At 63.8% G+C, this 99,122-nt stretch carries 100 protein-coding genes and 3 pseudogenes (1 of these 103 running past the window's edge); 45 read left to right on the forward strand and 58 right to left on the reverse strand.

Annotated elements, in window-relative coordinates; translation table 11 throughout:
* From FVF58_RS18510 to FVF58_RS18550, 9 genes are all read left to right on the forward strand, one after another.
* Positions 1-711, forward strand: the 3' portion of a protein-coding gene (locus tag FVF58_RS18510) for an enoyl-CoA hydratase family protein (protein ID WP_149671317.1). Its footprint begins 141 nt before the window's first position; the window shows 711 of its 852 coding nt (coding positions 142-852); its start codon lies beyond the left edge, outside the window; the stop codon is at positions 709-711.
* A 1-nt stretch (position 712) separates the two neighbouring features.
* On the forward strand, positions 713-1,915 hold the full coding sequence (locus FVF58_RS18515; protein ID WP_149671318.1) for an acyl-CoA dehydrogenase family protein: 1,203 nt from the start codon (positions 713-715) through the stop codon (positions 1,913-1,915).
* Positions 1,915-2,358 (forward strand): acyl-CoA thioesterase, encoded by a 444-nt coding sequence (locus tag FVF58_RS18520; RefSeq protein WP_149671319.1) that lies wholly within the window; start codon positions 1,915-1,917, stop codon positions 2,356-2,358. The genes FVF58_RS18515 and FVF58_RS18520 overlap by 1 nt, the downstream gene beginning before the upstream one ends.
* Positions 2,355-2,750: a RidA family protein gene (locus FVF58_RS18525; protein WP_149671320.1), complete on the forward strand. Its 396-nt coding sequence runs from the start codon at positions 2,355-2,357 to the stop codon at positions 2,748-2,750. Before FVF58_RS18520 ends, FVF58_RS18525 begins: the two co-directional genes overlap by 4 nt.
* 67 nt (positions 2,751-2,817) lie before the next feature.
* A complete protein-coding gene (locus FVF58_RS18530) occupies positions 2,818-4,458 on the forward strand; it encodes an AMP-binding protein (protein WP_149671321.1) in 1,641 nt (546 codons plus the stop codon).
* Positions 4,459-4,485: 27 nt separating this feature from the next.
* Positions 4,486-5,709: a dienelactone hydrolase family protein gene (locus tag FVF58_RS18535; protein WP_149671322.1), complete on the forward strand. Its 1,224-nt coding sequence runs from the start codon at positions 4,486-4,488 to the stop codon at positions 5,707-5,709.
* A 100-nt stretch (positions 5,710-5,809) separates the two neighbouring features.
* On the forward strand, positions 5,810-6,487 hold the full coding sequence (locus FVF58_RS18540) for a glutathione S-transferase (RefSeq protein ID WP_149671323.1): 678 nt from the start codon (positions 5,810-5,812) through the stop codon (positions 6,485-6,487).
* A gap of 200 nt (positions 6,488-6,687) precedes the next feature.
* Positions 6,688-8,184 carry a DHA2 family efflux MFS transporter permease subunit gene (locus FVF58_RS18545; RefSeq protein WP_149671324.1) on the forward strand — a complete coding sequence of 499 codons (1,497 nt, stop codon included), beginning with the start codon at positions 6,688-6,690 and terminating at the stop codon, positions 8,182-8,184.
* Positions 8,185-8,286: 102 nt separating this feature from the next.
* The gene (locus FVF58_RS18550) at positions 8,287-9,120 is read left to right on the forward strand and encodes an AraC family transcriptional regulator (protein ID WP_149671325.1); all 834 of its coding nucleotides are present in this window, start codon (positions 8,287-8,289) and stop codon (positions 9,118-9,120) included.
* A 49-nt stretch (positions 9,121-9,169) separates the two neighbouring features.
* Here FVF58_RS18550 and thrS read toward each other — a convergent pair whose 3' ends face one another.
* Positions 9,170-10,390, reverse strand: a complete 1,221-nt coding sequence (gene thrS, locus FVF58_RS18555) for a threonine--tRNA ligase (protein WP_149671326.1) — start codon at positions 10,388-10,390, stop codon at positions 9,170-9,172.
* A gap of 413 nt (positions 10,391-10,803) precedes the next feature.
* Here thrS and FVF58_RS18560 point away from each other — a divergent pair, with 413 nt between their 5' ends.
* Positions 10,804-11,289 (forward strand): GNAT family N-acetyltransferase, encoded by a 486-nt coding sequence (locus FVF58_RS18560; protein ID WP_149671327.1) that lies wholly within the window; start codon positions 10,804-10,806, stop codon positions 11,287-11,289.
* A gap of 44 nt (positions 11,290-11,333) precedes the next feature.
* Here FVF58_RS18560 and FVF58_RS18565 read toward each other — a convergent pair whose 3' ends face one another.
* Positions 11,334-11,918 carry a flavin reductase family protein gene (locus tag FVF58_RS18565; RefSeq protein WP_149671328.1) on the reverse strand — a complete coding sequence of 195 codons (585 nt, stop codon included), beginning with the start codon at positions 11,916-11,918 and terminating at the stop codon, positions 11,334-11,336.
* 70 nt (positions 11,919-11,988) lie between these two features.
* On the opposite strand from FVF58_RS18565, the gene FVF58_RS18570 reads away from it, so the two are divergent.
* Positions 11,989-12,237 (forward strand): hypothetical protein, encoded by a 249-nt coding sequence (locus FVF58_RS18570; protein WP_149671329.1) that lies wholly within the window; start codon positions 11,989-11,991, stop codon positions 12,235-12,237.
* 63 nt (positions 12,238-12,300) lie between these two features.
* Here the strand turns inward: FVF58_RS18570 and FVF58_RS18575 are convergent, their stop codons facing one another.
* Positions 12,301-12,633, reverse strand: a complete 333-nt coding sequence (locus FVF58_RS18575) for a hypothetical protein (protein WP_149671424.1) — start codon at positions 12,631-12,633, stop codon at positions 12,301-12,303.
* Between the two features lie 214 nt (positions 12,634-12,847).
* On the reverse strand, positions 12,848-14,386 hold the full coding sequence (gene pdxR, locus FVF58_RS18580; RefSeq protein WP_149671330.1) for a MocR-like pyridoxine biosynthesis transcription factor PdxR: 1,539 nt from the start codon (positions 14,384-14,386) through the stop codon (positions 12,848-12,850).
* Positions 14,387-14,502: 116 nt separating this feature from the next.
* On the opposite strand from pdxR, the gene FVF58_RS18585 reads away from it, so the two are divergent.
* Positions 14,503-15,228, forward strand: coding sequence for a GNAT family N-acetyltransferase (locus FVF58_RS18585; protein WP_149671331.1), 726 nt, complete (start codon positions 14,503-14,505; stop codon positions 15,226-15,228).
* A gap of 205 nt (positions 15,229-15,433) precedes the next feature.
* Positions 15,434-16,096, forward strand: coding sequence for a VC0807 family protein (locus FVF58_RS18590; protein ID WP_149671332.1), 663 nt, complete (start codon positions 15,434-15,436; stop codon positions 16,094-16,096).
* Between the two features lie 9 nt (positions 16,097-16,105).
* Here the strand turns inward: FVF58_RS18590 and FVF58_RS18595 are convergent, their stop codons facing one another.
* The gene (locus FVF58_RS18595; protein ID WP_149671333.1) at positions 16,106-16,972 is read right to left on the reverse strand and encodes a LysR family transcriptional regulator; all 867 of its coding nucleotides are present in this window, start codon (positions 16,970-16,972) and stop codon (positions 16,106-16,108) included.
* 125 nt (positions 16,973-17,097) lie between these two features.
* Here FVF58_RS18595 and FVF58_RS18600 point away from each other — a divergent pair, with 125 nt between their 5' ends.
* The 6 genes from FVF58_RS18600 to FVF58_RS18625 all read left to right on the forward strand — a co-directional run bounded on the left by FVF58_RS18600 (position 17,098) and on the right by FVF58_RS18625 (position 21,827).
* Positions 17,098-18,042 (forward strand): AEC family transporter, encoded by a 945-nt coding sequence (locus tag FVF58_RS18600; RefSeq protein WP_149671334.1) that lies wholly within the window; start codon positions 17,098-17,100, stop codon positions 18,040-18,042.
* Positions 18,043-18,258: 216 nt separating this feature from the next.
* A complete protein-coding gene (locus FVF58_RS18605; protein ID WP_149671335.1) occupies positions 18,259-19,083 on the forward strand; it encodes an AraC family transcriptional regulator in 825 nt (274 codons plus the stop codon).
* Between the two features lie 141 nt (positions 19,084-19,224).
* Complete coding sequence (locus FVF58_RS18610) at positions 19,225-20,190, forward strand: quinone oxidoreductase family protein (RefSeq protein WP_149671336.1); 966 nt, start codon at positions 19,225-19,227, stop codon at positions 20,188-20,190.
* Positions 20,191-20,245: 55 nt separating this feature from the next.
* Positions 20,246-20,422 (forward strand): DUF1427 family protein, encoded by a 177-nt coding sequence (locus FVF58_RS18615; RefSeq protein ID WP_149671337.1) that lies wholly within the window; start codon positions 20,246-20,248, stop codon positions 20,420-20,422.
* Between the two features lie 121 nt (positions 20,423-20,543).
* Positions 20,544-21,122, forward strand: coding sequence for a DUF4337 domain-containing protein (locus tag FVF58_RS18620; protein ID WP_149671338.1), 579 nt, complete (start codon positions 20,544-20,546; stop codon positions 21,120-21,122).
* Between the two features lie 87 nt (positions 21,123-21,209).
* Entirely contained in the window at positions 21,210-21,827 is a 618-nt protein-coding gene (locus FVF58_RS18625) for a LysE family translocator (RefSeq protein WP_149671339.1), read from the forward strand.
* A 12-nt stretch (positions 21,828-21,839) separates the two neighbouring features.
* On the opposite strand, the gene FVF58_RS18630 is transcribed toward FVF58_RS18625, so the two are convergent.
* From FVF58_RS18630 to FVF58_RS18665, 7 genes are all read right to left on the reverse strand, one after another.
* Positions 21,840-23,123 (reverse strand): RNA polymerase sigma factor, encoded by a 1,284-nt coding sequence (locus FVF58_RS18630; RefSeq protein ID WP_149671340.1) that lies wholly within the window; start codon positions 23,121-23,123, stop codon positions 21,840-21,842.
* Between the two features lie 4 nt (positions 23,124-23,127).
* On the reverse strand, positions 23,128-23,535 hold the full coding sequence (locus tag FVF58_RS18635) for a VOC family protein (protein ID WP_149671341.1): 408 nt from the start codon (positions 23,533-23,535) through the stop codon (positions 23,128-23,130).
* Between the two features lie 72 nt (positions 23,536-23,607).
* Positions 23,608-24,021 (reverse strand): YciI family protein, encoded by a 414-nt coding sequence (locus tag FVF58_RS18640; RefSeq protein WP_149671342.1) that lies wholly within the window; start codon positions 24,019-24,021, stop codon positions 23,608-23,610.
* Between the two features lie 148 nt (positions 24,022-24,169).
* Positions 24,170-24,523: a YciI family protein gene (locus tag FVF58_RS18645; protein WP_149671343.1), complete on the reverse strand. Its 354-nt coding sequence runs from the start codon at positions 24,521-24,523 to the stop codon at positions 24,170-24,172.
* Between the two features lie 178 nt (positions 24,524-24,701).
* The gene (locus tag FVF58_RS51485) at positions 24,702-24,947 is read right to left on the reverse strand and encodes a hypothetical protein (RefSeq protein WP_188130857.1); all 246 of its coding nucleotides are present in this window, start codon (positions 24,945-24,947) and stop codon (positions 24,702-24,704) included.
* Between the two features lie 342 nt (positions 24,948-25,289).
* On the reverse strand, positions 25,290-25,763 hold the full coding sequence (locus FVF58_RS18655; RefSeq protein ID WP_149671344.1) for a hypothetical protein: 474 nt from the start codon (positions 25,761-25,763) through the stop codon (positions 25,290-25,292).
* A 1,038-nt stretch (positions 25,764-26,801) separates the two neighbouring features.
* Positions 26,802-27,074: a DUF1488 family protein gene (locus tag FVF58_RS18665; RefSeq protein WP_149671346.1), complete on the reverse strand. Its 273-nt coding sequence runs from the start codon at positions 27,072-27,074 to the stop codon at positions 26,802-26,804.
* A gap of 925 nt (positions 27,075-27,999) precedes the next feature.
* Here FVF58_RS18665 and FVF58_RS18670 point away from each other — a divergent pair.
* Entirely contained in the window at positions 28,000-28,473 is a 474-nt protein-coding gene (locus FVF58_RS18670; RefSeq protein ID WP_149671347.1) for a GNAT family N-acetyltransferase, read from the forward strand.
* Between the two features lie 56 nt (positions 28,474-28,529).
* Complete coding sequence (locus FVF58_RS18675) at positions 28,530-28,880, forward strand: DOPA 4,5-dioxygenase family protein (protein WP_149671348.1); 351 nt, start codon at positions 28,530-28,532, stop codon at positions 28,878-28,880.
* A 65-nt stretch (positions 28,881-28,945) separates the two neighbouring features.
* Here FVF58_RS18675 and FVF58_RS18680 read toward each other — a convergent pair whose 3' ends face one another.
* From FVF58_RS18680 to FVF58_RS18700, 6 genes and pseudogenes are all read right to left on the reverse strand, one after another.
* Positions 28,946-29,257, reverse strand: a complete 312-nt coding sequence (locus tag FVF58_RS18680; RefSeq protein ID WP_149671349.1) for a high-potential iron-sulfur protein — start codon at positions 29,255-29,257, stop codon at positions 28,946-28,948.
* A gap of 50 nt (positions 29,258-29,307) precedes the next feature.
* Positions 29,308-29,441 (reverse strand): annotated as a pseudogene (locus tag FVF58_RS54750) (nitroreductase); the annotation flags it as partial.
* Positions 29,429-29,551 (reverse strand): annotated as a pseudogene (locus FVF58_RS52795) (nitroreductase family protein); the annotation flags it as partial. The pseudogenes FVF58_RS52795 and FVF58_RS54750, both read right to left, overlap by 13 nt.
* Positions 29,552-29,695: 144 nt before the next feature.
* Entirely contained in the window at positions 29,696-30,418 is a 723-nt protein-coding gene (locus tag FVF58_RS18690) for a PepSY-associated TM helix domain-containing protein (protein WP_149671350.1), read from the reverse strand.
* A complete protein-coding gene (locus FVF58_RS18695) occupies positions 30,415-31,098 on the reverse strand; it encodes a Fe2+-dependent dioxygenase (RefSeq protein WP_149671351.1) in 684 nt (227 codons plus the stop codon). Before FVF58_RS18695 ends, FVF58_RS18690 begins: the two co-directional genes overlap by 4 nt.
* 67 nt (positions 31,099-31,165) lie before the next feature.
* Complete coding sequence (locus FVF58_RS18700; protein WP_149671352.1) at positions 31,166-33,394, reverse strand: TonB-dependent receptor; 2,229 nt, start codon at positions 33,392-33,394, stop codon at positions 31,166-31,168.
* Between the two features lie 455 nt (positions 33,395-33,849).
* Between FVF58_RS18700 and FVF58_RS18705 the strand changes: the two genes are divergently transcribed.
* Positions 33,850-34,845, forward strand: coding sequence for an aldo/keto reductase (locus FVF58_RS18705; RefSeq protein ID WP_149671353.1), 996 nt, complete (start codon positions 33,850-33,852; stop codon positions 34,843-34,845).
* Positions 34,846-34,855: 10 nt separating this feature from the next.
* Here FVF58_RS18705 and FVF58_RS18710 read toward each other — a convergent pair whose 3' ends face one another.
* The 5 genes from FVF58_RS18710 to FVF58_RS18730 form a co-directional block, all read right to left on the reverse strand.
* Positions 34,856-35,422, reverse strand: a complete 567-nt coding sequence (locus FVF58_RS18710; protein ID WP_149671354.1) for a YbhB/YbcL family Raf kinase inhibitor-like protein — start codon at positions 35,420-35,422, stop codon at positions 34,856-34,858.
* Positions 35,423-35,459: 37 nt separating this feature from the next.
* Complete coding sequence (locus FVF58_RS18715) at positions 35,460-36,239, reverse strand: ROK family protein (protein WP_425468952.1); 780 nt, start codon at positions 36,237-36,239, stop codon at positions 35,460-35,462.
* Between the two features lie 65 nt (positions 36,240-36,304).
* A complete protein-coding gene (gene zwf / locus FVF58_RS18720; RefSeq protein ID WP_149671356.1) occupies positions 36,305-37,918 on the reverse strand; it encodes a glucose-6-phosphate dehydrogenase in 1,614 nt (537 codons plus the stop codon).
* 153 nt (positions 37,919-38,071) lie between these two features.
* The gene (locus tag FVF58_RS18725) at positions 38,072-40,873 is read right to left on the reverse strand and encodes an MGH1-like glycoside hydrolase domain-containing protein (protein ID WP_149671357.1); all 2,802 of its coding nucleotides are present in this window, start codon (positions 40,871-40,873) and stop codon (positions 38,072-38,074) included.
* A gap of 69 nt (positions 40,874-40,942) precedes the next feature.
* Positions 40,943-42,931 (reverse strand): amylo-alpha-1,6-glucosidase, encoded by a 1,989-nt coding sequence (locus FVF58_RS18730; protein ID WP_149671358.1) that lies wholly within the window; start codon positions 42,929-42,931, stop codon positions 40,943-40,945.
* A gap of 301 nt (positions 42,932-43,232) precedes the next feature.
* Between FVF58_RS18730 and FVF58_RS18735 the strand changes: the two genes are divergently transcribed.
* The 3 genes from FVF58_RS18735 (at position 43,233) to FVF58_RS18745 (ending at position 46,118) form a co-directional block, all read left to right on the forward strand.
* Positions 43,233-43,460, forward strand: coding sequence for a hypothetical protein (locus FVF58_RS18735; protein ID WP_246217112.1), 228 nt, complete (start codon positions 43,233-43,235; stop codon positions 43,458-43,460).
* A 60-nt stretch (positions 43,461-43,520) separates the two neighbouring features.
* Positions 43,521-45,674, forward strand: coding sequence for a phosphocholine-specific phospholipase C (locus tag FVF58_RS18740; protein WP_149671360.1), 2,154 nt, complete (start codon positions 43,521-43,523; stop codon positions 45,672-45,674).
* Between the two features lie 177 nt (positions 45,675-45,851).
* Complete coding sequence (locus FVF58_RS18745) at positions 45,852-46,118, forward strand: cupin domain-containing protein (RefSeq protein WP_149671361.1); 267 nt, start codon at positions 45,852-45,854, stop codon at positions 46,116-46,118.
* A gap of 25 nt (positions 46,119-46,143) precedes the next feature.
* Here FVF58_RS18745 and FVF58_RS18750 read toward each other — a convergent pair whose 3' ends face one another.
* Both FVF58_RS18750 and FVF58_RS18755 read right to left on the reverse strand, forming a co-directional pair.
* The gene (locus FVF58_RS18750) at positions 46,144-47,259 is read right to left on the reverse strand and encodes a succinylglutamate desuccinylase/aspartoacylase family protein (protein WP_149671362.1); all 1,116 of its coding nucleotides are present in this window, start codon (positions 47,257-47,259) and stop codon (positions 46,144-46,146) included.
* A 39-nt stretch (positions 47,260-47,298) separates the two neighbouring features.
* Positions 47,299-48,066, reverse strand: coding sequence for a transporter substrate-binding domain-containing protein (locus FVF58_RS18755; protein WP_149671363.1), 768 nt, complete (start codon positions 48,064-48,066; stop codon positions 47,299-47,301).
* Between the two features lie 121 nt (positions 48,067-48,187).
* On the opposite strand from FVF58_RS18755, the gene FVF58_RS18760 reads away from it, so the two are divergent.
* Positions 48,188-49,108 carry a LysR substrate-binding domain-containing protein gene (locus FVF58_RS18760; protein ID WP_149671364.1) on the forward strand — a complete coding sequence of 307 codons (921 nt, stop codon included), beginning with the start codon at positions 48,188-48,190 and terminating at the stop codon, positions 49,106-49,108.
* Between the two features lie 75 nt (positions 49,109-49,183).
* Here the strand turns inward: FVF58_RS18760 and FVF58_RS18765 are convergent, their stop codons facing one another.
* Positions 49,184-49,639 carry a putative periplasmic lipoprotein gene (locus FVF58_RS18765; protein ID WP_149671365.1) on the reverse strand — a complete coding sequence of 152 codons (456 nt, stop codon included), beginning with the start codon at positions 49,637-49,639 and terminating at the stop codon, positions 49,184-49,186.
* Positions 49,640-50,063: 424 nt separating this feature from the next.
* Between FVF58_RS18765 and FVF58_RS18770 the strand changes: the two genes are divergently transcribed.
* Positions 50,064-50,918, forward strand: a complete 855-nt coding sequence (locus FVF58_RS18770; protein ID WP_149671366.1) for an oxidoreductase — start codon at positions 50,064-50,066, stop codon at positions 50,916-50,918.
* A gap of 66 nt (positions 50,919-50,984) precedes the next feature.
* Here the strand turns inward: FVF58_RS18770 and FVF58_RS18775 are convergent, their stop codons facing one another.
* The 7 genes and pseudogenes from FVF58_RS18775 to FVF58_RS18810 form a co-directional block, all read right to left on the reverse strand.
* Positions 50,985-51,401, reverse strand: coding sequence for a rubredoxin (locus FVF58_RS18775; RefSeq protein WP_149671425.1), 417 nt, complete (start codon positions 51,399-51,401; stop codon positions 50,985-50,987).
* 363 nt (positions 51,402-51,764) lie between these two features.
* Positions 51,765-52,778 (reverse strand): alpha/beta hydrolase, encoded by a 1,014-nt coding sequence (locus FVF58_RS18785; RefSeq protein ID WP_149671368.1) that lies wholly within the window; start codon positions 52,776-52,778, stop codon positions 51,765-51,767.
* Between the two features lie 171 nt (positions 52,779-52,949).
* Positions 52,950-54,200 (reverse strand): aromatic ring-hydroxylating oxygenase subunit alpha, encoded by a 1,251-nt coding sequence (locus tag FVF58_RS18790; protein WP_149671369.1) that lies wholly within the window; start codon positions 54,198-54,200, stop codon positions 52,950-52,952.
* A 193-nt stretch (positions 54,201-54,393) separates the two neighbouring features.
* Positions 54,394-55,845, reverse strand: a complete 1,452-nt coding sequence (locus FVF58_RS18795; protein ID WP_149671370.1) for a glycosyltransferase family 2 protein — start codon at positions 55,843-55,845, stop codon at positions 54,394-54,396.
* A 59-nt stretch (positions 55,846-55,904) separates the two neighbouring features.
* Positions 55,905-56,504: a cytochrome b gene (locus FVF58_RS18800; protein WP_149671371.1), complete on the reverse strand. Its 600-nt coding sequence runs from the start codon at positions 56,502-56,504 to the stop codon at positions 55,905-55,907.
* A 237-nt stretch (positions 56,505-56,741) separates the two neighbouring features.
* Positions 56,742-57,548, reverse strand: a complete 807-nt coding sequence (locus FVF58_RS18805) for a class I SAM-dependent methyltransferase (RefSeq protein WP_149671372.1) — start codon at positions 57,546-57,548, stop codon at positions 56,742-56,744.
* A 267-nt stretch (positions 57,549-57,815) separates the two neighbouring features.
* Positions 57,816-58,243: pseudogene (locus FVF58_RS18810) on the reverse strand (SAM-dependent methyltransferase); the annotation flags it as partial.
* A gap of 318 nt (positions 58,244-58,561) precedes the next feature.
* On the opposite strand from FVF58_RS18810, the gene FVF58_RS18815 reads away from it, so the two are divergent.
* The 3 genes from FVF58_RS18815 (at position 58,562) to FVF58_RS18825 (ending at position 60,848) form a co-directional block, all read left to right on the forward strand.
* Entirely contained in the window at positions 58,562-59,629 is a 1,068-nt protein-coding gene (locus FVF58_RS18815) for a DMT family transporter (RefSeq protein WP_149671373.1), read from the forward strand.
* A 173-nt stretch (positions 59,630-59,802) separates the two neighbouring features.
* Positions 59,803-60,006, forward strand: coding sequence for a DUF3562 domain-containing protein (locus tag FVF58_RS18820; RefSeq protein WP_149671374.1), 204 nt, complete (start codon positions 59,803-59,805; stop codon positions 60,004-60,006).
* Positions 60,007-60,386: 380 nt separating this feature from the next.
* Positions 60,387-60,848, forward strand: a complete 462-nt coding sequence (locus tag FVF58_RS18825) for a GNAT family N-acetyltransferase (protein ID WP_149671375.1) — start codon at positions 60,387-60,389, stop codon at positions 60,846-60,848.
* 195 nt (positions 60,849-61,043) lie between these two features.
* Here the strand turns inward: FVF58_RS18825 and FVF58_RS18830 are convergent, their stop codons facing one another.
* Positions 61,044-61,316, reverse strand: coding sequence for a hypothetical protein (locus FVF58_RS18830; RefSeq protein ID WP_149671376.1), 273 nt, complete (start codon positions 61,314-61,316; stop codon positions 61,044-61,046).
* A gap of 11 nt (positions 61,317-61,327) precedes the next feature.
* Complete coding sequence (locus tag FVF58_RS18835; protein ID WP_246217113.1) at positions 61,328-63,640, reverse strand: RHS repeat-associated core domain-containing protein; 2,313 nt, start codon at positions 63,638-63,640, stop codon at positions 61,328-61,330.
* A gap of 218 nt (positions 63,641-63,858) precedes the next feature.
* On the opposite strand from FVF58_RS18835, the gene FVF58_RS18840 reads away from it, so the two are divergent.
* Complete coding sequence (locus FVF58_RS18840; RefSeq protein ID WP_149671378.1) at positions 63,859-64,989, forward strand: IS110 family RNA-guided transposase; 1,131 nt, start codon at positions 63,859-63,861, stop codon at positions 64,987-64,989.
* A gap of 186 nt (positions 64,990-65,175) precedes the next feature.
* On the opposite strand, the gene FVF58_RS55195 is transcribed toward FVF58_RS18840, so the two are convergent.
* The 17 genes from FVF58_RS55195 to FVF58_RS18920 all read right to left on the reverse strand — a co-directional run bounded on the left by FVF58_RS55195 (position 65,176) and on the right by FVF58_RS18920 (position 80,296).
* A complete protein-coding gene (locus tag FVF58_RS55195) occupies positions 65,176-65,571 on the reverse strand; it encodes an RHS repeat domain-containing protein (protein ID WP_484217517.1) in 396 nt (131 codons plus the stop codon).
* Positions 65,456-66,322: a DUF6531 domain-containing protein gene (locus tag FVF58_RS18845; protein ID WP_246217115.1), complete on the reverse strand. Its 867-nt coding sequence runs from the start codon at positions 66,320-66,322 to the stop codon at positions 65,456-65,458. Before FVF58_RS18845 ends, FVF58_RS55195 begins: the two co-directional genes overlap by 116 nt.
* Positions 66,323-66,459: 137 nt before the next feature.
* Entirely contained in the window at positions 66,460-66,693 is a 234-nt protein-coding gene (locus FVF58_RS18850) for an RHS repeat domain-containing protein (protein ID WP_246217116.1), read from the reverse strand.
* 234 nt (positions 66,694-66,927) lie between these two features.
* On the reverse strand, positions 66,928-68,331 hold the full coding sequence (locus tag FVF58_RS18855) for an MFS transporter (RefSeq protein WP_149671379.1): 1,404 nt from the start codon (positions 68,329-68,331) through the stop codon (positions 66,928-66,930).
* A gap of 25 nt (positions 68,332-68,356) precedes the next feature.
* Positions 68,357-69,622: an NAD(P)/FAD-dependent oxidoreductase gene (locus tag FVF58_RS18860; protein WP_149671380.1), complete on the reverse strand. Its 1,266-nt coding sequence runs from the start codon at positions 69,620-69,622 to the stop codon at positions 68,357-68,359.
* Positions 69,615-70,580: a VOC family protein gene (locus tag FVF58_RS18865; RefSeq protein WP_149671381.1), complete on the reverse strand. Its 966-nt coding sequence runs from the start codon at positions 70,578-70,580 to the stop codon at positions 69,615-69,617. The genes FVF58_RS18860 and FVF58_RS18865 overlap by 8 nt, the downstream gene beginning before the upstream one ends.
* A 17-nt stretch (positions 70,581-70,597) precedes the next feature.
* Positions 70,598-72,088 carry an aldehyde dehydrogenase gene (locus tag FVF58_RS18870; RefSeq protein WP_149671427.1) on the reverse strand — a complete coding sequence of 497 codons (1,491 nt, stop codon included), beginning with the start codon at positions 72,086-72,088 and terminating at the stop codon, positions 70,598-70,600.
* A 32-nt stretch (positions 72,089-72,120) separates the two neighbouring features.
* Positions 72,121-72,951 (reverse strand): aspartate dehydrogenase, encoded by an 831-nt coding sequence (locus FVF58_RS18875; RefSeq protein WP_149671382.1) that lies wholly within the window; start codon positions 72,949-72,951, stop codon positions 72,121-72,123.
* On the reverse strand, positions 72,944-74,602 hold the full coding sequence (locus tag FVF58_RS18880; RefSeq protein ID WP_149671383.1) for a thiamine pyrophosphate-binding protein: 1,659 nt from the start codon (positions 74,600-74,602) through the stop codon (positions 72,944-72,946). The genes FVF58_RS18875 and FVF58_RS18880 overlap by 8 nt, the downstream gene beginning before the upstream one ends.
* Complete coding sequence (locus FVF58_RS18885; protein ID WP_149671384.1) at positions 74,595-75,404, reverse strand: SDR family oxidoreductase; 810 nt, start codon at positions 75,402-75,404, stop codon at positions 74,595-74,597. The genes FVF58_RS18880 and FVF58_RS18885 overlap by 8 nt, the downstream gene beginning before the upstream one ends.
* Positions 75,404-76,288 (reverse strand): IclR family transcriptional regulator, encoded by an 885-nt coding sequence (locus FVF58_RS18890; RefSeq protein ID WP_149671385.1) that lies wholly within the window; start codon positions 76,286-76,288, stop codon positions 75,404-75,406. Before FVF58_RS18890 ends, FVF58_RS18885 begins: the two co-directional genes overlap by 1 nt.
* Entirely contained in the window at positions 76,289-77,179 is an 891-nt protein-coding gene (locus tag FVF58_RS18895) for an alpha/beta fold hydrolase (RefSeq protein ID WP_149671386.1), read from the reverse strand.
* 46 nt (positions 77,180-77,225) lie between these two features.
* Entirely contained in the window at positions 77,226-77,753 is a 528-nt protein-coding gene (locus FVF58_RS18900; protein ID WP_149671387.1) for a cupin domain-containing protein, read from the reverse strand.
* A gap of 26 nt (positions 77,754-77,779) precedes the next feature.
* The gene (locus FVF58_RS18905) at positions 77,780-78,547 is read right to left on the reverse strand and encodes an SDR family oxidoreductase (protein ID WP_149671388.1); all 768 of its coding nucleotides are present in this window, start codon (positions 78,545-78,547) and stop codon (positions 77,780-77,782) included.
* Positions 78,540-79,619, reverse strand: coding sequence for an aromatic ring-hydroxylating dioxygenase subunit alpha (locus tag FVF58_RS18910; protein ID WP_149671389.1), 1,080 nt, complete (start codon positions 79,617-79,619; stop codon positions 78,540-78,542). Before FVF58_RS18910 ends, FVF58_RS18905 begins: the two co-directional genes overlap by 8 nt.
* Positions 79,620-79,668: 49 nt before the next feature.
* Positions 79,669-79,980 carry a recombinase-like helix-turn-helix domain-containing protein gene (locus FVF58_RS18915; protein WP_149671390.1) on the reverse strand — a complete coding sequence of 104 codons (312 nt, stop codon included), beginning with the start codon at positions 79,978-79,980 and terminating at the stop codon, positions 79,669-79,671.
* 1 nt (position 79,981) lies between these two features.
* The gene (locus FVF58_RS18920) at positions 79,982-80,296 is read right to left on the reverse strand and encodes a non-heme iron oxygenase ferredoxin subunit (RefSeq protein WP_149671391.1); all 315 of its coding nucleotides are present in this window, start codon (positions 80,294-80,296) and stop codon (positions 79,982-79,984) included.
* Between the two features lie 439 nt (positions 80,297-80,735).
* Here FVF58_RS18920 and FVF58_RS18925 point away from each other — a divergent pair, with 439 nt between their 5' ends.
* Positions 80,736-81,809 carry a porin gene (locus FVF58_RS18925; RefSeq protein WP_149671392.1) on the forward strand — a complete coding sequence of 358 codons (1,074 nt, stop codon included), beginning with the start codon at positions 80,736-80,738 and terminating at the stop codon, positions 81,807-81,809.
* A 127-nt stretch (positions 81,810-81,936) separates the two neighbouring features.
* Here FVF58_RS18925 and FVF58_RS18930 read toward each other — a convergent pair whose 3' ends face one another.
* Together FVF58_RS18930 and FVF58_RS18935 are read right to left on the reverse strand one after the other, a co-directional pair.
* Complete coding sequence (locus tag FVF58_RS18930; RefSeq protein WP_149671393.1) at positions 81,937-82,917, reverse strand: IclR family transcriptional regulator; 981 nt, start codon at positions 82,915-82,917, stop codon at positions 81,937-81,939.
* Between the two features lie 294 nt (positions 82,918-83,211).
* Entirely contained in the window at positions 83,212-83,475 is a 264-nt protein-coding gene (locus tag FVF58_RS18935) for a type 1 periplasmic-binding domain-containing protein (RefSeq protein ID WP_149671394.1), read from the reverse strand.
* 244 nt (positions 83,476-83,719) lie between these two features.
* On the opposite strand from FVF58_RS18935, the gene FVF58_RS18940 reads away from it, so the two are divergent.
* A complete protein-coding gene (locus FVF58_RS18940; RefSeq protein WP_149671395.1) occupies positions 83,720-84,007 on the forward strand; it encodes a hypothetical protein in 288 nt (95 codons plus the stop codon).
* 99 nt (positions 84,008-84,106) lie between these two features.
* Positions 84,107-85,795: an acid phosphatase gene (locus tag FVF58_RS18945; protein WP_149671396.1), complete on the forward strand. Its 1,689-nt coding sequence runs from the start codon at positions 84,107-84,109 to the stop codon at positions 85,793-85,795.
* Positions 85,796-85,898: 103 nt separating this feature from the next.
* Here the strand turns inward: FVF58_RS18945 and FVF58_RS18950 are convergent, their stop codons facing one another.
* Positions 85,899-86,573 (reverse strand): DUF4410 domain-containing protein, encoded by a 675-nt coding sequence (locus FVF58_RS18950; protein WP_149671397.1) that lies wholly within the window; start codon positions 86,571-86,573, stop codon positions 85,899-85,901.
* 163 nt (positions 86,574-86,736) lie between these two features.
* On the opposite strand from FVF58_RS18950, the gene FVF58_RS18955 reads away from it, so the two are divergent.
* The 7 genes from FVF58_RS18955 (at position 86,737) to FVF58_RS18985 (ending at position 92,829) form a co-directional block, all read left to right on the forward strand.
* Positions 86,737-87,096: a DUF3564 domain-containing protein gene (locus tag FVF58_RS18955; RefSeq protein WP_149671398.1), complete on the forward strand. Its 360-nt coding sequence runs from the start codon at positions 86,737-86,739 to the stop codon at positions 87,094-87,096.
* 386 nt (positions 87,097-87,482) lie between these two features.
* A complete protein-coding gene (locus tag FVF58_RS18960) occupies positions 87,483-88,232 on the forward strand; it encodes a DNA/RNA non-specific endonuclease (protein WP_149671399.1) in 750 nt (249 codons plus the stop codon).
* Positions 88,225-88,485: a hypothetical protein gene (locus FVF58_RS18965; protein WP_149671400.1), complete on the forward strand. Its 261-nt coding sequence runs from the start codon at positions 88,225-88,227 to the stop codon at positions 88,483-88,485. Before FVF58_RS18960 ends, FVF58_RS18965 begins: the two co-directional genes overlap by 8 nt.
* Positions 88,486-88,779: 294 nt before the next feature.
* On the forward strand, positions 88,780-89,157 hold the full coding sequence (locus FVF58_RS18970) for a hypothetical protein (protein ID WP_149671401.1): 378 nt from the start codon (positions 88,780-88,782) through the stop codon (positions 89,155-89,157).
* Positions 89,158-89,470: 313 nt separating this feature from the next.
* Positions 89,471-91,330, forward strand: coding sequence for a dihydroxy-acid dehydratase (gene ilvD / locus FVF58_RS18975; protein ID WP_149671402.1), 1,860 nt, complete (start codon positions 89,471-89,473; stop codon positions 91,328-91,330).
* Positions 91,331-91,588: 258 nt separating this feature from the next.
* Positions 91,589-91,942, forward strand: coding sequence for a hypothetical protein (locus FVF58_RS18980; protein WP_149671403.1), 354 nt, complete (start codon positions 91,589-91,591; stop codon positions 91,940-91,942).
* 2 nt (positions 91,943-91,944) lie between these two features.
* Complete coding sequence (locus FVF58_RS18985; RefSeq protein ID WP_149671404.1) at positions 91,945-92,829, forward strand: 4-hydroxy-tetrahydrodipicolinate synthase family protein; 885 nt, start codon at positions 91,945-91,947, stop codon at positions 92,827-92,829.
* A gap of 96 nt (positions 92,830-92,925) precedes the next feature.
* Here FVF58_RS18985 and FVF58_RS18990 read toward each other — a convergent pair whose 3' ends face one another.
* On the reverse strand, positions 92,926-93,654 hold the full coding sequence (locus FVF58_RS18990; protein WP_149671405.1) for a Crp/Fnr family transcriptional regulator: 729 nt from the start codon (positions 93,652-93,654) through the stop codon (positions 92,926-92,928).
* 91 nt (positions 93,655-93,745) lie between these two features.
* Between FVF58_RS18990 and FVF58_RS18995 the strand changes: the two genes are divergently transcribed.
* Positions 93,746-94,285: an Mpo1 family 2-hydroxy fatty acid dioxygenase gene (locus FVF58_RS18995; protein WP_149671406.1), complete on the forward strand. Its 540-nt coding sequence runs from the start codon at positions 93,746-93,748 to the stop codon at positions 94,283-94,285.
* A 14-nt stretch (positions 94,286-94,299) separates the two neighbouring features.
* Here FVF58_RS18995 and rarD read toward each other — a convergent pair whose 3' ends face one another.
* Positions 94,300-95,196: an EamA family transporter RarD gene (gene rarD / locus FVF58_RS19000; protein WP_149671407.1), complete on the reverse strand. Its 897-nt coding sequence runs from the start codon at positions 95,194-95,196 to the stop codon at positions 94,300-94,302.
* Positions 95,197-95,748: 552 nt separating this feature from the next.
* On the opposite strand from rarD, the gene egtD reads away from it, so the two are divergent.
* Positions 95,749-96,729, forward strand: coding sequence for an L-histidine N(alpha)-methyltransferase (gene egtD, locus FVF58_RS19005; protein ID WP_149671408.1), 981 nt, complete (start codon positions 95,749-95,751; stop codon positions 96,727-96,729).
* An 81-nt stretch (positions 96,730-96,810) separates the two neighbouring features.
* On the opposite strand, the gene FVF58_RS19010 is transcribed toward egtD, so the two are convergent.
* Complete coding sequence (locus FVF58_RS19010) at positions 96,811-97,104, reverse strand: acylphosphatase (protein WP_149671409.1); 294 nt, start codon at positions 97,102-97,104, stop codon at positions 96,811-96,813.
* 132 nt (positions 97,105-97,236) lie between these two features.
* Between FVF58_RS19010 and hpnA the strand changes: the two genes are divergently transcribed.
* Positions 97,237-98,247 (forward strand): hopanoid-associated sugar epimerase, encoded by a 1,011-nt coding sequence (gene hpnA / locus FVF58_RS19015; RefSeq protein ID WP_149671410.1) that lies wholly within the window; start codon positions 97,237-97,239, stop codon positions 98,245-98,247.
* Between the two features lie 120 nt (positions 98,248-98,367).
* Entirely contained in the window at positions 98,368-98,976 is a 609-nt protein-coding gene (locus FVF58_RS19020) for a hypothetical protein (RefSeq protein ID WP_149671411.1), read from the forward strand.
* Positions 98,977-99,122 lie beyond the last annotated feature (146 nt).

Consider the following 99,122-nt stretch of genomic DNA (forward strand, 5'->3'; position numbering starts at 1 on the left):
ACCTTCGAATCGTATGCGGAGCTGCGCGACCTGTTCCGCCAACTGGCCTACGCGACCGACGTGAAAGCGGTGGTGATTCAAGGCGCAGGCGAGAACTTCTGTTCCGGCGGCGACGTGCACGACATCATCGCGCCGCTGATCGATCTGCCGATGCCGGAACTGCTGCTCTTCACGCGCATGACCGGCGATCTCGTCAAGGCGATGCGTCATTGCCCGCAACCCATCATCGCAGCCGTCGACGGCGTGTGCGCCGGCGCGGGCGCGATTCTCGCGATGGCGTCCGACATGCGGCTCGGCACCGCGCGCAGCAAGCTCGCGTTCCTGTTTTCGCGCGTCGGCCTGGCGGGCTGCGACATGGGCGCCTGCGCAATATTGCCGCGCATCATCGGCCAGGGGCGCGCCGCCGAACTGCTCTTCACCGGCCGCTCGGCGAGCGGCGACGAAGGCCATGCATGGGGCTTCTATAACCGCCTGTGCGAACCGGCCGCGCTGGTCGAAGAAGCGCAGAAGCTCGCCGCCGACCTCGTCGCCGGTCCGACGTTCGCGCACGGCATCACGAAGAAGATGCTGCACCAGGAATGGAGCATGAGCATCGACGAGGCGATCGAATCCGAAGCGCAGGCCCAGGCGATCTGCATGAGCACGCGCGATTTCGAGCGCGCATACAGCGCGTTTGCCGCGAAGTCGCGTCCGGTTTTCGAGGGAGATTGAATTGAGCGCCGATAACCAGATCGATTTGCATAGTGCGCTCGCGTGGCCGTTCTTCGAGCCGCGTCATCGCGAACTGGCCTCCGGCATCGAAGCATGGTGCCGCGCGAATCTCGCACACGAAGATCACGCGGACACCGATGCGACCTGCCGCCGTCTCGTGCGCGAACTGGGCGCCGCAGGCTGGCTGAAATACGGCGTGGGCGGCGTTGCCTACGGCGGCCACGGCGACACGATCGACACCCGCGCCGTGTGCCTGCTGCGCGAAACGCTCGCCAAACATTCGGGCCTCGCGGATTTCGCGCTCGCCATGCAGGGTCTCGGCTCGGGCGCGATCTCGCTCGGCGGCGCGCATGAGCAAAAGACGCGCTATCTGCCGCGCGTCGCGAACGGCACGGCGATCGCCGCGTTCGCACTGTCGGAACCGGAAGCGGGCTCGGACGTCGCGGCGATGGCGCTGTCGGCTCGTGAAGACGGCGACGCCTACGTGCTCGACGGCGACAAGACGTGGATCTCCAACGGCGGCATCGCCGACTTCTACGTGGTGTTCGCGAGAACCGGCGAAGCGCCGGGCGCGCGCGGCATCAGCGCATTCATTGTCGATGCCGATACGCCGGGGCTGGAAATCGCCGAACGCATCGACGTGATCGCGCCGCATCCGCTCGCGCGTCTGCATTTTGCGGGCGCTCGCGTGCCGCGCAGTCAGATGCTCGGCGCGCCCGGCGAAGGCTTCAAGCTCGCGATGCGCACGCTGGATATTTTCCGCACGTCGGTGGCCGCTGCGTCGCTGGGCTTCGCGCGTCATGCGATGGCCGAGGGTCTCGCGCGGGCATCGTCGCGCAAGATGTTCGGGCAGACACTCGGCGATTTCCAGCTCACGCAGGCCAAACTCGCACAGATGGCCTTGAGCATCGACAGCAGCGCGCTGCTCGTCTATCGCGCCGCGTGGCTGCGCGATCAAGGCGAAAGCGTCACGCGCGAAGCGGCAATGGCCAAGTGGCACGCGAGCGAAGGCGCGCAACAGGTGATCGACGCCGCCGTGCAGCTTTTTGGCGGCATGGGTGTGCAAAGCGGCACCGCCGTCGAAATGCTGTATCGCGAGATCCGTGCACTGCGCATTTACGAAGGCGCGACCGAAGTGCAGCAGTTGATCATCGGCCGCGATCTGTTGAAAGCGCATGCCGCCGCCGTCGGAGAACAACGCTGATGAACGCGACCTTCGAGCGGCCCGTGCGAATCCGCTTCTCGCACTGCGATCCGGCGGGCATCGTGTTCTTTCCGCAATATCTGGTGATGACCAACGCGCTGGTCGAGGACTGGTTCAACGAAGGCCTGCACGTCGACTACGCGCAGATGATCGCGCAGCGCCGGGTCGGCTTGCCGATCGTCAAACTCGACTGCGAGTTTTCGCGGCCGAGCCAGATGGGCGAGACGATCTTGCTGACGCTCGGCGTGAGCGCGATCGGCCGGCGTTCGATCAGCATCGACATCGTCGGCCATTGCGGCGGCGAAACCCGTTTTCGCGCAAAGCAGGTGCTCGTGACCACGTCACTCGAAAGCGGCACATCCATCGACATTCCCGCCGACATCGCGAGCGCGCTCGCGACGTTTGCCCCTCAACCCGAATCCATCGAGGCGCATCGCTCATGAAACAAGCTCTCCTTCCCGCCGGCTGGATCAAACCGCGCGGCTACGCGAACGGCGTCGCGGCCAGCGGCACGCAGGTGTTCATCGCCGGCCAGATCGGCTGGGACGAACAGGCGCAGTTCCGGACCACCGACTTCGCCGCACAAGCCATCCAGGCGCTCAAAAACGTCGTGGCCGTGCTGCACGAAGCGGGCGGCAAGCCCGAGCACCTGGTGCGGATGACGTGGTACGTCACCGACAAACGCGAGTATCTCGCGGCTTTGAAAGACATCGGCCGTGCGTTTCGCGAGTTGATCGGCGACTATGACATCGCGATGAGCGCCGTGCAGGTCGTCGCGCTGATCGAAGACGAAGCGAAAGTCGAGATCGAAGCGACCGCCGTGATTCCGCAGTAAGCATCGAACGAAAACAAGCCCACGCAAACCACCCACGCCAACCGAAGCAACGCCCGGGAGACCCGAGATGGAACCGTCAGCACACGTCGATACTTTCGCGCGCGACAATCTTCCGCCGCAAGACCAGTGGCCCGTTTTTCTGCTCGACAACCCGGACGTGGCCTATCCGGCGCGCCTGAACTGCGCGACCGAGCTACTCGAACGGACCATCGAAGCGGGTCATCGCGACCGTCCGGCGATCTGGTCCGAGGTGGACGGCGCGCCGCGCGCCACCACCTATGGCGAACTGCTTGGGCTCGTCAATCGCAGCGCTCACGTGCTGGTCGACGAGATGGGTCTGCGGCCCGGCAACCGGGTGCTGCTGCGCGGGCCGAACACTTTGCAGATGGCCGTCGCCGCGCTCGCGGCGCTGAAGGCGGGTTTGGTCGTGGTGCCGACCATGCCCTTGCTGCGCGCTAAGGAACTGAAGCAGATCATCGGCAAGGCGCAGATCAGCGCGGCGTTGTGCGACGCGCGCCTGACCGAAGAACTGGCGCGCTGCGCCGATCCTCGCGACGAGTTCTACTGCCCGTGCCTGAAGCAGACGCGCCGGTTCCACGACGACGCCGCCGATTCGCTCGACACCCTCGCGGTCAACAAGCCCGACCACTTCACCGCATGCGACACCGCCGCCGACGACGTCTGCCTGATCGCCTTCACGAGCGGCACGACCGGCGCGCCGAAAGGCTGCATGCACTTTCATCGCGACGTGCTGGCGATGTGCGATCTGTTCCCGCGCCATGTGCTCAGGCCATCGTCGAGCGATGTGTTTTGCGGCACGCCGCCGCTCGCGTTTACGTTCGGGCTCGGCGGCCTGCTGTGCTTTCCACTGCGGGTGGGCGCGTCCACGGTGCTGATCGAGAAGCTAACGCCCGAGACGCTGTTGCAAACCGTCGAACGTTTTCACGCGACCATCATGTTCACCGCGCCGACCTTTTACCGGCAAATGGCGCCGCTCGTCGCGCGTCATGACATGTCGAGCCTGAAGAAGACCGTGTCGGCCGGAGAAGCGCTGCCGGATTCCACGCGGCGTTTGTGGCGTGACGCGACCGGCATCGACATGATCGACGGCATCGGCGGCACCGAGCTGATCCACATTTTCATTTCGGCGCAGGGCGAGCAGATTCGTCCGCACGCGATCGGCCGCGCGGTGCCGGGCTACGTCGTGCAGGCCGTCGACGACGCGATGCAGCCTGTGCCGCCCGGCACGATCGGCAAACTCGCGGTGCGCGGGCCGACCGGCTGCCGCTATCTCGCCGACGAGCGGCAGGCGAGGTTCGTGCGCGACGGCTGGAATCTGCCGGGCGATTCGGTCTATCTCGACGAGGACGGCTACGTGTTCTACCAGGCGCGCGCCGACGACATGATCGTTTCGGCCGGGTACAACATTTCCGGTCCCGAAGTGGAGAGCGTGCTGCTGCAACACGAAGCGGTGTCCGAATGCGGGGTCATCGGCGTGGCGGACGAGACTCGCGGACAGATCGTCAAGGCGTTCGTCGTGCTCAACCCAGGTTATGAGCCGGACGACAAACTGGTCGCGCAACTGCAGGATTTCGTGAAAAATAGCGTGGCGCCGTATAAATACCCACGCGTCATCACGTTCGTCAATGCATTGCCGCGCACCGAAACCGGCAAGCTCAAACGCTTCGAGCTGCGCTCGATGACTTAACCCGCTTTCGACATGGAGACACACCGCATGGCAGCCTCTTTCATCGAAGTCGTCGCCCAGGATGGCGGCCGTTTCAACGCCTACGTCGCACGTCCGGCGCAGGGGTCGGGACCAGGCCTCGTGCTGTTGCAGGAGATCTTCGGCATCAACGACACGATGAAGGCGACCGCCGACCGCTACGCCGAGGAAGGCTATGTGGTGCTGGTGCCGGATCTGTTCTGGCGCGTCAAGCCGGGCATCGAACTCGGTTACGGCGACGCTGACATGCAGCAGGCGCTCGGCTATCTCGGTCAGTTCGACGTCGATCTCGCCATCGACGATATCGCCGCGACCCTCGCCGCGTTGCGCGCGATGCCCGAGCAGGCCGGCAAGGTCGGCACGGTGGGCTACTGCCTCGGCGGCAAGCTCGCGTTCCTGAGCGCAGCGCGCACCGACGTCGACTGCGCGGTCAGCTACTACGGCGTGGGGCTCGAAGCATATCTGGACGAATTGCCCGCCGTGCGCTGCCCGATGGTGTTCCACTTCCCCGAAAACGACGCGCATTGTCCGCCGGCCACGCGCGAGCGAATCAGCGCCGCGCTGGGAACGCGTGCGCAAGTCGAGCAGTACGTGTACCCCGGTTGCGATCACGCGTTCGCCGCGCCGGCGCGGCCGCAGTACGACAAGCCCGCCGCGATGATGGCGTACTCGCGCACGCTCGCGCTGCTGCGCAAGGTGCTCGGCCCGGTCTACGATCTGAACGCGCTGTGGGAAGCGCACTGCTACCACGAGTTCGCCACGCGCGATGTGGACGCGGTGATGCCGACCATGGTCGCCGAGCCCTACGTCAACCACGTGCCGACGATGACCGGCGGGGTCGGCCATGACCGGCTCAAGCGCTTCTACACGCACCACTTCGTCAACTCGAATCCGCCCGATACGAAGCTGATTCCGATTTCACGCACGATCGGTGCGGACCGTATCGTCGACGAATTCATTTTCAGTTGCACGCATAGTTGTGAAATCGACTGGCTGTTGCCGGGTGTCGCGCCGACCGGCAAGTATTTCGAAGTGCCGATGCTGGCGGTGGTGTGCTTCCGTGGCGACAAGCTTTACAACGAGCACATCTATTGGGATCAGGCTTCGGTGCTGGTTCAAGTAGGCTTGCTGAATCCCGAAGGGCTGCCGGTGGCCGGGATCGAAAGCGCGCGCAAGCTGCTCGACGAAGCGTTGCCGTCGAATGAGTTAATGGGCAGCAAGGCGCGCGTGTGAACCGCCGCATGAGTCAGAGGGACGCGAGGTGCGACTAGAGCCACATCTCGGCACAACGTCCCTATGATGTGACGCTCCACTCGCCAACGTCCATCGACCCATGCTGACCGTCCATCATCTGAACAACTCCCGCTCGCAACGCGTGTTGTGGCTGCTTGAAGAACTCGGCGTGCCGTACGAGATCAAGCGTTACGAGCGCGACCCGAAAACGATGCTCGCGCCGCCCGAGTTGCGCGCGGTGCATCCGCTCGGCAAGTCGCCCGTCATTACCGACGACGGCGTGACCATCGCGGAGTCGGGCGCGATCGTCGAGTATCTGGTCGGCAAGTACGGTCACGGGCGTTTTGCGCCGGCGCCCGACACGGCGGAACGCTTGCGCTACACGTACTGGCTGCACTACGCGGAAGGCTCGGCGATGCCGCCGCTGCTGCTCAAGCTGGTGGCGCTGCGCATCGCCGGCGCGCCGATGCCGTTCTTCGCCAAACCGATCGCGCGCAAGATCGCGGCGACGTTGCAATCGAGCTTCGTCGACCCGCAACTGAAATTGCACCTCGGCTATATCGACAAGGAATTGAGCGCGACCGGCTGGTTCGCCGGCAATGACTTCACCGCCGCCGACGTGCAGATGAGCTTCCCGCTCGAAGCCGCGACGGCGCGCGGCGGTATGGAAGGCCGGTTGCCCGCGATAGCCGGCTTCCTGAAGCGCATTCACGCGCGGCCCGCGTATCAGCGTGCGCTCGAACGCGGCGGCAAGTACGAGATTCTCCACGGCAACTGACGACGCCCGCCGCGCGGGATTGCGTAGTCGCGGCGGCTTTCGTAGCGGGGTTTCGTAGTGTGACGCGAAACTCGCGAATGCTAGACTCAAGAATCCCATTGCTCTCGACATATGGCCCGCGTTCCGCAAGCGGCGGCACTTACGTCCCGCCGCGGGTCGAGTCCCTTGAATCCGCGCGAGCGCGGCACAGGAGCGCCCGCATGACCCATTCCATTCACGGCAGGCAACGCTGGCTGGCGCTGATCGTCCTGTGCCTGGGCGTCTTGATGATCGTGCTCGACACTACCATCGTCAACGTCGCGCTGCCGTCCATCGCGGCGGATCTCGGTTTCACCGAAACCTCGCTGGTCTGGGTAGTCAACGCGTACATGCTGACCTTCGGCGGCTTTCTGCTGCTCGGCGGACGACTCGGCGATCTGTACGGTCACCGCAAGCTGTTTCTCGGCGGCATCACGCTGTTCACGCTGGCGTCGCTCGCTTGCGGGATGGCGAACTCGCAAATCCTGCTGGTCGGCGCGCGCGCCGTGCAGGGACTCGGCGGCGCGGTCGTCTCGGCGGTATCGCTGTCGCTGATCATGAATCTGTTCACCGAGTCCGGCGAGCGTGCGAAGGCAATGGGCGTTTATGGCTTCGTCTGCGCGGGCGGCGGCAGTATCGGCGTGCTGCTGGGCGGGCTGCTCACCAACCTGCTGAGCTGGCACTGGATCTTTCTCGTCAATCTGCCGATCGGTGTCGCCGTGTACGCAGCGTGTGTCGCGCTGCTGCCGGCCGCTCGCGGCCATGCTCACGGCGAGCGGCTCGACGTGGCCGGCGCGGTAACGGTCACCGCGTCGCTGATGCTGGCCGTCTACGCGGTGGTCAACGCCAATGAAGCGGGCTGGACCTCGGCTCAAACGCTCGGCTTGCTGTTCGCCGCGCTCGTGCTGCTGGCCGCGTTCCTGGTGATCGAAGCGCGGGTCCAGCATCCGTTGATGCCGCTCGGCCTGTTCCGCTTGCGCAATGTCGCGATCGCGAACGTGACCGCCGTGCTGTGGGCGGCGGCGATGTTCGCGTGGTTCTTCATCTCCGCGCTGTACCTGCAGCGCGTGCTCGGCTACCGGCCGTTGCAGGTCGGGCTCGCGTTCCTGCCGTCGAATCTGATCATGGCGTTTTTCTCGCTCGGCCTGTCGGCGCGCGTGGTGATGCGCTTCGGCCTGCGCCGTCCGCTGGCGGCGGGTCTGCTGATGGCGGCGTGCGCGCTCGCGTGGTTCGCACGCGCACCGGTCGGCGGCAGCTTCGTGCCCGACGTGCTGCCCGGCATGATCCTGCTCGGCGTCGGCGCGGGCATCGCGTTCAATCCGATGCTGCTCGCCGCGATGAGCGACGTCGATCCGGCCGATTCGGGCCTCGCGTCCGGGATTGTCAATACGTCGTTCATGATGGGCGGTGCGCTTGGGCTTGCGGTGCTTGCGAGTCTCGCGGCCGCGCGCAGCGACGCGCTGCAAGCAGCGGGGAGCGCGACGGCAGCGCTGAATAGCGGCTATCACGTGGCGTTTGCGTTGGGCGCGATTTTCGCTGCGGCGGCCGGCATTCTTGGCGGCTTGCTGTTGCGGCCGGGGCAGCCCGGGCAGCCGGGCGGCGCGGGCGCTCATGGCGTGCCGGTATCGTCGGAACCTGCGCGCGCCACCGGCGACGAAGCGACGACCGAAAACTACTGAGCCGCGCGTCGTCACGCGGAACCCGCTGCAAAACCGCAATCGCGATCAAACGCGGTGCCTCGCCGCTGGCTATGCTGACTTCATGCTGACACGAGAGCCGATATGAACCCGGTCGGAAAAGCGCTCTGGTTTATCGAAAGCCATTTTGCAGGCGATTTGACGCTCGACGACATCGCCCAATGCGGGTGCGTGTCGCGCTTTCATCTGGCGCGGGCTTTCGAAGCGGCCACCGGACTTTCGGTGATGCGCTACGTGCGCGCGCGCCGTCTGAGCGAAGCCGCGCGACGTCTCGCCGATGGCGCGCCCGACATTCTCGCGGTCGCCATCGACGCCGGTTACGGTTCTCATGAAGCATTCACCCGCGCGTTTCACGAGCAATTCGGACTCACGCCCGAAGCGCTGCGCGCGCGGGGCCAGCTGGATGACATCGCCATCGTGGAGCCGATCAAAATGGACGAAACCCTTCTCACGCATCTGGAGCCGCCGCGCTTCGAAGACGGCAAGCCGTTTCTCGTCGCGGGTCTGAGCGAGCGCTATACGTGCGACACCAGCATGGCGATTCCATCGCAATGGCAGCGCTTCGGCGCGTACTTCGGCAAGGTGCCGGGCCAAGTGGGCAGCGTCGCTTACGGCGTGTGCTACAACGCGGACGATGCGGGCAATTTCGATTATCTGTGCGGCGTCGAAGTCAGCGATTTTTCGGCGTTGCCGGCGGAGCTAAGCCGCATGCGGATCGCCGCGCAGAAGTATGCGGTGTTTAGTCATCGCGAGCATATTTCGGCGATTCGCCGCACGTTGAATACGATCTGGAATCAGTGGCTGCCGGCGTCGGGCCACGTGCCTGCGGATGCGCCGAATTTCGAGCGGTATGGCGAGCAGTTTGATCCGGTGAGTGGGATGGGCGGGGTGGAGATCTGGTTGCCGCTGAAGGCGTGAAGCCTGGAGACGGCGACGCGCCCGCCGCCGTCTCGAAGCGCCCCTCGCGTCACGCTCGCGCTGCCACCGGCGGCGGCAGCGCCGCCAGCCGCAAATGCTCGACACCCTCCGCGAAAGCCAGCGTCGACTGCCGTCCATCGCGCAGGCGAATGCTGATCGTCCGATCGCGCTCATCGCGTGAGCCCAACGCGACCAGGATCGGCACCTGCTTCTCGCGCGCATCGACGATCTTCTTCTCCAGCCGCTCGGGCCGGCTGTCGAGGCATGCCCTGATGCCCGCATCGTCGAGCGCCTGCATCAGCTCTTGCGCGTAGGCCACGTTCGCGTCGCTGATCGTCGCCACCACGACCTGTTCGGGCGCGAGCCACACCGGCAGCCAGCCTTCGTGATGTTCGAGCAGCATCGCGATGAAACGCTCCATGCTCCCCAGCACGGCGTGGTGAATCATCACGGGCCGCTCGCGCTCATTGCGCTCGTTGACGAATTCCGCGTCGAGCCGTTCGGGCAGCACGAAGTCGAGCTGGATCGTGCCGCATTGCCAGCGCCGCGCGCGGCTGTCCGTCAGATGAAACTCCAGTTTCGGCCCGTAAAACGCACCCTCGCCTTCGAGCAGGTTGAATGCGAGACCCGCCGCGCGCGCCGCATTAGCCAAAGCGTGTTCCGCGCGATCCCACGTTGCATCGCTGCCCGCTCGCGAAGCCGGCCGCGTCGCCAGCGCGACCTCGAACGCAGGAAAGCCGAGGTCCGCATAGACCGAACGCAACAGCGAGCAAAAGCGGCCGACTTCGGCTTCGATATGCGCGTGCGCGCAGAACACGTGCGCGTCGTCCTGCACGAAAGCGCGCGTGCGCTTCAGTCCTTCGAGCGACCCCGACGGTTCGTCGCGATGACAGGCGCCGAACTCGCTATAGCGAACCGGCAACTCGCGGTATGAACGCACGCGCTGATTGAACACCTGCACATGGCAAGGACAGCTCATCGGTTTCAGGCAGAGCGCGCGCCCTTCTTCGGCGTCAGAGAGGGAGTACATCGCCGCGCCGAACTTATCCCAGTGACCGCTCTTCTCCCACAGCGAGCGCGCCAGCAACTGCGGCGTGCGAATCTCGCGAAAACCCGCACGACGCATGCGGGCGCGCACATAATCTTCCAGCACGCAATATAACGCCCAGCCGCGCGGATGCCAGAACACCATGCCGGCGCCTTCCTCTTGTTGATGGAAGAGGTCGAGTTTGTTGCCTAGTACACGATGGTCGATGTCGTTCACAGTCATGCTCCGTTTGCTCGAATACCGTTGCAGATTCGCCGATGAATCGCCGGTGGATCGTTGATGGATGCCGAAAACGGAGAGCCAGAAACGCCAAAGGCCCCGTCCGTTTCCGGCGGGGCCTTTGGTGGTTTGCCACTGCGACTCTTGCTGCTAGCGCGCGCAACCTCCAGACGACCCGCCTGTGAAGGTGGTCGTGGTGGTGGTGACGGCAGCGAAGGGAATCGAGTGGAAGTCCATGGATCGACAGTAAGCGATTTTGTCAGCGCGCGTCAACCGCTATCGGGGCGAATGCTGCGCACGAGCCGCCCGCATAGCTGGCCATAAACATGCAATAAACGCTACGATGTACGTCCGATCCGAGCCGACGCGTCCTCGCCCGGCGTCGATCAACCATCCAACTCATCGAGCACGTTGCCTTGACTATTCACATCCGCCCCGCCACCGCCGCCGACGCAGCGTTGATTCTTCGCTTCATCACCGAACTCGCGGTGTACGAAAAAGCCGAGCATGAAGTCGTCGCCGGCGTCAAAGACATCGAAGCCAGCCTGTTTTGCGCCGGCGCTCCGGCCAGGTCGCTCATTTGCGAAATGAACGGCGAGCCGGTAGGCTTCTGCGTCTACTTCTTTTCGTACTCCACGTGGCTCGGCAAACAGGGGCTTTACCTGGAAGACCTCTACGTGTCGCCGGCATCGCGCGGCAGCGGCGCAGGCAAACAGATGCTGCGCCACCTCGCGCAAATCGCGTGCGATACCGGTTGCGGCCGCTTCGAATGGAGCGTGCTCGACTGGAACGAACCGGCGATCGGCTTCTATAAGTCGATCGGCGCGAGCGCGCAAAGCGAATGGGTGCGTTACCGGTTGGCGGGCGATGCGCTGAAGGCGTTTGCCGAAGGCGCCAACTGACGCAGGACACAGTGGCGCGAACACGTCGCGCCGCCTGCCGATCATCAATCCGCTGACCCGGCGCTCACCGGCGCGACCTCGAACGCATCGCCGGTGGCGAAGAAGGTCCCGCCGGCCACGTAATGGCAGGTGCGCAGATCGGGGTCGTCGCCGAAGTGCCAGCGGTTGTTCGAATACACGCGGCTGTCCGCATACGCGGCGACCACTTCGCCGATGATCAGATCGTGACGCTGGCTCTCGTCCGCAATCACCTTGCACTCCATCCACGTGATGCAGCCGGCCAGCATCGGCACGTCGATGATTTGCGCGGGGAACGTGTCGAGATCGAACGCGGAGAACTTGTCGAGTTCGGCGCCCGCGTGGCTGCCCACCGCCAGCGTTTGCGCGGCGAACCCGCGGCTCGGCAGTTGCAGGCCGAATACGCCGCTCGCTTCGATCAGTTGCCGCGTGAGCGTGCGGCTGTCCACCACGACCACCACCTTCGGCGGGTTGAAGTCGAGCGGCATCGCCCACGACGCCGCCATCACGTTCGTGCGGCCGCCGTGCGCGCTGGTGATGATCGTGACCGGTCCATGATTGAGCAACTGCGTGGCCCGCGACAACGCCACGGGTTTTCGGGTGACTTTCATAGGTGCTTGCTTGCGTCGGAAGGGATGAGGGATTGTAGCCGCGTCACGACATGACGGCGCGGGTGCGGCCATGCGGCTCAGCGGCGCATGGGATCTTTTCAAGTCAGGCGATTCGGCGGCCTATCTCGCGACGGTCGCCGCCGCGGTGGACTGCGCCTACGCAAATGGCGCGGATATCGTCGCGCTCGCGCAGGCCTCGATGGCAGGCGCGGCGGAGCGCGTCACGCGCGGCGCGACGCCGCTGACCAGCCCGCAAAACGGCCTGGTCGCCGCGATCGACGCAGCGACGCGCGCCGCCGAAGCGCAAGAGCAGAAGTAGAGGACGAGGGAGAGCAAACGCGCTTCAGGACGGCAGCCCGCAAGCCGCCGTCCCGCGCATCTGTCAATGTGGCGCTTTGCCGTTGGACACCGCGTCGAGCGGTTTGTGCTGTTCTTCGCCGAGACCCGGGAAGAATGCGTTCCAGGCGGCTCGTACGCCTTGGGCCGCGGTGGCTTCGGCGCCGATGGATTCGGCCTCGCCCTCGGCAGCTTTCGATGGATCGGCGGACAAGCCGCGCCAGTGCGTAAACACCAGCAACGGTTTCTCGGTCCAGATGCCGTCACCAAATTTCGCAAACGCCGTGTCCCCGCTCGTCAACTGCACCTCGTACCAGCCTTCACGGACGGGCGTGTGCGCGGCAAGCTCAAACCACGGGGTCGGTTCGATTTCCTTCATGTCGTCTCCGGTCGGATAAAGCGTGATAGAAAACACAACCAAGGCATTCTTCATACCCGGGCCTGACAGCGGCAGGCACCGCCCGCCACGCGATGTTGCAGTGCGGTGCGCCGGGTATGACTTGCGGGCAATTCGTCGACTTCGAACATCTCGACCTTGCCGCGCATAAACGACACGATAGCGCGACATGGGCCGCGCGGACAAACGTAAAAACTTACTCGCGCAGCGCGGCGCCCGGCACGGCCGCCGAAGCCGCTTTCGACCCGCGCGCCGGCTTGCCTTCCAGTCCGCGCGCCAGCTCGGCCAACGTGTCGATGGCGGGCGCGAGGCGCTCGGCGGGCGTGTTGCCGTAGCCGATCACCAGCCCGTTGGTTGCCGCGCGCGGCTGCAACGCGAAGCCGGACAGTGCGCGGGGATTGAGCCTCGCGGCACGCGCGCGTTCAGCGAGGGTTCGATCAGCAAGGCGCGGCGGCAAACGCAGCGTCAGATGCATGCCGCAATCGCCGCCGAGAATTTGCGCCGACGCGAAATGCGCGGTGAGCGCATCGCGCAGCGCCTGCTGGCGCTCGCGGTACAACCGCCGCATGCGCCCGAGATGTCGCCCGAACTCGCCGCTTTCGATGAAATGCGCGAGCGCCAGCTGCTCCAGCCGATGCCCGCCGCGCAGCATCTCCTGCAACGCGACGGCGGCGTGCGCTCCGATCGCGCGCGGCAGCACGACGAAGCCGATGCGCAGCGCCGGAAACATCGTCTTGCTGAACGAGCCGACATACAGCACCGGCGCATCGTCGACGAGGCCTTGCATGCTGGCGATCGGCTCGCCGGTGTGGCGGAATTCGCCGTCGTAGTCGTCCTCGATCAGCCACGCGCCGCAGCGCCGTGCCTGCGCGATCAACTCCAGACGGCGCGCCACCGACAGCACCGCGCCCGTCGGGTACTGATGCGCGGGCGACGTGTAGAGCAGCCTCGGTGGATGGGCGCGCCATGCGCCGGACGGCGCGGCCATGCCTTCGGCGTCGACGGGGATCGGCAGCGTGGTCAGATCGCCAAGGTTGAAAGCGGCCTTCGCGCCGCGATAACCCGGGTCCTCGACCCATGCGACATCGCCCGGATTCGTGAAGAGGCGCACGCACAGATTCAACGCCTCCTGCGCGCCCTCGGTGATCACCACCTGCGAGCCCTCGCAGCGCACGCCGCGCGCCATCCGCAGATGCGCGGCGATCGCATCGCGCAACGCCGGCTCGCCCGCCGGCGTGCCGTAGCCGAGCGCGAGCGGCAACGCCTGGTCCATCGAACGTTCGAGCGCGCGCCGCCAGGCGCCGAGCGGGAAGCGATCCAGCGCGGGCGTGCCGGGGGTCAGCGCGAAGGTGTTGTCGGCATGCGTGCGGGTCGCGGCGAACTGCCCGACGCGCGCTGCGTAGACGACCTCGCGCAGCGCGGGCTGAACCGGCGGCTCACCACGCGCGGCCGGGCTGGACAGCGGACTCACGCGCGTGCCCTTTTTATCGGCGACCACGTAGCCGACGGCGGCCAGGTGCTCATAAGCGATCACTACCGTGTTGCGCGACACGCCCATCTCCGCCGCCAGCGAACGCGACGACGGCAAGAGCGACCCGGCGGGCAGACGCCCGGCGAGGATCGCTTGCTGCAAACGCTCGATCAGCTGCTTTTGCAGCGGCGCGGGCTTCGCGCCGCCAGAGGCGACGGGCGCCACTGCGGGCGCATGGACGAGCGGACCGATGATCTCGATCATGGCGGCTGGACCTATCGAATGGGCTAATCGTGGATCTTTTGAACATACCACGATTGCCGTATCGTTCCACACATCGACGATCATTCACGAACTTCACGAACGACAGGAGAGCAGCCATGGAACCCAGACGCAATGCGTTCGACCAACCGATCGGCGCGCCCGTGCCGGGCTGGAACGGTGCCCGGCCGCCCGGCCGCGAACCGCTGACGGGCCGCTATTGCCGGATCGAACCGGTCGACGTCGAGCGTCATGCCGGCGATCTGTACGACGCGTACAGATCGGCGTCCGATGGCCGCGACTGGACCTATCTGGCGGTCGGTCCGTTCGACAGCCTCGCGTCCTACCGCGAGCATCTGACGCGCGCCGCCGCGTCCGCCGACCCGCTGCACTATGCGGCGATCGATCTGGCGAGCGGCAAGGCGGTCGGCACGCTGGCGCTGATGCGCATCGACCCTGCGAACGGCGTGATCGAAGTCGGCCACGTCACGTATTCGCCGCGCCTGAAGCGCACGCGCATCGCCACTGAAGCGATGTTCCTGCTGATGAACGAGGTGTTCGACAAGCTGGGCTATCGGCGCTTCGAATGGAAGTGCGATTCGTTGAACGAGCCGTCGCGCGTGGCTGCATTGCGCTATGGCTTCACGTTCGAAGGGATCTTCCGTCAGGCGATCGTGTATCGCGAACGCAATCGCGATACCGCGTGGTTTTCGATCATCGACAGTGAATGGCCTACGCTGCGTTCGAGCTATACGCGTTGGCTCGACGCCGGCAATTTCGATGCGCAAGGTCGGCAGATTGAGCGACTGGTCGATTTGGTTGCGCGGCAGAGGGCGGCGGCGTGAAGTGAGCGCGCGGTGGTGATGCCGGCGTGGCGAGGTGCGCACATTGCATTCGCCGCGCACCGCAACCCGTGGCATGCGCCGCGACTTCGCCCTACACTGCCCGGATATGTTTGCGCGAGTCAGCGCGGCCACGTCGGCGCAGTCAACGCGTCGGCTACGGCATGCGCGACTCGCGCTCCTTGCTGCCCTCGCCGCCGCCCAGCCGATGAAACCCCGCCTGCGCTACCTCAGCGCACTGCTCGTCAACGTCGTCCTACCCTGGCTCGCGTACCGCCTTGCGTTGCCACATGGGAGCCAGCTCGGCGCGCTGCTTGCGTCGGCTGTGCCGCTGATCGCGTGGATGAGTTGGGACCTGCTGCGCTACCGCCATTTCGACGCGCTCAGCGCGCTCGTGCTGGCCGGCATCGTGCTGTCGGTGCTTGCCAGACTCGCCGGCGGTGATGCGCGCATGCAGTCGATCGAAGACCCGATGGTGTCGGGCATGATCGGCGCGTCGTTCCTCGCGTCGCTCGGGCTGCGGCGACCGCTCGTGTTCTATCTGGCCCGCTCGACGATGTCGCGCGAAGATCATCGCAGCGCCGAGAGCTTCGAAAGACATTGGCGCGAACGACCCACGCTCGCCGCCTATATCCGCCTGATGACGCTCGTGTGGGGCGTCGGCATGATTGGCGAGAACATCCTGCGTGTTGCGGTCGTCTGGCAATGGCCGAATGATCCACGCTCGGCTCTCGCATCCAACATGCTGCGTTACGGCGTCTACGCCGGCCTGACCCTCTGGACTTTCTGGCTGCGCCGCCGCATCAAGCAGGACGCGCTGCGCTATCCAGAGGACGATGGAGCCCCCGTCAACCCGCTCGCCAGCCCCTGACCTCGGCCTTCACGCCAGTTCGAGAAAGCGCGCGAGACACGGATTGCGATTCGACGGCGACCACGCCAGCACCTGCTCGATCTGCGGTGCATCGACCAGCGGCCTGAATACCACGCCCGCGAGTTGCGCCTTGCGCATCGACGCGGGCACCAGCGCGACGCCCACGCCTTCATCGACGAGATTCAGCACGGTCTGCTGCAATTGCACTTCGAAGCGGATATCCGGTTCGTAGCCGCCCGAGCGGCAATGGTCGAGAATCGCCGCGCGCAGACTCGGCGCGACTTCCTCGGACGCGAGCACGAACGGCTCGCCCGCCAGTTGCCCGATCTTCAGACGCCGCGAGCGAGCGCGCGGATGGCTGCGCGAGAGCGCGACACACAGCGGCTCGCGGAGAATCGTGCGGGTGGCGAGCCCCTTGTCGGGCACGTTCGGGAACATGATGGCCGCGTCGATCTGACCGGCGAGCACCTGCGCGGCGAGATCGTTCGATACGACTTCACGCAGATTCAACGCGACCTCCGGATACGCGGCGCCGAACACCCGCGCATAGCCGGGCACGACGCTGTACGCCGAACACATCGTGAAGCCGATCGAGAGCTTGCCTGCGTCGCCGTGCGCGGCGGCTTGCGCGTTGCTGACCGCCTGTTCCACCGCCGCGAGAATCGCTTTCGCGTCGGCGTAAAAGCGTTCGCCGGCCGCGGTCAACGTCACACTGCGCGGGCTGCGCTCGATCAGCGTGACGCCGAGGCTCGCCTCCAGCGTCGCCAGTTGCCGGCTCAACGGTGGCTGCGACAGATTCAGCCGCGCCGCCGCGCGGCCGAAATGCCGCGTCTCGGCGAGCGTGACGAAGTAACGCAGCGGCTTGATGTCGATCACGATGCACTCCCCATCGGATGACGATGCAAAAAAGGTATCGTCGAAGCGATAAAACAGTATTGGATTGTATCAACGCAAGCCACTACGCTGGCGGGTCGTCCTGTCCGCTTGCACTTCTTGCCCCGATGTTAGCCACCCTCGAGATTCTGCTTCCCGTCTTCGGCCTGATTTTCGCGGGCTTTGCGTGCCGCCGGCGCGGCGTGCTCGGCCCGAATTCGGCGTCGGAACTGAACCGCTTCGTGGTCTGGCTCGCGCTGCCCGCGTTGCTGTTCGACACGATGGCGCACGCCACCTGGCGGCAGTTGTACCAGCCGGCCTTCGTCGCGACGTTTTCGATTGCGTGCGTCGGCGTGTTCGTGTTCATCCTCGCGACGCGTTTGCTCGGCGGCCGCCATCTCGCCGACGCCAGCGTCGATGCGATTGCCGCGTCGTATCCGAACACGGGCTACATCGGCTTCCCGCTCGGCATGATCGCCTTCGGTCAGGCGAGCCTGACGCCGACCACGATTGCGACGATCCTCGTCGCGTGCGTGCTGTTCGCGTTTGCGATCGTGCTGATCGAAATCGGCTTGCAGACCGAGCGCACGCCGCACAAGCTGGGTTTGAAAGTGCTGCGCTCGCTCGCGAGAAATCCGCTGATCGTAGCGCCGCTGGCGGGCGTGGTGTTTGCCAGCTTGCACGTCGCGTTGCCTGCCAGCGCGGAAACGTTTCTGAAGCTGCTGGCCGGCGCGGCGAGTCCGTGCGCGCTGGTGAGCCTCGGCCTGTTTCTCGCGGAGAAGCGGCCGACCGAAGCCGGCGCGGGCGGCATCTCGCTGCTGCTGACCGGCGTCAAGCTGCTGGTGCAGCCCGCGCTCGCATGGTGGCTCGCGGCGCGTGTCTTCGGGCTCTCGCCGATGCTCGTCGAGATGGCGGTCGTGCTGGCCGCGCTGCCTACCGGCACCGGTCCGTTCATGCTCGCGGAGTTCTACGAGCGCGAAGCGCATATCACGTCGCGGACGATTTTGTTGTCGACGGTGGGATCGGTGGTGACGTTGTCGGTGTTGCTGGTGGTGATGGGGCATCGCACCTGAGACTCTTGGTAGTACACGCAAAGCGGGCGGCTGCTCGCCGCTAACCGGAGCGTTGCTGCGTGTCATGCGAAAAGAGTTAGTGCTTGCCTCAAGCGCAACGCGCTGCCGCTGCCGCAATCGCTGCGGCACGCGACTCTGCGGTGACCCGCGCCTCGCGCTATGCTTCGCACACGGGCCAGCCAGGTCCGGGATCCTGTTAGCGCCACCCGACCCGCCGTGCCCAAAGCCCGCCCACCCGAACTCCACGACGAAGCCGACGCCAGCTCGCTCGCGCGTTACTATCCGCGCGGCCTGCACATCGACCCGCACTCGCACACGTGGGCCCAGGTGCTGTACGCGGTGTCGGGCGTGATGTGGGTCGAAGTCGGCCGCGAAGCGCTAGTCGTGCCGCCGCAGCGCGCGGTCTGGCTGCCGGCCGGCACGCTCCACTCGATCCACATGATGAGCGAAGTGGAGATGCGCAATCTCTATCTGCACGAGCGCAATGTCGGTCATCTGAGCCGGCGCAGCGATGTGTTCGAGGTCAACGGCTTGCTGCGCGAACTGATCACGTCGATCGCCGAACACGAGCGCACTCGCGCGCGCGATCAAACCTATCTGGACGCCGCCTATCGTCTCGCGATGCTGGAGCTCGCGCACGCGCGGCGCTCGTCGCTGCGCATCGCGCTGCCCGACGCGTCGGACCGGCGGCTCGAAGCGCTGTGCCGCGCGGTGATCGACAACCCATCGATCGCGATCAGCTTCGAGCAGCATGCGGCATCGGTCGGCGCGAGCGTGCGCACGCTTGCGCGGCTATTCAGGCGTGAACTGGGTGTCGGCTTTGCCGAATGGCGGCGCCAGGTGCAACTGGCGGTGGCCTTGTCGGCACTCGCGCAGGGACGCCCGGTCAGCAGCATCGCGCGCTCGCTCGGGTTCCAGCCGAGCAGCTTCAGCGATATGTTCCGCCGCGAACTGGGTGCGCCGCCCACCGGCTTCGATCCGGGCGGCACATTGAGCGAGGCGGTCGTGGATGGATCGCCGGAACGAAGCCGCCAGCCCTGAAGCCTCGACACCGCTGCGCCCCTCTCATTGCGCGTTGTCCGAAAATCGAAAGTCCTCGTCCTGACGTCTTGCTGTGAGTCACTTAGACTACGCTCATTGCGCTGCACGCCGCAGCCCAGCATCCACCCGGAACCCCACCTGATGAAAGCGATCCAGTTCAAAACCTTCGGCACCCCGGAGGTGCTCGACTACGTCGATCTGCCCACACCGCAAGCCGATGCCGACAACGCCGTGGTGCGGATCGTCGCGGCCTCGGTGAATCCGAGCGACGTCAAGAACGTGTCCGGCCATTTCGAACACACGGTCTTGCCGCGCACGCCTGGGCGCGACTTCAGCGGCGTGGTGGCCGACGGCCCGCAAGCGTGGCTCGGCGCGGAAGTGTGGGGCACGGGCGGCGACATCGGCTTCACGCGCGACGGCACGCATGCCGAGTTCATCAAGATTCCACTCGCCGCACTATCCCGTAAGCCCGCCACGTTGAGTCACGCCGAGGCCGCCGCGATCGGCGTGAACTTCGTGGTCGCATGGCTCGGCACCGTCGAGTACGCGCAATTGCGCGCGGGCGAAACCATCGCGGTGATCGGCGCGGGCGGCGGCGTCGGCGGCGCGGTGGTGCAGATCGCGAAAGCGCACGGCGCGCGCGTGATCGCAGTCGATCGTCACCCGCTCGACGCGACGACGCCAGCCGGGTGCCTGATCGACGACTACGTGCCGTTCGACGAACACGTCACCGGGCGTTTGCGCGAACTGACCGGCGGCGCAGGCACCGAGGTGGTGTACGACACGGTCGGCGGCGTGGCGTTCGAGACCGCGCTGGGTCTCGTCAAACGACGCGGCCGGGTGCTGGAAATCAGCGGCACGGGCAAGCGCCGCGTCGACTTCGATCTGATCGACTTCTATCACAACGAGACCCAATTGCTCGGCGTGGACAGCGCGAAGCTGGGCGTCGCGGAATCGGCACCGTTGATGACGGCTCTGGTCGAAGGCTTCGAGAGCGGCAAGCTGACGGGGCCGGCCATCGCGCAGGAGTTTCCGCTCGAACGGGCCCGCGAAGCCTATAACGCAGTGGCCGGCGGCACGCGTGGCCGCGTCGTCATCCGCATGTGACTTGTCGTCGCAACCGGCGGGCATGAGGACCCGCCTTGACCAGGGAACATCGAACATGAAAGCGTATCTGATCTCGCTGGCGGCGGGCGTAGTGGTCGGACTGCTCTACAGCGTGATGGACGTGAGGTCCCCCGCTCCGCCGACCATCGCGCTGGCCGGCCTGCTCGGCATGCTCGGCGGCGAACATGTGATGCCGCTCGTGCGCACGTGGCTCGCATCGGGCATGCATTGAACGACCTGCGCCGCCGCGCAGCAGCGCCTTTTCCATCACCGCGCGCCACACGCTAAGATTGAGGCCCCGGGCCCGCGCGCCGCCCGGTTGCGACAAAAGAAACATTGCCTCGGAGAACCGGATGTCTGAAGAATATGAAGTGCATGGACCGCACGACCACGCCGTCGAGCACGCCGCTCATCACGACGCGGATCCGTTTGCGAGCCGCATTGCCGTAATGACGGCGATCCTCGCGACGATCGGCGCGCTATGCGCGTACCAGAGCGGCAACAGCGAAAATCTCGCGCTCTTCTACAAGAACGAAGCCGCGATCAAGAAGACCGAAGCATCGAACCAGTGGAATTATTACCAGGCCAAGGGCGAGAAAGAGAATCTCGCTGAACTCGGCGCGGCGCTGTCGGCAGGCAATAGCGACGCTCACGCGAAATTCCTCGCCGATGTCGACAAATACCAGCAGCAGAAAACGCCGATCCGCGAGAAGGCCGAAGCGATCGAAAAGGAAGTCGTCGCAAACGACAACCGAAGCGAAGCGCTGATGCACGGCCATCATCGCTGGGCGCAGGCCACGCTGCTGATCCAGGTTGCGATTGCGCTGTGTGCGATCACTTTGCTGACCCGCAAGAACTGGCTGCGCAATCTGTCGTTCGTCGTGGCGGCGGCGGGCGTGCTGACCGCGGGCGTGGCGTTTTTCGGGGCTTGAATCTGCGCCTGTATCTGCTTCGGACATCTGTCGGCGCGCGCGCTCACTGAGCTCCCCGCGCGACAGGTCCGCAACAAGGAGTGTCGTATGGTTGATGGTTCCGCCGTGCTAGGCGTGTTCTCCGTGTACATCGCGGGCGTGGTGATCCCGGGCCCGAACTTCGTCGCGGTCGCGCACAAGGCGGCATCGGCCACGCGCTTCGAGGCGCTCGCGGTGGTCGCCGGCATCGTGCTGGTCAATCTGTTCTGGGCGAGTTGCGCGATTCTGGGCGTGGGTATCGTGTTCGCCGCGTTCCCGTGGCTGGCGCTCGCGGTCAAGGTGGCGGGCGCCGCTTATCTGATCTGGTTCGGCGGCCGTCTGATCGTCAATGCTTCGGCGGGTCGGCCGGCGTCCATCGTGAATGCGCCGGCCGGCGGCCTGCGGCAGGCGTTCGCGCAAGGCTTCGCGACCAACATCGCGAATCCGAAGTCGATGGCGTTCTTCGCCGCCGTGTTCTCGTCCGCCGCACCCGCGCATGTGAGCATCGGCACGTTCGCCGCGATGCTCGGCATGGTGTGCGTCGTCGCGAGCGGTTGGTATGGCTTCGTCGCGCTCACGCTGTCGCATGCGCGGATTGCGGCGGCGTACCGGCGCGGCAAGGCGTGGGCCGATCGCGTGTGCGGCGGTCTGATCGTCGCGTTGGGTGTGCGTCAGTTGATCCGCTAGCCTGACTGGATATCAAGCGCCTCGATGCGCAAGGTCGCGCGCACGTTCGAGCAGCAACTCGCGTTCGCGCGCGTTGCGCGTCATCCCGGCGGCACGTTCGAACTCAGCGCGCGCTTCTTCCACGCGCCCGAGCTTGACCAGCAGATCGGCGCGCACGCTCGGCAGCCAGTGATAGTTTGCGAGCGCCGTACCGGCGGCGAGCGCGTCGGCAATCTCCAGTCCCGCAGCCGGCCCGAACGCCATTCCCACCGCCACCGCCCGGTTCAACTCGACCACCGGCGACGGCGCCACCTGCGCGAGCGCATCGTACAACGCGACGATCTGCGTCCAGTCGGTATCTTCGGCGCGGTGGGCGCGCGCATGACAGGCGGCCAGCGCGGCCTGCAATGCGTACGGACCGCTCGCGCCGCCCAACGCATGCGCGGTGCCGAGCGCGGCGAGCCCGCGGCGAATCAGCAGCGGGTCCCAGCGGCTGCGATCCTGATCGAGCAGCAGCACCGGCCGGCCTTGCGCATCGGTGCGCGCGCGCGTGCGCGACGCCTGAATCTCCATCAACGCGACGAGGCCATGCACCTCGCTTTCATCCGGCACGAGACCGCTCAACACGCGGCCGAGCCGCAGCGCTTCCTCGCATAGCGCCGGACGCATCCAGTCGTCGCCGGCCGTGGCCGAATAGCCTTCGTTGAAAATCAGGTAGATCACCTGCAGTACCGACGCGAGCCGCGCCGCGCGCGCGTCCGCTTGCGGCACCTCGAACGGCACCTTGGCCGCCGACAGCGTGCGCTTGGCCCGCACGATCCGCTGCGCGATGGTTGCCTCCGGCACGAGAAAGGCGCGCGCGATTTCGTCGGTGGTGAGGCCGCCGAGCAGGCGCAGCGTGAGCGAGACGCGCGCATCCGTCGACAGCACCGGATGGCACGCCGTGAACACCAGCCGCAGCAAGTCGTCGCCGATATCGTCGGCGCGCGCGGCATCGAGTGAATCGACGAAATCCGGCACGACGTGCGCCTCCAGCGCGTCGAGGTCGTGGCCCAGCTCCGCGCGCTTGCGGGCGCGCAGCGCTTCCTGCCGCAAGCGGTCGAGCGCACGGTTCTTCGCGGTCGCCATCAGCCACGCTCCCGGATTGTCGGGCACGCCAGCCTCGGGCCAATGTTCGAGCGCGGCCACCAGCGCGTCCTGCGCCAGTTCCTCGGCGAGCCCGACATCGCGCACGATCCGCGCGACGTGGGCAATGACCTTGGCGGATTCGATCCGCCAGACTGCCTCGATGGCACGATGAGTGGCCTGTGTCGTCACGGCCTCAACCCGCTGTCTGCGCGTTCGGGTCCATGTAGATCAACTCCCAGATATGTCCGTCGATGTCCTCGAAGCCGTGTCCGTACATGAAGCCGTAGTCCTGCGGCGCGCGCGGCACGGTGCCGCCGGCGGCGAGCGCTCGCGCGACCAGCGCATCCAGCTCGCCGCGGCTTTCGCACGACAATCCCACCAGCGCCTCGGTGCTTTCCTTCGGATTGCAAAGCGACTTGCGCGTGAATGACTTGAACAGGTTCTTGATCAGCAGCATCGCGTAGAGGTTGTCGCCGAGAATCAGACAGGCCGCCTGCTCATTGGTGAAGCGCGGTTCGAAGCTGAACCCGAGCGTGCTGAAAAATGCTTTCGACCGTTCGAGATCGTCGACGGCGAGGTTCACGTATATCTGCTTGTGCATGATGGAGTCCATTCGTCGGATTGCGGGTCGGCGGGTCGCATGAGTGGCGCGGTCGGCTCGCCAGGGTTCGACTCAGCGGCGCGACGCTTCGAGATTGCGGAATCGCTCCAGCTCCGGGCCGGGCTCGAAGTCGTCGAGTTCGAACAGTTGCCGCACCTCGATTTCGCCGTCGGCCTGCTCGCCGAACGGCGCGGGAAAGCGCCGCGCCCACTCCATCGCTTCTTCACGCGAGCGCACCTCGATCAGCGTGTAGCCGGCAATCAGTTCCGTCGTCGGCGCAAACGGGCCGTCGACAACCGTGCGCTTGCCGCCGCTGTACCGAATGCGCCAGCCTTTCGAACTCGGCTGGAGGCCGGTCGCGTCGAGCAGTACACCCGCCTTGGCCAGCTCTTCGTGATACGCGGCCATTGCGGCCATCAGGGACGGCTCCTGCATCTCGCCGGCTTCGCTGGCGGACGTCGCTTTTACGAGGATCATGAAACGCATCGACGTTGCTCCTGTTCGTGGTGAGGGGGAGAGCCGCCCGAATTGGCTGACTTCTTACTCACACGACGAGCAATGCGCGGCCGGATCGACATTCAGGCGCGCGCCCAGGGAAAACCCGGACAGAGCGCAGTCGACGCGCGGCACCGGCCTATATGAAACAAGGCCCGAGCTTGCGGACTTCGACCGTGCACCACGACGCCGCCGGGCAGGCCTGCGCGATCGCCACGGCTTCTTCGCGGGTTTCGCAGTTGAGCAGGAAGAAACCGCCGATCATTTCCTTCGCTTCGGCGAACGGGCCGTCCAGCACTTTCGGCTGGCCGCCGCGAACCTGCACGCGCACCGCGTCTTTCTGCGATGTGAGCGATTCGACCGCGACCAGTTTGCCGCGCTCTTTCAGGTCGGCGGCGAAGCGGACCATCTGGTCGTACACTTCGCGCCCCGCGGCCTCGCCGCGTTCGACGCGTTGATTCGGGGGTTCGACGATGAGCAGCATGTAAGACATGACGTCTCCAATGGATTGCGCCGCCCATGTGACGGTCCGGCGGGTTCGTTCGGGCAGAGGCTGAAGGAACCGGCGCGCTTGCGGCGAATAGGTGGCAGCCAGTCTAGCAAGCAGGGATGACTCCGGCAAACCCGGTCCGGCGCGCGCGGCTGCGGCGGCCCGTTGCCGATGTGAACCGTTACGAGTCCAGTCTCGCGATTACGATTCCGACTGCGTCGACCCCGGCGGTGTATTCGGCTTCGGTCACTGGGCCCGGTCTTGCGTCGCCCGTGTGGCTGATGCCGCGCAATGCGGTCGGCAGCGGCGCGCCGGGTCTGTCGGACGCGGCGTTGGGCGCGCCGCCCATGACGCCCGCGACGACCGGCAGCAATACGTCGTTGTACCGGTGGTCGGGGCAATCGTTGTCGTCGATGGCGAACTTCACGGTGCCGGCTGCGAGCGGCTACTACGCGGCCCAAGGGTTCGACGCGAGCACCGTGCCGCTCTATTCGGCGTACACGGTCACGTTCTACGACTGGAACGGCACGCAACTGGGCCAGTCGTCGATCATCAATCCCGGCGCCCCGCTCGGCGCGGCGGCGGGCAGTTCGATCGCGTGGCCGACGCTGCTACCGGACTTCGCGACGCAATTCCTGACGCCGGGTGGTTCGCTCGCCGGCAGTCAGTACGCGATGAGCGTGACGCCCGCCGCCCATGCGCCGCTGAAAACAAAAAACGCCCCAGAGGGCGCTTCTTTACACGTTTGCCGGAAGCAATCTCGCGCGACTCAGACCGCCGCTTCCGCAAAAGCCTGCACTTGCGCGGACCGCATCAAGCCTTCGATCATTCTCGCTTCCGCACTCGCAATCTCGCTCAACGACGCCGCCGACAGTTGCCCGTCGAGAATCGCGAGCGCCGTGCAAAGATGCGCGTATTCATCCGCTTCGAGGGTCCACCGGCCTTGCGTACGCTCGCGGGTGTCGAGGCGAACCAGCGCCGCGTGCGCGTTTTCGATGTCGCCGAGCACGTCTTCACCCAATCCGATACGCGCCAACTCCTGCGACACCAGCAGATGCCGGCTCAATGTCGTGTGCAGCTTGCGCGAGCCGTGGCCGTGCTGGAATGCATCGAGACCGGCATAGCCCTGCAGCAGCATCGCCGCGGTGACCGGCTCGTGCGCCGTGCGGCTGTCGGTCAGCGCGCGCAACAACGGGGACATGGCCGACTGGCCGTGCTTGCGGCCTCGCGATTTACTGGACATAGGGATTCAGGCTCCTTCACTCATTCCCTGCGTGGCCGCCGAATTCTCATGCGCAACGCGGGATGTAATGTCCGAATATCGGTTCAAATCCGTCGAATACAAGTCACGCAATGTGGGCCGGCGAAAAAAAACCCTGTTCCGATGACGGAACAGGGTCGACAGGATGGAACAGTCGAACATGCGCGTGGATGCCTGCCGACCTATAGCCATCTAACTTACAAAGCTGTTGCTACTTGAATTGCTGCTGCTTCTACTGCTGCTTCTACTGCTGCTTCAACTGCTACTTCTACTTCTACTTCTACTTCTACTTCTACCGCGAAAGCTGCTGCGTGAAACCACTACTTCAAGGTGTTGCCACATCGACTGCCACTGCCACTACAAAAAGCTGTTGCTCTCTGACTGCTGCTTACAGCCCGGTCCTTCGCCTTCAGCTACTCCTGGCTGCAACCCCTGCTGATTCGCGACGATCGCATGGATCGCGCGTTGTGTGCATTGCTTCTACTTCCTACTACATTACTGCCCTGCCGTGTTCGACTTCGACCACCACGGCAAACTGCCATCAACGGTACGGTTCAAAACAACGCGGGGGGATGACCGCGTCGATGGGCTCGGTGATTTGTCGCTCCATGGAAAACAGTGTATGCGAGCGCGTCCGGATGCAATTGGCCGAAGCGAGGGGCATTGGCGGGCTAATTTGGCGAATCGATGTAACAGGCGATTTCGTCCGGCGTGAGCGGCGCGCCGGTCGCGAAACGCGAGCGGCAATCGCGTCGCGCGATCGTCGGTAACTTCGACCGGATAGGGCGGTCACCGGATCTTCGACAGGGGGATGAAAGAGGCGGAAGTGGAAACGCGCGCTTGAAACACGCGAGCGTGAACGACGCTACGGCTACTCAGCAGAATGAGCGCGTCGCAACGAATGCGTCGATAACCGCGCGAGCGACGGCACACTCTCCGTCGCTCGTTCAGCTTCGCGCATTGCGAGTCTCGCAGACATCGCGATGCAAGACCTCGCACAGAAGAGTCGCATCAGGACCATTAACCGCGTGCGGTGAAATCGCTGATCGTCAGCAGTACTTTCTCGCCGGGACGCGCGAGCATCTTCCTTTCCGCGACTGCCGTGATGCGTTTGCGTCCATCCGCGAAGGCCTTCAGCACGCGTGCCGCGCTAGCGTCGTGCTGCAACCAGAAGTGCTGCTCCAACGCTTCACGCGTGACGGCGCATTCGAGATCCCGTCCACGCGTCGACAGTTGGAAGATCACCGCACGTCCGTCTGCCGAGACGCTGGGTTCAAGCTCGACAGTCTCCATAGCCCACCTCGCAAAGTTCGTTAAGCCGCTCGTCATGTGGACGAACCTCACTGCAAAAACTGAATGAAAACGCAGACCGTCCGCCGCTTCGTTTCGACTGAGCAATGCGCGCTATTGCGTCGTCGCCATGCTCACATTGAACGACGCGCAAAGCGATGCGTGAATCCGCAAATACGCCGACGCACGATTCGGCGAACCTGCAGCCCCGCGACCGGGCTACGAAGCGGGTGCATAAGCGGCCATCTCATCAGCCGAGACACGCACCGGACCGCTGAACTGGCGCGGCCGCTTCGCGCAGAACTCATGCAACAACAAGGTGAGGCCCGCAGTCAAACGTTCTGTCGTCGCCTGCGTGCGATTGCGCACGCCGCGCGAACCGCAAACGATTGCGAGCCATGAATTCGGCGGCCTCAGTTCATGACACAGGCCATGTGCGTCCGCGAAACGCAAACAACCGGTGTCAGGATAAAAGACTAGCGTGACGGCTTCGCCGTCGACTTCGCGCGTGACAGTGTGTGGTTTCGTGTTCAGCATTATTCGTTATGGTGCCACGTGGGCGCGGTTCGTCGGCGGTTCGGCGGTGCGAGCGCGACGCGTCGAACCGGCGCATGCCGGCAATCTGCGCACGAGGCAAAAGCAAAGCACGTGCCACTGGCCGTCGGCCGCATCGCGCTTCGCGTAGCGAGCCCGACGCAAATGTCACGATCGACGCATTCATCAAGATGCAAACACCGGCGGCATTTGAAACGGCGCGCCTCGCCGTGCGCCGCTCTCGACAGCGGCAATGCCTGGCCCAACCGGTAGCCGTTCGCGTGGAACCCGAAAGCGAAGAAGCCGAAACAAAACCGCGTGGTAAAAAGGGGCTGCTGGCGCGACAATTCACGACAAATCTTACTAGCCACCCGCGCGTGGAAACCTCACCGATATGTCCGCTCGAGAATCTGGCTTGACCCTGCGTCCCGCGCTCGCCGACGACGAGCCCTTTCTGTTCGAACTACGCAAGGCCACGATGACCGAACACCTCGCGCGCGCCGGCCAACCGACAGACGACGCCGAACATCGGGCGCGCCTGCTGCATCGTTACGACACGGCGCGAGTGGTCTGCGTCGACGGCGCGCCAGCCGGCTTGCTGAAAGCACATCGTACCGACAGCGAGTGGGTCGTCGTGCAATTGCAGATCACGCCGTCGCTGCAACGGCGCGGCATTGGCGAACGCGCGCTGCGCACCGTCTTGCGTGCCGCCGAGGCCGATGCATTGCCGGTCACGTTAAAGGTGATCAAAGGCAATCCCGCGAAACGCCTGTACGATCGGCTCGGCTTCGAGGTCGTCGGCGAAGACGATACACAGTTTCACATGAGGCGCGCACCGCGCGCGCCGGTGGAAATCGACGCAGAATGAATGTCGGATAATGACTGACGCAGCGTGATACGTAACGGAACGCAATGGACTCTGATATGACCTTTCGCGACACCTCTGCCATCGAAAGCTGGCACGCCCACATCTATTTCGATTCGAGCAGCCGCGACGCCGCATGGGCGTTCCGCCAGCAGATCGAAGCGCATTGGAACGACAAGCTGCAAATCGGCCGCTTTCATGAGCGCCCGGTCGGCCCGCATCCAATGTGGTCGTATCAGCTCGGCTTCGCCCACGCACAATTTGCCGACGTGGTCGGCTGGCTCACGCTGAATCACGGCGCGCTCGATATTTTCCTGCACCCGAACACCGGCGACGCGCTGCGCGATCACCGCGACGCGGCCGTGTGGATCGGCCGCTCGCATGAACTGGTGTTGAAGGCGTTGATGTGAGCGTTGGGCCGAGTTTGATGTGAGCGGCGTTGCCCGCCGGAAACACGCGCGCCGCCCGCTCCCGCTCACATATTCGTATACGAACTGCACCAGCCTCGCGCGGCGACCTGCTTGTCGCCGAACAGCGTGCAGCCGCCATAGGCGTCCGTAGCCTTACCCTGGAACAGTGAACAGTTGGCGCACGTTTGCCCTGCCGCGTAGCCGGGAAACTTTGCTTTGTCGACCTTCGACGCGTCCTCCACGTAACCGACGGCTTGCGCCTTCGGGTCGGCTTCGCTGAGCCGATTCGCGGTGTCGGCGGAGGCCGCACGGGCCAGCACGAGCGATGAGCCAACGCCCACGCTCAACATCAGAAAATGGCGGCGCGATGTTTTCATAATGTTCCGAGGGATAGTGGGGGACGCGGGCCGCGCGTTGCGAGCCGCGCTCAATCGAGGAACCGCGTGAACCGTTCAACCGGTTCGCGCTCGCTGCGCAGCGTGTTGACGCGCGCGTTCTGGTCGGCGAAACCTTGCGACATGCCGCACACCAGTTGCTCGCCTCCGGCAAGCCGAGATGGCGGCTTCGAGAATGGCTTCGATGTCGGCGCGCGGCACCGGCGTGGGGAGAAAAGCGCGAATCGCGCGCCGCGTAAGGAGCGCGGCGTCGACTGGATTGGTGGCGGTGGTCATCGTCGAATTCCGGCAGAGCCTGCAAAGTGGCGATCTGCGGAGATTCTAGCGCGAGCGGCGGCTTCACCGCAGCGGCGCGCGCCGCGAGACCGGCCGACCAATAGTGTGCCGACCGGTCCGCATCTATCGGGCGAGAGCCCGCTGTTACATCAGTCCCATACAGACGGCGGCGGCGATGGATCCCAACACCAGCACCACGCCGACTGTCTTGCGCCTGTTCAACTCCGTCCACAGCAGCACACCGGTGAGCGACAACAGGATGAGGCTGCCCGCGAGCGTATCGATCAGCAGCACCCAGCCGACGCTCAAGCCCACGCCCTTATGCAGATTCGTCAGCATCGCGAGAAATGTGTTCTCGCTGCGCTTGACCGTCACATAGCCATTGCCGACCCAATACTCGGCGGAGGTGTTTTCGCGCGGCGACGCGAAATTCAGTTGCCAGTGCTCAGGCTGAACGATGCTGCGCTCGCCCCACGCCACTGGATGCGCTGGCTCTTTCTGCACGCGCCCCGGATTGCCGGCCAGCTTCAGTTCATGCTTGAGCCACTTGGCCAACTCGCGCGGCGTGTCCGGCGCCGGTTGCGGCAACGGCACTTGCAACACCGACACTTGCGGCTCGCCGGTCGAGACCCGCAACGGCCCGCCCCGATGGTTCAGAAAGAACCCCGTAGTGCCGAACAGCAAGCCCAGCGCAGCGCCCCACAAGCCGACCCAGCCATGCACCTTGCGCAGCCACTTGGTGAAGGTCGCGCGCCGCGAACGCTGCTGCCGCGACTTCTGTTCACCGCTGTCGAGCCATCGCGGCTCGTGCGTCGCGCGGTCCATGTCGGCCGGCGGTTGAATGTCGATTGTCTCGGGGACGCTCAAGTTTCGCTCCAGGTACGCAGTAGATTGTGATAGCAGCCGACGAGGCTGCGGCGCGCGGTTTCGTCGGCGTGGGTGGCATTCAGGCGCTGGATCGCGGTGTCCATGTCGAACAGCAGCGCGCGCTGCGTGTCGCTGCGCACGAGGCTTTGCACCCAGAAGAAACTGGCGATACGCGCGCCGCGCGTGACCGGCGTGACCTGATGCAGACTGGTGGCCGGATAGACGATCATGTCGCCCGCCGGCAACTTCACCTGCTGCACGCCGTAGGTGTCCTCGATCACGAGTTCGCCGCCGTCGTATTCGTCGGGTTCGGAAATGAACAGCGTGACCGACACGTCGGTGCGCAGCTTCACGCCGTTGGGCAGCACGCGCACCGCGCCGTCGACGTGACTGCCGAACTGCATGCCGCCTTCATAGCGATTGAAAAGCGGCGGATACACCTGATTCGGCAACACCGCGCTGATGAACAGCGGGTTGCGCTCGATCGACGCGAGAATCACATCGCCAAGCTCGCGCGCCACTGGCGAGTGCTCGGCAATCTGTTGATTGCGCTTGACCGGCGCGCCTTGATAACCGGCGGTCGCGCGGCCGTCGACCCACGCGTCGCCCGCCTGTTCGAGCCGCTCGCGCACGAAGCGCAGCTGCCCGGCGTCCAGTACCTTCGGAATCTGCAGCAACATAGTGTGTCCTTTGCGTCAGCTTGCCGTTGTCAAAACCGGCAAGCCTACCGTATCCGCCCTGCGTGTATCAAAAGCGATAGTCGAAGGTCGCCAGCAGCGTGCGTCCGATGCCCGGCACCGACCGGCCGCCGTCCGACGGAATCAGCGCGTCGAAGTATTCCTTGTTGGTCAGGTTCAGCAGGTTCAGACGCACGTCGTATTTCTTCGCGTGATAGGCGGCGGTCGCGTCCCAGCGCGTGTAGCCCGGCACCCGCACGTAGTTCGTGTTCGACGCGTAACGCGCCGACATATAGATCGGGCCACCGCCGATTTCCCAATGCGGGGTGATCGCGTAGGTGGTCCACAGCGTCAGCGTGTTGCGCGGCGTGTTGGCCGGCGTGTGCCCTTGCGTTCCGTCGAGCGCCTTCAGGATGACCGCGTCCATGTACGTGTAACCGCCGAACACCTGCCACTTGTTGGTAATGTGCCCGGTCACGCCCGCCTGGAAGCCGTCCACGCGGATGTCGCCCGCGAGTTCGTATTCGGTCGGCGAGACTTGTGTGCGGGCGTTATCCTTTTCCTCGCGGAAGAACGCCGAGGTCACCGAGAGATTGCCGCCAAGCAGATCCCATTTGCCGCCGACTTCATACGACTTGGTCGATTCCGGCGCGAGGTTTTGCGTCAGGTTCGTCACCGTCAGGTTTTCGAGCGACGGGTTGAACGACGTGCCATACGACACGTAGTACGACTGCCAGTCGGTGGGCTGGTAGATCACGCCCACACGCACGCTGGTGAAGAAGTTGGTCTGGCTCGCGTAAGACGGCGCGCTGATCGTGTTGTGGATCTGCGCCTGAAAACGGTCCCAGCGCAGGCCGCCGATCACCTTCCAGTGCTGGTTGAGCGACACGGTGTCGTTGATATAGGCCGACAGTTCGTTTGCGCCGGAATCGGCGTAGTTGCCGACCGAGGTGGTCACATTGGACGGCGTGCTCATGATCGGCGGATTCAGCATCGGCACGACCGGCAAGTTGTTGCGCGTGTAGGCCTGGTTCGTATAGCTGTCGTGACCGAGCTCGAAGCCGGCGATCAGGTCATGCTTGATCGGGCCGGTGTCGAACTTGTATTCGAGCATCGTGTCGTTGTAGATCGAGTGGTTCTCGATCACACGGTCGTGGCTCTGCAATTTGATGAACAGTTGCGACGGCGACAGCGTCGTAAAGTTGCCATTGGTCAATGCGGTGCTCGACGCAAGCGGCCCGGTCAGCACCGCTTGAGGCGCGGTCTCGCGCGCATCGGTCATAGAGTGAGAGAGCTGCGTCTGGTTGGTCAGCGTGAGCGCGTCGGAAATCTTGTGCTTGATCGCGGCGGTGAAAATCTGCACGTCCTGGATCGTACGGTCGTCGGTCAAGCCGTAGAAGGTGTTTTTCGGCACCGGCGCGGGACGGCCGTTCAACGCCTGGATGCCGTAGTCGGGCATGTCGTGGTTGTGCTGGATCAGCGCGGACAGCGTCACTTCGGTCGGCGTGCCGATCCCGAAGCGAACTTCCGGCGCGACGCCAAAGTCTTTGTTCTTCATCACGTCGCGCGTCGAACCGAGGCTTTGACCGAATGCGTTCAGGCGGATCGCCGAGGTATCGGTCAGCTTGTGATTCACGTCGACGCTGGTGCGATAGCGGTCGTCGGTGCCGATCATTGCCGAGACTTCCGCCGAGTCCTTCAGGTTCGCCTTCTTGCTGACCTGATTGATCACGCCGCCCGTCGAGCCACGGCCGAACAGCATCGACGACGGACCGTACAGCACTTCGAGTTCTTCGAGGTCGAAGGTGTCGCGATAGTACTGGTTGCGATCGCGGAAGCCGTCCAGATAGATGTCGTTCTGCGCGGTGAAGCCGCGCAAGTTGATGTTGTTGCCGATCTGGCCGCCTTCGGCCGCGCCGATCGTCACACCCGGCGCATTGCGCATCGCGTCCTGGAACGACGTGGCGCCTTGCGAAGTCAGCAAGTCCTTGTTGATGACGGTGACGGTCTGCGGAATGTCGCGCAACGCGGTAGGCGTTTTCGCGCCGATATTCGAACGTTCAACCTGGAAGTCCTGTTGTTCAACCTGCGCCGAGACGCCGATGGTCGGCAACGTGCCGCTTTCGGCCGTGGTGTTTGCCGATGCGTTTGCCGCTGCGTTTGCCGACCCGCTTGTCGATTTGCTCTCGGCCGCCGGTTGCGACGCGGTCTGAGGAGCGGTTTGCGCAACAGCAGGTGTCGCAAATGGAATGGCAAAAGCTAGCGCTAACGCTGTCGCAAGCGGCGTGTGGTTGAACATGGAAATCCCGTCAGGTGTGCACTTGTCAAATTCGCATGTCTGAGATGCGATTAATGACAAAACTGCAATTGGCTGGCTTCCGATCGTCTGACTGACGCAGAAAGGACGGGATGGCTGGCTAGTTGTTAAATGAGAATCGCTATCATTCCACATGCATCGAAGCGCATCAATCGCGCCTTGTGTTACATCGTGCAAGGAAATTGTTTCGAAGTTTTACGGACGTATGCTTACCGTAATATTTGTTCGAACGATGATCTTGTTTTATTACACGGTTGTAATGATAAATACGCGGAAAGCGAACAACAGCAAGCCAATCGTCAAATTGATCCGCGACCCAAAACTTTCAATTAAATAACAATTACACGAAGCCTACCGACGACGTCCAATCGCGACACCGTTTATCCTTTTTGCAACACTGCATACCGCCACTGACCCGTTCACCTTCGGAGTTGACAATGCAATACCGCAAATTCGGCCGCACCGGCCTGACCGTTTCGCGCCTGTGTCTTGGCACGATGACCTTCGGCCTGCAAACCGAAGAGAATGTCTCGCATCGCATTCTCGACACAGCGGCGGACGCCGGCGTGAATTTCATCGACACGGCCAATGTGTATCCGCTTGGCGGCGACGAAAATATTGCCGGGCGTACGGAGGAAATCGTCGGGCGCTGGCTGAAGGGCAAGCGCGAGCGCTTCATTCTCGCAACCAAGGCGGTGGGCAAGATGGGGCCCGCGGCGTGGGATCAGGGCGCGTCGCGCAAGCATCTGCTGGATGCCATCGACGCGTCGCTGCGCCGCCTCGGCACCGATTACGTGGACCTCTATCAGCTGCACTCCGACGATGCGAACACGCCGCTCGACGAAACGCTCGAAGCACTGGATGCGATCGTGCGCTCGGGGAAAGCGCGCTATATCGGCGTATCGAACTTTCTCGCGTATCGGCTCGCGCGCGCGTTGGGACGCGCCGATGTGTTGCGCGTCGCGCGCTTTGTGTCGGTGCAGCCTCGCTATAACCTGCTGTTCCGTCAGATCGAGCGGGAGTTGCTGCCGTTGGCCGCCGAAGAACAATTGGCCGTGATGCCGTACAACCCGCTTGCGGGCGGCTTGCTGACGGGCAAGCACCAGTTGAATGCCGCGCCGGCGACCGGGCGCTTCACCGACACCGTCGGCAAGGCCGGCGCGATGTACCAGGAGCGGTACTGGCACGAGCGCGAGTTCGAGACGATCGGGCAATTGAAAGCAATCGTCGAGCCAACGGGCGAATCGTTGACCCGGGTTTCTCTCGCATGGGTGCTGGCCAACCCGCTCGTCACGTCAGCGATTATCGGCGCGAGCCGCGCAGAGCAGTTGAGCGATACGCTCGCGGCTTCCGAACTGGTGCTCGATGCGCAGATCAAGACTCAGCTCGACGAAGCCAGCGTGCAATACCGTTGGGGCGACGCGGCGAGATAAGCCGGACACCTCATCGCCCATATCGCAGCACCGTGCTCGTCGCGGCAATCACATGGTCCTTGATGGCCGCGTGCAGCGCATCGCGGGTCAAGCCGGCGGGTAGCGCATCGGGTGGCAGATCGAGCGCATAGACCTGCGCGACGTAGTGATGCGGCACGTCGCCGACCGGCGGACACGGCCCGTAATAACCGGTGCCGCCGGTCCGATTCGTGCCGGCGACGCTGCCGGGCGGCGCAGCGCCACCCGCAACGAGTACCGTGGTCGACGGCGCGATGCCGTACAGCACCCAGTGCGCGATGCCCAATCCCTTCGCTCCATCGGGATCGAAAATCGTGACCGCGAAACTCTTCGTGCCAGCGGGCGCCTTACGCCATTGCAGCGCCGGCGACACGTTGCCGCCGCCACAATCATTAGCGCTGGCCGCGTGGCTCGAATCGAGTGTGCCGCCATCGGCCAAACCCGGCGACGCCACTGCGAACGCTTCCACCGCGTACCCATCCGCGGTGGCCAAAGCGAGCACCGCGCACACGCCCGCCGATAACAGGCGCCTTGCAATACCAAAGCCGTATCGCGCCATATTGAACACTTCCTGATATTGGCCCGCCAACCCGGCGCTACTTGAATCGCCCCGTGCGTTGATTCGCTTCGGGCAATTGCCGCGTTTCGCGCACGGACAGCGGATGCCACAAGCGCGCGCCGCCTTCGATACCGGCATCGTTCGACACGGTCGCCACGTTCGCCGGCAACGCGAACTTCAGACGCGCCGCGTTGCCGCCGCCGATCCACAACTTGTCGTAGTTCACCAGTGACTCCAGAATGCCGATCACCTGATGAACGCGCCGGTTCCAGCGTTTATTCCCCGCCTTCTCGCGCGCGGCCTCGCCGATGTATTCATCGTATGCGACGCCTTTCTTGCTGACCGGGTGATGAGCAAGTTCGAGATGCGGCATCAACTCGCCGTCGCGGAACATCGCGGTACCCGCGCCCGTGCCGAGCGTCAGCACGAATTCGAGGCCATGCCCTTCGATCGCGGCGAAGCCCTGCATCTCGGCATCGTTGATCATGCGCACCGGCAAACCACCGAGACGCTGCGCCAACGAGTCGGCGAGCGGAATGTCATGCCAGCCTTCCACACCGAAGTGCGGCGCGGTCAGAATGCGGTTGTTGCGCACCACGCCCGGAAAGCCGATCGACATCAGCGTGGCTGGCGCCGGTTCGATGAGCGGCGCGACCAGCTTCGCCAACGCATCGACCAACTGGTCCGGCGTGCACGGATGCGGCGTCGCCACCCGCACGCGCTCGGTTTTCATCTTGCCTTCCGAATCGATGATCGCGGCTTTCAAGCCGGTGCCGCCGACGTCGATTGCAAGAATCCGCTCGGTGCTGCTCGTCACTTTCGTCTTACCTGTCGTCACGGTGTCCCCCCGATCATGTGGATGCTGATGAGCGCATGTTGGCGTTACTTCTTCTCGACTGCATGCTGTTGCAACGGCCGCCATGCATGGCCGTCGCGCGCGAGCAGCGCGTCCGCCTGGGCGGGGCCTTCGCTGCCGGCCGCATAACCGTGCACGGGCAGCGCGCCGCCGCTTTTCGGATGCAGCACGTCGTCCGCCGCGCACCAGCTCGTTTCGATGCTGTCGGCGCGCTGGAACAGCGTCGCGTCGCCGAGCATGCAGTCGTATAGCAGCGTCTCGTAGCCGACGTTGGCGCGTTCCGCGAAGAAGTCGGCATAGTCGAACGAAGATTGCACCCCGCCGACCTGCATCACCGGGCCCGGCGTTTTCACGTTGAAGTCGAAACTCGTGCCATGCGCGGGATCGATGCGCAAGGTCAGCACGTTCGGCGTGAGCGCATCGACCGGCGTATCGCGGAACAGGAGGAACGGCACCGGCTTCAGTTGCACCGAAATTTCCGTGCGACGCGCGGCCAGCCGCTTGCCGGTGCGCAGATAGAACGGCACGCCGGCCCAGCGCCAGTTTTCGACGAACACGCGTGCGGCCGCGTAAGTCTCCGTCGTGCTGCCGGGCGCGACGTTCGGTTCTTCGCGGTAGCCCACGCCCGCCGGGCCCTTTTCGTATTGACCGAACACGACATCGTCCGGGGTCAGCGGCTGGATCGCGTCGAAGATTTCGGCCTTCTTGTCGCGCACCGCTTCGGCGTCGAACGAATTGGGCGGCTCCATCGCGACCATGCCGAGCAACTGGAACAGGTGGTTCGGCACCATGTCGCGAAACGCGCCCGTCTGCTCGTAGAACTTGCCGCGCCCTTCCACGCCGATCGTTTCCGCCGCGGTGATCTGCACGCTGTCGATATATTCGCGCCGCCATATCGGTTCGAACAGCGCGTTCGCGAAGCGCACCGCGAGAATGCTTTGCACGGTGTCCTTGCCGAGAAAGTGATCGATGCGATAGACCTGCGATTCCTTTGCGTACGACAGAATGTGCGCGTTCAGATCGCGCGCCGATGCGAGGTCGGTGCCGAACGGCTTTTCGATCACGATACGGCGAAAACCGCCGCTGCCGCCCTCGCCTTCCTTCAGCAAGCCCGCTTTGCCGAGATGCTCGACGATCGGTTTGAAAAAGCGCGAGCTGACCGCGAGATAGAAGATCACGTTGCTGCCGGGTGACTGTTCGAGTTCCTGCTTGAGCTTCGTGAAGATGTCGTCGGTTTCGAACTCGCCGGCCTTGTATTCGAGGCGTTGCGCGACCCAGTTCCACGCGTGGTCGTCGAGCTTGCCGGCGTGGAAGGTGCTGGCTTTGTCGGCGGCGAATTGCTGTAGCGACTTGTGCAAGTCTTCGCGCCACTCGCTCGTCTCGCGCTCGCCATGATTGACGCCGATGATTTTCATCGCGCCGTCGAGCAGGCCGTCCACCGCGAGGTTGTACAGCGCGGGCATCAGGAGCCGCTTGGTGAGGTCGCCGCCGGCGCCGAAGATCACCAGCGTGCAAGGCGGCGCGGGCCGCTTGCCGGCCGGCGACGGCGGCGCGTCATGCGGACTCGCGCTGAGCTTGCAGCTCGGTGCCTGAGTGGCGGCGGGGTGATCGGAAGCTTGGGGGTTCGGTGTAGTCGACATGGGATTCACTTGAGGAAGCCAATGGAACGGACGTGGCGATACATGAAAGACCACGCTTGAACCGACACAGTTCAAAAACGATCTCGCGGCCCGCACGGCATGCGCCCTTGTAGGGTCGATGCAACCTCGCCGCATGCGTGTCGCCCGTGCTGCTTACTTCGCCGTGGTGGCCGCGAGCGCGGACGCGGGCTCAGGTGCAGGTTCAGGCGCGCGGGCCGGCGCCGACGCCGCGACGGGAATCGGCGCGCGTTCCAGCTCGCCCGCCAACGGCACGTTGCCCGATGCCGCCATCGCCCGCGGTTGCAGCAGCAGCGCAACGAGCCCGCTCCAGCCGGTCTGATGCGAAGCGCCGACGCCACGCCCATTGTCGCCGTGAAAGTACTCATGGAACAGCACGAGGTCGCACGAGCGCGGGTCGGTCTGCAACAGCGGATACGCGCGCATCACGGGACGCTCGCCGTCCTTGTTCTTGAGGAACAGTGTGGTCGCGCGGCGCGCCAGCTCATCGGCGATTTCGCTAAGCGAGAATTTCTGCCCCGAGCCCGTCGGATATTCGACGCGAAACTCGTCGCCGTAATAGCGGTGAAATTCGTACAGCGATTCGATCAGCAGATAGTTGACCGGCATCCACACCGGACCGCGCCAGTTCGAATTGCCGCCGAACACGCGCGTGTCGGATTCCGCCGGCAGATACTTGACGCAGAAGCTCTTGCCGTTGAGATTGAACACGAACGGCTGATCGCGATGAAAGCGCGACAACGCCCGTACGCCGTGATCGGAAAGAAATTCGCTTTCGTCGAGCGCGCGCCGCAGCAATGCTTTCATCCGGTGACCGCGCAGCACCGATAGCAGCAGCGCGTTGCCCTTGCCGGGCTCGTTCCAGCGCGAGACCAGCTTCGCAAGATCCGGACGATGTTCGAGGAACCACACGAGCCGCTCGCGCAGGCACGGCAAGCCGCCATGCAGACGCTCTTCCAGCACGTGCACCGCGAACAGCGGAATCAGCCCGACGATCGAGCGCACCCGCATCGGCATGCTGCTGCCGTCGGGCAGGCGCAGCTTGTCGTAGAAGAACTCGTCTTCGCTGTCCCACAGCCCCGTCTCGCAGCCGTCGTCGCAGCTCACGGCCTCGGCGATATACAGGAAGTGCTCGAAGAACTTCACGCCGATATCCACGAACACATGGTTCGCATACGCGAGTTCGAGCGCGATGCGCATCAGGTCGAGCGCATACGCGGCCATCCACGCGGTGCCGTCGGCCTGGTCGATGTGGCCGCCGGTCGGCAGTGGCGACGAGCGGTCGAAGATACCGACGTTGTCCAGTCCGAGAAAGCCGCCCTGGAAAATATTGTGGCCGTCGGCGTCCTTGCGGTTCACCCACCAGGAGAAATTCAGCAACAGCTTATGGAACACGAGTTCGAGAAAATCGCGATCCGCCTGGCCGGTGAGCGCGCGGTCGATCTCGTACACGCGCCACGCGGCCCATGCATGCACGGGCGGGTTGGCGTCGCTGAGCGCCCATTCGTAGGCGGGCAGCTGGCCGTTCGGATGCTGATAGCGGTCCTTCACCAGCAGCAGCAATTGACGCTTCGCAAAGGCCGGGTCGATCAGCGCGAATGCGGCCGCGTGGAACGCAAGATCCCATGACGCGTACCACGGGTACTCCCATTTGTCAGGCATCGAGACGATGTCGGCATTGCACAGGTGGCGCCAGTCCGCATTGCGGCCGTGTTTGCGGCCCGCGGGCGGTTTGGGTTGCAGCGGATCGCCGTCGAACCAGCGTTGCACGTCGTACTGGTAGTACTGCTTGGACCACAGCATGCCGGCGAGCGCCTGACGCTGCACGAGGCGCGCGTCGGGATCGGCGATCTCGTGTTGCAGCGCGCCATAGAACTCGTCGGCCTCGGCGATGCGGCGCGCAAACACCGCATCGGCATCGAACTGCACAGCGTCCGGCGCCGACTCCGGACGCCAGCGCAGATACACCACGGCGCGGCCGTGCGGCGCGAATTCGAGCGCCGCATGCGCGGCGGCCTTGGTACCGGCGTCGTGACGTATCGCCTGCTGATCGCCGTGTACGAGATAGTCGTTGAAGCCGTCCTTGAACGGACCGGCGGCGTCCGTGTTGAACAGGCGCTTCACGTTGGTGTCGTTTTCGCAGAAGAGCCACGCGAGTTGCGGCGCGTCCTTCGACCACGCCGTCACGACAATTGGCTCATGACCATGCTGGCGCCCGATCAGGTGCGTGTCACCGTTGTGGTCCGTGCCGGCGACCAGCGACGGCTTGTCCTTGTTCTCCTTCCACGACCACGAGTTGCGCGCCCAGATTTGCGGCAGCACATCGAGCGACGCGGCCTCGTCCGCGCGATTCTCGATCGTCACGCGCATCACGATGTCGTCGGGCTCGTGCTTCGCGTATTCGACCTGCACGTCGAAATAGCGCAGATCGTCGAATACGCCGGTGTCAAGAATCTCGTACTCGGGCATGTCGCCGCCGCGTCGAGCGTTTTCCTGCACCAGGTCTTCGTATGGAAAGGCGGCGTGCGGGTACTTGTAGAGCATCCGCATGTACGAATGCGTCGGCGTGCCGTCGAGGTAGAAGTACAGTTCCTTCACGTCCTCGCCATGATTGCCCTCGGCATTGGTGAGGCCGAACAGGCGCTCCTTGAGGATCGGGTCGTTGCGATTCCATAGCGCAAGCGACACGCACCAGCTCAGCTTGTCGTCACCGAAACCGGCAATGCCGTCTTCGCCCCAGCGATACGCGCGGCTACGCGCATGGTCGTGCGGAAAGGAGTCCCAGGCGGTGCCGTCGGCGCTGTAATCCTCGCGCACGGTGCCCCATTGGCGTTCGCTCAGATATGGCCCCCAGCGCTGCCAATGGGCGCAAGCGGCCGAATGCAGGCGTGATCCTTCGATGGTGTCGAGCAGATTGGCAGCGCGCAGCGGTGGCATGACTTCGTCCTTGCTTCAGGCTTGGCGATGGGACACACATCGTAGCGCGGTTTACGCGGCGATGGGCTCTCACCCGGCAAGCAGGCTTTCGACGCGCAGCAATTCGCCCAGCGACCACGCCTGAAACGGCGTGCCGGCGGGCGTATGCGGCGCGTCGCCGTCGGCGATTTCGGGCAGATGGTCGAGACCGGTGTGGTCCAGCTGCGCGTAGAGCGGGTCGAAAAACCGCGCTCTGGCTAGCGCGCGTGTGTCCGCCGCGGCGCCGTGAACCCGCAGCCATGCTTCGACGAACGGGCCCAGCAGCCACGGCCAGACGGTTCCTTGATGATAGGCGCCATCGCGCGCGAGCAGTGGCCCGCTGTAGCGGCCGCGATACGCAGGGTCGGACGGCGCGAGCGTTCGCAGGCCGAGGGGCGTGAGCAACTGCGTCTCGACCTGTTCGAGCACCGCGCGCGCCGCCGCGCCTTCGAGCAACGGGAACGGCAGGCCGCCCACTGCGAAAATCTGGTTCGGCCGGATCGAGCGGTCTACCGCGCCTTTCACGTGATCGACGTCGACGTTGTCGGCTAGCGTTTGGGTGGACGGGTCCACGAAACGTTCATGAAACGCTTGCAACGCTCGCTCAGCGGGTGGCTGCCACTGCGGGTTCCAGGTTGCTGCAATGCGCAACGCGTTGATCCAGAGCGCCTGCACCTCGACCGGTTTACCGATGCGCGGCGTGACCACCCAGTCGCCGGCTTTCGCATCCATCCACGTGAGCTGCACGCCGGGGACGCCGGCGCGCAGCAGGCCGTCGTCGGCGCAGGCCTGGATGTTGAAGCGCGTGCCTTTCGTATAGCCGGTCAGAATCGTTTCGGCGGCCTGTTGCAAGCGCGTGCGGGTCGCGGCGCCGGCGTGACGCGTGGCCAGGTAGTCGTGTACCGCGACGATGAACCACAACGACGCATCGACCGAGTTGTATTCCGGCGTGTCGCCGTAGTCGGGAAAGCGGTTCGGCAGCATGCCTTCGGACAGCATGCCCGACCATTCGAGCAGGATCGCTTCGGCTTCGTCGAGACGGTTCGACGCGATCAGCAGGCCGCGCATCGCGATGAAGGTATCGCGGCCCCAGTCGGTGAACCACGGGAAGCCCGCGAGGATCGTGCGGCCTTCGTTGCGCGAGACCACGTAGGCATCGGCGGAGCGCTGCAGGCGTGAGCCCAGCGTGATGCGGCGGTGCTGCTCGATACGCGCGAGTTCGGATGCGCGGGCGGCGGCGGCTTGGGCGTTTTCACATGGCGTTGCGACGGCGAAGGCGGACGTTCCCGCGCTGCTTGCACTGGACGCACTGAGCACCATCACCGCTTCACCGTCGGCGAGAGCGAAGCTGAACACGCCGGGCGTCGCCAGATCTTCGCTGAAGTCGAGGCCGCGCTCTTCTTCGCGCGCGTAGCAGAAGTTGCGATACCAATCGGGCGCGTGCGTGTACGCGCCGTTCGACGCGGCATGGATCACCGGCACATCGCCATACGGTTGCCAGCTCGCGCATGCGTGATCGCCGCTGGTCCGCGCGCTGAAGTTGAACGCGGTGTTCTCATGATGCAGCGCGTGGTAATCGCGGCCCGACAGCAAAGGCCTGACCTTCAGGACCAGCGCGCCCATATCAGCGGACGTTGCCGCGCCCTCCAGCCGCCAACGCAATACCGTTTCACAGGTAGCCTTGCTGACGAGGACCTCGGCGGTGAGCGCCATCTGCGCATCGAGTTGAATGCGCCACGTGGGCCACGGCGCGGTGTCGAACGCAACCAGACTCGCGCCCAGATCCGGATAGATCACATTGGGCGTATACCGCTGCATGGTCAGCGGATAGCGCCGCCCTCCCGCTTCGAGCCAGGCCTCGACACCATTGACAAGCACCATGCGCGCACCCGGCGCGCGCGTCGCGCTCAGCAGCAACGCGTGATAGCGACGCGTGCGCAACGTGCCCACGGTGCCCGACGCGAAACCACCAAAGTCGTCCGCTTCGAGCCATTCGTCTTCAAGACGCGTGATGTCGAAAGGTCGTTCGATGCGTGTCATGGATCAACCGGTTATGCAAAGCCGTCAATCATTGATTGGGCATACGTGAAGCGTCAGTCAAATGGCGTAACGGTGACCATTGTCCTTCCTGCCACTTTCCATTTCCTTTCGAAAACCGACGAATTGTCGAAAGATATGCGGCTCGCAAACGTTTCACAATTATTTCTTGAAAGGAATGGAGACTGCAGCGGTTTTCACGAAACCGTATGCAGACATGAGAACAATCAACCGCCTCGCCAGCATCGCGTCAATCGCACTTGCCACTTTAGCGTTGAGCGCTTGCGGCGCTGACGACTCTAGCGTGACCGCAGCGTCTTCATCACCGCCCGTTGCCGATAACGGCGCGCAGCAGCACCCGGCGGCATTGTCAGCGGCCGCGTTACCCGACGCATCCACGGCGCCTGCGGCGAACCCCGCCGCAGCGTCCGACCCGATCACGCAGAACATGCAAGCCAGTCTCGCTGCCGACAGCCAGCAAGTCACGCCCGTCATGCACTACGCCCCCGGCGACAGCGCCAGCAACAACTGACCTGTTTTTCCCAGCGCGCCAACGCGCGCTATTCTTTCCATCCGCAGAAGGTGATATTCGATGACATCAACTAGCCGTCGCCGTTTCCTGCAGACCGTGGCTTCTTCCGCCGGGGCTGCCGCCGCGCTGACCGCGCTGCCCGAATCGATTCGCAATGCGTTGGCCGTGCCCGCGTTCTCGCGCACGGGCACGATCCGCGATGTCGAGCACATCGTCGTGTTCATGCAGGAGAACCGCTCGTTCGACCACTACTTCGGCCACTTGCGCGGCGTGCGCGGCTACAACGACCGCTTCCCGATTCCGCTGCCGAACGGCAAGCCGGTGTGGTATCAGCCGTCGAAAGCGGACGCGACCAAGCCGGTGCTGCCGTTCCATCTGGACACGTCGACCACCAGCGCGCAATGCGTCGGCGATCTGGATCACTCTTGGTACAAGACCCATGCCGCGATCGACGGCGGCCGCTACGATCAATGGCCGGCCAACAAGACCGACATGACGATGGGCTATCACCTGCGCAGCGACATTCCGTTTCACTACGCGCTGGCCGATGCGTTCACCGTCTGCGACGCGTACTTCTGCTCGCTGCCGGGACCGACGCACCCGAACCGTTCGTATCTGATGAGCGGCATGGTCGACCCGACCGGCACGCTCGGAGGACCGCTGCTCGACAACAACGATTTCGTCGACGGCGACGGTCCGCCGAATTACCAATTGCTCTCGTGGACCACCTACCCGGAGCGCCTGCAAGCCGCGGGCATTTCGTGGCAGGTCTATCAGCAGGGCCTGACGGGCGCCGATCCGTTGAACGGCAACTACGGCACCAACATCCTGCAGAACTTCACGAACTTCATCAACGCGCAACCGGGTTCGCCGTTGTATGAGCGCGCACAAACCGTGCGCACCATCGACGACCTGAAGGCCGATGTGCTCGCGAACAAGCTCCCGCAAGTGTCGTGGCTGTGCCCGCCGGCCGCGTACTCCGAGCATCCGCAATACACGCCCGCATACGGCGCCGAATACACGTCGCAGATTCTCGATGCGTTGACGTCGAATCCCGAAGTGTGGAGCAAGACCGTGCTGTTCATCATGTACGACGAGAACGACGGCTTCTTCGATCACCTCGTGCCGCCGCAACCGGCGACCACGCCCGCGCAAGGCAAGTCGACGGTCAGCACCGACGGCGAAATTCACAACGTGGTCAATCCCGCGCGCGGCGGCAGCTACACCGCCGACGGCCTGCCCTACGGCCTCGGCCCGCGCGTGCCGATGACGATCGTGTCGCCGTGGAGCAAGGGCGGCTTCGTGTGCTCGCAGGTGTTCGATCACACGTCGGTGATCCGCTTCATCGAAACGCGCTTCGGCGTGCATGAACCGAACATCACGCCGTGGCGCCGCGCGGTGTGCGGCGACCTGACCACGGCGTTCGACTTCCGCACGCCGGACTCGAAAGTGCCGCCGCTGCCGGACACCAGCAACTACAAGAGCATCGCCGACAACCAGTGCGCGACGCAGCCCAAGCCGACCGTGCCCGCGACGCCGGGCGCCCCCGACCCGCAGGAAAGCGGAATTCGCTTTGCACGCGCGCTGCCGTATGAACTGCACGTGAACGGCGCAGTGGACACGAACGGCAACACGTTGGAGATCTCGATCGCCAACACCGGCGACCAGGGCGCGCACTTCTATGTGTACTCGACGAATCGCACCGATGGTCCATGGCGTTACACGGTAGAAGCGGACAAGTCGCTCAGCGAGACGTTCGATCTGACGGCGACGAACGGCGTCTACTCGTTCGAAGTGTTCGGGCCGAACGGCTTCGTGCGCAAGTTCGCGGGCAATGCGCAGCAGGCGAGCACGCAGAGCGCGCAGGCCGCGGGCGGCCATGGCAACAAGAAGCCGGCACAGCCCGAAGTGAAGGCGCAATACGACGTCGCGAACGGCAACGTGGTCCTGCGGTTCACCAACAGCGGCGGCGGCATCGCGCGCCTCGCTGTGACCGACAACGCGTATGGCGCACGCACGCGTCCGGTGCTGGTGCCTGCCGGCGCGCATATCGAAGAGATGTGGGTGCTCGCGACGAGCCATCACTGGTACGACCTGACCGTGACGAGCAATGACGATGCAAGCTTCTCGCGCCGTTTCGCAGGTCACGTCGAGAATGGCCGTCCGAGTATCAGCGATCCGGCAGCGGTCGCGCCGGTGTTGGTGGCGAACTAAGCCGTATCACGCCGCGCCGGGCTTCGGTCGATTCGCCGCGTGGTTCAGCGGCGGTCGATCGAAGCTTGGGGCTTTATTTCGCTGCTGTTGGGGTTGTCGTTGCGCTGAAGGGGCTCTGCACATATCGGCGGATAGCGGTACAGTCAGTCTTCGTTATTCCCCGACGATGGTGGCACCATGGATCGCAACGCCTTCACCGAAAGCCTGACGAAAGACGGTTTCCCCGAGCCTGTCATCGTGACGCGAGAAGCCAACGCAGCGATGGATGTGCACGAGCATCCGTTCGAAGCCAAGGCGCTGATCCTCGACGGCGAACTGCACATACGCATCGGCGCTGAAGAGCGACTGTACCGGCCCGGCGACGTGTTCCACTTGCCAGCGCATCAAGCGCATTCGGAGCGCTATGGTCCGAACGGCGTGACGTATCTGGCCGGCAGAAAATAACAGGACGCGCCGCCGGGCGAAAAACTCACGCGCCCAGCAAGACCCCGGTCCTGAACGGCCGCGTGCCGGTCACTCGCCCTAGTGGCGCACCCGCAGTCACGAAGCGGATGGCGCGGCGCATATAAAGCACGCCTTCAGTGTTGCTGGAGATCGTAGTCGTCTCGTCGGTCAGCGGATCGACGATATCGAACAAGGCCTGTCCGATACTGACCGTCTCGCCGATCTTCGCGCGATGAATCAGAATCCCGCTGACAGGTGCGTAAAACTGCTCGCTCCCCGCGAGCGGCGTGGCGGGCGACAGCAACGCCGGCAAAGGCTTGACGTCCCGTTGAATCGCGTTGCGCCACACCAGATAATCGACGATCGCGTCGGCATCGCGTTGCGCGACTTCGTAAGAGACATCGCGCTGGCCGCGGCATTCCACTGTCACCGCAATCGTGCCGGTGGGCACCGGCTTGTCGGCCGGCATCTGCTGCTGCAAGGTCCACCACAACAGGCTATGGGTTTCATCGAACGACTCGCCGCCCGAGTTCGTCGCCAGCAATGACGCCTGCGCGCCGAGATAGCGCGACAACGGCTCGAACTCGGGCCACGCCGCCTCGCTGGTGTACAGATGCATTGCCGCTTCGAGCGAACAGTGCAGGTCGATCACGACATCCGCATCGAACGAGAGCTTCAGCATGGCCAGTTGCAGCGACTCGAATTCGGTCAACGGTTTCTGTTCGGCCAGTTCAGCCGCAATCAGTTCGCGCACGATGCGCCGGTTCTCCGTCGCGTCGGGACCCAACGCCTCTTTCGCGCGCGCGATCAGCTTCGAGAATTGCAGGAAGTGGCGATTGAAGTTCTTGCCGCTGCCGAGGTCGAAGCGCCCGAGGAACTGACCGAGCACATACTGTCCGAGCCCGACCGGATTCGCCACGGGCACCAGCACGATTTCCGCGTGCAATGCGCCCTGCTGCTCCAGTTCGAGCAGGCGGCGTTTGAGCAATACGGTCGTCAACATCGCGGGCGTTTCGTCCGCGTGCAGCGACGACTGGATATAGATCTTCTGCCCACTATCCCGCGTGCCGAAGTGAAACGACACCAGTTCGCGGTGCGTGCCGATAGCCGGCGATAGAAGCGGAATCGATTGCCTGTTCATGAGCGGAAAGCCTGAGGGAGAAGAATAAGAAGTAGAAGATCAATTGCCGTACGGATCGAAGTCGAAGTACTTCTTCGCGATCCGCGCATACGTGCCGTCCTTGAGCATCGAGCCGATCGCTTCGTTGATCGACGCCTGCACCGCGGTCTCGTCCTTGCGCAGGCCGATGCCCACGCCGCGATCGCCCATCGACAGCGGCTCGCCGACAAACGCAAAACCCTTGCCCGCCGGCGTGCGCAGAAAGCCGAGGTCCGCTTCCACCGACCCGAGCAACGCGCCGTCCAGACGGCCGTTCTGCAAGTCCGCGAATACTTCGTCCTGGCCCTTGTACGCAATGACGTGCGCGCCGAGCGGCGTCCAGTTCTTCAGCGCATAGCCCTCGAACTGCGTGCCCGACTGCACGCCGATCTGCTTGCCGGCCAGCGCGTTCAAGCCGCCCGCGAGCGGCGAACCCTGGCGCGCGATCAGCCGCGACTTGAACTGGAAGATCTTCGACGAGAACAGAATCTGTTGCTCGCGCTTTTCGGTAATCGCCATCGACGACAGGATCGCGTCGATCTTGCGCGCCTGCAGCGCCGGAATCATCCCCGAGAATTCGAGCTCCACCCACTGGCAGCGCGCGCGAATGCGCCGGCAGATTTCGTTGCCGAGGTCGACATCGAAGCCCTGGAAGCTGCCGTCGGGCGCCTTGACGTCCATCGGCGGATAGCTCGGGTCGATGCCGAGGCGCAGCGTTCCGGACTCGGCGGCGAACACGCCGCTGCTCAAAGTCAGCGCGGCGCTCAAGATCATCAGCGGAATTTTCATGGGAGAGGGGTGTGGGATGGACGAAGGACGACCGCGCCATCGTATGCCGCCGCCGCGCCTCAAAGAAGTCCCGTTCGAACTATCATGATCACGTTTACCGATCACCGGACGGAAGTTCTTCATGGCGTTGACGATTTCCCAGTTGCGCGCATTCACGGCGGTCGCCGAGCATGGCAGCATCCGCGCGGCGTCGCGCGCGCTCGGCATCGCGCAGAGCGGCATCACGCAGCAATTGCAGAACCTCGAAGCGATGCTGGGCGCGACGCTTTTCATCCGCACGAACCGTGGCATTGCGTTGACCGCGCTCGGCCAGCGGCTGTTGCAGCGGGCCGGCGCGATCATCGGCGAATGCGAGCGGGCCGAGCAGGAAGTGCAGCAATTGCGCGGCGATTACGTCGGCGAGGTGACGTTCGGCATGACGACCGAGCCGCTCGTCGATGCGTTCGCGCCGGTGCTGATGGAATTTCGCACCCGCTTCGAGCGGGTCGCGGTACATCTGCGCACCGGCACCTCGCGGATGATGATCTCGTGGATTCGCGAAGGCACGCTCGACTTCGCGGTTGCGCTAGTGTCGAAACATACCGACACGGCCGATCTGTCGGTGACGCCGCTTTATCCGTCCGATCCGGTGATCGTCTGCCGCCAGGGCCATCCGAAGGCGGGTGCGACTTCGCTGGCCGAACTCGTCGACTGCACGTGGGTGACGACGCGCTCGCCGAATCTCACCGAAGAACCTCACGTGAATCGCTTGAGTCATCTGTTCGAAAGCCACGGCTTGCCGCGGCCGAAAATCATCGCGACGGTGGAAGGCTTGTACGAGACCTTGCATCTGATCGGCGAGACGGACTGCCTGTCGCTGGAGTCGTCGGTCGTGGCCAAACGCGGGCCGTTGGCCGGCACGCTCACGTCGATCGCCGTGCGCGAGCGAGCGGTCGAACAGAACGTCTGCCTGCTGCAGCGCGCGGCGATTCCGCTCACGCCCGCCGCCCAGGAGCTGGCGACGATGATCGCGTCGTATACGCGCACGGTGCGGGCGCGGTGAGATTGGCGTGAAATCAGTCCATGGTTTCGAGCGCGATCCGCCGCGTAATCGCGGCGGCGCGATCACTCAAAGCACTTACTGAGTGGACGCATGCGCCCTCAGAAACGCCACATATCCGTTCTGCGTCTTGAGGATCTTCTCGGTGCACTCGTCATAGTCCGAGCCCTTCTCGTTGTCCGGCCCGTACATGCCCCGGCACTGCGCAAAGACGGTGAGCGTCGCGCCCGCGCCTTTCGCGGCGCGCGTCGCCGAGAAGGCGGCATGGCCCGAACTGTAGGGTACGTCGGTTTCGATTGCGACCCCGTCCGCGCGCGTCACGGACGTCTCGGAATGCTGCTCGATATAGCGTTTCGTAAGCGCCCAGGCCGCGTCGCAGTTCTCCGGTTGGCAATCGACCGTCGCGTTGCGTTGGGCGGCGGCAAGACTGGCTTCGTTGTGGACGAACCCCTGCGCTTGCAGCGCCTGCTTTTCGGGCGATGAGCAAGCAGTGAGTCCAAGCGCGACGAGCGCAAATGCAGCGATCTTTTTCATGAGTCCCTTCCTGGCCACGATCGAGCGCGATTATAGCTGCGTGGCGCAAGCGGGCTCGCGGATTCGCGCGCGTGGGGATCGGGGCGAGAGGTGCCTTCGTCAAGGCGCGGCAAAGCGAAGCCGCCGCGCTGCGGCTACAATTGAAAAGCCCCGCCGGCCCGAGGCGGAAATAGCGGAAATAGCGGAAATAGCGGAAATACCGGTAAATGCGGCATTGGCCGTACTTACGGCAATCATCGCCACAACCCCGCCGCCCGAATCACGCGCGCTCGCGCGCCGTCGCGGCTACGCTCCGCGAAAAGGCCGGGCACGCTTCACGCTGAACACCACGAGCAAACCGATTGCTGACGCGAACGCGCACACTGCTGGGTCGCGCCGTATTGCAGTCTTCACATGTCGTAGACCATCAACAGGAGTTTCCCAAATGATGAATCGAGACAATCCCGTCTGGCTGATCACGGGCTGTTCCACCGGCTTCGGCCGCGAACTGGCGAAGCTGGTGCTGGAGCGCGGCTGGCGTGCGGTCGTCACCGCGCGCGACGCATCGAAAGTGAAGGACATTGCCGAGCCTCACGGCGACCGCGCACTGGTTCTGCCGCTCGACGTGACCAACGCCGCGCAGGTCGAAGCGGTGGTCGCGCAGGCGAAACAGCGCTTCGGCCGCATCGACGCGCTCGTCAATAACGCGGGTTACGGTTATCTGGCCGCGATCGAGGAAGGCGAGGACGACGAAGTCCGCGCGATGTTCGAGACCAACGTGTTCGGTCTGATCGACATCACGAAGGCGGTGCTGCCGATCATGCGCGCGCAGCGCAACGGACTGATCGTCAACGTGTCGTCGATCGGCGGCATTACGAGTTTCGCGGCGACCGGCTATTACCACGCGACCAAATACGCGGTGGAAGGCTTGTCGGAATCGCTGGCGCTGGAGGTGAATCCGCTCGGCATCGGCGTGCTGATCGTCGAACCGGGACCGTTCCGCACCAACTGGGCAGGGCCGTCGATCAAGCAGTCGGCCACCGTGATCGACGACTACGCGGGCACGGCCGGCGAGCGCCGCAAGCAGACCGAGGCACGCAGCGGCAAACAGGCGGGCGATCCGGTGCGCGCCGCGCAGGCGATCATCGACGCCGCGCTGTCGGACCAGCCGCCGTTGCGTCTGGTGCTCGGCAAGATCGCGCTCGACCTTGCGTACAAGAAGCTCGACTTCATGCGCGGCGACTTCGATACGTGGAAGGCCACGACGGAAGGCGCGGATTTTCCGGAAGGGACCGCCTGAGAACGGCGGATTGCGATGGCCCGGCATGACGCCGGGCCGTCGTTGGAGCGTGTCGTTCGGGCAGGTTTAAAACTCGACCAGCGCGAAATCTTCCTTGCCCACGTCGCACAGCGGGCAACGCCAGTCGGCCGGCACGTCCGCCCAGCGCGTCCCCGGTGCGATGCCTTCATCGGGCAGACCGGCAGCCTCGTCGTAGACCCAGCCGCAGATCACGCAGACCCACTGCTTCAAGTCATCCGCCGACGCGGCCGTGCCGGGCGCCGGATCGGCGGCGCTCGCGGCTTGCGGCGCGGGCGTTTCGTCGAGGCTCACGACCAGCGGCGCGGCCGTGCCGCCGCCGCCCGCGCCAAGCCGCGCCTGCAGGCTTTCCAGCAAGCGTTGCGCTTCGTCCTGCGTCAGGTCGATCCAGTACGGATCGCCCGCGCCGTCGTTGAGTCGCTCGGGGGAAAACTGGAGTTCTACGGCTACGCCCTTCTTGTACATGGCAATCGGAATATCGATGAGGCCGGCAACCGGTGCCGGCATAGCGCCGCACGCGCGGTGCGGCGGCGTCGCGGCGCGACTAAACGAAGTGATTCAGCAGGATGGCGGCGATGAGGCCTGCGGCGCCGATGAGGCCGAGCAATTGCAGCAAAGTGAGCGATTTACGCGATGCGGAGGAGACTTGTTGGGTAGACACGAGCGTTTCTTGAAGATCGGAAAAAGCGAAATAGTACACGGGTGTGAGCGCGGCACATGCCGATTGGCGCAAACCCGCGTGCATCGGCCGACATTATCGCCGCTCGCGCACGCTGCATTGCCTACCGTGTGGAGATGGATTAATTCCCCGGCAGCGGGGAACTTCGCCTACGAGTACACCGCCTCGCCCGCATGCTCGCCAACCGCCGCGACGATCGCGGCCAGCGCCGCCGGCTCCAGCGTCAGGCCGATATGACCGACGCCCGGCACGATCGTCACGGGCACCACCCGCCCCGCCTCGACGAACACGCCAGCGAACGCTTCGGCGCGAAACGCTTCGTCATTCGCACCGACCAGCACTTCGAGCGGCTGACGGGTCGCGCGGATATCGGCGCGGTAGTTATCGTGCGGACGAAAATTCTGCATCAGATTGAACGAGTATTGCGGCGTGAGCATGGCTGCCGCTTCGGCTGACAGTGCGTAGGCCCCTGTCGGCAGATGGTTGAAGGCGGTGATGCGCAGCTTGTTGAGGATCACCAGCGCGGCGGTCCGCGGCACTCCGACGCTCACCCACCCGCCGACCGCGGGCAGCGTGGGCGGCGCGTTGTGGTGAATGAACGGCGCGAGCAGCACATACCGATCGAACGCCAGTTGCCGCGCATCACCCGCGAAACGCAGCGCAAATCCGCCGCCGGCCGAAAAGCCCACCAACGTCCGGGGCCCGGCGGGCTGAACCGCGTCGAGAAAGTCGCTCAGATCGTCCTCGAGTTGCCCGATATAGGCGATCGTGCCTTTCGCGCCGGACTCGCCGTGGCCGCGCATGTCGGGCACATGGACGTGGTAGCCGGCTGCGGCGAGCGCTCTCGCCAACGTATGCATGCTAACGCTGCTGGCCGATGAGCCATGAATCAGCACCACGCTGCCACGCGCTCGCGGCAGACGGCTCGCATAACGCCGATAGGCGAGCGTCGCGTTATCGCGAGCGTTGAAGCGTTCGAGCGGTGGTAGATCGGAGGTGTCGACGGACTTGAACGGCTCGTTGATCGAAGCGAGCGGCGGTGGCGGCTTGGGGCCGCCCTTCACGAGCGCCACCGCGAAGATCGCGGCAACGACGGCGACAATGCTGGCGAAACCCACAAGGAACGCGACAACCGGCATGACCCCATGCAGTTCGGTACTCATCGAATGGGCCTCTCAGGCGATTAATTATGTTTGCGGGTTTCCCGCTCGATGAGTCTGCGCCTCGGGCGTGTCGTGTGCGCTGTGGGTATTGTGATGCCGCTGCCGCTCGGCTTGCCGCTCATCGTCGCCGATGATTGTAAGGTCCCGCGCGGCCTCGTGAAAACTCGAATCTCAGGTATTCGCCAGCGGGTTGCCGTGACGCGAATCCCAGAAGCGGATCACCGCCGTGTCGCCGGTGCCGGCGCCGACCACCAGATCGGGCGCGCCGCCCTCGCGCAGCAACGCGCGCAATTCGTTGATGACCGGAAACACCTCGTGATTCCAGTCGGCGCCCTGCAAGTCGTGCGCGCGCTGTTCGGCTTCGACGATTTCGCGATCTTCCTTGAAGATGCGCTCGGTGAACCACACGAGCAGCGGCCACGCGAGATTCAGCACGCCGGGAATGCCGGGCTTGCGAATCGACAGCAGGCCGAACGTGCGATTGGTGCGCTGCTCGCGATCGAGCGGCACATAGACGATCCACAGGTCCATCACCAGCGTCTGTTCAGTCGTGCGGATCTGCAGCGTCTGATACGGATACTCGGTGCGGATCGTCATCACGTCCTTGTCGTTGTTGTCGCTGGTCTTGCGGCTCTGGCCGAACACGATCGCTTCGCCGATCGGCTGCTGGCCGGCCATTCGCGCAAACGTGTAGTCGACTTCGACCCAGCCTTCGCCGCGCCGCCGCCCCAACGAACGCGCACGCATCTGCCCCATCTGCTTGCGATGCAGAAACTGATGGTTCATGTCCATCAGGTTTTCGTGCATGAACGAATAGTGGCAATTCACCGGACGGCCGAAACGGCGCGTCTTGTACTTCCCGTCCGCGACGGAACCGAGCTTGGGCAGCGGCCGTTTCTCAGCCAACTCGGCCTTGCCCGGAAACACGAAAATCAGCCCTTCGACTTCCTGGCACGGATAGGAACGCACGCCGTTGGGCAAGCGGTCGCGGCCCAGATACGGCACGTCGACGCATTTGCCGGAGCAGTCGTAGGTCCAGCCGTGGTAGCCGCAACGAATCGATTCGCCGTCGACGACCCCTTGATGCAGCGGCACCTGACGATGCGCGCAGCGGTCCTCCAGCGCGAACACCTTGCCCGACTCCGTGCGCGCGAGCACGATCGGGTCGCCGGCGAAAGTCACACCATGCGTCTTGCCACGCTTCACTTCATGCGACCATGCGAGCGGATACCAGTGGTCAGGATGAATGCCGACGCGGCGCAGATCGCGTACCGGCGCGTCGTTGGCGGCGTGGCCCGGCGCGCGCGCATGCGCGGCCGTGGCAGAGGTGGCATGAGCCGCATTCTGCGTCGCCGCGTGAGCTGGCGACCCAGCGACGGATGCACCGTCGGTGTCTTGTTCGAGCGGTGGGACAGCATGCATAGGTGAAGCCTCCGTGCACGAGCGGATAGAAGGTCGCCGCCCTGCAATGTCGAGGCCGGCGTCGTAGCCAGTCTACTCGAAGCAGCCGTCGCATGGGTCCGACGGCGGCATACCCCAGTCTGTCCTCGATGCGTTGCACTGGCGTGACCGCGCGGCCCACGAACCGGAATGCCGCGCGACCAGCGCCGTGCGTTCAGTTCTCGTCTTGCGCCACCAGCCCCGAGCGGCGCTGCACGCCCCACGAGCGCCCGCCACGCAAAAAGTGCAGCCAGCCGAGCGCCGCGCCCAGATGCCGCACGAGCTGAAACGTGAACGGTTCGGCAATCGCCGCGAGCATCGCCATCCCCAGGCTGTTGCCGCTGCGCTCGCCAGTCCATCGGCGATACAGATGAATGCTCCACAAATAGAACGCGAGGTCGATCGCCGTTTTCAGGCCGATCACGCTGAAGATCGACACGACAATCGCACCATGCCCGCCGAACAGAAAGCCGAGTAGCAACGCAAACGCGGTCAAGCCGTAGATCGGCTGCATCGTGTCGATTGCCTTGACCGGCAGCATCAGCATGCCCAGCGTGCCGTAGCGCGGATTGCCGGTCATGTCGCGGTTCCAGTACTGCGTTTGCAGGAAGCCCGCGAACCAACGGCGGCGCTGCCGCAGGAAACTGCCGAGGTTGTCCGGCGCGTCGGTGTGCGCATGCGCTTCGCCGACCACCCGCACGTCCCAGCCGAGGCCGTGATCGACCGAATAGCGGCGCAGCCGGTGAATCAGCTCGTAGTCTTCCACCAGACATTGCGGATCGAAGCCACCCACGTCGAGCAGCGCGTCGCGCCTGAACGAAGCGAACGCGCCCGAGATCAGCAACAGACTGTCCGCGCGCATCCACGCAAAACGGGCGATGAAGTTGCGCATGTACTCATAGGTCTGGAACCACTGGAACACGCGGCCTGCCGCCGACTTGCCGCACACCGGCACCAGAATGCCGGCCGCCGCGACCAGCTTCGGCTCGCTCGCGAACGCGGTGCGCATCGCGTAGGTGGCGTCGTCGTCGAGCAGCGTGTCGGCGTCGACGGTCATCACGGTGTCGGTGGTCATCACGCTGATCGCGGCGTTCAGCGCACGCGCCTTGCCGCCGTGCGGCACGCGCAGCCAGAACAGGTTCGGATGCAAGGCGCTCGGCGCGCTCAGCACGCCGTCAGCAGCGGCCGTCAGACCGAAGCGTTCGGTGAGCAGCGCGCGGGTGGCGTCGGTGGAGCCGTCGTCGGCAATCACGATCTGCGCCGGGCCGTGCGTCTGACGCAGCAACGCTGCGAGCGTCACCGGCAACACCGCCGCTTCGTTATGCGACGCGACGATCACGCCCATGCTCGGCAAGTGGCGCTGTTCGTAGTCGGCTTCGAGCGGCGGCGTGCGGCGCATCAGCGGCAGCGATTTCCACGTGACGAACGCGAGCAGCAGCGTGTCGTAGACGACATACACAATACCGGTGGACCACGCCAGCGCGCCATGCAAAAAGAACGCGCGCGCGAACAGCAGCAGCCACAGCGCGACGACGCTGAAGTGAATCAGCGTGCCGGACAGCGTCGTGGGACGCGGCACGATGCGCGGCGATGCGAGGGCGAGTGCCTGTTCCAGGGTTTTCTTCAAAGTGGCTGCCGGGTTCGTCAGATAGTGTGGTTGAGGGAGGGAAAGCCGCGTGGACAGGCTCACGGCCTCATGCGCTTCAGAACCGATTTGCGATCGATCCACTCGTGCTTGAGCGCGCCGCCGATGTGCATCGCGAGCAACGCATAGAGCGCGTAGCCGAGCCACGTATGCAACGCGCCGAAGCGGTCGTGCAAGCTTTCCTTGAGCGCGGGATCGAGGTTCATCACGTAGCCGATGCGCGGCCACGGCACCAGGTTGAACAGACGCATCGGGTGAGTCGCGGCGTCTTTCCACGCGGAGTCATGCAGCCAGCCGGACAGCGGCAACGCAATCATCAGCAAATACAGCAGAAAGTGCGCGGCGTGCGCGGCAATTTTTTCCCACGACGGAAACTCGCGCGGCAAAGGCGGCGGCTTGTGCGACACGCGCCACAAGATGCGCAGCAGCGCGAGACCGAGCACCGTGATGCCGATCGACTTGTGCGTGTCGATCGCCGGACGCACCCAGTCGTCGGGCAACGAGTCCGCGCTCAGACCGAGCACGACGTTGCCGATCATCAGCAGCGCGATCAGCCAGTGCAGCGTCATCGCCGTGCGGGTGTAGCGCGCCGGCAGCGGCGCGCCGGTCGAATCGGTCAGGGAATCGGCGTGAGTGTTCATGGTTGTTGGTCTACGAGTGCGGGGCTGCGAAAGCCGTTTGAAACTCCGTCCCCGCCGAAGCAGGTTTGGATGCGCCGCCAGTATCGAGCTAACGCCGTAGTGTGCCGTTTTATTCCGTTAGGCGCTTAAAGGTGTATTTCAGACTATTTCGGGCGGCGCTGGGCTTCTGGGCGTTCCCGACGCTTCAGCCGTGCTTGCCGATCCAACCCGCACACGGCGCGCAAACGCAACCGCTCTTTAGCCGCGCGCCGCCGGGCGCCGCGCGATCAACGCAGTGGATTCGATCCGCTCGTCGACCCAACCATCGGTTGCATGGGCATCCAGCAGTTGCCTGATGCGCATGAGGAGCTCATCGAGCCCGTCGCCGAGCCGCTCGCGTGACAGACTCGACATCGACAGCGGCCGCATGCTCAACGAATCCACGGACACACGCCGCGTTTCCACGATCGACACGCGTTCGAGCGCCGCGAACGGCGACTTCGCGAGGACCGCGTCGTGGCTTTCCCAGTCGTCCGACTTGCGCTGCATGCGCGCCGGGTCGCTCTGCGCATATTCCTCCAGCAGCGCGTGATACGGCGCGAGCCATGCAATCGGCGCATCGGTGACCTGCGCGGTCGAGAACAGGGCGACCGCGCCCTCCGGTTCGATCAGCGCATCGAGCCGCGCCAGCGTGTCGGGCCGGTCCATCCAGTGAAACGCGCGGCCGATGACAGCCAGCCGAAAGCGTCCGAGCGACGGCGACAAATCATACGAGCTCCCTTCCCGATACTCGATGTTCGGCGCAATCCCCGCGCCGAGGCCGGCCGCGACGCGCAGCATTTCGGACTCCGGGTCGAGCGCGAGACCCGAGCCGACCCACGACGACAAGGCCAGCGACAACTGCCCCGGCCCGCAGCCGAGATCGAGCAGCCGATGCGTGCCGCGCAGCTCGCAGGACTGCGCGACGCGCCGGATCAGTTGCGGCGAATACGCGGGACGGCCCGCGAGGTAATGCGCGGCGTTGCTCTTGAAGCGGTCGGGGACGAAGGGGATGGGAGCGGTCATCGGCGGTTCCGGGCGAGTGGGTAGGTGGGTCGGTCGGTGGCGGCAAGGGCATCGGACAGAGCGCGATTATCGCTGCTGGGGCGCGGCGCTTCGATCCTGGCGTCGTATGCCGGATGCACGGAGGTTTGATGCGCGTAGGGCGGCGCAGTTTCCGGCGCTCTGGCAATCCGCCCGAGGAGTCGGGAATGAAAGCGGAATCGAACCCGAATGAAAGGCGGTCGACGCGTCTTCTTTCATCGCCGCGCGCCAAGCCGGAATCACGTGGCCTCATGCCATCAAAGTCACGCCCGCCCTGCAACGCTTCACGAATCGATAGTGCGCGACGCCCCACTCATTTCCGTTCGCATAGCCGAACAACTCCGCCACCACCATGTAGAACATGCGCCACCGCTGCAACCAGACTGCTGCATGACGCCCGCCGTACGTGTCGACGAGCGCCGCATCACGTGCTCGCGCGCGGCGTCGAGCGCGGTGAGCCAGTGATTCGCGGTGCGCTCGTAATGCGTGCCGCTTACCCACCACTGCCGCTCCATGCGCAGATCGTCCTGGAAGTTCAGCAGCAGCGCTTCGGACGGCATCGTGCCGCCGGTGAAAAAATACTTCGACATCCAGTCGCTGCCGTCGTGCGTCTCGAAGTGATACGCGAGGGTGCGATGCGCGAGGATATGCACGAACAGCTTCGCGTCGTCGCGCATCTATTACGTTCGAGGCCACCGGATGGATGCACGCACAATCGGCGAATCGGCGTGCCGCGGTTCGCCGTCCGTGTTCGCAACACTTGCAGCAGATAGCGGAATCGTCGCCTCCGTGCAAACGGCCGAGGCGTCCAGCTTCGTGGGCTCGTCGCATCGGCTCGGCTTGTCGCCGTCAACTGTCGCCCAACTTGCGCGTTCGTGGATTTTCTGACCGACCGGTTGTTCCAAGAAACCTAAGCTTCGGCATCCGCCTCGGCACGGCTTTTCCGATAGCGCTATCGTGTGCGCATCGCCTCTGTTCTCATGAAGGGCCCGCTCATGCCTTCCCGCCATAGCGCAGCGTTCACCGCTCTGCTCGCCGCCGCGCTGTTCGGCGCCACCACGCCGCTCGCCAAAGCGCTGCTCGGATCGCTGTCGCCGTTCCTGCTCGCCGGACTGTTCTATCTCGGCAGCGGCAGCGGCCTTGCCGTCCTGATTCTGGCGCGGCGGTTCAAACAACGCGCCGCCGCCGAAGCGCAAACCGGTCACAACCGCTTTCCGCTGCGCGAGGCGCCGTGGCTGGCGGGCGCGATCGCGGCGGGCGGCGTCGCCGGACCCGCGCTGCTGATGCTGGGTCTACAGACGACGCCGGCCGCCACCGGCTCTCTGCTGCTGAATCTGGAGGGCGTATTCACTGCGCTGATCGCGTGGATCGTGTTTCGCGAGAACGTCGACGTCCAGGTGTTCCTCGGCATGGCCGCGATCGTCGCGGGCGGCGTGGCCTTGTCGTGGCAACCGGGCGCGGCCGGACTGCCGCCCGGCACGCTGCTGCTGGCCGGCGCGTGCGCATGCTGGGCCGTCGACAACAATCTCACCCGTAAAGTGTCGACCCACGATGCGATGTTCATTGCGTGTATCAAAGGACTGATCGCCGGTTCGGTGAACGTGGCGCTTGCGCTCGCTCTGGGCGCGCGATGGCCGCACCTGTCGAGCGTCGCACTCGCGATGCTCACGGGTTTCGCGGGCTATGGCATCAGCCTGGTGCTGTTCGTCGTCGCGCTGCGCAATCTCGGCACCGCGCGCACCGGCGCTTATTTCTCGGTCGCGCCGCTCTTCGGCGTGACGCTGTCGTGGCTGCTCTGGCCGCAATGGCCGCCGCTGCTGTTCTGGGTCGCCGCCGCGTTGATGGCGCTCGGCGTGTGGCTGCACATCCGCGAACGTCACGAGCATGCGCACACGCACGAGTCGCTGGAGCACACGCATCGTCATCGGCACGACGCGCATCATCAGCACGAGCACGATTTCGCGTGGGACGGTAAAGAGCCCCACACGCATGCGCATCGCCATGCACCAATCACGCATGCCCATGCGCATTTCCCAGATATTCACCACCGGCATACGCATTGACTTGGTGCACTGTCGCACTGCATGGGCGTTCGGCGCAGCGCAAGAAAAAAATCTCTGTGGAACCAATCGCGCGATAGACCGATTCAATTGGCATGCTCGCGGTTCGCATCCTGTAATGGACACCTGTTGTGCGTATTCCATCCGTCCAACCTGGCGCCTATCCAGAGAGATCCATGTCGCAGCCCGAGCCCGATATAAACGAAGTGGTGAGAAGCATCGCCGAAGAAACGGATACGCCGACCGAAACGGTTTCGCGGATGTATGCGGACACCTTGGCCGATTATCGGCACGACGCGCGCGTCTTCGACTATGTGCCGCTGTTCGCCGCGAAGAAAGTGCGCGATCAACTTCGCCATAGCTCGAACCGAAAACACTGATACACGGTGGCGCGCGGAGACCACCGCGTTTCTGATGATGCTTCGCTTCGGCAAGCTGATTGGCTGGCTTGCCGATTCTTGCGAACGCGTATCGATCTTTTTTCAAGCTGCGAGATCCCGATCTTCAGCGATCGAGACTGGAAATTCCTTCGCAACGTGCTTCACTTCATCCCTCGCTGATGCTGCGTGCTCATTGCAAAGAGCTAGCGCCGATGAGATGCAGGACATTCGTGAGACCTCGCCACGGCGTGACCCGGCGAGTTTTGGGCACAGGTTCATAACGAAGGTTCGGTGCAAATGGTGCGGGCCGATCGGTTAAAGTGTGGCACGTCAGCCTCACTCATCCGATCGTTGCCCTCATTCAGCAAGGAACCTCGCTCATGTCCGACTCGATTCAGATTCGCGCCGTTACCCGTGAAGACTTCGACGCATGGCTGCCGCTATGGGACGCCTACAACGCGTTCTACGGCCGCTCGGGCGAAACGGCATTGCCACGCGAGATCACGGAGGTCACGTGGGGACGTTTTTTCGACGGATACGAACCCATGCACGCGATGGTCGCCGAGCGCAACGGACAGTTGGTCGGTATCGTGCACTTCCTGTATCACCGTCACACGACGATGGCCGGGCCGATCTGCTATTTGCAGGATCTCTATACGCTCGAAACCGAGCGCGGCAAGGGCGTGGGGCGGGCGCTGATCGAAGCGGTTTATGCGCGCGCGAAAGATGATGGCGCGCAACGCGTTTATTGGCAAACGCATGAGACGAATCAGACGGCGATGAAGCTTTATGATCAGGTGGCGGATAAGTCGGGGTTTGTGGTTTATCGAAAGGCGTTGTGAGAGGGCGGTGGGGGCGCATGGACGGCCGAACAAGGCGGCCCGCCGCGCCGATCGCATTGCATGCTACCGATTCTCGCTGCTCCTCCCGAACCCGGATTGCAACTCCGCCCAGACGGCGGTGGGGGCATAGGAATCGGTATCGCCTGCAACCCCGCCAGATCCGCGAACTCGTTAGATCATCGGAGCGCAAGGCAATTAAACGAATTGAACCAGCCTTCCGGCCACTCTTCGCGCTCGTTCAACATCTGCCTGCAATCCCATCTCTTCTGTCTCTGCCCATAAGAGATATTTGATCACTTCATCAACCGACTGCCTTTGCGCAATGAGTACGCAAATCTTGGTGACATAGACGTCGTATTCCTCCTTCGCTGCACCTTCCCCCCCGATACCTATTGGATCCCAATCGCGAAGCAGAACCTCTTTGACTGCATCCTGCAAGGCATGGCTATGTCGCTGTTTTCCGCTCATTGAGTTGCCCTCTATTGGCCCCAAACCGTTACAACCCGACCGGCGGGGTTCAGCACTACAACAGCACCGGCACCTATGTACCTGGTAGTCCCATTGGATCTCTCGGTAACGCTGATTGGGTTGTTCACCGCGTCGCACATAGCGCCCGGTGAAACGCCTCGGTTGATAGCTTGATTCAAGCCATGTCGCGTAAATCCCGTGATTACCCCTGCCTCGCCAAACGGATCCGTGAACTGCACCGGATTGCCGGCGACGTAAGCATACGCATTCGTCTGCCCACTTGCCCACCCGATCGGATCCTCACTGATGAATCTTGCTGTGGCCGGACTGTAATACCGGCTCCGATAGTAGTACAACCCCGTCCCATCATTCTCCCGCCCAGTGAACTGCTGTGAGTTCGGGTCCACCGCACCCGTCTGATTAGTACCACCATAAGGCTCGTAACTGTACTGCGTCAGGCTTTGCTGATCAGCATCCGTCAACGCGACCACATTGTTATTCGCGTCACGCAGAACATATCGGTCGCGGCTTGCGTCATCGCCGATGCGTCGGTACGCCAGTTCATCCACTCCGCTTTCCGGATACGGGGAAAACACGCGAATGCGCTGCGACCAATCATCATCCGGCATCATGAGATTCAGTTCATTGTCGATCCAGCCGGTCTGCAAACGGTGAGCATTCACCGTGCTGCGGTTACGTCGGCCGAACACGTCGTAGCTGAAGCTTGCCGTCACTCCGCCGCTGACCTGACTCAGCAGATCATTCTCGTTCCAGTTGTACTGGTTCACCCCGTCGCTAGCCAGGTTGCCGTTCAAATCATACGAGAGCGTCTTACCCGCCCAGCGCGTCAATTGATTCGCCGCGTTGTACTGGGCGTCGTTCACCGCCTGCGGCAGATTTACCTTCAGGAGACTGCCACCCGCTTTCGTGCGACGACCCGCCAGGTCATAGCCATACGTCAGATCCCCCAGCACGCTGCCATCGGCTCGCTTGTACGTGATGCCCGTCAACTGACTTGCCGCGTCCCATGTATTAGTTGCTGCTATTCCGTTGGCAAATTTCGTCTGGCTAAGCCGCCCCAATGCGTCGTATGTATAGCTGAATATGCGCGGCGCTTCACCGTTGACCTGGTACTGGATCTGCGTAACCCGGCGTTCCGCGTCGCGACTGTAACTCACCGAGGCGCGATCCATGTCGATCCCAGTGAGATCACGAGTATCAGGTGCAAAGCGGTACGTCCAACGCCCCTGGAACGTCGGAAATTCGAACATGCCGTTGTACTTACCGGTCACAGGGTCGTAGTACAACGCCGTGCTAACTTGCGTCCCATCGGCTTGTATGTTCCCGCGTGTGCTCGGGCCAAAGTCAGTGATACCAATCAGTTTGCCGAGGGTCTTGTCCCAGCTGTATTGCCAGCGATGGGATTCAGGCGCACCGGCCGCAGGCTGAAATGAGATTTGACCCAAGCGCCCTGCCGCATCATAGATGTACGTCCTCACCTGACCCCTGCGGTCGGTCACCGTCCCGATCTGCCCCGCGCTGTTCCATGTGTAGGTCGATTTATGACCCAGCGGATCGGTCTTGCTCACGGGACGGCCAATCGCGTTGTACGTATAGCGCGTCGTCACGCCCTTCGGATCAGCTTGACTGAGCAGGCGACCGGCACCATCCCATTCAAGGTGAGTCACCCCGCCAGCAGCATCGGTGATGTCAGTGGTGCGGTCCAGTGCATCGACGGTGCGGCGTGTGGAATGACTGAGAGGATCCTGCACTGCCGTCACACGACCAACAGCATCCGTTGTATATGATGTTGTCCTGCTCAAAGGATCGGTGACACCAAGCAGATCCGCGGCCGCCCATGAAAATTTCGTCACGCCTTTGAGCGCATCGGTCACCGTGAGGGGGCGCCCCTGGCTATCATTCGTGAACGTCGTCCGATTACCGAGCCGGTCGGTGACAGTCAGCAGATTACCTTTTGCGTCATAGGTGTAGGCAGTGCTGACGCCGCGTTGCGGGTCGCCAGCCTGTGCTTCAGTAAGTAACTGGCTGTAGCTGTCGAAGCTACGTGTCACCAGCGTGCCGGATTGATCGGCCTCGCTGATGCGGTTGCCATTCGCGTCGTAAGCATACGTGTACTGCCGATCGGTCGAGGTGAAGTTCGTCACGCGGCCGGTGACGTCGTAGACATACGTTTGGACCTGTGCAATATCCAGCCCCGTCGGATAGGTGTTGCGCACCACGTGGCCGCTGGCATCGAATTCAAGGCGACGGATACTGCCCCGCCGGTCTGTCACTTCGGTCTTGGTGGCCTTGCCGCCCGTCACCGTGTACGCAAACGCAAACGTGCTGTTATCGGCAAGCTTCTGCGAAATGACGCGATCGTTCAGGTCTCCGCCATTCCCATAAGTATTGGTAGGCAGTATGACTTCCTGTGAGGCAGAGGCTGGCCTGCTGCAGCGGAATCAAACGCGGATTAGCATGACTGCCAGAGCCGCACGGTACGGACGTGCCGCACCCGGCGATTTCCGAGACGGAGGCCAGCGTGAAACACGATATCACTCTTTATGTGGGTCTCGATGTTCATAAGGATTCGATCACAGCCGCCTATGCGATTGGAGCGGGCGAGGTTGAATTGCTTGGCAAGAGCGGTACTACACACGCCGACGTGGAGCGTCTGTGTAAGCGACTGCAATCGAAAGCGCGATGCATCAGCGTCGTCTATGAGGCGGGCCCGTGCGGATATGGACTTTACCGTCAGCTTGTCCAGAAAGGTTTCCAGTGCATGGTGTGCGCGCCATCGCTGATTCCCAGGAAGCCGGGTGAGCGCATCAAGACTGACCGACGTGATGCCGTCAAGCTCGTTCGATCATTGCGTGCTGGCGATCTGTCGGCAGTGTACGTGCCCGGCGTCGAAGATGAAGCATTCCGGGATCTGGCACGCGCATGGGTAATTGCCAAAGACGACCTGAAGCGTGCGCGACAACGGGTGAAGGCATTTCTGCTTTCGCACGGTGTACGCTATACCGGCTGTGCTGACTGGGGACCAGCGCACCGGCGCTGGCTGAGCGCGTATAGCTTCGACAGTACGTGGCAGCAGTTTGCGTTCGAAGAACAACGTCGCGCGATCGAAGACCGGCTCGCGCAATGTGACCGGCTGGAGTCGGCGCTGCGTGAGGCCGTCGTCAACTGGCGCTTCTATCCGGTCGTGCTGGGCCTGCAGGCCATGCGCGGCGTACAGTTCACCACCGCGGTGGGTATGCTCGCCGAGCTGGGGGATCTCTCGCGCTTCGTGCACCCACGGCAGTTGATGGCATGGCTGGGGGTGACACCATCCGAGCACTCATCGGGAGGCAAGCGCCGTCAGGGCAGCATCACTAAAAGCGGCAACAGTTATGCGAGAAAGCTGCTGGTTGAAGCTGCATGGAGCTACCGGCATCCCGCACGCGTAAGCCCGGATATCCAGCGTCGTCATGAGGGCTTGCCCAAGCCAATTGTAGATCGAGCCTGGGACGCGCAGGTACGCCTTTGCCGACGCTATCGCAAACTCGTCGCGCGCGGCAAGGAGAAGAATGTCGTGGTAGTCGCAGTTGCGCGTGAGCTCAGTGGGTTCATATGGGACATCTGCCGGCTGTCGTTGTCGCTCGCCATTCCCCGTGAGACACAGATAACCTGACGTGAAGCAATACTTGCAACCATGTCCAGCGTAACCACACACGGAGGAGTTTCCTGAAGGCGACGTAGCCCGGCACACGAGTAACCCGCGACCAGGTTAGGCAACGGATCTCATCTGACTTGCGCTGGTAGGTAGCGGAAGGCTCATTGGGTGGACATCTGTAATGCGGTAACCAATCCGCGGATATCAGCTTGATCCACCGTCGAGATTTACTGCTACGTCGCCCTCAGGAAATTCAAATATCGAAAACACAAAACCGATCTGATTGACACGGGAAGTCATATCAACCTGGATATTGCCCAGCGGATCGGTAGTGGTGATTAAACGGCTCTGACTGTCCCAGCCGTATTTCCATACGCCGCCGCCGGCATCCGTGAACTGGGTAAGCCGGTCCTGACTGTCGTACTGGTATGCGACTTCGCGCTTCAGCGGATCGCTCACGCGCGATACCAGCGGCATACCATGGCTACCCGTGATCGACGTGAAACCGAACGCGCGACCATTTGGACTTGTGACAGTCGTTACAGCTCCCGTCGTACCGTTGCGCGCGATCGCGATCGCGTTGCCGTTGCGGTCCTGCACGCGAGTGAGCCGGTAGACGCCGCCGCTCATCGTGAACTGCCCGTACACGGCCGTCACGCAAGGTTAGCGTCATGCCTGAACTGCCGACCGCATCGATCCGCGCCAAGTAGTACTCTCCGGGGCTCGTCAGGTTGTCCCAGATCCTGGAACTGCCCGCGCGCGGCGTGAACGGCACACGTATGCCGGTCGCCTCGCGGAACTCGAGCCTCTTGCGGTCGACGCTCATCGCAAGAATGGTGTCGTAGGTAAAACTCATACCCACGCCAAAGGCTCCGACCAGAGGTTTGCCTGCCGCGTCGTAAGCGTCGCTACGATAGACCCGCACCAGTTCCAGGCTTCCCGCCGTGTCGGTCACGGTGAGGTCATGGTTGTACTGATAGAACTGACCGCTGTACAGGTTCACCGGATCGGCGCCTGAAGTGCTGTTGCCACAACCAGCAGTGGAATCGTCTGAGCAGTTGCTCTGCCCCGGATCGGGCATGCTGCCTTCGGGCGATGGCGGCTCGATTGTGTCGGTGCCCGATGGCCCGCTGCAATACGCCGCGATCACATCTGGATCGCCGCACACATACCCTCCGAGACCACCGAAGTCTGCGGCCGCGGCATTCAGCGGACACATCGGATCGGCCGGGTAAGCGCCCGAATTCAAATACTTGGAGTCGCAGTCGGTAGCGGCATGCACATGTGGCGCGATAAACCACAACAGCAACGCAACCAGAAACATAAAGAGGGGGCGACGAGGGGAGCGCATGCGCCGCACGGCGGCAGCGGGATAAAACATTGACATTGAGGACCCGGCAGACAACGGATGAAAGAGCGCGACTGACATGTTCAGCGCACTGCAAATTGACCGGCAAACGGAAGAGAAGGCGAGAAAGCCAATGCGCGTTATCGGCGGATTGCGGTGAGGTTCCCCGCCGCGTCGTAGTCGTAGTACGCTACGGCGCCGCCTGCCGTAACGCTCGTGAGTCGCCCTAATGCGTCATAGCCATAGGTGACTTCATCTGCATGCGCAGACATCGCGGGAATTGAAAGACAAGCCAGCGCGATCGCACCGCCGCTAACCATACCGCCCAGGAGCGCCCGAGGCCGATTGCTCCAATATTCAAAAAAATTCGTCACCGATACCTCCTGCTTAGTCTTGCTTCTTATCAACGCTTTGTAAGATATCGAAAGACGAATGCTCTTTATAGTGGATCGTTCTTATTGGTCCAGCGAATTTTCTTAAACGCTACTCCGCATCGCAAACCAACACTTTCCCAGCCCCAAAAACAAAAGGCGCACCACCCGGTGCGCCCTTCGTCCCTCCACTATCGCGGCACTCAACATCCACCGCCCACCAAACCCATCACACGCTCAAGCTTCCAACTGCTCCAGCACTTTCCCCTTGGTCTCGATACCAAGAAGATGCACCGCAATCGCCGCCAGAAACGGCACGGCCGCGAGAATATAAAACGCCACTTCCAGATTGCCGCCGATCATCGTCTTCGACACGATGGCCGGTGCGAAGATCGCCGCCACCTTGAGCCACGCGCCGCCGACGCCGCATCCCATCGCGCGGATGCTGGTCGGATACAGCTCCGGTGTATACACGTAAGCAGTAATGAAGCCACAAGCGAGGAAGCCGAGCGCAAGCGCACAGCACGTCGCCACCACATACACCGACGACCCGTGCAACACCCCCGCCATCACCAGCGAAAGCGCGCACGCCACGAACGACACGTTGATGATCGGCTTGCGTCCCACCTTGTCGACCAGCAACGCGCAAGTCAACGACCCGAGCACGCCGAGCACCGAAGCCGCCACTGCCAGATTCAGCGCGAGTTGCAGCGGCGCGTGATAAATCGTGCGATAGATCGTCGGCAACCACGTCGACAGACCGTACTGGATGAAGCCGCAGGTGATCCACAGCATCGCCACGGCCAGCGTGCGCTTCAGATACGCCGGCCCGAACAGATCCGCCATGCGGCGTTTCGGATGGCGATTGGCCATCGCGTCGAATTCAGCCGAATTGACCACCGGCGGCAGCGGACCTTTCGCGGCACGTTCGAACCGGTGCACGGCGGCATCGGCATCGGCCATCCGTTCGCGCTCGGCGAGCCAGCGCGGCGATTCCGGCACCAGACGGCGCAGCACGAAGAACAGGATCAACGGCATGCCGCCGATGAAGTACATCGCTTGCCAGCCGAAGCGCGGCACGATCCACGCACCCAGCGCATTCGACGCGAGCAGGCCGACCGGAAAAACGATTTCATATAGGAGCACGAAACGTCCACGGCCATGCGCACGGCTAATCTCGTTGATGTAAGTCGCGGCCACCGGCAATTCACCGCCGAGCCCCAGACCCTGAATCACGCGCAGCACGACGAACGCGGCGAACGTCGGCGCAAAACCGCATGCAATACTGGTGATGCCGATGATCCCCGAGCTCAACGCAATCGCCTTCACGCGGCCCTTGCGCTCCGCATACCAGGGAAACACGAACGCGCCGATCAGTTGCCCGACCGAACCGGAGCCGATCAGAAAGCCGATTTCCCACGGCGTCAGTTGCCACTTCGCGATCAGGATCGGCAGCGTGGCCGCGATCGCGATCACGTCGAAGCCGTCGAAGAACGTCGCGAGACCGATCAGTATGCGCGCGCGCACCTGCATTGCGTTCTTCGGCAACCGCTCGAGACGCGCGATGATCGAGCCCCGGGTCACGGGGCCTGAGACACCGGCGCTGCTGCGGTCCCCCATGGTGTTATCGATGGTTCTCATGCCGTGGTGCCGTCCGTAGATATGGTTAGGCAAGCGCCGTTGAGGCGTCCGTCAGGGTGGCAAGGTCGATGGTCCGGCCTTGATTCATCCACTTGCGCGAGAGTTTCAGTTCGCGCGGAGTGTTGATGGCAATCACGCCGCGAATCACACCGTCTTCCAGATGGAACAGCGTGGCGCGCTTGCCGGGCAGGTCGCCGCGTACGGCCAGATGCGCATTGCCCGGAATGTCGCCGAGGATCTGCAGGTTGACGTCATACTGATCGGACCAGAACCACGGAATGTCCGCGTACGGTTCGAACGTGCCGAGCAACGCCTTCGCCGTACTGATCGCCTGGTTCTGCGCGTTGGCCCACGATTCGAGCCGCACGCGGCGCTTGAGCCACGCGCTCGGATGATTGGCGACGTCGCCGCACGCGAAAATGCGCGGGTCGTCGGTGGCGCCGAAATGATCGACGACGATGCCGTCGTCCACCTTCACGCCGGCCGCTTCAGCGAGCGCCGTGTGCGGCGTGAGGCCGATGCCGGCGACCGCGAAATCGGCGTCGAGCGTCGAGCCGTCTGCGAACGTCGCGCGCATCCGGCTCGCGTCGTGCGGATGATCTTCGAGCTTGACGAGCGATGCGTTCAGGCGCACGTCCACACCGTTCGCCCGATGCAGGTCGAGCAGGAAGCCGGACACCATCGGCGGCAACGAGCGCGCACACAAACGCGGCGCACCTTCCACCACGGTCGCGTCGACGCCGAGCTTGCGCGCGGTGGCCGCCACTTCCAGACCGATCCAGCCGCCGCCCACCACCAGCACGCGCTTGCTTGCGCGCAGCCGCTCGCCGAGCGCGACGGCTTCATCCAGCGTGCGCAGGTAGGCGATGTGCGAGGTCTTCACGAGCGCGTCCGGCAAACGGCGCGCCGCGCCGCCGGTGGCGATCACCAGGCGGTCGTATTGCACCTCGCGGCCCGACTGGGTGCGCACGATGCGTTCCTCGCGATCAATCGAAGTCGCGTAATCCGGTTGCCACGCTTCGACGTCTAGCTCATCGAAGTCGTCGGGCTTCATGAGGCGCACGGTGTCGATATCCGCTTCGCCGGCCAGCACGGCCTTCGACAGCGGCGGACGCTCGTACGGAAGATGAACCTCGTCGGCGATCATCACGAGACGGCCGTCGAAGCCTTCCTTGCGCAGGGTCTTCACGACCCAGCCGGCCGCCTGGCCGCCGCCGATCACGACGATCGTGCGCGGCGCTTCGAGTCCGGCATGCGCGGCTTGCGCCTTTACAGTAGCAGCATCAGTCATTTTTGCGCTCCGTCATGAACTTGCCTTCCGGCGCTTTGGCGTTTTTCTGGCGCCGCGTATTGCCGTCGATGCCGCCGTCGATCGCCCATTCGGCGAACACGGTCGGGCCTGGCTCGAAATCGCGCGGCTGCCATTCGGGGGTGAGTTGGTCTTCATCGGCGTAGTACTCGATCAGGCCGCCGGCCGGATTCTGGAAGTACCAGAAGTACGCCGACGACACCGGATGACGTCCCGGCCCGAGTTGCGTATCCCAGCCGCAACGGCTGATATGCATGCCGCCGCCGAACACTTCGTGGATGTCGCGCACGGTGAACGCGACGTGATTCAGGCCGCGCTTACCGTTGGGCAGGGCCAGCAGGAAGATGTCGTGATGACCGCCGTGCGGCGCGCAGCGCATGAACGCGCCACGGCCCGGATAACGGTCCGACATTTCGAAGCCGAGCAGTTCCTGGTAGAACTTTTCCTGTTCGGCGAGCTTGTTCGTGAAGAACACGACATGCCCCACTTCGACCGGCTCGGCGCGTTCGTAGATCGGCGACGGCTGATCGACACGCAAGGTCTGGCCCCACACGTTCGACGGCGAACCGTGCACGTCGAGCGCACGCTTGCGGGTCACTTCGACGCGAATCGCCATGCCGTTCGGATCGATGCAACCAACCGCGTCATCGGTTTCGAAATGGCCCGGCTGACCGGCGAAGCGGCCGCGCAGTTCGTCGAGTTCGGCTTTCGTCGCAACGCCCCACGTCACTTCGCGCAGCGTCGGACCTTCTTCGAACGCGGGCGGCAGCGACGGGTCGTTCGCATCGACGGCGAGAATCGTGCAGCCGTTCAGCGTTTCGAAGCGCGCGTGCGTCTCGTCGTGCGCGGTCTCTTTCAGGCCCCAGTCCGCGAAAAAGCGGCGGCAGGTGGCGAGATCCGTCACGCCGTAAATAATCTGTTCAATGCCGAGAATCGTCATACGTGCCTCTTGCGTCTTCAGTGTGCCCACGCCAGCGGCGCGTCGTTCAAGCCCCAGTAGAGGCTCTTCTGTTGCATGTATTCGCGGATGCCCAGGCGGCCTTTCTCGCGTCCCATGCCGCTCTCTTTCCAGCCGCTGAACGGTGTCGAGATCGAGAACAGCTTGTAGGTGTTGATCCAGATGGTGCCGGCTTCGAGCGCACGGGCAATCCGGTACGCGCGCTTGTAGTCGCGCGTCCAGATGCCGGCGGCGAGGCCGAACACACTATTGTTCGCTTCTTTCAGCAGCGCTGCTTCGTCGTCGAACGGCATGGCCACCAGCACCGGTCCGAAGATTTCTTCCTGACAGATGCGCGCGTCGTTGGTCAGGCCTTCGAGAATCGTCGGCTGAAAGTAGGTGCCGGCTTCGCGGCCATCGCCGACCGGACGCTCGCCGCCGCACAGCAGGCGGCCGCCCTCTTCGAGACCCAGCGCGACATAGCGCTCGACGCTTTCGCGATGCGCCGCCGTGATCAGCGGTCCCATCTGCGTTTGCTCGCGCGACGGATCGCCGACGCGCAGCTTGCGCGCGCCTTCGGTCAGACGCCTCATGAACGCGTCGTAAATCGAGCGCTGCACGAACAGACGCGAGCCCGCGATGCAGGCCTCGCCCGACGAACTGAAAATACCGTACAACACGCCATTGACCGCATGATCGAGGTCGGCGTCATCGAACACGATGGTCGGTGACTTGCCGCCGAGTTCGAGCGATACCGGCATCAGCTTGTCTGCCGCGATGCGCGCGATGCCGCGGCCCACTTCAGTGCCGCCGGTGAACGACACTTTCTTCACGAGCGGATGACGCACCAGCACGTCGCCGATCACCGAGCCCTTGCCGGGCAACACGCTGATGACCCCCTTCGGCACTCCGGCTTCTTCACAGATGCGCGCGAGCGCCAGCGAAACCAGCGGCGTGACTTCAGCAGGCTTCAACACCACGGCGTTGCCGCCCGCGAGCGCCGGCGCGAGCTTCTGCGCGTCGGAAGCGATCGGCGAATTCCACGGCGTGATCGCTGCGATCACGCCAATCGGCTCGTACACGCTCATGGTCAGATAGTCGCCGCGCGACGGCGTGACTTCTTCGTCGAGCGTTTCGAGGCAGGCCGCGAAATAGCGGAACGTGTTCGCGGCGCTCGCCACCAGCACGCGCGTTTCGCCGATCGGCTTGCCGTTGTCGCGGCGCTGCAATTGCGCGAGCGCTTCGTGGCGCGCCATGATCAGATCGGCGATGCGGTACAGGATCAGCGCGCGTTGATGCGGCTTCAGACCCGACCAGTCCGCGCGGCGCCATGCGAGGTCAGCGGCTTCCACCGCTTCGCGGGCGTCGTCGGCATTGGCCGTCGAGATTTCCATGTTGACCGACTGATCCGCCGGATACAGGCTTTTGTACGGGTTGCCACGTCCTTGCCGCCATTCGCCGCCGATGAAAATATCGCCGGTGGGCACGAGGCTGGTATCGAAGTGAGTCATGTCGGTCATTCCGGTTTGCTTCAGCTAAAGACTTAAATCACGCAGCGGGCCGCGCGATTGCGCAGCGCGCGAATCGCGCTATACGCGGTCAGCGCGGACGTCTTGGGGTTGTCCGGCAGCGGCTTGCCGCACATTTCCAGCGACATCTCGCCGAATGCGCCGCGCGCCACGATGCGATGCACGTTGCGTGTCACGTTCGGATCGGCGATCAGGCGCACCGTGGTGTGGTCCAGACCGAGACCGGCCAGCGCAATCGTCGCGGCGACATTGGCGTTCTTCGGATAGAGCCGCGCCGCTTCGCGCGCGCTGCCTTCGAAGATCACCCGCTCTTCGTTCAGCGTGTTCAGATCGCAGACCTGTTCGGCCGGCGTGCCGAGCCAGCCGCTCGGCGGCTTGCGGCCCGTGTACAGCACTTCGTCGAGACCGCCGAGTTTGGCCGCGGCCAGCGCGTCCACTCCGCCGATCGCGCCGGACAACAGCGTCAGCGTCGCGTCGCCCTCATCGGCGGCGGCGGACAACGCGTCGAGCAGCAACACGTCGGACAACGCACCGATCGAGGCCACCGCGCAATCCGTGCCGGCTTTGAGCAGCGGCACCACGTGATCGACCAGCGCGCTGTGGCCCGCGCATTCCAGCGCGAAATGCGGCTGGCTGCTCAAGGCGGAGACCGAGGTCACCACGTCCACCGACGCGCCCACGAATTCACGCACCGACGCCATGTGCCGCTGCGGCACGATCACGTGCGACACGCGCACCGTCGGGTCGGCGGCGACCGAGCGGTACACCGCCTGGCCGATCGCGCCGAAGCCGATCATCGCGACGTCGACAGGTGCGTGATGCCCCGCGTAGCCGGCCTCATGCATGTTCCGGCTCCTGTTCCTTGACCGGCGGCCCCGCGAACGCAGTGGCGAACGAGCCGACCGACAGCATGTCCACTTCGACCAGCACCGGTCCGCTCTTCGCGATGCCTTCGCGAATGATCGCGTCGGCCTGGTCGAGCGACTTGATGCGGTAGTGCGTGAGCTTCAGGCTCTCGCAGAACTGCGCGAAGTCCGGCTGATGCAGATCGACGTAGCAGCGGCGGCCGCCGTAGTGCGCGTCCTGAATGTTGCGGATCACGCCGTAGCACTGGTCGTTCATCAGCACGATCATCACGTTGGCGTTTTCCTGCACGGCCGTCGCGAGTTCGCCGACGTTGACCATCAGGCCGCCGTCGCCGACGAGGCACACGGTCTTCGCGGCATTGCCCGCGAGCGCCGCGCCGATCGCCATCTGCATGCCCTGGCCGATGCCGCCGCCGAGTGCGTGTACGCCCGCGCGCGGCGAGAAGATCTTCAGCATGCGGTTGCCCCACGTGCTGTTCGAGATCGTGACGTCGCGCACCCAGTTGTAGTCGCGGCCCACTGCGGCTTGCAGCGCGTCGACGAGGCGCTTGTACGGGCCGAGGCCCTTGCCCACGTCGCCCACCGCGCTTTCGCGCGCGGCAGCCAGATCCTGTGCGAACTTCGGATCGACCTTCAGGCGGCCTTCGAGCAGCGTCGCCAGTTCTTCGAGGACGGCCGATGCATCGCCGTGAATGAACATCTCGTTGCGGTAGCCACGGTTGTCGGCGAGCGCGTCGGCGTCGATGCGATACAACGGTTGCGGCAGCGCGAGCTTGTACTTCAGCGTTTCATTGCCACGCAGACGCGAACCCACCACCACCAGCGCATCGCACGTCTTGTAGAAGCTCTCGACCGCCGAGTGCACGTTGAACGCGCCGAGCGTCGCCGGATGATCTTCCGGCAGCACGCCACGGCCCTGCACGCTGGTCACGACGCCGAAGCCTAGCGCCACGAGGCGCTCGACCGCCTTGGCCGCATGACGCGTACCGCCGCCCAACCACAGCAGCGGGCGCTTTGCGTTGACCAGTTGCTCCGCGAGTTGCGCGACGCGCTGGCTGCAATGCGTGAGCGTCGTGACGTGCGGCGCGCTGAGGTCGCCCGGCCATTCGACTTCGGCTGCCTGAATGTCGATCGGAATCTCGACGCTGACCGGCCCGCTCGGCGCGGTTTGCGCGACGCGCACGGCTTCGCGGATCGTCGACAGCGCGGTCTCGACCGAGCGCACGCGATACGCGGCCTTCGAGATCGACGACAGCATCGACAGTTGGTCCGGCGCTTCGTGGATATATGCGAGGTCCTGATCCAGGTATTCGGTTTCGATCTGGCCGGTGACGTGCAGCAGCGCGGTGCCCGCGGTCAGCGCTTCGACCATCGCACCGGCTGCGTTGCCCGCCGCGGTGCCCGTGCTGGTGAATGCCACGCCGAGGCCGCCGGAGACGCGGGCGAGGCCGTCGGCCATGTTCACCGCGCCGGCTTCGCCGCGCGCGCCGACGTAGCGGATCTTGCCGCGGTTGTGGATCGCGTCGAGGATCGGCATGTTGTGAATGGAGATCACGCCGAATGCGGTTTGAACGCCGCACTGCTCGAGGAAAGCGGCGATCAGTTCGCCAACGGTGGTTTTGTTAGACATGTCGTGCAACGCCTCCAGAAACATCGATGTGACTGCCCGTCGTATAGGACGACAGCGTCGTAGCCAGGTAAAAGAGCGCTTGAGCGGCTTCTTCGGGGCGACCGAAGCGGCCTAGCGGAATGTTTTTCGTGCGCGCGAGCTCGGCGGTCCAGTCTTCCCAGCTCTGGCCCGGCTTCGCCTGCGTCGCGAAACGGCGGCGCCACTGACCCGATTCGACGATGCCGATCAGGATCGAATTGACACGGATGCGCTGCGGCGCGAGTTCGACCGCGAGCGACTTGATGAGGCTCAACACGCCGGCGCGCGCCGACGATGTCGCCACCATGTGCGGTTCGGGTTGCAGCGCGAGCAGCGAGTTCACGCAAACCACCGCCGCGTTGTTGCCGGCGCCGGCCGCGTCGCGCAGCATCGGCAAAAACGCGCGCGTCGGGCGAATCACGCTGAAGTACTTCAGGTCGAGTTCTTCGCGCCACGCGTCGTCGGTGGTGTCGGCGAACGTCGACACACGCCCCTGGCCCGCGTTGTTCACCAGCATGTCGGTGCGGCCGAAGCGCTCCTGCACCGCTTTCGCAAACGCGTTGACGTCCTCAGTGTCGAGCACGTCGCAGCTTTGCGCGAGCAGTTGCGCGTCGGGAAACTGCGCGTTCAGCGCGGCTTGCGCTTGCGCGAGCCGCTCGGCGTTACGGCCGCAGATCGCGACCGAGGCGCCGGCCCGCAAAAACAGTTCGGCGGTCGCGAGGCCGATGCCGGACGAACCGCCCGTCACCACCGCTACCTGCCCGGTCAAGTCGATTTGAATCATCAGAGCCCCAATGCCTTCATGTATTTGCTGCCCGCGTTCGGGCCGTTTTTCGGCCGATAGTTGAGCCGCTGCGAGAGTTCGTCGGCCGCGCGGCGGACCTTGTCGATCAAGCCACTATCGAGCAGCGATGCGTCGATCTCGTGACGCGGAATCGTGGTCGTGATGACCGCGACGATGCGGCCCGTGTCGTTGCGCACCGGCGCGCTCACCACCGAAATGCCGCGCTCGAACGACGACTCGCTGATCGCGAAACCGCGCCGCGCGTCGTCGCGAATCCGTTCGTACAGATCCTCGACGGTGGCGGGCGTCTGCTTCGTGAAGCGCTCGAGTTCCGGTTCGGGATAGAGCTTCTTCAGATCGTCGAGCGTCATGTCGCCCATCAGCACCTGGCCGTGGGTCGTCGCATGGGCCGGCAGACGGGTGCCGACATTGACCTTCACCGAACTGAAAATCGGCGCGTGGCTTTGCGCCTTGGCGACGAACACCACGTCGCGTCCGTCGCGAATCACGATGTGGCTCGTCAGACCGGTTTCGTTGCGCAGCGCTTCGATAATCGGCAGGCCGAGGTCGGTCAGTTCGAGCGAACTCAGATATTCGAACCCGAGCCGCAGCACCGCGACGCCGAGGCGATAGTTGCGGTCCTTGTCGGCGCGCTCCAGAAAGCCGAGCGATTCGAGCGTTTGCAGCAGACGGAACACCGTCGTGCGGGGAATCTTCAGGCGCCGGGACAATTCCGGGGCGCCGAGAACCGGCTCGCGCGGCGAGAACTCGGTCAGAATCTTCAGACCACGTTCCAGACCCGGTACCCGGTAGCCGGAATCGCTACTGGTGTCGGTGCGCTCGTCGTCCGCGTCGCGCTCGGCGTTGATGATGTCGGGCGTCATTCATTGGCTCCGTTGTCCGCCGCTCGCGCGGCAGAACGTGTCGATGATCGCGGTGTACGCGGCGGGTGCTTCGATATAGCCGGCGTGCCCCGCGTGCGGCACGACCTGCAATGGCGTGCGCGCGGCCTGTGCGAGACGCTCGCAGGCGGCGGGCGGGGTAATGGCGTCGTCGGCGCCGACCGCGACGTTCACACGGCCTGAGTAGCGCGCGAGGTCGGCGGCGAGATCGGCGTTCGCGAGCAGATGTGTTGCTTGCGCGTAGCCGTGCGGGATCACGCGCGACATGTTCCAGCGCACCCACGCGCGGGCTTCCTCGCTTGCGTGAGCGGACAGCATATTGGCGCTGCGTTTTTCGGCGAGACCTTGCGGGCCGAGTTCTTTCAGCATGGCGAGGCGCTGGTCGCGCTTCGTCTCGCGCACCTCGGCCGATGCCGCGCCGTAGCCGCCCGCCGGCGACAACAACAGCAGACCGGCGACACGGCGCGGGTGAGTCGTAGCAAACGCGCCGGCGATGATCGCACCGAGCGAGTGCCCGACCAGCACGCAGCGTTCGATACCGAGCGCGTCGAGCCAGTCCTTCAATGCGGTTGCGTAATCGTCCGCAACGGGCGACGCCGCCGCAACCGGCGTGGACCTGCCATAACCCGGCGCATCCCATGCCAGCACGCGACGGCTCGCGCCGAGCACGTCGAACTGCTGCACCCACGATGCCGCACCCGAACCGATACCGTGCAGCAACACGAGCGGCAGCGCATCGCTGTCGGCGCCGCCGGCTTCGCGGTAGCTCAGCACGCTTTGCGATGCCAGCGCGACCTGCTGCACCGCAAATCGCGCAAGGCGTGCTTCGAACGTGGCGGGCTGAGCGGCGGTAGCGGACGGGACTGCGGACATGATTTCCTTCGCGAGTGTTTTGAAACTGGAACGTCGCTTCAGCGATTTAGCGCTTGAGCCTGGCGAGCGGCGAATCCGGCGGATATGTCGGCGTGATCGGCTTCGGCGAACCGAGCATCACGCACATCAGCGCGTCTTCTTCGCCGATGTTCACTTCCGTGCGGTACACGCCCGGCGGCACCGAGATCAGGTCGCGTTCGCCGAGTACGGCTTCCCACGTTTCACCGTCTTTCTCGCAGACCACTTTCATCTTGCCGCGCAGCACGAAGAAGATTTCTTCGACATCCATATGAATATGGCTCGGGCCGATGTTGCCGGCCGGGATCACCATCGTCGAGAACGTGAAGCCGCCTGCGGGCACCGTGTTCGAGTCCTTCGCGACGCCCGTGCCGCCCGTGCCGACGTAGCGCATTTGCGCGCGGCGGTACTTCGGGTCGTAGTCGGCCTGGAACTTCAGCGCGTCCCAGTCATAGCGACGCGTTTCCAGGCGCGCGACGCGGCTGTCCAGCCATTGCGCGAAGCTCGCGTCCGCGGGTTGGTCCCACGATTTACGTTCGATATCGGCGTCCGCCATCTCTTTCTCCTTTCGATTCGACAAGATCAATTCATCACGAAGCCGCCGTTGACCGGCAGCAATTGGCCGGTCACGAAGCGCGCGGCATCGGACAACAGGAACAGCACCGGCCCGGTCACGTCATCGGGCACTTGCGCGCGCGTCAGCGCGCGGCCTTGCAGGTAATACTGGTGACGCTCGGCGGGCACATAGGCGGTCGCCTCGACTTCGGTCAGCCCCGGCGCGATCGCGTTGACCGTCACCTGATGGGCGCCGAATTCGCGCGCCAGGGAGCGTGTCATCGAGATCACCGCGCCCTTGCTCGCGACATACGCGAGCAGCTTCGGCGCGCCCCACATCGCCGTGTCCGACGCGATGTTGACGATGCTGCCGCGGTGCGAGTCGCGCAGATACGGCAGCGCGGCGGTACTCATCAGCCAGGTGCCGCGCACGTTGACGTTCATCACGGCGTCCCACGTCTCGACCGACAACTCGTCGGCGAACTTGCCGCCGGAGTTGGTGATCGCCGCGTTGTTGATCAGCGCATCGATGCCGCCGAGTCGCGCCGCGCCTTGCTGCGCGAACTGTTCGATGCTGACGGGGTCGGCGAGATCGAGCGGCAGGTAGGTCGCCGCGTGGCCATGCTCGCGCAGCGATGCCGCGAGCGCCGCGCCTTCCTCGTGCAGCACGTCGCCGAACACCACTTGTGCGCCGGCCTGCACCAGGGCGCGGACAAACGCCGCGCCGAGACCGCGCGCGCCGCCCGTCACGAGGACGCGCCGGCCGTTAAGCGCTGCGTGGGCGTCGTTATGCATGGCTGTAGCCCGCTTCAGCAGCTGCCGCCGCTTGCGCGCGATGCGCGTCGAGATCGGCGAAATGCTGTTGGGCGCGCTGGCGCAGCATGCGGCGCACACGCGTCATGCCGACGTCGTGCTGATAGAGGAATTCGTGCTCGCGCGCGTTCGGCGCCATGCTTTCGAGCACGTAGCGGTCCTGTTCGAGCACGGCCCAATGCAGACCTTCCAGCCGGTTGCGGTACAGGAAGCGCCACGCGTCGCGCTGCCAGCCTTGCACCTTGCGGGTGCGCCAGAAGTAGACCTGGCAGTTGTCTTCGTCGACCGGCACGGCGAAGCCGATGATCCCGAAGCTGCCGCCCGGGCCGAACTTCTTCTTGTACGGAATCGCGAGGCGCATCCACAAGGTGCCGGTTTCGCCGAGTTCCACCCAGTCGAAGTTCACGTCACGCTGGCCGACCTTCTCGAACATCAGACCAGTTTCGGTCTTGCGCACGCGCATGTCGGCCTGTTTGTCGCCTTCGGCCATCGAGTGCGACGTCGCGTGCAGATACGCGCCGTGCATCGGGTCCATCACGTTGTCGATCGCGTACTGGTAATTGCATTTCCAGTGCGACATGCACAGGAAGCTCGCGTACTCCTCGCCGACCAGTTCTTCCGGCAGCGTCAGCGGCGTGGGTTCCTTATGCGCGTCGTCGCCGAACCACAGAAAGATCGCGCCCGCATGTTCTTCGACCGGATACGACTTCACGCACTTCTGGCCTTCCAGCGGGCAGGCCGATACGGCGGGCACGCGCTGCACCGTGCCGGTGCCGTCGACTTCAATGCCGTGATACCAGCACGCGACGCTGCCGCCGAGGTTCCAGCCGAGCGACAGACGCGCGCCGCGATGGGGGCAACGGTCTTCGAGTGCGCGGACTTTGCCTTCCTTGTCGCGCCACAGCACGATCTGGTCGCCCAGGCGCGTGATGCCGATCGGCGCGTCGCCGACTTGCCAGCTCGGCGCGACGGGATACCAGTAGTTGCGCAGGCCTTTGTTCAGGTACGACTGGATCGGGTCGGCTGCGCCTTGAGTTGTAGTGGGGGACGTCATGAAGAGACTCCGGGTACGGATGCGATGAAACGTGTTCGGGAAAGCGCGCTTATTCGGCGAGCAGACGGAATTCGGCGGCGAGACGCTCGGCGTCCCACGCATTGCCTTCCGGAGTGCGGAAGCCCACGCGGTTCAAACCGTCGACCACGTCCTGCAACTCGGTCGCGCCCGCTTCGAAAACCTGTTCGAGCGCGTCGCCGAAGTCGTTTTCGTATTGCGTCGGCTCGGCCTTGCGCGTTTGCCAGATGAAGTTGCTGGTCTCACCCGGCTTCTCGATCATGCCCTTGCCGGCGACATTGTTCGGCTGCGGCGCGAGCCACGGCTTCAGGAAGGGATTGAAGTTCACGGCTACCTCTCGCATGTCATGCCACCTTGATCTGGATTTCTTCACCTGCCAGACGTACGGAATACATCTTCAGGTCGCGACCGCCGGGCTCTTTCAGGCACTTTCCCGTCGGGATATGGAACACGGCCTCGTGCAACGGGCACTCGACGGTGTCGCCGTCGATGAAGCCTTGCGTCAGCAACGCGTATGCGTGCGGGCAGACGTTTTCCAGCGCGTACAGCGCATCGCCCACCTTATAGATGCCGATTTCGGTGCCGTCGAGTTTGAACTCGAGCGGCGCGTCTTCGGACAGGTCGCCGGCATGGCCGGCGCAGCGCCATTGATCAGTCATTTCTCGCCTTCTCCTGAAGCTCTGTGTTCCATGGAAGGAACGACAGTTCGTGTATGGATAATTATAGGAGCGACCTCAGCGAGAAAAAATAAAAATCTGAAGTGGTAGGGGAAAACACCGACTGTGGCTTTTGCAACACATCGTTGCGTGATCCCGCAAGTGCGTGCGGTACGGCGCGAAGCCTTGTCAGTAATGGATTTACCGAAAATCAGCAGACAAATTCAAGCTGGGTTCTCCGGGTTTGTACGGGGTCCGAAAATTTATTTTTACCACTTTCAGACTCACTATACTTTTCCATAGGCGATACAAACGCCCATAGATGGAACATAACGCAGGCAGCTTCGGTGCCTAGACCCCGAGCTGCATTCGAACCCATAGCAAGGATCAGCGACGACGAATTCGGCGCGAGCTGATTGTCGTGTGATCAGGAGAACCAACGGTGAAGCACATCATTGCGGCCGGCTTGACGGCAATCTGCGCAACGACGGGCGCCTGGGCGCAGAGCAGTGTGACGCTCTACGGCAGCCTGGATGCCGGTGTCGCGTATATCAGCAACGTCGGCGGCAGTACCAGGTGGATTCAGGAGCAAGGCAACATGCAGCCCGACCGCTGGGGCCTGAAGGGCGTGGAAGATCTGGGCGGCGGCCTGAAGGCGGTTTTTCAGCTTGAAAACGGCTTTTACACGAACACCGGAGCGTTCGCCAAATCAGGCGTGCTCTTCAACCGCCAGGCGTTCGTCGGCCTCAGTTCGGACACGATCGGCACGCTCACGTTCGGCCATCAGACGCCGTTCAGTTTCGACGTGCTGGGTCCGTTGAGCACCGGGTATCTGGCCGCCAGCTGGTATGCGTTCCACCCGGGCAACATCGACTCGCTGGCCGACACCAGCGTGGTGCCGTTCGACAACTCGGCGAAATTCCGTTCCGCGAGTTTTGGCGGCTTCTCGTTCGGCGCGATGATGGGCCTGGGCAACACGACCAACTTCGCGACCGGCAGAACGTTGAGCTTTGCCCTTAGTTATGCGAACGGCCCGTTCAAGGCCGGCGCGGCCTATTCGGACGAGCACGACCGCATGCCGTCGATCGTCACCACCGGCATCACCACGTTCCAGGGCGTGCCCGCCGCGACCTACGTCGCGGACAAGGTGCAGAACATGGGCGCGGGCGCGTCGTACAGTTTCGGCAAGCTGCTGGTGCACGCGCTGTACACGCGCGTGAAGCTGGAGTCGGCTGGACACTCGGACACGTTCCAGAGCTACGACGCGGGCGCGAATTATCAGTTCACGCCGTTCAATTCGGTGGCTGGCGGCGCCGCGACCACGACGCTGGCAGGACATCGCTGGACGCAGTTCATGATCGGCGACATCTACGCGCTGTCGAAGTCCACGCAGTTGTATGTGAATGGGCTGTATCAGCGCGCGGGTTCGGGCACGAACGCTGCGTTCTTTACCGCGGGTGTGTCGAGCGGCCGGAATCAGACGATCGTGCTGACTGGCATCCATCACTCGTTCTGAGCTGCGGGGCTTGGGAGGCTTCAGAGGCTTCTGGAAAGCTGGCGCTATGAAGCGCACGAGTCCGGCTGCATACGCAGCCGGACTCGCGAAACAACGCAATGCAACAACGCTTACGCCAAAAGCCGGATCAGCTTGCCGCGACCGGCTTGCGGCGCGCCTGGGCGGCGGTCGGATCATCCGGGCGCGGCCGATAGCTGAGTCGCTCGGACAGTTCGAGCGCCGCCTGGCAAACGGCGATGATGAGCGGCTCGCGCTCCTCGGCTTCGCCGATGTCCGAACGTGGAATCGTGACCGTCAACGCGGCTGCGATCTTGCCGCTTTGATCGCGCACCGGCGCGCTCACCACCGAAATACCTCGCTCGAACGACGCTTCGCTCAGCGCGTAGCCCAGCGCCGCGCTTTCGCGCACTCGTCCATACAGTTCTTCGACGGTGGTCGGCGTGCGTTCGGTGAACCGTTCGAGTTGCGGCTCGGGATACAACTGGCGCAGTTCGTCGAAGCTCAAATCGCCCATCAGCACCTGGCCATGCACCGTCGCGTGGGCGGGCAAACGCGTGCCGACGTGCACCTTGACGGAACTGAACATCGGCTCGCGGGTTTGCGCCTTGGCGACGAACACCACGTCGCGCTGATCGCGAATCAGCAGATGCGTGCTCAGGCCGGTGACGTCGCGCAGGCGTTCGAGAATCGGCGTGCCGACATCGGTCAGTTCGAGCGAGCTCAAGTATTCGAAGCCGAGGCGCAGCACCGCGACGCTCAGGCGGAAATAGCGGTCGCCGTTCACGCGTTCGAGAAAGCCGAGCGCTTCGAGCGTCTGCAACAAGCGGAAGGTGGTGGTGCGCGGAATGCCGATCCGCTTCGACAATTCGGGCGCGCCGAGCACCGGCTCGCGCGCGCTGAATTCAGCGAGGATGCGCAGGCCGCGTTCGAGACCCGGCACCAGATAAGTCGATCCGCCGGCGCTCTCTTCGTCGGTGGAGTCGGTGGATGCGGCGGCTTGGGCGCTGTCCGCCCCGGGCGACGCCGTTTCGTCGCGTGAAGCTGAAACGGCCGCCCCGCGCGGCCTCGTGTGCTTACGTCCCGCTCCTGTCTGCTCTTCTTTTGCCATCTTGGCTGCCGTTTTCTGCTGTTCGTCATGGTCAGATCAGCATGATAGCGCGAAGCGTGCGGCGCTCACTCATCGCGCCGCCCAGTGCGCGCAAGAGGCTCCGGCCCACGAAAAAAGCGAGCCTCATGTGCAGCCATGAGACAGGCGAAATCGGCGCGCAACAATCGAAAGAAGAGTTGCAATCGTTCGCCCGCGCCGCGGCCTAGGATCAGGCCCACCTGTGCGTCGCCGGGACTCGAACCGGTGTTGGGATTACTTCGCGGTTTATTTCGTGCCGACGGTTCGCAGCGCCGCCTATTTGCCGTTTGTCACCGTGCACACGGTCACGCCGCCCTGCTTCAGATCGCCGCGTTCGACGTACGCGAGTTCGTTGGTGGTCACGCCCTTCATCTGCGTCGCCTTCAGCACCGGCAGACACGTGCGCGGATCGACAGAATCGGCCTGCTTCATCGCGTTCAGCACGGCCATCGTGCCGTCATACGCATACGGCGAATACTGTTCGACTTCGCCGCCGACTCGCTTCTTGTAACGCTCAACGTACGACTTGCCGCCTGGCATCGTGTCGAGCGGACGGCCGCCCTTCTGTTACGCGAGCCGCGCCGCTGCAACCACTTCGCGCTTCGTTTCCAGAATGTGTTGTTCCAGCAGCGTTGCGCGGACCTTCCGCCCACGTTGTGCGGCCAACCTCACTTTTGCTGCGCTGCCACCAAGACACGCGGTGCTATGCTTTGATCCGGTCCATTTGCGCGGTCCGCCGACACGGCCGCGTTCTCGCTCTGTCCAAGCGTAGGGAGGCCACGCCATGTCCGATTCCATTCAGATCAAGGTTGCCGACTCGCATCTTTATCCGGGCTGCGCGGTACGCATCGCGCATCTACCCGAGCCGGCCCGCGGAGCGGCCGCGATCGTCGAATTCGCGGACGGCTCCGGCGCGCGTGCCACCTGCAATCTGCGAGCGCATGACGAACTCGAATTGACCGTCGACGGTTATGCGACGCAAAAGCGTCATCCCGTGGACGCGCGGCACTGGCTGCTACTGGCCGTCGACGCAACGCACAACAGTTGGCGCGTGAAGCGCCGACTGCCTTAGCCCGCGAGGCCGGCCGGCCTCGTCGAATCCATAACCGGTGACGGGTGCGCCCTTAGCGCGGCACTCACGCGCCCGCTACGCAAACCACGGAACGAGCCGATGACCGACCACGATTCCAGCCTCCCGCCCAACGACGACCACAACGCCCCCGACGATCCCGAACGCCGCCGTGTCCTGACCGGCCTCGCGGCGGTCGGCCTGGGCCTCGCGTTGACCGGCTGCAAGACCGAACAGAGCGCGTCGAGCAACGCGCCGCCGCGCAGCGCCGCTGACTTGCGGCTCGACGCCGCGCTGCACGACCAGGTCAAACACATCGTGGTGATCTATGCGGAGAATCGCAGCTTCGCGAATCTGTACGGTAACTTCCCGGGCGCCCAGCATCCGCTCGACGCGGTAAGCGCCGAGCGCTACCTGCAACTCGACCGCGACGGCAAGACGCCGCTGCCGCGCTTGCCGGCCATCTGGGGCGGGCTCGTGCCGCAAGCGCAGGAAGTCGGCGGCCGGCGCTACATGATCGGCCAGAACGATCTCGACCACCTGCACAACCGGCCTTTCCGGATCGCCGACGCGCACGGCGCGCCGCTGCCGACCGGCGTGATCACACGCGACCTGGTGCATCGTTTCTATCAGAACCAGATGCAGATCAACGCCGGGCGCAACAACCAGTTCGCCGCGTGGGGCGATTCCGGCGGCCTCGTGATGGGCCATTACCGCAATTCCGCCGATTCGCTGCGTCTGTGGAATCTCGCGCAGCAGTACACGCTGTGCGACAACTTCTTCATGGCGGCTTTCGGCGGCTCGTGGCTGAACCACATCTTTCTGATCTCCGCACAGGCGCCCTTCTATGCGGACGTCCACAACAGCCCGGCGAAGAAACTGGTGTCGGTGGTGGAAGGCGACGATCCGACCGGCACGCGCCTGAAGCAGGCCGCGGACTCGCCGGCGTCCGCGCTCGACGGTCCGCCTAAATTCGTCAACGACGGCCTGTTCACCGCCGACGGCTATGCGGTCAACACGATGGCGCCGCCCTATCAGCCGAGCAACGTGCGCCCGGCCGAAGGTGGCGATCCGGCCTTCGCCGACCTGTCGAATCCGCGCGTGCTGACGCCGCAGCATTACGCGACGATCGGCGACCGGCTGACGGACAAGGGCGTCGACTGGGCGTGGTACAGCGGCGCGTGGCAATACGCGCTGGAACATCAGGACACCGGCGCGGTGCCCGACTTCCAGTATCACCACCAGCCGTTCAACTATTTCGCCAACTACGCCCCGGGCACGACCGCACGGGGCAGGCATCTGCGCGATGCGGGGCTCGGCAACGACGCGTCGTCGAACCGTCTGATCGCGGATATCGACGCGGGACGCCTGCCCCCCGTCACTTTCTACAAGCCGCAAGGCGATCTGAACATGCACGCGGGCTACGCGGACGTCGAATCGGGCGACCGTCACATTGCCACGGTGGTCGAGCATATTCAGCGCGGGCCGCAGTGGGCGAATACGGTCGTGATCGTCACGGTCGATGAAAACGGCGGCTGGTGGGATCCGGTTGCGCCGCCGCAGGGCGACCGCTGGGGTCCGGGGTCGCGGATTCCGGCGCTGATGATTTCGCCGCTAGCGAAGAAGGGGTATGTCGATCACACGGTGTACGACACCAACTCGATTCTTCGCTTCATCAGCCGCGTACATGGACTGGCGCCGCTCGACGGCGTGCTCGCGCGGGATCGCGCGTTTGCGAGCAATGGCCTTGCGCCGCTCGGGGATTTGACTGCGCCGCTGGATCTCGCTTGAGCGATCTGATCGGCCCGGTTGTTGTGCGCCGGCGGGCGGTGTATCCCGTGTCTCGGTCCGCCGGCTGCGACACCCGCGCAAGCGCCGTTCGCAACACCGCGGCCTACTGCGCCGCGGCATGCAGCTTCGCGATCACCGCATCCGAGATGTCCTGTGCGGTTTTGCTGATCGTCTTCTTTTCATCGCCCCCCGCCATCACGAACTTCGCCGCGATCACATAAGGATTCAGCTTGATCGCGGCGCCCGGCAGGCTCTTGCCGCCGGCTTCTTCGATCGTCTGGTAGAGCGGCGGCAAAGCGGCGGCGCTCAGGCTGTCGCACGACACCGCCACCTGAATGTCGTTCTGACCGGCGCCAAGGCCGACCATCGCACGCCGCAGACGATTGCCCTCGTCGACGCTCAGAAACACGCCGCGCACTTGCCAACCGACGCTCGGCAATGGCTGCCCCGGGGTGATGCGGCGCGCATCGACGCCGCCTTTCCTCAAGTCTTCCGTCAGCGCGTCCGCCATCTCGTTCACGATGTGCTGCGCATGCTCCTGCGGATTCTTGTCCTGCCCCATCGGTCCGGGTCCGCTCGGCAGCAAACCGCGCAGCCGACGCACGCGTTGCCCCGGGCCGCTGTCCGGCGTCACGTTTGCCACGTCCAGATCGAAATCGGCCACATAGACGACCGGCGCCGGTGCGGCAAACGGCGCGCTATCCGCCGCGATACCTGGCGGCGCCATCGCGCTCAGCCACGTTACCAACACCGTGAAGGGCAGAAACCGACGCAGCATCGCACGCCTCCGCGAACGTCGAAGTGACGACGGCTATCGTACAGGCGCGCGCGTCACACGTGCGGCTTTTTCACGCAGGATAGCCGTCAGCTTTTGTCTTGCATAAAGCGCGCCGCGGCATAGACTGATAAGGCATCGACTTCGCAATTTGTACGGGACTGCTATGCGACTGACCATCCTGATCAACGGTTCCGATCCCACCGTTAGCCACGATTACGCTGTGCTGTGGCTCGACACCGAGCAGCACCGGTGGTCGAGAGAAGCACATCAAGGGATCGATCTGCCCCCGTGGGGCGAGTTGCATGACGAGGACGGCGTGACCACGCTCTGCGCGCCCAGTGCGGATGCGCCGCTGTGCACGCTGCGCGGCTTGCACGTGGACCGCAAACAACGCGTGAGCGCGGCACAAGGCGCCGCCGCGTGGACTGCCCTGCCGACACACGCGCCGGCGAAAGGCTTCTGGCGCCTGCAAGCCGTCGACCGTCAAACGGTACACGCCGAAAACAGCGTATTCGGTAATTAGGTTTCTGCTTTATTTCCGCAACCGGCTTTTAATCGGTCGAATATTCCATCCACGGGAACGCGCTTGCTCGTGCGAGCAAACTCGTTTATGCGCTGCGCCGCATATTTTGATTTTGCGTTGCACGCATTTAAGCCAATCTTAAGCATGCGTGAGTAGAGTCAAAAGTCCACGCATTTAGGGTCGCTGTAAAGCGGCCCGTTTTTTTGTTCGCATTTTTTTCGCGCTCCTTTTTGCGTGCTTGCCTTCGCCACACGCCCGTGTCGTTTTCATTGCGACGCGTCATTCGCCCGCTCTGCTTTCTTCGTCGTATCCGCCCTGCGTTTCAGTTCGCTCGATACAGGCTCGCGACGCTATACTTGCGCCCCCATCCTTCGAACGACCGACACATGAAGAAGTGGCTTGCCTGCCTGCTATTCGCCGTTGCCGCTCACGCGAGCGCGGCGCCCTCGTGCACTCAGTTCACCCCCAATGCGCAATGGCCCGTTCTGAGCAATCAGAAGATGGCGCCGAAAACGCGCATGCTTTGCTATAGCGATTTCGCGGTTCTGCATTCGGGCATTACGCACGGTCCGCTATGGTCCGCCGAACATCTGACTCGCGACCATATCGAAGCCGCGAAAGACATGGTGCGCACCAACAAGTTTTTCGAAGACGCGCGCCTGCCCGAAGGCGAAGGCGCAACACTCGCGGACTACAAGCGCAGCGGCTTCGATCGCGGCCATATGAGCCCGGCGGGCAACCGCTGGAATCAGCAGGCGATGGCACAATCCTTCTCGCTCGCCAATATCGTGCCGCAGAATCGTGAGAACAACCAACGGCTGTGGTCGCGCATCGAAACGTCGGTGCGCAAGATCGCGCTGTCCTACGATGATACCTACGTGGTCACCGGGCCGATCTTCAACGGCCAGCAGTTGCAGACCATCGGGCCGACGCGGGTGTTCGTGCCGACGCAGTTGTTCAAGGCCGTCTATGTGCCGTCGCGGCAGTTGGCGTTTGCGGTGGTGGTGGACAATGTCTCGACCAATCGCTACGACATCAGGACGATTCACGAACTCGAAGCAACATCGGGCATCCGTTTTCCGGGCATTCCGGAAAACCTCAAGGACCAGCGACCGGGAGGACTAAAAGGTGTTTAAGCCCTATTCGAACGACGACGACGTGCTCAACATCCAAGGCGACGCGCTCACGGTGAGCAACGGCACCACGCGCGTAGTGCTGAACGGCACATTGGAACTGACGCGGGATCAGCGCGGACTGAAGGCGGCGCTTGCGCTGAAGGAGGCGGTGGATGCGATCGTCGCCAGCTTGCAGGCGCAAACGAATCTGCCCGCGAAGGTACAAGACGAACCGGATGCGAAACCCGGCGTCGTGCAGAATCCGTTTCAGTGATGCGCTAGTCAGACGCATCCGATGCTAAGGCGGGAGAGCTTCTCGCCTTAGCTTCTTATCTTCAGCCTCATCTTCACCACCCCGCGCACATCGCTGTACTTCAACGCGAACGCACTCGCCTCTCGCACACCTCGACGCGTCACGTTGATTCAGTACGCCGATATGTTTCAGCGGTTACGTTTTGTCACCAGAGCGGCGTCAACTGCTGTCCTCCCATCCACGTTAAACCGGCAGCGCTGAAACAATTCAGTCGCGACACACAAGAATCCACCGGTTCAAACCAGGAGTCACACCATGAAGACGCTTTTCGCCGCTCTCGCTTCCGCTTTGCTCGTGTCGACCGCATTTGCTCAAACGGCCGCACCGTCCACTGCGCAACCCGCACAATCCGCCCAGACGCAGAGCGCCGGTCAAGCGAATCTGAAGGCGAGCACCGCCGTGCAAACCGGCGCGACGGACGAAGGCGCAGCCGTCACAAAGACGCCGGCCAAGACGACGAAGGCGCATGTGAAAAAGACTTCCGCCACGCACACGGCCAAAGCACACAAAGCCGTGAAGAAGACCGCAGTCGAAACAAGCGCCGCGAAGCCTAAAACGGAGAGCGCGAAAGAGGCCAGCAATGCCCCGGCAAAAGCCGACGGCGCACAAACCGACACGACAAAGACGCAATAACACGTGATCGGTTTCGGCATGCAGCGGCCACGCATGGTTAGATAATCGAAGCCGAACCGTGCCGTTCAGGGAGGGCGAGTCGCATGACTCGCCTTTTTTTCGTTCTTCGTCCAGCCGCGGAGAAAGTGGCGCTTCTGAATGAATGCATGACTGACAGCGCGGCGCGGAACCCGTCCGCAGCACGGGTCCGAGGGGTATGGGATAATGCGCGGCTTGCCCAGAGCGCGGCTCAAAAGGTTGTTCGCACGGGCGCTAGAAGGGCCTTTATTCCCGTGGCCCGCTTCCTTTCTGCGATATTTCATTACCAACCACAATGCCCGCATACCGTTCCAAAACCTCCACCGCCGGCCGCAACATGGCGGGAGCGCGCTCGCTGTGGCGCGCCACCGGCATGAAAGACGAAGACTTTTCCAAGCCGATCATTGCGGTGGTCAATTCGTTCACCCAGTTCGTGCCCGGCCACGTGCACCTGAAGGACCTGGGTCAGCTCGTCGCGCGCGAGATCGAGGCCGCCGGCGGCGTCGCCAAAGAATTCAACACCATTGCGGTCGATGACGGCATCGCGATGGGTCACGACGGCATGCTGTATTCGCTGCCGAGCCGCGACATCATCGCGGACTCGGTGGAATACATGGTCAACGCGCACTGCGCCGACGCGATGGTGTGCATCTCCAACTGCGACAAGATTACCCCCGGCATGCTGATGGCCGCCATGCGGCTCAACATCCCGGTGATCTTCGTGTCCGGCGGTCCGATGGAAGCCGGCAAGACACGCCTCGCCAATCCCGTCACCAAGGCCCTCGAGTTCAAGAAGCTGGACCTGGTGGACGCCATGGTGATTGCCGCCGACTCCGCCTATTCCGACGCCGACGTCGCCGAAGTGGAGCGCTCCGCCTGCCCGACGTGCGGTTCGTGCTCGGGCATGTTCACCGCCAACTCGATGAACTGCCTCACTGAAGCGTTGGGCCTCTCGCTGCCCGGCAACGGCACGGTGGTGGCCACGCACGCGGACCGCGAGCAGCTCTTCAAGCGCGCCGGCCGCCGCATCGTGGAACTGGCTCGCCAGTACTACGAGCAGGAGCAGGCGTCGATCCTGCCGCGCTCGGTGGGCTTCAAGGCGTTCGAAAACGCGATGACGCTGGACATCGCGATGGGCGGCTCGACCAACACGATCCTGCACTTGCTGGCAATTGCTCGCGAAGCGGAAATCGACTTCTCGATGACCGATATCGACCGCCTGTCGCGCATCGTGCCGCAGCTGTGCAAGGTGGCGCCGAACACCAACAAGTACCACATCGAAGACGTGCACCGCGCGGGCGGCATCATGGCGATCCTCGGCGAGCTGGACCGCGCCGGCAAGCTGCACACTGACGTGCCCACCGTGCACGCCCCCACGCTGAAGGACGCGCTGGCTCAGTGGGACATCACCCGCACCGAGGACGAAGCCGTCAAGACCTTCTACCTGGCCGGCCCCGGCGGCGTTCCCACCCAGGTCGCGTTCAGCCAGAACGCGCGCTGGCCCAGCCTGGACCTGGATCGCGCCGAGGGCTGCATCCGCTCCTACGAACATGCGTTCTCCAAGGAAGGCGGCCTCGCCGTGCTGACCGGCAACATCGCGCTCGACGGCTGCGTCGTGAAGACCGCTGGCGTGGACGAAAGCATCCTCGTGTTCGAGGGCACGGCTCACGTCACCGAATCGCAGGACGAAGCGGTGGAGAACATCCTCAACGACAAGGTCAAGGCCGGCGACGTGGTGATCGTTCGCTACGAAGGCCCGAAGGGCGGCCCCGGTATGCAGGAAATGCTCTATCCGACGAGCTACATCAAGTCGAAGGGTCTCGGCAAAGCATGCGCGCTGCTGACGGATGGACGCTTCTCCGGCGGCACCTCGGGCTTGTCCATCGGCCACTGCTCGCCTGAGGCGGCAGCCGGCGGCGCCATCGGCCTCGTGCGCGACGGCGACAAGATCCGCATCGACATTCCGAACCGCACGATCGACGTGCTGCTGTCCGATGAGGAACTCGCGCGCCGCCGCGAGGAGCAGAACGCCAAGGGATGGAAGCCTGCCAAGCAGCGTCCGCGCAAGGTGTCCGCCGCTCTGAAGGCGTACGCGAAGCTGGTCATGTCGGCCGACAAGGGCGCCGTGCGCGACCTGTCGCTGCTGGACGATTGATGCTGAGGCGGGCCGCGTGCCCGTCCGCTCTCCAAAGCCGCTCCCCGGAGCGGCTTTTTTTATGCGCGCGTTCCTTGCGACTTTTGCGGGCGACTTTCTTCGCGAAGCGCGCGGGCCAGCATTCAAGCAGACAGACAGACGCGCATCGCGCCCGCGTGATTTTTTCAGCGAACGCATCAATTTTTGCGCGGTGTTTACTCGCGCAAGTCTAATCTGCAATTGTCCTGACAACCATGGCGTCAACGAACGCCACATCACATGGCACTCACGCAATCAATCGACGACTTCGCCACGCAATCGCTCAAGCAATCGTCCAAGCCGTCGCCGGTCCAGCACAACAACGTCATTCCCTTTCCGTCCGCACGCGCGCTGCTGCAGGTCACGCTGCCCCACCCGTTGCACGATCTCGCCGGTACGCAATTGCGCGCACTGCTTCACTCACCGCTTGGCGTGTATGTCGTCGGCACGCACGCGTCGCGGGAAGCGGTTTGCGTGCAACTCGACATTGCGTCCGAGGACCTCGACTTCACGCTGCATACGCTAATCTCGACCGTCCCCGCCGCGTTGATCGGACCGTTGAAGCGCCGCGCCAACGTCGCAAAGGCGCGCTGATCATGTTCTCGGGTATCTGGTTGCCGATCGTCACGCCGCTGCGCAATGGCGAAGTCGATATCGACGCATTGCAGCGCCTCGCGAACTACTACCTGCACACGGAAATCAGCGGTTTCGTCGCGCTGAGCACGACGGGCGAAGCCGCGTTGCTCTCACAAGCCGAGCGCGTCAGCGTTCTGCACGCACTGAGCGAGGTGATCGGCTCGCGTCTGCCGATGCTGATCGGCGTCGGCGGAGCGAATACGCGCGACGTGCTGCACGAGATGCAGCGCTATGAACGCTGGGACTGCGCCGGCTATCTGATCTCCGCGCCGTCGTACGTGTGTCCCGATCAGGCCGGTGTGCAATGGCACTTCGAACAGGCCGCGCTCGCCACCGAACGCCCTGTCGTTCTGTACAACGTACCGCATCGAACCGGCGTGACGATCGAGCCGGACACAGTCGCGCGGCTGGTCGAATGCGAGAACATCGTCGCGATCAAGGAGTGCGTGAAGGCGCATTTCGCCCGGCTGAGCGGCCTGCCGATCACCGTGCTATGCGGCACCGACGAAGCCTTCGACACGTGTCTGGAGCACGGCGGCACAGGCGGCATTCTGGCGAGCGCGCATGTGTGCGCGGATTTGCTGATCGCGCTGCGGGAGTCGACCCTGAGCGGCCACGACCACGACGCGCGCCATCTGTTCGCGAGCCTCTTGCCGATATTGCGCCTGCTGTTTGCCGCGCCGAATCCGTCCGCGATCAAGGCGATGCTGGCTTTCGATCATTCGCTGACCGACGAAACGCGCCTGCCGATCACGCGCGCGTCGGCGCAACTCGTCGAGCGCCTGAGCATCGCGCGCGACAGGTTGCAGGATCTGCGCGCCGAATTCGCCAGCACGATGACTTAGCGCGTTGCCGTTCGACAGCAGGTTTGCGCGGCGATGTGGTTCATCAATCGATTCGTGACGCAAACCTGCAACGAAGCGCGACCTTGAGAAAGCCCATCAGTGTGGCGACGACAGCGGCCCAACAATCTCCAGATCCGCCAGCGCGCCGAGCTTGCGCACATCGGCAATTTCGATTTCCGCGTAGCCCAGCTTCAACGCACCTTGCGCTTCGAACTGCTTCAACACCTGGTTGATCGTCTGCCTGGACAACGCGAGCATCATCGCCAGATCTTCCTGCGGCACCTTGAGCACGCGCCGCAACGCGCCGGGTTCGCCATAGCCGCCCGCCATCAGCAACAGCCGGCGCGCGACGCGTTGCGCGGCAGGCAGCAGCGCGGCTTCCTCGATGGCATCGAACGCAAGGCGCAGCTTCTGCGTGAGGAGCAAACCGAACACATGCCACCACGCGGGCATGCGTTCGAGCAACGCGGCGAGCGCGGCGCGCGGCACGTGAAACAGCGCGGTATCACGCTCGGCATACGCGTCGTGGGTTCGCGGACGGTTGTCGAATAGCGCGATCTCGCCGAACCAGTTCACCGGTTCGATGACGGCGAGCAACGCCTCCTTGCCCGCCGAACCGGCCGCGCCGATTCTCATCAGACCGTCGAGCACGCAATAGAGGCCGTCGTCGGCATCGCCGCGCGAAAAGAGCCGTTGCCCGGCGGCAAGACGCTCGACGCGCCCGGCTTCGATCAACTGCGTCTGCAACGCGCCCGGCGCCGAGCGGAACCACGCACTGCGTCCAAGCAGCGCGGCAAGCTCATTCGATGAAAAACTCACAGTCATGGGACGGCATCCGTGCGCGATTGTCGGCTACCCGATGGTTTGAAATTCCGCTGCCCGCGATTATGCTGACTTCGACGGAGGAACGGCATCCATGAGAACGCTGACGCAACAACTGACGCAATACGCGGCTTACCATCGCGACCGGCGCAATATCGCCACGCATTTCATCGGCATTCCACTGATCGTGCTGGCGTTGGCCGTGTTGCTGAGCCGTCCCGCTTTCACGCTGGGCGCGCTGCCGTTGACGTTGTCGGCGGCGTGGCTGTTGTTCACCGCGGCAACCGTCTACTATCTCGTGCTCGACGTGCCACTCGGCGTGATGATGGCGTGCGTGTCGGCATTGTGCCTGGCGCTCGGCGAGTGGCTCGCCGCGCAATCCACGCTGGCGTGGCTCGCCACGGGAATCGGTCTGTTCGTGATCGGCTGGGTGTTCCAGTTCATCGGCCACGTCGCTTATGAACATCGCAAACCGGCCTTCGTCGATGACGTGATCGGCCTGTTGATCGGACCGCTGTTCGTACTCGCGGAAGCATTGTTCGGTTTCGGCTGGCGGCCCGAGCTGCGCGAAGCGATCGACGCGCAGGTGGGGCCGACGCGCATCAACGCGGACCGTGCGACGGCGCATCGCTGATTGCCGGGTGCGACTCAGTTCGGCGCCAGCCGAACCAGGCGAACGCCATGCAATGCCGTCAACGCGACCGCGATCCAGATCGGAAAATAAGTCGCCAGTTGCGCGGCGCTCAGCGTTTCGCCGAGCAACGTGATCGACACCAGCACGAGCAACACCGGCTCGACATAACCGAGAATGCCGAACAGCGCGACCGGCAACAAACGGCTCGCCTTCAGATACGACGCCAGCGCAATCGTGCTCAATGCGCCGAGGCCGGACAACAGCAGACACCACATGTCGACGCGGCCGGCGATCGTCGTCAGCGAACCGCCGGTGATGATGACCACGCATGCCACTGGCAACAGCAACGCCATTTCCATCGTGAACATCGCCAGCGAATCCTCGTTGATCTTGCGGCGCAACGCGAAGTACGGCGGATAGCCGAGTGCAACCAGCAATGTCGGCCATGAAAACGCGCCCGTCATCCACAGTTCGTGGCCGACGCCCACCGCCGCGCAAACCACCGCGAGCCACTGCAATCCGTCGAGTCGTTCGTGATAGTAGAAGCGGCCCACCAGCACCATCGCCAGCGGCAGCAGGAAATAGCCGAGCGACACTTCGAGCATCCGGCCATGCAGCGGCGCCCAGAGGAATACCCACAGTTGCAAGCCGAGCAAAGCCGCGCTCGCAATCATCGCCACGCCGAGCTTCGGCTCGGTCACCATCCGGTAAACAAGCCGGCGCAGAGTCGGCAGGCGCTTGCGCAACATGACGAGCAGCAGCGCGCCCGGCACGGTCCATACGATGCGCCACGCGAAGATATCGAGCCCGCTCAGCGGCGTGAGCAGCGTTGCGTAAGCGGACAGTAAAGCAAACATCGCCGACGCACCGACGGACAGCGCAATCCCGCGCCTGGGGTCATACTGGTTCATTGCGCGGCCTGATGCAGACATGTTCCGGCGTTCAGTGCGAGCATCGGTGCCGTGGTTTGCAACCCAGCATTCGCTCGCGCGGCGTTGATTGTTGTCATTGGAAGTGGGGTCCCACAAGTGGCTAGTGCAAATCAGAGAAGCGCTGCGTTTTCATTTTCAATTGGCATGGCAAGCCAGCATTCTAGACGGGTTGTTCGTCGCGGGCGTCGGCGGCATTTCCGTCGCCTCGCTGCAATTTGTCCGTGCGCATCTCGCGCCGATGCACTAGAACATAACTTTCACGCGTGCAATCGAACCCGCGCTGTTTCAATTGACAACGCGTCGAAGCGTCGCCTCTGGCGACTCAAGCGCGAATCTTGCTAAAGAAGTCTTGCAAGCTGTTTGCAACGTGAACCGCAGCAGCTTTCGCAGCATCAACGAGTCGGGCCGGCATAGGCAGTCCGAAGGACCCGCCAGCCCTCTCTCCCACGGCATGCATCACCCGCGTTTCACCGCGCCTGCTGCCGCCCGGCAAGCAATCCCGCTCATCCGAATGTGACTACTGGAGCCAGCATGACCCAGCCAGCCCTCTCGCACGACGCGTCACCCGATCTCCGCTCCGCCTTCGCCGCCGACGTGCGCGCCGGACTCACCCACACGCCGCAGAAAGAGCTGCCGTCGAAGTATCTGTACGACGAAGTGGGCTCCGCCCTCTTTGAAGTGATTACCGTATTGCCCGAATACGGCGTGACGCGCGCCGAGGAACGTCTGCTCGCGAAGCACGCGGCGGAGATCGTCGAGCATCTGCCGCATGACGTGACCGTCGCCGAATTGGGCAGCGGCAGCGGCCGGAAAACGCGGCGCATTCTGGAAGCACTGTGTAAAAAGCGCCCCACTTCTTACTGCCCGATTGAAATTTCGCGCAGCGCGTTGCAGTTGTGCAGACGCGAATTGGGCGACATCGAGCGGATTTCGATCGTCGGTTATGAACGCGATTATCTGGCCGGTCTCGCCGAAGTGAGCAAGCAGCGCTCGGCGGACGAACGGTTACTCGTTCTGTTCCTTGGCAGTACGATCGGCAATTTCGGCAGACTCGCGGCGACGCGCTTCCTGCGCGAAATCCGCAACATGCTCGCGCCCGGCGACGCGCTGCTGCTCGGCACCGACCTCATCAAGCCGACGCCGGTGCTGGTGGCCGCCTACGACGATTCGATCGGGGTGACCGCGTCGTTCAACCTGAATCTGCTGGCGCGCGTCAATCGCGAACTGGACGGCGATTTTCCGCTCGACGCGTTCGAGCACGTCGCGCGCTTCAACCCGGACGCGCGCAGCATCGAAATGCATCTACGGGCGAAGCGCGATGTCACGGCGCACGTCGGCGCGGCGCAGTTGACGGTGTCGCTCGAGCAAGGTGAAACGATCTGGACCGAGAGCAGCCACAAATATCGCGCGGAGGAAATGCCGGCGGTCGCTGGCGGCGCGGGCTTCGTGTGCAGCCATCAGTGGATCGAAGAAGAATGGGGCTTTGCGGAGAGCCTGCTGGTGGCGCAATAGGCCTATCGCCCGCACTAACGACAAAGGCGGCGTGCCGACGTATTGATGGCGCGCCGCCTTTTTTCCGTAGATCCGCTGCGCTCAGTGCTGCTCGAAACGCTCGAAACGCTTTTCGGTCCGGCGCTCTTCGCCTGCCACCTCGGTCACGCGCGCCGCCGGCGGCCCGTGACGCAGCCACGACAGCATCCGGTCGACCTGGTTGGCCGGACCCTGCAACATTGCTTCGACGGAACCGTCGTCGAGGTTCGCCACCCATCCCTTGATGCCGAGCGCGTGCGCCTGCCGCACGGTTGCGTGGCGAAAGCCGACGCCCTGCACCATGCCGCGCACTCGCACGTAGTACGTTTCGATCCGCTGATCCAGATCCGGGGCCATGCCGCCTCCTCCTCACAAACTTTCAAGCCGGCATTCTAGTCGTGTCGCGGCGAGCCTGCTCGCCTAAGCCACGACACACGGCGCGCGCGCCACGTACAATCCGTCGACTGTCATGCGGGGAATGGAATCAGAATGACCGAACAGAATCGCGATCTCGTGCTCGTGACCGGCGCTTCCGGCTTCGTCGGCTCGTCGGTGGCGCGCATCGCGCAACAGAAGGGTTTCAAGGTGCGCGTGCTGGTGCGCGCCACCAGTTCGCGCCAGAACGTCGAGGCGCTGGACGCGGAAATCGTGGTCGGCGACATGCGCGACGAAGCGTCGATGCGCAATGCGCTGCGCGGCGTACGCTACCTGTTGCACGTGGCCGCCGACTATCGCCTGTGGGCGCCGGACCCGAGCGAAATCGAGCGCTCGAATCTCGAAGGCACCGAAGCGACCATGCGCGCGGCGCTGAAGGAAGGCGTCGAACGCATCGTCTACACGAGCAGCGTGGCGACGCTCAAGGTGACCAGCTCCGGCCAGTCCGCCGACGAAACCTCGCCGCTCAAGGCCGACCAGGCGATCGGCGTGTACAAGCGCAGCAAGGTGCTGGCCGAGCGCGCGGTGGAGCGGATGATCGCCGAGGACGGGCTGCCGGCGGTGATCGTCAACCCGTCCACGCCGATCGGTCCGCGCGACGTAAAGCCGACGCCGACCGGGCGCATCATCGTCGAAGCGGCGCTCGGCAAGATTCCCGCCTTCGTCGATACGGGCCTGAACCTCGTGCATGTGGACGACGTCGCAGCCGGCCATTTCCTCGCGCTCGAACGCGGCAAGATTGGCGAACGCTATATTCTCGGCGGCGAAAATCTGCCGCTGCAGCAGATGCTCGCGGATATCGCCGCGCTGACCGGCCGCAAGGCGCCCACGCTCGCGTTGCCGCGTTGGCCGCTTTACCCGCTCGCGATGGGCGCGGAAGCGGTCGCGAAGATCACGAAACGCGAACCGTTCGTCACCGTCGACGGCCTGAAGATGTCGAAGAACAAGATGTATTTCACGTCGGCGAAGGCGGAGCGCGAACTCGGCTATCGCGCGCGGCCCTATCGCGACGGTTTGCGCGACGCGCTCAACTGGTTCAGGCAAGCGGGTTATCTGAAGCCCTGAGCGCGCTGCGCGGGCCAGTCAGGCACAGCCGTAAGCATTTTGTTACAAGTCCCGTATTTGCGACGGGTCAAAGCGCGCGCGCAGCAGGTAAAATCGCGGGTCTTACCAGAGAAACCTCGCATGAACCTTCACGAACAGCTCGGCGCGCTGGAAATGGGCGTCGATCAGCTCATTCAGGCTGTCGTGGCCAAGCAGGCCGAAAACATTCCAGAGACACCCGCGCAAACCGCCGCGCCGCAGGCGCCGGCGGAGCCTGTTGCGTCCGACATTGCATCTGAATCCGCGGCGGAAGCGGCTGCGGCCGGGACGGCGGCAACCGTCGTCGCGCACGATGCGCCGGCTTCGGACGAACCCGCTGACAAGCCGGCGACAGAACCCGCAGCCGAACAACCGGCCGCGCAGCTCCAGCCGACGCTGCAGATCAACCGCCCCGCGCAGGACGAGATCACGATGACGATCGGCGATCAGATGGTCGCACTGCGCCCGGACCAGATCGGCAGACTGATCGAGGAATTGTCGAACGCACGCGCGTCGATGACGGTGGAGCCGCCGCCGGGCATTCCGCCGGGCTGGCGCTTCGTATCGACGAAAAACCCGGTGATGGCAGTGCAGAAGCAATCGAACGGCGACCGCTTGCTGATCATGCGTCACACCGGGCACGGCTGGGTGCCGTTCACGTTCTCGCCTGATGTGGTGATCCAGCTCTACATGATGCTGACCAACGCGTGATGTAAAAAAGCGGCGCCAGGCGCTAATGCCGTTCAGTTAAGAACTGAACGGCATTTTCATTTGCGGAGCAGGAAGAAGTTGTAAACGGCGCGCCGGGATGTTAACTTTTCGGCGCGATGCTCTCAGCCCACCTTACCTACCTGATC

The organism is Paraburkholderia panacisoli, from assembly GCF_008369935.1.
GTDB classification, from domain to species: domain Bacteria; phylum Pseudomonadota; class Gammaproteobacteria; order Burkholderiales; family Burkholderiaceae; genus Paraburkholderia; species Paraburkholderia panacisoli.

Excerpts from the sequence above, each read along its gene's own strand:
- FVF58_RS18825 (WP_149671375.1), top strand. The coding sequence starts at position 60,387 with ATGTCCGACTCGATTCAGATTCGCGCCGTTACCCGTGAAGACTTCGAC.
- FVF58_RS18625 (WP_149671339.1), top strand. The coding sequence starts at position 21,210 with ATGGTTGATGGTTCCGCCGTGCTAGGCGTGTTCTCCGTGTACATCGCG.
- FVF58_RS18725 (WP_149671357.1), bottom strand. The coding sequence starts at position 40,873 with ATGCCACCGCTGCGCGCTGCCAATCTGCTCGACACCATCGAAGGATCA.
- FVF58_RS18550 (WP_149671325.1), top strand. The coding sequence starts at position 8,287 with ATGAACCCGGTCGGAAAAGCGCTCTGGTTTATCGAAAGCCATTTTGCA.
- FVF58_RS18805 (WP_149671372.1), bottom strand. The coding sequence starts at position 57,548 with ATGACCGCTCCCATCCCCTTCGTCCCCGACCGCTTCAAGAGCAACGCC.
- FVF58_RS18570 (WP_149671329.1), top strand. The coding sequence starts at position 11,989 with ATGCGGCTCAGCGGCGCATGGGATCTTTTCAAGTCAGGCGATTCGGCG.
- FVF58_RS18920 (WP_149671391.1), bottom strand. The coding sequence starts at position 80,296 with ATGACTGATCAATGGCGCTGCGCCGGCCATGCCGGCGACCTGTCCGAA.
- FVF58_RS18520 (WP_149671319.1), top strand. The coding sequence starts at position 1,915 with ATGAACGCGACCTTCGAGCGGCCCGTGCGAATCCGCTTCTCGCACTGC.
- FVF58_RS18525 (WP_149671320.1), top strand. The coding sequence starts at position 2,355 with ATGAAACAAGCTCTCCTTCCCGCCGGCTGGATCAAACCGCGCGGCTAC.
- FVF58_RS18530 (WP_149671321.1), top strand. The coding sequence starts at position 2,818 with ATGGAACCGTCAGCACACGTCGATACTTTCGCGCGCGACAATCTTCCG.
- FVF58_RS18960 (WP_149671399.1), top strand. The coding sequence starts at position 87,483 with ATGAAGAAGTGGCTTGCCTGCCTGCTATTCGCCGTTGCCGCTCACGCG.
- FVF58_RS18600 (WP_149671334.1), top strand. The coding sequence starts at position 17,098 with ATGTTAGCCACCCTCGAGATTCTGCTTCCCGTCTTCGGCCTGATTTTC.
- FVF58_RS18820 (WP_149671374.1), top strand. The coding sequence starts at position 59,803 with ATGTCGCAGCCCGAGCCCGATATAAACGAAGTGGTGAGAAGCATCGCC.
- FVF58_RS18705 (WP_149671353.1), top strand. The coding sequence starts at position 33,850 with ATGCAATACCGCAAATTCGGCCGCACCGGCCTGACCGTTTCGCGCCTG.
- FVF58_RS19020 (WP_149671411.1), top strand. The coding sequence starts at position 98,368 with ATGAACCTTCACGAACAGCTCGGCGCGCTGGAAATGGGCGTCGATCAG.
- FVF58_RS18830 (WP_149671376.1), bottom strand. The coding sequence starts at position 61,316 with ATGAGCGGAAAACAGCGACATAGCCATGCCTTGCAGGATGCAGTCAAA.
- FVF58_RS18880 (WP_149671383.1), bottom strand. The coding sequence starts at position 74,602 with ATGTCTAACAAAACCACCGTTGGCGAACTGATCGCCGCTTTCCTCGAG.
- FVF58_RS18845 (WP_246217115.1), bottom strand. The coding sequence starts at position 66,322 with ATGCGCTCCCCTCGTCGCCCCCTCTTTATGTTTCTGGTTGCGTTGCTG.
- FVF58_RS18620 (WP_149671338.1), top strand. The coding sequence starts at position 20,544 with ATGTCTGAAGAATATGAAGTGCATGGACCGCACGACCACGCCGTCGAG.
- FVF58_RS18900 (WP_149671387.1), bottom strand. The coding sequence starts at position 77,753 with ATGGCGGACGCCGATATCGAACGTAAATCGTGGGACCAACCCGCGGAC.
- FVF58_RS18785 (WP_149671368.1), bottom strand. The coding sequence starts at position 52,778 with ATGAGTACCGAACTGCATGGGGTCATGCCGGTTGTCGCGTTCCTTGTG.
- FVF58_RS18765 (WP_149671365.1), bottom strand. The coding sequence starts at position 49,639 with ATGAAAAAGATCGCTGCATTTGCGCTCGTCGCGCTTGGACTCACTGCT.
- pdxR (WP_149671330.1), bottom strand. The coding sequence starts at position 14,386 with ATGATCGAGATCATCGGTCCGCTCGTCCATGCGCCCGCAGTGGCGCCC.
- FVF58_RS18935 (WP_149671394.1), bottom strand. The coding sequence starts at position 83,475 with ATGCCAGGCGGCAAGTCGTACGTTGAGCGTTACAAGAAGCGAGTCGGC.
- FVF58_RS18680 (WP_149671349.1), bottom strand. The coding sequence starts at position 29,257 with ATGAAAACATCGCGCCGCCATTTTCTGATGTTGAGCGTGGGCGTTGGC.
- FVF58_RS18695 (WP_149671351.1), bottom strand. The coding sequence starts at position 31,098 with ATGTTGCTGCAGATTCCGAAGGTACTGGACGCCGGGCAGCTGCGCTTC.
- FVF58_RS18655 (WP_149671344.1), bottom strand. The coding sequence starts at position 25,763 with ATGTCCAGTAAATCGCGAGGCCGCAAGCACGGCCAGTCGGCCATGTCC.
- FVF58_RS18670 (WP_149671347.1), top strand. The coding sequence starts at position 28,000 with ATGTCCGCTCGAGAATCTGGCTTGACCCTGCGTCCCGCGCTCGCCGAC.
- hpnA (WP_149671410.1), top strand. The coding sequence starts at position 97,237 with ATGACCGAACAGAATCGCGATCTCGTGCTCGTGACCGGCGCTTCCGGC.
- FVF58_RS18895 (WP_149671386.1), bottom strand. The coding sequence starts at position 77,179 with ATGTCCGCAGTCCCGTCCGCTACCGCCGCTCAGCCCGCCACGTTCGAA.
- FVF58_RS18615 (WP_149671337.1), top strand. The coding sequence starts at position 20,246 with ATGAAAGCGTATCTGATCTCGCTGGCGGCGGGCGTAGTGGTCGGACTG.
- ilvD (WP_149671402.1), top strand. The coding sequence starts at position 89,471 with ATGCCCGCATACCGTTCCAAAACCTCCACCGCCGGCCGCAACATGGCG.
- FVF58_RS18775 (WP_149671425.1), bottom strand. The coding sequence starts at position 51,401 with ATGTACAAGAAGGGCGTAGCCGTAGAACTCCAGTTTTCCCCCGAGCGA.
- FVF58_RS18995 (WP_149671406.1), top strand. The coding sequence starts at position 93,746 with ATGAGAACGCTGACGCAACAACTGACGCAATACGCGGCTTACCATCGC.
- FVF58_RS18800 (WP_149671371.1), bottom strand. The coding sequence starts at position 56,504 with ATGAACACTCACGCCGATTCCCTGACCGATTCGACCGGCGCGCCGCTG.
- FVF58_RS18950 (WP_149671397.1), bottom strand. The coding sequence starts at position 86,573 with ATGCTGCGTCGGTTTCTGCCCTTCACGGTGTTGGTAACGTGGCTGAGC.
- FVF58_RS18940 (WP_149671395.1), top strand. The coding sequence starts at position 83,720 with ATGTCCGATTCCATTCAGATCAAGGTTGCCGACTCGCATCTTTATCCG.
- thrS (WP_149671326.1), bottom strand. The coding sequence starts at position 10,390 with ATGACTGTGAACGACATCGACCATCGTGTACTAGGCAACAAACTCGAC.
- FVF58_RS18645 (WP_149671343.1), bottom strand. The coding sequence starts at position 24,523 with ATGTCTTACATGCTGCTCATCGTCGAACCCCCGAATCAACGCGTCGAA.
- zwf (WP_149671356.1), bottom strand. The coding sequence starts at position 37,918 with ATGTCGACTACACCGAACCCCCAAGCTTCCGATCACCCCGCCGCCACT.
- FVF58_RS18760 (WP_149671364.1), top strand. The coding sequence starts at position 48,188 with ATGGCGTTGACGATTTCCCAGTTGCGCGCATTCACGGCGGTCGCCGAG.
- FVF58_RS19010 (WP_149671409.1), bottom strand. The coding sequence starts at position 97,104 with ATGGCCCCGGATCTGGATCAGCGGATCGAAACGTACTACGTGCGAGTG.
- FVF58_RS18980 (WP_149671403.1), top strand. The coding sequence starts at position 91,589 with ATGGCACTCACGCAATCAATCGACGACTTCGCCACGCAATCGCTCAAG.
- rarD (WP_149671407.1), bottom strand. The coding sequence starts at position 95,196 with ATGAACCAGTATGACCCCAGGCGCGGGATTGCGCTGTCCGTCGGTGCG.
- FVF58_RS18755 (WP_149671363.1), bottom strand. The coding sequence starts at position 48,066 with ATGAAAATTCCGCTGATGATCTTGAGCGCCGCGCTGACTTTGAGCAGC.
- FVF58_RS18540 (WP_149671323.1), top strand. The coding sequence starts at position 5,810 with ATGCTGACCGTCCATCATCTGAACAACTCCCGCTCGCAACGCGTGTTG.
- FVF58_RS18915 (WP_149671390.1), bottom strand. The coding sequence starts at position 79,980 with ATGCGAGAGGTAGCCGTGAACTTCAATCCCTTCCTGAAGCCGTGGCTC.
- FVF58_RS18640 (WP_149671342.1), bottom strand. The coding sequence starts at position 24,021 with ATGCGTTTCATGATCCTCGTAAAAGCGACGTCCGCCAGCGAAGCCGGC.
- FVF58_RS18740 (WP_149671360.1), top strand. The coding sequence starts at position 43,521 with ATGACATCAACTAGCCGTCGCCGTTTCCTGCAGACCGTGGCTTCTTCC.
- FVF58_RS18535 (WP_149671322.1), top strand. The coding sequence starts at position 4,486 with ATGGCAGCCTCTTTCATCGAAGTCGTCGCCCAGGATGGCGGCCGTTTC.
- FVF58_RS18890 (WP_149671385.1), bottom strand. The coding sequence starts at position 76,288 with ATGACGCCCGACATCATCAACGCCGAGCGCGACGCGGACGACGAGCGC.
- FVF58_RS18870 (WP_149671427.1), bottom strand. The coding sequence starts at position 72,088 with ATGACTCACTTCGATACCAGCCTCGTGCCCACCGGCGATATTTTCATC.
- FVF58_RS18665 (WP_149671346.1), bottom strand. The coding sequence starts at position 27,074 with ATGGAGACTGTCGAGCTTGAACCCAGCGTCTCGGCAGACGGACGTGCG.
- FVF58_RS18710 (WP_149671354.1), bottom strand. The coding sequence starts at position 35,422 with ATGGCGCGATACGGCTTTGGTATTGCAAGGCGCCTGTTATCGGCGGGC.
- egtD (WP_149671408.1), top strand. The coding sequence starts at position 95,749 with ATGACCCAGCCAGCCCTCTCGCACGACGCGTCACCCGATCTCCGCTCC.
- FVF58_RS18610 (WP_149671336.1), top strand. The coding sequence starts at position 19,225 with ATGAAAGCGATCCAGTTCAAAACCTTCGGCACCCCGGAGGTGCTCGAC.
- FVF58_RS18745 (WP_149671361.1), top strand. The coding sequence starts at position 45,852 with ATGGATCGCAACGCCTTCACCGAAAGCCTGACGAAAGACGGTTTCCCC.
- FVF58_RS18945 (WP_149671396.1), top strand. The coding sequence starts at position 84,107 with ATGACCGACCACGATTCCAGCCTCCCGCCCAACGACGACCACAACGCC.
- FVF58_RS18770 (WP_149671366.1), top strand. The coding sequence starts at position 50,064 with ATGATGAATCGAGACAATCCCGTCTGGCTGATCACGGGCTGTTCCACC.
- FVF58_RS18565 (WP_149671328.1), bottom strand. The coding sequence starts at position 11,918 with ATGAAAGTCACCCGAAAACCCGTGGCGTTGTCGCGGGCCACGCAGTTG.
- FVF58_RS18790 (WP_149671369.1), bottom strand. The coding sequence starts at position 54,200 with ATGCATGCTGTCCCACCGCTCGAACAAGACACCGACGGTGCATCCGTC.
- FVF58_RS18860 (WP_149671380.1), bottom strand. The coding sequence starts at position 69,622 with ATGACTGATGCTGCTACTGTAAAGGCGCAAGCCGCGCATGCCGGACTC.
- FVF58_RS18905 (WP_149671388.1), bottom strand. The coding sequence starts at position 78,547 with ATGCATAACGACGCCCACGCAGCGCTTAACGGCCGGCGCGTCCTCGTG.
- FVF58_RS18700 (WP_149671352.1), bottom strand. The coding sequence starts at position 33,394 with ATGTTCAACCACACGCCGCTTGCGACAGCGTTAGCGCTAGCTTTTGCC.
- FVF58_RS18930 (WP_149671393.1), bottom strand. The coding sequence starts at position 82,917 with ATGGCAAAAGAAGAGCAGACAGGAGCGGGACGTAAGCACACGAGGCCG.
- FVF58_RS18885 (WP_149671384.1), bottom strand. The coding sequence starts at position 75,404 with ATGATTCAAATCGACTTGACCGGGCAGGTAGCGGTGGTGACGGGCGGT.
- FVF58_RS18875 (WP_149671382.1), bottom strand. The coding sequence starts at position 72,951 with ATGCATGAGGCCGGCTACGCGGGGCATCACGCACCTGTCGACGTCGCG.
- FVF58_RS18985 (WP_149671404.1), top strand. The coding sequence starts at position 91,945 with ATGTTCTCGGGTATCTGGTTGCCGATCGTCACGCCGCTGCGCAATGGC.
- FVF58_RS18910 (WP_149671389.1), bottom strand. The coding sequence starts at position 79,619 with ATGACGTCCCCCACTACAACTCAAGGCGCAGCCGACCCGATCCAGTCG.
- FVF58_RS18575 (WP_149671424.1), bottom strand. The coding sequence starts at position 12,633 with ATGAAGGAAATCGAACCGACCCCGTGGTTTGAGCTTGCCGCGCACACG.
- FVF58_RS18955 (WP_149671398.1), top strand. The coding sequence starts at position 86,737 with ATGCGACTGACCATCCTGATCAACGGTTCCGATCCCACCGTTAGCCAC.
- FVF58_RS18635 (WP_149671341.1), bottom strand. The coding sequence starts at position 23,535 with ATGCACAAGCAGATATACGTGAACCTCGCCGTCGACGATCTCGAACGG.
- FVF58_RS18675 (WP_149671348.1), top strand. The coding sequence starts at position 28,530 with ATGACCTTTCGCGACACCTCTGCCATCGAAAGCTGGCACGCCCACATC.
- FVF58_RS18545 (WP_149671324.1), top strand. The coding sequence starts at position 6,688 with ATGACCCATTCCATTCACGGCAGGCAACGCTGGCTGGCGCTGATCGTC.
- FVF58_RS18590 (WP_149671332.1), top strand. The coding sequence starts at position 15,434 with ATGAAACCCCGCCTGCGCTACCTCAGCGCACTGCTCGTCAACGTCGTC.
- FVF58_RS18970 (WP_149671401.1), top strand. The coding sequence starts at position 88,780 with ATGAAGACGCTTTTCGCCGCTCTCGCTTCCGCTTTGCTCGTGTCGACC.
- FVF58_RS18865 (WP_149671381.1), bottom strand. The coding sequence starts at position 70,580 with ATGACGATTCTCGGCATTGAACAGATTATTTACGGCGTGACGGATCTC.
- FVF58_RS18750 (WP_149671362.1), bottom strand. The coding sequence starts at position 47,259 with ATGAACAGGCAATCGATTCCGCTTCTATCGCCGGCTATCGGCACGCAC.
- FVF58_RS18815 (WP_149671373.1), top strand. The coding sequence starts at position 58,562 with ATGCCTTCCCGCCATAGCGCAGCGTTCACCGCTCTGCTCGCCGCCGCG.
- FVF58_RS18730 (WP_149671358.1), bottom strand. The coding sequence starts at position 42,931 with ATGACACGCATCGAACGACCTTTCGACATCACGCGTCTTGAAGACGAA.
- FVF58_RS18585 (WP_149671331.1), top strand. The coding sequence starts at position 14,503 with ATGGAACCCAGACGCAATGCGTTCGACCAACCGATCGGCGCGCCCGTG.
- FVF58_RS18990 (WP_149671405.1), bottom strand. The coding sequence starts at position 93,654 with ATGACTGTGAGTTTTTCATCGAATGAGCTTGCCGCGCTGCTTGGACGC.
- FVF58_RS18855 (WP_149671379.1), bottom strand. The coding sequence starts at position 68,331 with ATGAGAACCATCGATAACACCATGGGGGACCGCAGCAGCGCCGGTGTC.